Origin of the sequence: Prochlorococcus marinus XMU1412, from assembly GCF_017696315.1 — a bacterium.
GTDB classification, from domain to species: domain Bacteria; phylum Cyanobacteriota; class Cyanobacteriia; order PCC-6307; family Cyanobiaceae; genus Prochlorococcus_A; species Prochlorococcus_A marinus_AF.
This window is the reverse complement of the sequence record NZ_JAAORJ010000002.1, coordinates 57,339-172,681: the sequence shown is the minus strand read 5'-3', so window position 1 is coordinate 172,681 and position 115,343 is coordinate 57,339. Positions and strand designations below refer to the sequence as shown.

The 115,343-nt window shown below is 31.5% G+C and carries 120 protein-coding genes, 2 tRNA genes and 1 pseudogene (2 of these 123 cut by a window edge); 63 read left to right on the top strand and 60 right to left on the bottom strand.

Translation table 11 applies throughout. The features are described from left to right. On the bottom strand, positions 1 to 702 hold the 5' portion of the coding sequence (locus tag HA152_RS03680) for an SAM-dependent methyltransferase (protein WP_209133684.1). 489 nt of this gene lie to the left of the window's left edge; the window shows 702 of its 1,191 coding nt (coding positions 1-702); the start codon lies at positions 700 to 702; its stop codon lies beyond the left edge, outside the window. A gap of 31 nt (positions 703 to 733) precedes the next feature. On the opposite strand from HA152_RS03680, the gene HA152_RS03675 reads away from it, so the two are divergent. Continuing rightward, positions 734 to 1,531 (top strand): methanol dehydrogenase, encoded by a 798-nt coding sequence (locus tag HA152_RS03675; RefSeq protein ID WP_079337248.1) that lies wholly within the window; start codon positions 734 to 736, stop codon positions 1,529 to 1,531. 23 nt (positions 1,532 to 1,554) lie between these two features. On the opposite strand, the gene HA152_RS03670 is transcribed toward HA152_RS03675, so the two are convergent. Then, positions 1,555 to 2,328: a TIGR04168 family protein gene (locus tag HA152_RS03670; protein WP_245211197.1), complete on the bottom strand. Its 774-nt coding sequence runs from the start codon at positions 2,326 to 2,328 to the stop codon at positions 1,555 to 1,557. Positions 2,329 to 2,446: 118 nt separating this feature from the next. Here HA152_RS03670 and nadA point away from each other — a divergent pair, with 118 nt between their 5' ends. Continuing rightward, positions 2,447 to 3,406: a quinolinate synthase NadA gene (nadA, locus tag HA152_RS03665; protein WP_075439786.1), complete on the top strand. Its 960-nt coding sequence runs from the start codon at positions 2,447 to 2,449 to the stop codon at positions 3,404 to 3,406. Here the strand turns inward: nadA and HA152_RS03660 are convergent. The 3 genes from HA152_RS03660 to HA152_RS03650 form a co-directional block, all read right to left on the bottom strand. Next, on the bottom strand, positions 3,403 to 4,722 hold the full coding sequence (locus HA152_RS03660; protein ID WP_245211196.1) for a S41 family peptidase: 1,320 nt from the start codon (positions 4,720 to 4,722) through the stop codon (positions 3,403 to 3,405). The two genes, nadA and HA152_RS03660, sit on opposite strands and share 4 nt — an antisense overlap. Before the next feature lie 75 nt (positions 4,723 to 4,797). After that, entirely contained in the window at positions 4,798 to 6,015 is a 1,218-nt protein-coding gene (gene ispG / locus HA152_RS03655; RefSeq protein WP_011818179.1) for a (E)-4-hydroxy-3-methylbut-2-enyl-diphosphate synthase, read from the bottom strand. 35 nt (positions 6,016 to 6,050) lie between these two features. Further along, positions 6,051 to 6,554, bottom strand: coding sequence for a uracil-DNA glycosylase (locus tag HA152_RS03650; RefSeq protein WP_209133682.1), 504 nt, complete (start codon positions 6,552 to 6,554; stop codon positions 6,051 to 6,053). A gap of 161 nt (positions 6,555 to 6,715) precedes the next feature. Between HA152_RS03650 and HA152_RS03645 the strand changes: the two genes are divergently transcribed. The 5 genes from HA152_RS03645 to HA152_RS03625 are packed head-to-tail and all read left to right on the top strand — an operon-like array spanning position 6,716 to position 11,737. Then, positions 6,716 to 7,894, top strand: a complete 1,179-nt coding sequence (locus HA152_RS03645) for a pyridoxal phosphate-dependent aminotransferase (protein ID WP_209133680.1) — start codon at positions 6,716 to 6,718, stop codon at positions 7,892 to 7,894. A gap of 12 nt (positions 7,895 to 7,906) precedes the next feature. Then, a complete protein-coding gene (locus HA152_RS03640; protein WP_209133678.1) occupies positions 7,907 to 8,800 on the top strand; it encodes a putative selenate ABC transporter substrate-binding protein in 894 nt (297 codons plus the stop codon). After that, entirely contained in the window at positions 8,797 to 9,537 is a 741-nt protein-coding gene (locus HA152_RS03635; protein WP_209133676.1) for an ATP-binding cassette domain-containing protein, read from the top strand. The genes HA152_RS03640 and HA152_RS03635 overlap by 4 nt, the downstream gene beginning before the upstream one ends. A gap of 4 nt (positions 9,538 to 9,541) precedes the next feature. Next, positions 9,542 to 11,044 carry a PhnE/PtxC family ABC transporter permease gene (locus HA152_RS03630; protein WP_245211195.1) on the top strand — a complete coding sequence of 501 codons (1,503 nt, stop codon included), beginning with the start codon at positions 9,542 to 9,544 and terminating at the stop codon, positions 11,042 to 11,044. Between the two features lie 48 nt (positions 11,045 to 11,092). Next, positions 11,093 to 11,737 (top strand): GDSL-type esterase/lipase family protein, encoded by a 645-nt coding sequence (locus tag HA152_RS03625; RefSeq protein WP_209133674.1) that lies wholly within the window; start codon positions 11,093 to 11,095, stop codon positions 11,735 to 11,737. Between the two features lie 16 nt (positions 11,738 to 11,753). On the opposite strand, the gene HA152_RS03620 is transcribed toward HA152_RS03625, so the two are convergent. From HA152_RS03620 to HA152_RS03610, 3 genes are read right to left on the bottom strand one after another with little or no spacing between them, the layout of a single operon-like run. Beyond that, positions 11,754 to 12,497: a TIGR00297 family protein gene (locus HA152_RS03620; RefSeq protein WP_209133672.1), complete on the bottom strand. Its 744-nt coding sequence runs from the start codon at positions 12,495 to 12,497 to the stop codon at positions 11,754 to 11,756. 6 nt (positions 12,498 to 12,503) lie between these two features. After that, positions 12,504 to 13,277: a 16S rRNA (uracil(1498)-N(3))-methyltransferase gene (locus HA152_RS03615; protein ID WP_209133670.1), complete on the bottom strand. Its 774-nt coding sequence runs from the start codon at positions 13,275 to 13,277 to the stop codon at positions 12,504 to 12,506. A 9-nt stretch (positions 13,278 to 13,286) separates the two neighbouring features. Further along, positions 13,287 to 13,730 (bottom strand): DUF3531 family protein, encoded by a 444-nt coding sequence (locus tag HA152_RS03610; RefSeq protein ID WP_011818170.1) that lies wholly within the window; start codon positions 13,728 to 13,730, stop codon positions 13,287 to 13,289. Positions 13,731 to 13,813: 83 nt separating this feature from the next. Between HA152_RS03610 and HA152_RS03605 the strand changes: the two genes are divergently transcribed. Both HA152_RS03605 and hslO read left to right on the top strand, forming a co-directional pair. Beyond that, positions 13,814 to 14,461 carry an ABC transporter ATP-binding protein gene (locus HA152_RS03605; protein ID WP_011818169.1) on the top strand — a complete coding sequence of 216 codons (648 nt, stop codon included), beginning with the start codon at positions 13,814 to 13,816 and terminating at the stop codon, positions 14,459 to 14,461. Beyond that, the gene (hslO, locus tag HA152_RS03600) at positions 14,451 to 15,359 is read left to right on the top strand and encodes an Hsp33 family molecular chaperone HslO (RefSeq protein WP_209133668.1); all 909 of its coding nucleotides are present in this window, start codon (positions 14,451 to 14,453) and stop codon (positions 15,357 to 15,359) included. Before HA152_RS03605 ends, hslO begins: the two co-directional genes overlap by 11 nt. Here hslO and HA152_RS03595 read toward each other — a convergent pair. Genes HA152_RS03595 through HA152_RS03585 form a run of 3 tightly spaced genes read right to left on the bottom strand, consistent with a single transcriptional unit; the run spans position 15,354 to position 18,444 of the window. Beyond that, positions 15,354 to 16,028 (bottom strand): CPP1-like family protein, encoded by a 675-nt coding sequence (locus HA152_RS03595; RefSeq protein ID WP_209133666.1) that lies wholly within the window; start codon positions 16,026 to 16,028, stop codon positions 15,354 to 15,356. The two genes, hslO and HA152_RS03595, sit on opposite strands and share 6 nt — an antisense overlap. A 51-nt stretch (positions 16,029 to 16,079) precedes the next feature. Next, positions 16,080 to 17,717: a peptide chain release factor 3 gene (locus HA152_RS03590; protein WP_011818166.1), complete on the bottom strand. Its 1,638-nt coding sequence runs from the start codon at positions 17,715 to 17,717 to the stop codon at positions 16,080 to 16,082. A gap of 31 nt (positions 17,718 to 17,748) precedes the next feature. Continuing rightward, a complete protein-coding gene (locus tag HA152_RS03585; RefSeq protein ID WP_209133663.1) occupies positions 17,749 to 18,444 on the bottom strand; it encodes a class I SAM-dependent methyltransferase in 696 nt (231 codons plus the stop codon). A 134-nt stretch (positions 18,445 to 18,578) separates the two neighbouring features. Between HA152_RS03585 and nrdJ the strand changes: the two genes are divergently transcribed. Together nrdJ and HA152_RS03575 are read left to right on the top strand one after the other, a co-directional pair. Next, on the top strand, positions 18,579 to 20,912 hold the full coding sequence (gene nrdJ, locus HA152_RS03580; RefSeq protein ID WP_209133661.1) for a ribonucleoside-triphosphate reductase, adenosylcobalamin-dependent: 2,334 nt from the start codon (positions 18,579 to 18,581) through the stop codon (positions 20,910 to 20,912). An 88-nt stretch (positions 20,913 to 21,000) separates the two neighbouring features. After that, a complete protein-coding gene (locus tag HA152_RS03575; protein ID WP_209133659.1) occupies positions 21,001 to 21,267 on the top strand; it encodes an RNA recognition motif-containing protein in 267 nt (88 codons plus the stop codon). Here HA152_RS03575 and HA152_RS03570 read toward each other — a convergent pair. Then, positions 21,264 to 21,458: a hypothetical protein gene (locus HA152_RS03570; protein WP_011818162.1), complete on the bottom strand. Its 195-nt coding sequence runs from the start codon at positions 21,456 to 21,458 to the stop codon at positions 21,264 to 21,266. The genes HA152_RS03575 and HA152_RS03570 overlap by 4 nt on opposite strands. Positions 21,459 to 21,764: 306 nt before the next feature. Here HA152_RS03570 and HA152_RS03565 point away from each other — a divergent pair, with 306 nt between their 5' ends. Both HA152_RS03565 and HA152_RS03560 read left to right on the top strand, forming a co-directional pair. Continuing rightward, positions 21,765 to 21,866 carry a DUF4278 domain-containing protein gene (locus tag HA152_RS03565; RefSeq protein ID WP_011862700.1) on the top strand — a complete coding sequence of 34 codons (102 nt, stop codon included), beginning with the start codon at positions 21,765 to 21,767 and terminating at the stop codon, positions 21,864 to 21,866. 133 nt (positions 21,867 to 21,999) lie between these two features. Continuing rightward, a complete protein-coding gene (locus tag HA152_RS03560; RefSeq protein WP_209133657.1) occupies positions 22,000 to 22,149 on the top strand; it encodes a hypothetical protein in 150 nt (49 codons plus the stop codon). A gap of 23 nt (positions 22,150 to 22,172) precedes the next feature. Here the strand turns inward: HA152_RS03560 and HA152_RS03555 are convergent, their stop codons facing one another. Together HA152_RS03555 and HA152_RS03550 are read right to left on the bottom strand one after the other, a co-directional pair. Beyond that, on the bottom strand, positions 22,173 to 22,355 hold the full coding sequence (locus tag HA152_RS03555; protein WP_245211193.1) for a hypothetical protein: 183 nt from the start codon (positions 22,353 to 22,355) through the stop codon (positions 22,173 to 22,175). A gap of 128 nt (positions 22,356 to 22,483) precedes the next feature. Next, complete coding sequence (locus HA152_RS03550; RefSeq protein ID WP_209133653.1) at positions 22,484 to 22,756, bottom strand: DUF3303 domain-containing protein; 273 nt, start codon at positions 22,754 to 22,756, stop codon at positions 22,484 to 22,486. Between the two features lie 599 nt (positions 22,757 to 23,355). On the opposite strand from HA152_RS03550, the gene HA152_RS03545 reads away from it, so the two are divergent. From HA152_RS03545 to HA152_RS03520, 6 genes are all read left to right on the top strand, one after another. Next, positions 23,356 to 24,111: a hypothetical protein gene (locus tag HA152_RS03545; RefSeq protein ID WP_209133651.1), complete on the top strand. Its 756-nt coding sequence runs from the start codon at positions 23,356 to 23,358 to the stop codon at positions 24,109 to 24,111. 195 nt (positions 24,112 to 24,306) lie between these two features. Then, positions 24,307 to 24,393 (top strand) — tRNA-Ser (locus HA152_RS03540). 294 nt (positions 24,394 to 24,687) lie between these two features. Next, positions 24,688 to 25,194 (top strand): hypothetical protein, encoded by a 507-nt coding sequence (locus tag HA152_RS03535; protein WP_209133649.1) that lies wholly within the window; start codon positions 24,688 to 24,690, stop codon positions 25,192 to 25,194. A gap of 220 nt (positions 25,195 to 25,414) precedes the next feature. Then, the gene (locus HA152_RS03530) at positions 25,415 to 25,615 is read left to right on the top strand and encodes a hypothetical protein (protein ID WP_209133647.1); all 201 of its coding nucleotides are present in this window, start codon (positions 25,415 to 25,417) and stop codon (positions 25,613 to 25,615) included. A gap of 53 nt (positions 25,616 to 25,668) precedes the next feature. Next, entirely contained in the window at positions 25,669 to 26,253 is a 585-nt protein-coding gene (locus HA152_RS03525; RefSeq protein WP_209133645.1) for a hypothetical protein, read from the top strand. Positions 26,254 to 26,260: 7 nt separating this feature from the next. Next, positions 26,261 to 26,590 (top strand): hypothetical protein, encoded by a 330-nt coding sequence (locus tag HA152_RS03520; RefSeq protein ID WP_209133643.1) that lies wholly within the window; start codon positions 26,261 to 26,263, stop codon positions 26,588 to 26,590. Between the two features lie 27 nt (positions 26,591 to 26,617). On the opposite strand, the gene HA152_RS03515 is transcribed toward HA152_RS03520, so the two are convergent. Further along, positions 26,618 to 27,052 (bottom strand): Tic20 family protein, encoded by a 435-nt coding sequence (locus tag HA152_RS03515; protein ID WP_011818157.1) that lies wholly within the window; start codon positions 27,050 to 27,052, stop codon positions 26,618 to 26,620. Positions 27,053 to 27,185: 133 nt separating this feature from the next. On the opposite strand from HA152_RS03515, the gene gloA reads away from it, so the two are divergent. The 3 genes from gloA (at position 27,186) to HA152_RS03500 (ending at position 28,732) form a co-directional block, all read left to right on the top strand. Further along, positions 27,186 to 27,575: a lactoylglutathione lyase gene (gloA, locus tag HA152_RS03510; protein WP_209133641.1), complete on the top strand. Its 390-nt coding sequence runs from the start codon at positions 27,186 to 27,188 to the stop codon at positions 27,573 to 27,575. 264 nt (positions 27,576 to 27,839) lie between these two features. Next, positions 27,840 to 28,337 (top strand): VHS domain-containing protein, encoded by a 498-nt coding sequence (locus HA152_RS03505; RefSeq protein ID WP_209133639.1) that lies wholly within the window; start codon positions 27,840 to 27,842, stop codon positions 28,335 to 28,337. 2 nt (positions 28,338 to 28,339) lie between these two features. Beyond that, positions 28,340 to 28,732, top strand: a complete 393-nt coding sequence (locus HA152_RS03500) for an LEM domain-containing protein (RefSeq protein WP_209133637.1) — start codon at positions 28,340 to 28,342, stop codon at positions 28,730 to 28,732. 2 nt (positions 28,733 to 28,734) lie between these two features. On the opposite strand, the gene HA152_RS03495 is transcribed toward HA152_RS03500, so the two are convergent. Continuing rightward, positions 28,735 to 29,208: a pentapeptide repeat-containing protein gene (locus tag HA152_RS03495; protein WP_209133635.1), complete on the bottom strand. Its 474-nt coding sequence runs from the start codon at positions 29,206 to 29,208 to the stop codon at positions 28,735 to 28,737. A 106-nt stretch (positions 29,209 to 29,314) separates the two neighbouring features. Here HA152_RS03495 and HA152_RS03490 point away from each other — a divergent pair, with 106 nt between their 5' ends. Next, positions 29,315 to 30,955 carry a GMC oxidoreductase gene (locus HA152_RS03490; RefSeq protein ID WP_209133633.1) on the top strand — a complete coding sequence of 547 codons (1,641 nt, stop codon included), beginning with the start codon at positions 29,315 to 29,317 and terminating at the stop codon, positions 30,953 to 30,955. Here HA152_RS03490 and HA152_RS03485 read toward each other — a convergent pair. Both HA152_RS03485 and HA152_RS03480 read right to left on the bottom strand, forming a co-directional pair. Then, on the bottom strand, positions 30,942 to 31,199 hold the full coding sequence (locus HA152_RS03485; RefSeq protein WP_025900388.1) for a DUF2811 domain-containing protein: 258 nt from the start codon (positions 31,197 to 31,199) through the stop codon (positions 30,942 to 30,944). The genes HA152_RS03490 and HA152_RS03485 overlap by 14 nt on opposite strands. A gap of 382 nt (positions 31,200 to 31,581) precedes the next feature. Then, on the bottom strand, positions 31,582 to 32,718 hold the full coding sequence (locus tag HA152_RS03480) for a sirohydrochlorin chelatase (RefSeq protein WP_374939236.1): 1,137 nt from the start codon (positions 32,716 to 32,718) through the stop codon (positions 31,582 to 31,584). Between the two features lie 47 nt (positions 32,719 to 32,765). Between HA152_RS03480 and HA152_RS03475 the strand changes: the two genes are divergently transcribed. Then, positions 32,766 to 34,040: an FAD-binding protein gene (locus HA152_RS03475; protein ID WP_209133623.1), complete on the top strand. Its 1,275-nt coding sequence runs from the start codon at positions 32,766 to 32,768 to the stop codon at positions 34,038 to 34,040. A gap of 30 nt (positions 34,041 to 34,070) precedes the next feature. Beyond that, positions 34,071 to 35,636, top strand: a complete 1,566-nt coding sequence (locus HA152_RS03470) for a SulP family inorganic anion transporter (RefSeq protein ID WP_209133621.1) — start codon at positions 34,071 to 34,073, stop codon at positions 35,634 to 35,636. A 5-nt stretch (positions 35,637 to 35,641) separates the two neighbouring features. Here the strand turns inward: HA152_RS03470 and HA152_RS03465 are convergent, their stop codons facing one another. The 4 genes from HA152_RS03465 to HA152_RS03450 form a co-directional block, all read right to left on the bottom strand. Then, positions 35,642 to 36,532, bottom strand: a complete 891-nt coding sequence (locus tag HA152_RS03465; protein WP_209133619.1) for a homoserine O-succinyltransferase — start codon at positions 36,530 to 36,532, stop codon at positions 35,642 to 35,644. A 13-nt stretch (positions 36,533 to 36,545) separates the two neighbouring features. Further along, positions 36,546 to 37,874, bottom strand: a complete 1,329-nt coding sequence (locus HA152_RS03460; protein ID WP_209133617.1) for an O-acetylhomoserine aminocarboxypropyltransferase/cysteine synthase family protein — start codon at positions 37,872 to 37,874, stop codon at positions 36,546 to 36,548. Positions 37,875 to 37,946: 72 nt separating this feature from the next. Beyond that, positions 37,947 to 38,606 (bottom strand): hypothetical protein, encoded by a 660-nt coding sequence (locus HA152_RS03455; protein WP_209133615.1) that lies wholly within the window; start codon positions 38,604 to 38,606, stop codon positions 37,947 to 37,949. A gap of 91 nt (positions 38,607 to 38,697) precedes the next feature. Further along, positions 38,698 to 40,206, bottom strand: a complete 1,509-nt coding sequence (locus HA152_RS03450; protein WP_209133613.1) for a hypothetical protein — start codon at positions 40,204 to 40,206, stop codon at positions 38,698 to 38,700. 166 nt (positions 40,207 to 40,372) lie between these two features. Here HA152_RS03450 and stpA point away from each other — a divergent pair, with 166 nt between their 5' ends. Further along, positions 40,373 to 41,593 carry a glucosylglycerol 3-phosphatase gene (gene stpA, locus HA152_RS03445; protein ID WP_209133611.1) on the top strand — a complete coding sequence of 407 codons (1,221 nt, stop codon included), beginning with the start codon at positions 40,373 to 40,375 and terminating at the stop codon, positions 41,591 to 41,593. Between the two features lie 40 nt (positions 41,594 to 41,633). After that, on the top strand, positions 41,634 to 42,566 hold the full coding sequence (gene arsS, locus HA152_RS03440) for an arsenosugar biosynthesis radical SAM (seleno)protein ArsS (RefSeq protein WP_209133609.1): 933 nt from the start codon (positions 41,634 to 41,636) through the stop codon (positions 42,564 to 42,566). A gap of 9 nt (positions 42,567 to 42,575) precedes the next feature. Here arsS and HA152_RS03435 read toward each other — a convergent pair whose 3' ends face one another. Beyond that, complete coding sequence (locus HA152_RS03435) at positions 42,576 to 43,028, bottom strand: Fur family transcriptional regulator (RefSeq protein WP_209133607.1); 453 nt, start codon at positions 43,026 to 43,028, stop codon at positions 42,576 to 42,578. A 120-nt stretch (positions 43,029 to 43,148) separates the two neighbouring features. Between HA152_RS03435 and HA152_RS03430 the strand changes: the two genes are divergently transcribed. Together HA152_RS03430 and HA152_RS03425 are read left to right on the top strand one after the other, a co-directional pair. Then, positions 43,149 to 43,715, top strand: coding sequence for a hydrolase (locus HA152_RS03430; protein WP_209134643.1), 567 nt, complete (start codon positions 43,149 to 43,151; stop codon positions 43,713 to 43,715). Between the two features lie 78 nt (positions 43,716 to 43,793). Further along, positions 43,794 to 44,825 carry a mechanosensitive ion channel family protein gene (locus tag HA152_RS03425; RefSeq protein WP_209133605.1) on the top strand — a complete coding sequence of 344 codons (1,032 nt, stop codon included), beginning with the start codon at positions 43,794 to 43,796 and terminating at the stop codon, positions 44,823 to 44,825. On the opposite strand, the gene HA152_RS03420 is transcribed toward HA152_RS03425, so the two are convergent. Then, positions 44,796 to 45,797 (bottom strand): SDR family NAD(P)-dependent oxidoreductase, encoded by a 1,002-nt coding sequence (locus tag HA152_RS03420; RefSeq protein ID WP_209133598.1) that lies wholly within the window; start codon positions 45,795 to 45,797, stop codon positions 44,796 to 44,798. The genes HA152_RS03425 and HA152_RS03420 overlap by 30 nt on opposite strands. 225 nt (positions 45,798 to 46,022) lie before the next feature. Here HA152_RS03420 and crtL point away from each other — a divergent pair, with 225 nt between their 5' ends. After that, positions 46,023 to 47,306, top strand: a complete 1,284-nt coding sequence (gene crtL / locus HA152_RS03415; protein ID WP_209133596.1) for a lycopene beta cyclase — start codon at positions 46,023 to 46,025, stop codon at positions 47,304 to 47,306. Positions 47,307 to 47,313: 7 nt separating this feature from the next. Continuing rightward, positions 47,314 to 48,021: an SDR family NAD(P)-dependent oxidoreductase gene (locus tag HA152_RS03410; RefSeq protein WP_209133594.1), complete on the top strand. Its 708-nt coding sequence runs from the start codon at positions 47,314 to 47,316 to the stop codon at positions 48,019 to 48,021. On the opposite strand, the gene HA152_RS03405 is transcribed toward HA152_RS03410, so the two are convergent. After that, the gene (locus HA152_RS03405; RefSeq protein WP_209133591.1) at positions 48,018 to 48,560 is read right to left on the bottom strand and encodes a GIY-YIG nuclease family protein; all 543 of its coding nucleotides are present in this window, start codon (positions 48,558 to 48,560) and stop codon (positions 48,018 to 48,020) included. The genes HA152_RS03410 and HA152_RS03405 overlap by 4 nt on opposite strands. A gap of 74 nt (positions 48,561 to 48,634) precedes the next feature. Here HA152_RS03405 and HA152_RS03400 point away from each other — a divergent pair, with 74 nt between their 5' ends. Beyond that, a complete protein-coding gene (locus HA152_RS03400) occupies positions 48,635 to 49,303 on the top strand; it encodes a glutathione S-transferase (RefSeq protein WP_209133589.1) in 669 nt (222 codons plus the stop codon). Here the strand turns inward: HA152_RS03400 and HA152_RS03395 are convergent. The 3 genes from HA152_RS03395 to HA152_RS03385 form a co-directional block, all read right to left on the bottom strand. Further along, the gene (locus HA152_RS03395; protein ID WP_209133586.1) at positions 49,292 to 49,549 is read right to left on the bottom strand and encodes a hypothetical protein; all 258 of its coding nucleotides are present in this window, start codon (positions 49,547 to 49,549) and stop codon (positions 49,292 to 49,294) included. The two genes, HA152_RS03400 and HA152_RS03395, sit on opposite strands and share 12 nt — an antisense overlap. Positions 49,550 to 49,585: 36 nt before the next feature. Further along, on the bottom strand, positions 49,586 to 50,974 hold the full coding sequence (locus tag HA152_RS03390) for a sodium:solute symporter (protein WP_209133584.1): 1,389 nt from the start codon (positions 50,972 to 50,974) through the stop codon (positions 49,586 to 49,588). A gap of 94 nt (positions 50,975 to 51,068) precedes the next feature. Beyond that, a complete protein-coding gene (locus tag HA152_RS03385; protein ID WP_011818131.1) occupies positions 51,069 to 52,127 on the bottom strand; it encodes a chlorophyll a/b binding light-harvesting protein in 1,059 nt (352 codons plus the stop codon). A 330-nt stretch (positions 52,128 to 52,457) separates the two neighbouring features. Between HA152_RS03385 and HA152_RS03380 the strand changes: the two genes are divergently transcribed. Then, positions 52,458 to 52,634: a hypothetical protein gene (locus HA152_RS03380; RefSeq protein ID WP_167315821.1), complete on the top strand. Its 177-nt coding sequence runs from the start codon at positions 52,458 to 52,460 to the stop codon at positions 52,632 to 52,634. A 46-nt stretch (positions 52,635 to 52,680) separates the two neighbouring features. Here HA152_RS03380 and HA152_RS03375 read toward each other — a convergent pair whose 3' ends face one another. The 4 genes from HA152_RS03375 to hisS form a co-directional block, all read right to left on the bottom strand. Then, positions 52,681 to 52,914 (bottom strand): hypothetical protein, encoded by a 234-nt coding sequence (locus HA152_RS03375; protein WP_032515768.1) that lies wholly within the window; start codon positions 52,912 to 52,914, stop codon positions 52,681 to 52,683. Between the two features lie 136 nt (positions 52,915 to 53,050). After that, positions 53,051 to 53,350, bottom strand: coding sequence for a TIGR02450 family Trp-rich protein (locus HA152_RS03370; protein WP_209133581.1), 300 nt, complete (start codon positions 53,348 to 53,350; stop codon positions 53,051 to 53,053). Between the two features lie 2 nt (positions 53,351 to 53,352). Next, entirely contained in the window at positions 53,353 to 53,502 is a 150-nt protein-coding gene (locus HA152_RS09965; RefSeq protein WP_225866262.1) for a hypothetical protein, read from the bottom strand. 140 nt (positions 53,503 to 53,642) lie between these two features. Next, positions 53,643 to 54,923, bottom strand: a complete 1,281-nt coding sequence (hisS, locus tag HA152_RS03360; protein WP_209133575.1) for a histidine--tRNA ligase — start codon at positions 54,921 to 54,923, stop codon at positions 53,643 to 53,645. Between the two features lie 98 nt (positions 54,924 to 55,021). Here hisS and HA152_RS03355 point away from each other — a divergent pair, with 98 nt between their 5' ends. Beyond that, positions 55,022 to 55,444, top strand: coding sequence for a hypothetical protein (locus tag HA152_RS03355; protein ID WP_209133573.1), 423 nt, complete (start codon positions 55,022 to 55,024; stop codon positions 55,442 to 55,444). Positions 55,445 to 55,474: 30 nt separating this feature from the next. Here HA152_RS03355 and HA152_RS03350 read toward each other — a convergent pair whose 3' ends face one another. Then, positions 55,475 to 56,254: a 3'-5' exonuclease gene (locus HA152_RS03350; protein WP_209133570.1), complete on the bottom strand. Its 780-nt coding sequence runs from the start codon at positions 56,252 to 56,254 to the stop codon at positions 55,475 to 55,477. Between the two features lie 117 nt (positions 56,255 to 56,371). On the opposite strand from HA152_RS03350, the gene HA152_RS03345 reads away from it, so the two are divergent. Continuing rightward, complete coding sequence (locus HA152_RS03345) at positions 56,372 to 57,094, top strand: DUF1350 family protein (RefSeq protein WP_209133567.1); 723 nt, start codon at positions 56,372 to 56,374, stop codon at positions 57,092 to 57,094. Here the strand turns inward: HA152_RS03345 and acs are convergent. The 6 genes from acs to HA152_RS03315 all read right to left on the bottom strand — a co-directional run bounded on the left by acs (position 57,091) and on the right by HA152_RS03315 (position 63,629). Next, the gene (gene acs, locus HA152_RS03340; protein WP_209133563.1) at positions 57,091 to 59,073 is read right to left on the bottom strand and encodes an acetate--CoA ligase; all 1,983 of its coding nucleotides are present in this window, start codon (positions 59,071 to 59,073) and stop codon (positions 57,091 to 57,093) included. The genes HA152_RS03345 and acs overlap by 4 nt on opposite strands. A 94-nt stretch (positions 59,074 to 59,167) precedes the next feature. Next, positions 59,168 to 60,139, bottom strand: a complete 972-nt coding sequence (sds, locus tag HA152_RS03335) for a solanesyl diphosphate synthase (RefSeq protein ID WP_209133561.1) — start codon at positions 60,137 to 60,139, stop codon at positions 59,168 to 59,170. A gap of 27 nt (positions 60,140 to 60,166) precedes the next feature. After that, the gene (gene murI / locus HA152_RS03330) at positions 60,167 to 60,961 is read right to left on the bottom strand and encodes a glutamate racemase (RefSeq protein WP_209133559.1); all 795 of its coding nucleotides are present in this window, start codon (positions 60,959 to 60,961) and stop codon (positions 60,167 to 60,169) included. Then, the gene (locus HA152_RS03325; RefSeq protein ID WP_209133557.1) at positions 60,958 to 62,043 is read right to left on the bottom strand and encodes an N-acetylmuramoyl-L-alanine amidase; all 1,086 of its coding nucleotides are present in this window, start codon (positions 62,041 to 62,043) and stop codon (positions 60,958 to 60,960) included. Before HA152_RS03325 ends, murI begins: the two co-directional genes overlap by 4 nt. Continuing rightward, a complete protein-coding gene (locus HA152_RS03320) occupies positions 62,043 to 62,870 on the bottom strand; it encodes a carbon-nitrogen hydrolase family protein (RefSeq protein WP_209133555.1) in 828 nt (275 codons plus the stop codon). Before HA152_RS03320 ends, HA152_RS03325 begins: the two co-directional genes overlap by 1 nt. Before the next feature lie 30 nt (positions 62,871 to 62,900). Beyond that, the gene (locus tag HA152_RS03315) at positions 62,901 to 63,629 is read right to left on the bottom strand and encodes a 2-phosphosulfolactate phosphatase family protein (protein ID WP_209134640.1); all 729 of its coding nucleotides are present in this window, start codon (positions 63,627 to 63,629) and stop codon (positions 62,901 to 62,903) included. Between the two features lie 128 nt (positions 63,630 to 63,757). Here HA152_RS03315 and aroA point away from each other — a divergent pair, with 128 nt between their 5' ends. From aroA to glmU, 3 genes are read left to right on the top strand one after another with little or no spacing between them, the layout of a single operon-like run. Then, positions 63,758 to 65,074 (top strand): 3-phosphoshikimate 1-carboxyvinyltransferase, encoded by a 1,317-nt coding sequence (gene aroA / locus HA152_RS03310; protein WP_209133552.1) that lies wholly within the window; start codon positions 63,758 to 63,760, stop codon positions 65,072 to 65,074. A gap of 12 nt (positions 65,075 to 65,086) precedes the next feature. Beyond that, on the top strand, positions 65,087 to 65,992 hold the full coding sequence (locus HA152_RS03305; RefSeq protein ID WP_209133550.1) for a tRNA (5-methylaminomethyl-2-thiouridine)(34)-methyltransferase MnmD: 906 nt from the start codon (positions 65,087 to 65,089) through the stop codon (positions 65,990 to 65,992). 25 nt (positions 65,993 to 66,017) lie between these two features. Next, positions 66,018 to 67,367 (top strand): bifunctional UDP-N-acetylglucosamine diphosphorylase/glucosamine-1-phosphate N-acetyltransferase GlmU, encoded by a 1,350-nt coding sequence (gene glmU, locus HA152_RS03300; protein ID WP_209133548.1) that lies wholly within the window; start codon positions 66,018 to 66,020, stop codon positions 67,365 to 67,367. Between the two features lies 1 nt (position 67,368). Here glmU and HA152_RS03295 read toward each other — a convergent pair whose 3' ends face one another. From HA152_RS03295 to menD, 4 genes and pseudogenes are all read right to left on the bottom strand, one after another. Next, positions 67,369 to 68,742, bottom strand: coding sequence for a UDP-N-acetylmuramoyl-tripeptide--D-alanyl-D-alanine ligase (locus HA152_RS03295; protein WP_209133546.1), 1,374 nt, complete (start codon positions 68,740 to 68,742; stop codon positions 67,369 to 67,371). A 12-nt stretch (positions 68,743 to 68,754) separates the two neighbouring features. After that, the gene (gene glgA / locus HA152_RS03290) at positions 68,755 to 70,206 is read right to left on the bottom strand and encodes a glycogen synthase GlgA (RefSeq protein ID WP_209133539.1); all 1,452 of its coding nucleotides are present in this window, start codon (positions 70,204 to 70,206) and stop codon (positions 68,755 to 68,757) included. A gap of 35 nt (positions 70,207 to 70,241) precedes the next feature. After that, the gene (menB, locus tag HA152_RS03285; RefSeq protein ID WP_209133537.1) at positions 70,242 to 71,099 is read right to left on the bottom strand and encodes a 1,4-dihydroxy-2-naphthoyl-CoA synthase; all 858 of its coding nucleotides are present in this window, start codon (positions 71,097 to 71,099) and stop codon (positions 70,242 to 70,244) included. A 35-nt stretch (positions 71,100 to 71,134) separates the two neighbouring features. Next, positions 71,135 to 72,897, bottom strand: a pseudogene (gene menD, locus HA152_RS03280) (2-succinyl-5-enolpyruvyl-6-hydroxy-3-cyclohexene-1-carboxylic-acid synthase). 50 nt (positions 72,898 to 72,947) lie between these two features. On the opposite strand from menD, the gene lepB reads away from it, so the two are divergent. Beyond that, positions 72,948 to 73,532: a signal peptidase I gene (gene lepB, locus HA152_RS03275; RefSeq protein WP_209133532.1), complete on the top strand. Its 585-nt coding sequence runs from the start codon at positions 72,948 to 72,950 to the stop codon at positions 73,530 to 73,532. A gap of 45 nt (positions 73,533 to 73,577) precedes the next feature. Continuing rightward, positions 73,578 to 73,913 (top strand): DUF760 domain-containing protein, encoded by a 336-nt coding sequence (locus HA152_RS03270; protein WP_209133524.1) that lies wholly within the window; start codon positions 73,578 to 73,580, stop codon positions 73,911 to 73,913. Positions 73,914 to 73,919: 6 nt separating this feature from the next. On the opposite strand, the gene HA152_RS03265 is transcribed toward HA152_RS03270, so the two are convergent. From HA152_RS03265 to HA152_RS03245, 5 genes are read right to left on the bottom strand one after another with little or no spacing between them, the layout of a single operon-like run. Beyond that, positions 73,920 to 75,092, bottom strand: coding sequence for a DUF4336 domain-containing protein (locus tag HA152_RS03265; protein ID WP_209133521.1), 1,173 nt, complete (start codon positions 75,090 to 75,092; stop codon positions 73,920 to 73,922). Then, a complete protein-coding gene (locus tag HA152_RS03260; protein ID WP_032514960.1) occupies positions 75,089 to 75,961 on the bottom strand; it encodes a metal ABC transporter permease in 873 nt (290 codons plus the stop codon). Before HA152_RS03260 ends, HA152_RS03265 begins: the two co-directional genes overlap by 4 nt. A gap of 12 nt (positions 75,962 to 75,973) precedes the next feature. Continuing rightward, on the bottom strand, positions 75,974 to 76,738 hold the full coding sequence (locus HA152_RS03255; protein WP_011818106.1) for a metal ABC transporter ATP-binding protein: 765 nt from the start codon (positions 76,736 to 76,738) through the stop codon (positions 75,974 to 75,976). 3 nt (positions 76,739 to 76,741) lie between these two features. Then, positions 76,742 to 77,641, bottom strand: coding sequence for a metal ABC transporter substrate-binding protein (locus HA152_RS03250; protein ID WP_209133519.1), 900 nt, complete (start codon positions 77,639 to 77,641; stop codon positions 76,742 to 76,744). Positions 77,642 to 77,661: 20 nt separating this feature from the next. Further along, a complete protein-coding gene (locus tag HA152_RS03245; RefSeq protein ID WP_209133517.1) occupies positions 77,662 to 78,996 on the bottom strand; it encodes a YcjF family protein in 1,335 nt (444 codons plus the stop codon). A 165-nt stretch (positions 78,997 to 79,161) separates the two neighbouring features. Between HA152_RS03245 and HA152_RS03240 the strand changes: the two genes are divergently transcribed. From HA152_RS03240 to HA152_RS03210, 7 genes are all read left to right on the top strand, one after another. Further along, complete coding sequence (locus tag HA152_RS03240; RefSeq protein WP_209133515.1) at positions 79,162 to 79,584, top strand: hypothetical protein; 423 nt, start codon at positions 79,162 to 79,164, stop codon at positions 79,582 to 79,584. Continuing rightward, a complete protein-coding gene (gene trpS / locus HA152_RS03235) occupies positions 79,574 to 80,590 on the top strand; it encodes a tryptophan--tRNA ligase (protein WP_209133513.1) in 1,017 nt (338 codons plus the stop codon). The genes HA152_RS03240 and trpS overlap by 11 nt, the downstream gene beginning before the upstream one ends. 3 nt (positions 80,591 to 80,593) lie before the next feature. Next, on the top strand, positions 80,594 to 82,510 hold the full coding sequence (gene thrS / locus HA152_RS03230; protein ID WP_209133511.1) for a threonine--tRNA ligase: 1,917 nt from the start codon (positions 80,594 to 80,596) through the stop codon (positions 82,508 to 82,510). An 11-nt stretch (positions 82,511 to 82,521) separates the two neighbouring features. After that, complete coding sequence (locus HA152_RS03225; RefSeq protein ID WP_209133509.1) at positions 82,522 to 83,556, top strand: glucokinase; 1,035 nt, start codon at positions 82,522 to 82,524, stop codon at positions 83,554 to 83,556. 5 nt (positions 83,557 to 83,561) lie between these two features. Next, the gene (thrB, locus tag HA152_RS03220) at positions 83,562 to 84,509 is read left to right on the top strand and encodes a homoserine kinase (protein WP_209133507.1); all 948 of its coding nucleotides are present in this window, start codon (positions 83,562 to 83,564) and stop codon (positions 84,507 to 84,509) included. 79 nt (positions 84,510 to 84,588) lie between these two features. Continuing rightward, the gene (locus HA152_RS03215) at positions 84,589 to 86,130 is read left to right on the top strand and encodes an NAD(P)H-quinone oxidoreductase subunit 4 (protein WP_209133505.1); all 1,542 of its coding nucleotides are present in this window, start codon (positions 84,589 to 84,591) and stop codon (positions 86,128 to 86,130) included. Between the two features lie 13 nt (positions 86,131 to 86,143). Then, entirely contained in the window at positions 86,144 to 88,231 is a 2,088-nt protein-coding gene (locus tag HA152_RS03210; RefSeq protein ID WP_209133503.1) for a M3 family metallopeptidase, read from the top strand. On the opposite strand, the gene HA152_RS03205 is transcribed toward HA152_RS03210, so the two are convergent. The 4 genes from HA152_RS03205 to HA152_RS03190 form a co-directional block, all read right to left on the bottom strand. Beyond that, positions 88,224 to 88,817, bottom strand: coding sequence for an esterase/lipase family protein (locus HA152_RS03205; protein ID WP_209133501.1), 594 nt, complete (start codon positions 88,815 to 88,817; stop codon positions 88,224 to 88,226). The genes HA152_RS03210 and HA152_RS03205 overlap by 8 nt on opposite strands. 4 nt (positions 88,818 to 88,821) lie before the next feature. Further along, positions 88,822 to 89,184, bottom strand: a complete 363-nt coding sequence (gene folB, locus HA152_RS03200) for a dihydroneopterin aldolase (protein ID WP_209133499.1) — start codon at positions 89,182 to 89,184, stop codon at positions 88,822 to 88,824. 11 nt (positions 89,185 to 89,195) lie between these two features. Further along, the gene (locus HA152_RS03195; protein WP_209133497.1) at positions 89,196 to 90,506 is read right to left on the bottom strand and encodes a glutamate-5-semialdehyde dehydrogenase; all 1,311 of its coding nucleotides are present in this window, start codon (positions 90,504 to 90,506) and stop codon (positions 89,196 to 89,198) included. Between the two features lie 66 nt (positions 90,507 to 90,572). Further along, positions 90,573 to 94,469 (bottom strand): translocation/assembly module TamB domain-containing protein, encoded by a 3,897-nt coding sequence (locus HA152_RS03190; protein WP_209133494.1) that lies wholly within the window; start codon positions 94,467 to 94,469, stop codon positions 90,573 to 90,575. Between the two features lie 115 nt (positions 94,470 to 94,584). Here HA152_RS03190 and HA152_RS03185 point away from each other — a divergent pair, with 115 nt between their 5' ends. The 9 genes from HA152_RS03185 to HA152_RS03145 all read left to right on the top strand — a co-directional run bounded on the left by HA152_RS03185 (position 94,585) and on the right by HA152_RS03145 (position 104,879). Next, on the top strand, positions 94,585 to 95,028 hold the full coding sequence (locus HA152_RS03185; RefSeq protein ID WP_209133492.1) for a DUF2518 family protein: 444 nt from the start codon (positions 94,585 to 94,587) through the stop codon (positions 95,026 to 95,028). Positions 95,029 to 95,039: 11 nt separating this feature from the next. Next, positions 95,040 to 95,459, top strand: coding sequence for a DUF4332 domain-containing protein (locus HA152_RS03180; RefSeq protein WP_209133490.1), 420 nt, complete (start codon positions 95,040 to 95,042; stop codon positions 95,457 to 95,459). Positions 95,460 to 95,571: 112 nt separating this feature from the next. Further along, positions 95,572 to 95,766: a hypothetical protein gene (locus HA152_RS03175; protein ID WP_374939235.1), complete on the top strand. Its 195-nt coding sequence runs from the start codon at positions 95,572 to 95,574 to the stop codon at positions 95,764 to 95,766. 7 nt (positions 95,767 to 95,773) lie between these two features. Beyond that, positions 95,774 to 97,354 carry a CocE/NonD family hydrolase gene (locus tag HA152_RS03170; protein WP_209133486.1) on the top strand — a complete coding sequence of 527 codons (1,581 nt, stop codon included), beginning with the start codon at positions 95,774 to 95,776 and terminating at the stop codon, positions 97,352 to 97,354. Between the two features lie 52 nt (positions 97,355 to 97,406). Beyond that, complete coding sequence (gene glgB / locus HA152_RS03165) at positions 97,407 to 99,671, top strand: 1,4-alpha-glucan branching protein GlgB (RefSeq protein WP_209133484.1); 2,265 nt, start codon at positions 97,407 to 97,409, stop codon at positions 99,669 to 99,671. A 117-nt stretch (positions 99,672 to 99,788) separates the two neighbouring features. Next, complete coding sequence (hemE, locus tag HA152_RS03160) at positions 99,789 to 100,829, top strand: uroporphyrinogen decarboxylase (RefSeq protein ID WP_209133482.1); 1,041 nt, start codon at positions 99,789 to 99,791, stop codon at positions 100,827 to 100,829. Between the two features lie 8 nt (positions 100,830 to 100,837). Then, positions 100,838 to 101,821 carry an NAD-dependent epimerase/dehydratase family protein gene (locus HA152_RS03155; RefSeq protein WP_209133480.1) on the top strand — a complete coding sequence of 328 codons (984 nt, stop codon included), beginning with the start codon at positions 100,838 to 100,840 and terminating at the stop codon, positions 101,819 to 101,821. 59 nt (positions 101,822 to 101,880) lie between these two features. Further along, entirely contained in the window at positions 101,881 to 102,231 is a 351-nt protein-coding gene (petE, locus tag HA152_RS03150) for a plastocyanin (protein ID WP_025894221.1), read from the top strand. A gap of 65 nt (positions 102,232 to 102,296) precedes the next feature. Beyond that, positions 102,297 to 104,879, top strand: a complete 2,583-nt coding sequence (locus HA152_RS03145; RefSeq protein ID WP_209133478.1) for an ATP-dependent Clp protease ATP-binding subunit — start codon at positions 102,297 to 102,299, stop codon at positions 104,877 to 104,879. Between the two features lie 49 nt (positions 104,880 to 104,928). Here the strand turns inward: HA152_RS03145 and HA152_RS03140 are convergent, their stop codons facing one another. Continuing rightward, positions 104,929 to 105,399 (bottom strand): 6-carboxytetrahydropterin synthase, encoded by a 471-nt coding sequence (locus HA152_RS03140; RefSeq protein ID WP_209133475.1) that lies wholly within the window; start codon positions 105,397 to 105,399, stop codon positions 104,929 to 104,931. Between the two features lie 63 nt (positions 105,400 to 105,462). On the opposite strand from HA152_RS03140, the gene hisIE reads away from it, so the two are divergent. From hisIE to HA152_RS03120, 4 genes are all read left to right on the top strand, one after another. Beyond that, positions 105,463 to 106,122, top strand: a complete 660-nt coding sequence (hisIE, locus tag HA152_RS03135) for a bifunctional phosphoribosyl-AMP cyclohydrolase/phosphoribosyl-ATP diphosphatase HisIE (RefSeq protein ID WP_209133473.1) — start codon at positions 105,463 to 105,465, stop codon at positions 106,120 to 106,122. A gap of 149 nt (positions 106,123 to 106,271) precedes the next feature. Beyond that, positions 106,272 to 107,195, top strand: coding sequence for a sigma-70 family RNA polymerase sigma factor (locus HA152_RS03130; protein WP_209133471.1), 924 nt, complete (start codon positions 106,272 to 106,274; stop codon positions 107,193 to 107,195). A gap of 36 nt (positions 107,196 to 107,231) precedes the next feature. Further along, complete coding sequence (locus HA152_RS03125; RefSeq protein ID WP_011818080.1) at positions 107,232 to 107,600, top strand: YkvA family protein; 369 nt, start codon at positions 107,232 to 107,234, stop codon at positions 107,598 to 107,600. Then, positions 107,601 to 107,942 (top strand): hypothetical protein, encoded by a 342-nt coding sequence (locus HA152_RS03120; RefSeq protein ID WP_209133469.1) that lies wholly within the window; start codon positions 107,601 to 107,603, stop codon positions 107,940 to 107,942. Between the two features lie 243 nt (positions 107,943 to 108,185). Here HA152_RS03120 and HA152_RS03115 read toward each other — a convergent pair whose 3' ends face one another. Continuing rightward, the gene (locus tag HA152_RS03115) at positions 108,186 to 108,455 is read right to left on the bottom strand and encodes a YciI family protein (protein ID WP_209133467.1); all 270 of its coding nucleotides are present in this window, start codon (positions 108,453 to 108,455) and stop codon (positions 108,186 to 108,188) included. Positions 108,456 to 108,552: 97 nt separating this feature from the next. Here HA152_RS03115 and HA152_RS03110 point away from each other — a divergent pair, with 97 nt between their 5' ends. Then, positions 108,553 to 108,909, top strand: coding sequence for an AbrB family transcriptional regulator (locus tag HA152_RS03110; protein ID WP_209133465.1), 357 nt, complete (start codon positions 108,553 to 108,555; stop codon positions 108,907 to 108,909). Positions 108,910 to 108,976: 67 nt separating this feature from the next. Here the strand turns inward: HA152_RS03110 and trpA are convergent, their stop codons facing one another. The 5 genes from trpA to pyrC form a co-directional block, all read right to left on the bottom strand. Further along, positions 108,977 to 109,819 carry a tryptophan synthase subunit alpha gene (trpA, locus tag HA152_RS03105; RefSeq protein ID WP_209133463.1) on the bottom strand — a complete coding sequence of 281 codons (843 nt, stop codon included), beginning with the start codon at positions 109,817 to 109,819 and terminating at the stop codon, positions 108,977 to 108,979. Between the two features lie 27 nt (positions 109,820 to 109,846). Then, entirely contained in the window at positions 109,847 to 110,167 is a 321-nt protein-coding gene (locus tag HA152_RS03100) for a DUF3007 family protein (RefSeq protein WP_209133461.1), read from the bottom strand. A 4-nt stretch (positions 110,168 to 110,171) separates the two neighbouring features. Continuing rightward, entirely contained in the window at positions 110,172 to 110,405 is a 234-nt protein-coding gene (ndhL, locus tag HA152_RS03095) for an NAD(P)H-quinone oxidoreductase subunit L (protein WP_209133459.1), read from the bottom strand. Positions 110,406 to 110,483: 78 nt separating this feature from the next. Continuing rightward, a tRNA-Leu gene (locus HA152_RS03090) sits at positions 110,484 to 110,569 on the bottom strand. A gap of 100 nt (positions 110,570 to 110,669) precedes the next feature. Beyond that, positions 110,670 to 111,719, bottom strand: a complete 1,050-nt coding sequence (pyrC, locus tag HA152_RS03085; protein ID WP_209133457.1) for a dihydroorotase — start codon at positions 111,717 to 111,719, stop codon at positions 110,670 to 110,672. Between the two features lie 118 nt (positions 111,720 to 111,837). Here pyrC and HA152_RS03080 point away from each other — a divergent pair, with 118 nt between their 5' ends. Continuing rightward, positions 111,838 to 112,917 (top strand): calcium/sodium antiporter, encoded by a 1,080-nt coding sequence (locus HA152_RS03080; protein ID WP_209133455.1) that lies wholly within the window; start codon positions 111,838 to 111,840, stop codon positions 112,915 to 112,917. A gap of 2 nt (positions 112,918 to 112,919) precedes the next feature. Here the strand turns inward: HA152_RS03080 and gorA are convergent, their stop codons facing one another. Further along, on the bottom strand, positions 112,920 to 114,284 hold the full coding sequence (gene gorA, locus HA152_RS03075) for a glutathione-disulfide reductase (RefSeq protein WP_209133453.1): 1,365 nt from the start codon (positions 114,282 to 114,284) through the stop codon (positions 112,920 to 112,922). A 52-nt stretch (positions 114,285 to 114,336) separates the two neighbouring features. Between gorA and HA152_RS03070 the strand changes: the two genes are divergently transcribed. After that, positions 114,337 to 115,343, top strand: partial view of a glutathione S-transferase gene (locus tag HA152_RS03070; RefSeq protein ID WP_209133451.1) — the 5' portion only. It continues 226 nt past the right edge of the window; 1,007 of the gene's 1,233 nt are visible here — the first part of the coding sequence; it begins with the start codon at positions 114,337 to 114,339; its stop codon lies beyond the right edge, outside the window.

Genomic DNA, 115,343 nt, shown 5'->3' with positions numbered 1-115,343 from the left:
TTCAAGAGCATCTGCAGGCGGAATAGTTATTCCCAACTCACTTTTAGCAGATTCAAAACTTTTTTCCAATTCACGTGTAATTGGCATTTTATCAAAAAATAATTTATGAGATTTTTTGTCTATAGAAACTGCTTGTCGAATTAATTTTCCCTTTGAGAAGGTTATTCTTTCTACTGGCAAAGCATCCAAAACCTCATTTGCTAGAACTATTCCATTTATATTATTTTCCTTTACTTCATCCAAACCTTTCCAAAAAATATCAATACCTAAGTTCAAAAATTCCTCCAATTTATTTTTTTGTTTTTCTACCATCCCTTCATTAGGTTCAATAATTACAAAAGAAACTCCTTCTAAAAAATTCTTGCTGTTTTCTAAAAAATATTTAATTAATCCACTCATAAAGCTTCCATCTCCAGCTCCAAATTCAGTTACAGATAATGTCTGATTAGATAAAAAACTACTTTTGAACTGAATCAACCAATCCTCTATTTGTTTACCAACCAAAAAAGCAAAATCATCAGATAAAGATGGTGATGTGACAAAATCTCCTCGAACGCCTAACTCAGCTTTACCGCAGCCGTAATAACCATTAATAGGATCATTTAATGCAAAATTCATAAAGTCATAAAAACTTATAGTCCCACCCATTTTTATTATTTTTTTAACTAACCAATCTGGATTATTCGCGGGTAAGCTATTCATCGGCGAAAATATAAAGAGACAAAACTTATTTATGCCTTCAAAGATTAACTATTTATTAGGAATATTTCTATCTATATTAGTTTTAATTTCACATAAACCCGTTTTTGCTATAAATAATCCAAATCTCTTACCAGAAGAAAAAACACCAGTAATTGATTTAGCTAAAACATTAAGCCCTAATCAGAAAAAGTCTTTAGAAGAAAAGCTAAACAATCTAGAAATTGAAAGTGGGTGGAAAATTAAATATTTATCTCAGTTTGAAAGTTCACCTGGTAGTGCAATAAAGGACTATTGGGATTTAGATGAGACAAGTTTGTTGATAGTTGCAGATCCTAGAGGGGGAAATTTGCTGAACTTTAACGTAGGAGAGGCTTATTTTAATTTTATGCCAAGGTTATTTTGGGTTGAACTTCAAACAAGATTTGGCAACCAATACTATGTTAAAGATCACGGTGAGGATGGTGCAGTATTAGATGCAATTGATTCAGTAAAGATTTGTCTCGAAAGAGGAGGATGCCAAGTTGTCCCTGGCCTACCCAAAGAGCAATATGTATGGACTTTATGTACATCGATTCTTGGAGGTTTAGTAGCAGGTTTTGCATCTGCCCCAAGAAAAGAAGGTCAAGTCATTTCAATTGGATTTTTAGCTCTTCTTTCTCCTTTATGGGGAATGTTATTTGGAATTTTTGGTTTGGCACCGATAATATCCAGAACAAATGATTTATTACCTTTATTTAAAAATGGTTTAGCTTTTACAGCAGCAGGAATTGCGGGTTATATCTTATCTCAAACATTATTTTCAAGATATGAAAAGCCTAATAATACTTGAAATATGATCAGAGATATTTAATCCTAAAAAAATTTATCTTCTTCACGAATTACACCAGACTCTGAATACCATCGATGAGAAACATGCCTTAATTCCTTATTTTCAAACTCAATCCATGAAAAGTTAATTAGCAATTTCCCATCTTCATCAGTTTTATATCTTGGTACCACAGCAGCGTTGAAATAAATCGTTCCTTTGCTATCAATTTTAAACATCTCCCTTAAACCAAGATTTCTTTTAAGCCGGTTGTGCATATGACCAAAAACTACAAGATCAACTTTTCTTCTCTTTTGTATTTGAGAAATAGCAGCAGACAAATCTCTATCTCCCCAATCTAAAGAGGGTAATTTCCAGTCTTTCCCACAAATGCTTTTAGGTTCTGAACCTAAACCTGAAGGACCAGCATGAGACATAATTATTAGAGGTATTTCTTCAACAGTCTCTTCTGAACATTTGATAATTTTATTTATTGAATCTTGTTCGGTTATAGGTCCATAAACACCTTTAACTTCTTTTGAAAGATAATAGCCGCCGCCAGAACTACATGGTCTAGCAGACAATAAATTTATTTGATTATTAAAAACTTTCAAATCCCATGCACAATATTTTTCACCAAGAACACGTATCTGCTTTGAGAGAGTTTCGCCTGTAGAGTCTTTCCCTCTATCATGATTTCCTAAAATCACAAAAGTAGGAATTTTGATCTCATTGATTTTTTTAATTATTTTGACACTTCCATCAGAAATATCACCAACAAATAAAACAATATTTGGTTTGATAATCGATAAAACGTTCAAGTCTAATTCAGACCATTGACCATGACAGTCACCAACAATAGCAATTTTTAAATTTGTCAGAATTTTTTCTGTTTAAAGGCATATAATCTATTTAGAGATATTCTAAATCCTGACCAGTATAACTTCTACTGCAAAACAGAAATCAGTTCAAAACGAAGAGGATTTGATTTCTGAAATAAAGGAGCGTTGCAAAAAAGCTAATGCAATTATTCTTGCGCACTATTATCAAGCACCAGAGATTCAGGAAATTGCAGATTTTATTGGAGATTCATTAGATCTATCTAGGAAAGCTGCAAATAATGACGCAGATATAATAATTTTTTGCGGTGTGCACTTTATGGCCGAAACCGCAAAAATACTTAGCCCTAATAAAACAGTCCTATTACCAGATATTGACGCAGGATGCTCATTAGCAGACGATTGTCCTTCAGATAAATTTCAAAAATTCAGGGAAGAGAATCCAGATCACTATGTCGTAAGTTATATAAATTGCACTGCAGAAGTAAAAGCTCAAAGTGATCTGATATGTACAAGCAGTAATGCAGTCTCATTAATTAAAAAGATACCTGAAGATAAAAAGATAATATTTGCGCCAGATCAGAACCTTGGGAGATGGGTACAGAAAAATTCAGGAAGAGATCTTAAATTATGGCCTGGCAGCTGCATTGTTCATGAATCATTTAGTGAAGAAGCACTTCTAAAATTAAAATATCAAAATCCAGGATCAAAAGTAATTGCTCATCCTGAATGTAGTCAAAATTTACTAATTCTCTCAGACTTTATTGGATCAACAAGTAAGCTGCTTGATTTCGTAAGTAAAGATCCATCTAAAACTTACATGGTACTAACTGAACCTGGAATAATTCATCAAATGAAAAAGAAAGAACCTAATAAAATTTTTATTGAAGTCCCAGATGTAGAAGGTTGTAAATGTAACGAGTGTCCATATATGAAATTAAATACTTTAGAAAAAATTCTTGATTGTTTGAAAAATAATTCCCCGTCTATCGAACTAGACCCAGAAATAATAAGAAGAGCCTATGTGCCAATAAAGAGAATGCTGGATATGAGTAATTAATTTAATGAAAATACTTTATCTTCCTTATTAATTTTTAGGAATGCACTAAGGTTTGTGGTGTCGGGCTTAAATTCGCTTATCTGATTCTTTCTATTAATTATATTTATTAGCTCTTTTTCACCAGCTCTATATTGTTTATCTTTTCTAGTTCCTATCTCTCTTTGAAGTATAGGGTTTATATTCATTCTTACTTCTATGTCTGGCATAATTCCAGATTTGTTTATATCAGTGCCGTTCGGAGTTAAATACTTAGCGACTGTAACAGTTAGACCTGAACCATCAACTAATGTTCTCATAGATTGAACTAGACCTTTACCAAATGTTTTCTTCCCAACTAATTTTCCTCTTTTGTTATCTTTTATTGCACCAGAAACTATTTCACTAGCACTAGCAGAACCCTCATTAACTAAGACCACTAAGGGCTTTTTTGTTAGAGCTTGACCGTTTCCTTTTTTTGTTTCTTTTAAACCATCTTTACTTACTGTACTTACTATTACTCCTTTGTTAATGAAGTGCCTTGAGATATCAATGCTTGATTCTAATAAACCTCCAGGATTACTTCTCAAGTCAAGAACATATCCTGCGACTTTTTTTGTTTCTAAATCCTTAATAGCATCTCTAGTTTCTTTGGATGCATTTGCATTAAATTGTTTAATTCTTACATAGCCAATTGATAAGCCATTTTTGGTTTGATTGACTTTACTTGATACAGATTTTATTTCAATTTTTTCTCTTGATAAAGTCTTAAAAAAGGATTGAGAACCTCTAAGAATTTCAAGCTTTACTTTAGTACCTCTTTGTCCTCTTATTAATTTCACGGCATCCTCAATATTCATACCTTCAGTAGAAATATCATCTATGGATAATATTTTATCTCTAGCTTTAATTCCAGCATCAAATGCAGGGGTGCCCTCTATGGGAGAAATAATTATTAAATCATCAGATTCTTTATCTTTAATTATTTGGATACCAACTCCAGTTAATTCGCCAGAGGTATCAATTCTCATTTGATTAAATTCCTTAGGTTCTAAAAATCTTGTATAAGAATCATCTAAATTAGAAAGCATATCTCTAATCGCATCATATGCTTCATTGCTGTCTGAATATGATTTTGATAAAACTTCTTTTCTTAGATTAATCCAATTGGACTTTTGAAATTTGCCGTTTGAATCAAGAAAATCTCTATATACAATTTGCCAAACATGATCAATTACTTCTTTATAACTATTATTTAAAACTGTTGCCTCTGCAAAATTATTTAAAAATAACCCAGAAAAGGATGTCGCAAACAGAAATATATATTTTTTTTTAAGCAATTTCTTATCTTCAAATAATTCGATATTTTTTATTATAAAAAGAATTTATTTATAATTCAAAAATTTGACAAATCCTTAAGGATCAATCCACTTCCCATCATCCTTAATAAGTTGGATTAAAGCATTAACACCCTCATCTTCAGGGACTCTTTTTATCTCTTCTTTTCTTCTATATAAGGCAATAGTTCCTTTACCTTTCCCAACATAACCATAATCAGCATCTGCCATTTCTCCTGGCCCATTAACAATACATCCCATTATTGCTATATCTAGACCCGTCAAATGTGAGGTAGCGTTCCTAACTTTATCTACAACTTCTTCTAGATTGAAAAGTGTTCTACCACAACTGGGGCAACTGATGTATTCAACCATTGTTTTTCTTAATCCTAAAGATTGCAAAATTGAATAGCACACTGGTATTTCCTTTTCTGGAGCTTCTGTTAAGGAAACCCTGATGGTATCTCCTAATCCCTCTGCTAAAAGCGTTCCAATTCCAGCAGTACTTTTAATCCTTCCATAATCACCATCACCAGCCTCGGTCACTCCTAAATGTAAGGGATAGTTATATCCTTCTGAGTCAAGCCTATCTGCAATCATTCTGTAAGCTGCCATCATGACCGGAGCCCTAGAAGCTTTCATAGAAATAATTATGTTATGAAAATCAAGCTCATCACAAATTTTGACGAACTCCATTGCAGATTCTGTCATTCCTAATGGCGTATCTCCATAAGTAAAAAGCATCCTCTCAGATAGAGACCCATGATTAACTCCAATCCTTAGAGCTTTGTTTTCAGCCTTTAAAACTTCAACTAAAGGGGTAAATCTTTTAAGTATTGTTTGCTTAATAGTTTCAAATTCCTCATCTGTATATTCAGTTCTTGTAGGGTCTGATTTTTCAAAAACAAACAATCCAGGATTAATTCTTACTTTATCAACATGTTTTGCAACTTCCATTGCAATTTTCATACCATTATGGTGAACATCAGCCACCAAGGGGGTATTGATATTATTTTCTAGTAATTTTGCCTTTATATCTCCTACTGCTTTGGCATGTGCTAAGGAAGGGACAGTTAACCTTACTATTTCACAACCCACATCATGAAGTCTTTTGATAGCTAAGTAAGCATTTTCGACATCCATAGTATCTTCATTTATCATCGATTGAACTCTTACTGGATAATCACTTCCAATAGCTATATCACCCACCATTACTGTTCTAGTTATCCTTCTCTCAATATGAGTTGAATATCTTTTGGAGAGACTATTAACCTCTTTAGATTGAGTTAATGACATTAAAATTCTTGATATTCAAAAAGGATTTCACTAAATTATACGGCATATAGTTTACTACTTACATTCTCTAGGTCTTTCAAAGTTAGATGGTAAGGTTTATTGATTTCTTTTGAAGGAAATCTCAACAAATAAGATGGATGAAAAATTACCATAATTTCTCTCCCATCTTTTTTAATCCATTGACCTCTTAAATTACTTATAGGATCTTTAACTTCTAAAATAGCTCTCATAGCAGTAGAACCAGTAAGTAATATAAATTTTGGATCGACTAACTTTATTTGCTGTAATAACCATGGTTTATGAATATTAATTTCTCTAGCAGTGGGTTTTCTATTATTTGGTGGACGACATTTAATTACATTACAAAAATAAACATCCTTCTTATAGTCAATTCCAGCTTGTATTAATAATTCGTTTAATAACTTACCAGATTTACCTACATAAGGTTTTCCTTCTAAATCTTCCTGGGCTCCAGGTGCCTCACCAATTACTAACAAATCTGCGAATACACTTCCTCTCCCAATTACTAACCTTTTCACCGAAAATAAAACTTTAAATATTTTTATCTTAAGAACTCAAAACATGAAAATAAAATAGATTAAGAAAATGAACTAAATTAAACCATAGTGTGATAGTTTTATTTATTCTTAATTTATGCATTTGTCATTATTAAAAGTCATATTTGAAAAGTCATAAGTCAATGAGTCAAGTTAATTTATCTGATCGGGCACTTTCAATTGAGCCTTCTCTTACATTGCAGATAAGTGCTAAAGCAAATCAATTATCTGCAGAAGGAGTAGATATTTGCAATTTAAGTGCAGGTGAACCTGATTTTGATGCCCCAAAAGAAGTTATAGAGGCTACAAGTAAAGCTATATTTGATGGATTTACAAAGTACGGGCCCGCAGCGGGGAATTTAGATCTCCGAAAAGCAATTGCAAATAAACTTCAAATTCAAAACGATTTAAATTATGAATTTGAAAATGTAATGGTCACAAATGGTGCTAAGCAAGCAATATATAATCTTTTCCAAGTATTGTTAAATACTGGAGACGAAGTTATTATTCCTTCTCCATATTGGTTAAGTTATCCCCAGATGGTTAGATTGGCGGGTGGGAAGCCAATTTTTACAAATTCTTCTGCAGAAGATGGATTTAAAATAAATATAGGAGATTTGAAGTCTAAAATCTCTTCAAAAACTAAATTTATAATTATCAATTCTCCTAATAACCCTACTGGAAGAGTTATGTCAAAGGAAGAATTATTACAAATTGCCGACTTAGCTAGAGAAAATCCAAATATCAATATTCTTTCTGATGAGATTTACGAACTAATCCTTAAAAAGGAATTTAAACACTACAGTTTATCTTCATTAGCAAATGATTTAAAAGATAGAATTTTTATAATAAATGGGTTTGCGAAAGGATGGGCTATGACTGGCTGGAGGATAGGTTATTTAGTAGGTCCCAAAGATGTAATCAAAGCATCCTCAGCATTACAAAGTCAAAGTACAAGTAATGTTTGCTCTTTTGTTCAAAAAGGTGCTTTAGAGGCTTTAAAAATTAATAATGAGTTTTTCTCAATGATAAATAGCCATTATGATCAAAGAAGAAGACTTCTCTTTGAGGGCCTTAATAATATAAATGGGATTTATATTGAAGAACCTAACGGAGCATTTTACGCATTTCCAAAATTACCCAACTCCTCAATTACTTCTGTTGATTTCTGCAATAAAGCTCTTCAAGATTACGGATTAGTTGTTGTACCTGGAAAAGCTTTTGGAGCTGATCAATGTATAAGAATATCTTGTGCAGCTTCAGAAATTAAAATAAAAGATGGACTACAAAGACTTGAAAAAGCCATCTCTGAATACTTTTAATTTAACTAAGTTATGTTTAATTTAAAGAATTTCCTACTAAGTTCATCTCTATTATTTTCTGTTTTTTCATCACCTGTATTTTCAAATCCCAAAGTTTTAAAAGTTGGAGCAATACCTGATCAAAACCAAGATGTTTTGGATAAAAGATTTAATTTATTTTCAAAAGAATTATCCAAACAACTTGATGTAGAAGTTAAATACATTCCTGTTATTAATTATGTTGCAGCAGTAACTGGATTTAGAACTAAAGATTTAGATTTAGTTTGGTTTGGCGGTTTATCAGGAGTTCAAGCAAGATTACAAACACCTAATTCAATTGTCATAGCTCAAAGAGATATCGATAAGGAATTTAAAAGTGTTTTTATAGTAAACAAAAATTTAGAACTTAACTCAATTTCAAACATTAAAGGACTTAAAAAACTAAAGAATTTAAGATTTACTTTTGGCTCTGAAAACTCAACTTCTGGAAGATTAATGCCAGAATATTTTTTAAATCAAGCAGGGGTAGAAATTAAACATTTTAAAGGAAAAAAAGCAGGTTATAGTGGGAGTCATGATGCCACTATAGCTTTAGTTAATAGTGGGGCATTTGATGCTGGAGCTTTAAATAAACAGGTTTGGGAAAACAATCTTAAAAATAATCCCAAAAGAACAAGTAATTTAGAATTATTCTGGATCACACCAGAATATGTTGATTATCATTGGGTAGCTCAAGGTGATCTTGAAAATAGATTCGGGGAAGGGTTTACAAAAGAACTTAAATTAGTAATTCTAAATTTAGATATAAAGCAAAAATCACATAAACAGATATTAGATATGTTCAATGCAAAAAGATTTATAAAGGCAGAATCAAATCAATATAAAAATATAGAGGAAATCGGGAGGAAATTAAATAAAATTAGATGAATAATACTGTCTTAGAATTAGAAAATATATCTTATAAATACAAAAATGATCTGATCCTAAATAAAATAAATTTAAAAATAAATTCTGGGGAAAAAATTGCACTTTTAGGTAAAAGCGGTTCAGGAAAAACTACACTTATATCAGTACTTAATGGCACTATAAAGCCAACTCAAGGTGAAGTTAAATTATTCAATGAAAGTTTCGAGGAATTGGATAGAAAGCAGAAAAGTAAAATAACAACTATTTGGCAAGATTTAAGATTAATAGAAGATCTCTCTGCAGAACAAAATGTTAATTGTGGACTACTAGCGGAAAATAATTTTTATTTCGCTTTTAAAAATTTACTAAATATAAGTTCTTTTAATAAGGCGCATAAATATATGAAATTATGTAGACTTCATAACTCTATTTACGACAAAAAAATCAGAAAACTATCTGGTGGGCAAAAACAAAGGGTGGCTATAGCTAGATCATTAATTCAAGAATCAAATATATTACTTGCAGATGAGCCTTTTAATAATCTAGATCCCAAATTGATAACAACAATTAAAAACCTTCTACTAGAAAATGTAGATAAAAATAAAACAAAAAAATCCCCAAAGACGGCATTAGTTGCATTACATAGATTAGATTTGCTGAACGATTTCGATAAAGTTATTGGAATAAGGGATGGTAAAATTTTTTTCAATATCAAAAGAAATAACTTAAAGAAGATTCATTTAGAGAAAATATATTAATTAGTTGAACAAATTAAAATTAAACTATACCTCATTATCTTTTCTTCCAATTTTGGTATGCATACCTCTAGGGTATCAATTAATAAACAATATTCATTTTGGAGGATTTAAATTATTCCAAGAATTCTTAATTTCTGCATTTAATCCCAAGATCGATAATGAAATTATTATTACCGTAATTAAGCGATTAAATGAAACTATTTTAATTGGTTTTTTTAGTTGGTTATTAAGTATTATTTTTGGAGCAATTTTTGGAATAATTTCCTCAAATATTTTTTATAAAATCTTTAATATTCCAAATTTTTTCTACCGCATAATAAGGTTTTTTCTAACAATAATTAGATCTATACACGAAGTGGTTTGGGGAATAATATTAATGCAAATATATGGAATAAATTTTTCGATAGGAATAATAGCTATATGTATACCTTATATTGCTGTAAATTCAAAAGTTTTTGCTGAACAATTAGAAACTATTGACTACAAAAGTTTTGAATCTATAAATCAAATAAATGCACCTATATTTTCTTCTTTACTAACTTTAATATGGAATCCAATAATAAATATATTTAAAAACTTTGGTTTATATCGATTAGAGTGTTCAATAAGAAGTACTGTGATTTTAGGACTTTTTGGGATTGGAGGAATAGGCACCAGTATTTTTTTATCTTTCCAAACTTTGAATTTTAGAGAGTTATGGACTTATTTATGGTCCTTAGCAATTTTGATAATTCTTTCTGGATTAATATTCAAAAAAATAAAATTTAATACTACAAATAAAATCCTATCTATTTTTTTTATTGCAGTTTTTTTCATAACAATTTTATTTTCTTTTTCATATTTTCTTTATTTTATTTTTAACAATAATTTTGAAAATTTTAATTCCGTTAGTTCTCTTTTTAAATCAAGTTCAGATTTAGGATTATTTGATTTCTTAAAACTTATATTTGAAACAATAATTTTAAGTCTTTTATCAACAGGAATCGCAATTAGTTTACCTCCATTAGTAATAGGAATTTTTAACAACAATAGTTCTAAAATTTTTATAAAAATTTTTGCATTTTTATTACGTTTAATACCTACACCTGTAATACTTCTAACTCTATTAACTTTTAATAATCCTTCTTTATCTTTAGCAGCTTTAACATTAGGTCTCCACAACGCTGGTATTACTAGCAAACTACTTTTTACAAATCTAGATAGCCAAGACAAGAGAAATTATATTGCAATGAAATCTATAGGAATCTCAAAAAAGACTAGTTGGCTTTTAGGTTTATTTTCTCAACAAGCAAAAAGTTACCTAGCATATTGCGCTTATAGATCTGACATCATTATTAGAGAAACTGCAATTGTTGGGGTTATTGGAAGTGTTGGTCTAGGTTGGCAATTGCAAGAATCACTAAGTTCCTTCGCATGGCAAGAAGTCACCATAGTTTTGATAGCTTATAGCTCCATCGCAATAATTGGAGAATTAATAAATGGTAAAATCAAAAATAGTTTAACTTGATTTGTAAGAATAATTTGTTAAATCAAGTAATTATTTTTTTCGGTGATAGTGATTATTTTACCAAAACAGCTTGTTGTAATTGGAGATAGCTCAGTTTATGGATGGGGAGATAATGAGGGTGGTGGATGGTGTGAGAGGCTTAGAAAAGATTGGGGTAATAACCAAAATGGGCCAGTTATTTATCAACTTGGCGTTAGGGGAGATGGGATAGAAAAAGTTTCATCTAGATGGGAAAAAGAATGGTCATCTAGAGGAGAAACGAGAAGAAATAAACCTAAAGCGATCCTACTAAATGTAGGTCTTAACGATACTGCAGCAATTGGTCAGATAAATGGAAGACATCAATTAGATATAGATGGATTTGAATATGGATTAGAGAGGCTAATTAATGAAATGAACTCTCAAACAAATTTATTTGTTATTGGTTTGACACCAGTTGACGAAAGCAAAATGCCGTTCGCAGGATGTCTATGGTACTCAAATGATTTTTGTAATTCTTATGAAAGAAGAATGGAGGAAGTATGCCTAAATCAGAATGTCCCATTTCTGCCTACTTTTAGAGAAATGTACTCTGATAAAAGGAGTAAAAATTGGATTACGCATGATGGAATTCATCTAAATTCCGAAGGTCATTTCTGGCTTTTCCAAAGACTTAAAAGCTGGGAGATTCTTACAAAATGGAAGGGATCTTAGGTCTTCCCAAATATTGTTAATTTGAAAAATATGAATATAAAATAAGAGCAAAGATAGCCAAAACAGAAGCAATACTTGTCTGAATAGCATTTACCAATTCATTACTTAATTTATATTTGTTTTGAAATTTAGCACCAATAATACTTTCGGAAAGTGTTGCCAAGAATCCAGAAACTACAACAACTATAAAATGATATTTTGTAGAAATAATTGATAGACGAAGCATTATAAAAGCCATAAATATTGATCCCAAAACACTAGCTAATGTTCCTTCTATACTTATTCCTCCCTCAGTTCCCCTATCCACCTTTTTAAGTGAAGTAATTAAGTATGTGTCTTTACCAAATCTTTTTCCAATTTCGCTCCCAAAAGTATCCGCCAACTTTGCAGCAAAACTTGCAGCAAAACCTACTTTAAACATCACTACATTGGCAACATTAAATTTGGTCATAATGGCAAGAAATAATCCTGTAGCTGCAGAGCCCCATACATTCTCAGGACCTCTCCTCCCTCCTCTTTTTTCAGCAATCCCTTGTGCTTTTTTAAATTTAAAACCTATTTTGGTAACGAGGGATCCAAATAATAAATAAATTACAACTGACATCCATCCCTGCCAAGACAAACATCCCCACAAAATTGTGCCTAAGATGCCTGCACTTACCCAACCACTTTTCGTCATCAAAGGAATCCTGCAAAATATATAAATCAAAATAAAATTAATGCAAAAACCTATAAAAAATTGATTTCTAATTAAATCCATATTTATCTAATTCTTTAATTTTAAATCAATTCTCCACTGATTTAGAATTGATGATGCGTTAATACTAGCCGTTGAAGTTCTCAAGATAGTGTCGGAAAGCTTAACAAAGGTAATATTATTTTTTTTAAAAAAATCAATTTCTTTAGCGGACCAACCTCCTTCAGGACCAATTACATTCCAAAAAATACCTCCTTTTTTATTTCCAAATTCTTGTTGTTTTCTTAACCATTGATTTAAGTCATATAGTTTTTCTTCTCTAGTTATAGAAATTGAAACTCTTTCTTGATTATCTCTATTTTTTAGCCATTCAATAATATCCATTCCATTTAAAATAGATGGTTTCCATAATCTCTCACTTTGCTCAACAGCTTCATTGATAATTAAATTCCATCTCAAAAGTTTTCTAGAAAAATTTAAATTTTTGTTTACCTGTCTTTCAGAAAATAATGGCTGTATATAATCAATTCCTATTTCAGTACACATTTTTAAAATATCCTCAAAACCACTTTTTGGTATAACAACAGCTATTCCTAATAAGTTAATTTCTTGTTCTTGAAATAAGTAAGGTTTTTTTGATTTAATTATTTCTAAGCAATCATTTTTAACTTTTATAGCTTTCCATAATGAACCCTCTCCGTTAGCTATAAATATTTTTTTACCATTTTTTATCCTCATTACTTTATTTAAATAATGAGCCTCTTCTTTAGAAAGTTCTAAATTATTGTTCTTAATATTTTCAATTCTTTCATGGGAAATAATTAATCTTGTTAAGTCTTCCATCTAAAACACTTAATCTTTGAAAACTAAATCTTCATGTTCTTCAACTGACCAATCATTATTTTCACCCCCAATAATTAACTCTTCAATTTTTACATAATTATTTGATATCTCATTCAAAGAATTAATTAATATATCTATTGAAATGGAGTCTGAAGTTCCAAAATCAACCCAACATCTTCCCCATAGATTTTGATATTCCATGATTCCTAAATTATGCATTAAGGCTGGAAGAGATGCATTTTTTTGGTCATTATCATAGGACATCCAACTTAGATCGGAACCCTCTTCATGAGTTTGCAAATTTTCAGAATTAAATCCACCTAACCTTCCTAAAACGTACCAACTATCAAAAACACCATCTAAATAATTTTTTTCGTCTTGAGTTGGTGATTCTGAAAACCTGATCCATATCCAACAATTAAAAGGATCAACTTCCCTAAAAATAATATTCATATTGATTAATATCTTTTTAGATCTAAAGCTATTATAAGTAAGTTATTACTAGATTCAAATTCATACCTATAACTTAATTAATAATGCTTGATTTAAAAGAAATATCTTATCAACCCCAAACTGGTGAAAGAAAAATAATAGACAATTTAAATTTAAAAGTTCATGAAAATGAAATCATTTTAATTTGCGGCAGTAGTGGTTCTGGGAAAACAACACTACTCGAAATAATAAGCGGATTAACAAATCCGCAAAAGGGAAAAATTACTTGGAAGAATAAAATTTTGTCTTCTAGACAAAGAAGATGGTTTTGTGGAGTAGTATTCCAATTTCCTGAAAGATACTTTATAGGTACAACCATTGGTAAAGAATTAAAAATAGGCCATAAATCTTTAAGAGAAAAAAATATAGAAATAGTTTTAAATAAAGTTGGTTTGAAAAAAATTAATCTGACTCAACCACCAGAACAGCTAAGTGGAGGACAACAAAGGCGGTTAGCTGTAGCAGTTCAACTACTTAGAAACCCCTCAATTCTTTTACTTGATGAACCAACTGCTGGATTAGACTATTCAATGAGAAATGATGTGAAGAATTTAATTCTTGATTTAAAAAATAAAAATACAATTATTATTGTTACTCATGAACCTGCCTTATTTGAGGGAATTCCTTCTAGGATATTATTCTTGGAAAAAGGGAAAATCAAAAATTTTATGAAAGAAAATCATGCAGGATAGGATAGTTCGGGCTACTGCAGCCAATGGAGGAATAAGATTAGTTGCTGTCTTAACAACAGAATCTTCTTTAGAAGCAAAAAAAAGACACGGCCTTTCTTACTTAACCACCTGTATCTTAGGCAGAGCATTTAGTGCTTCACTGCTTTTAGCAAGCTCGATGAAAATAATGCATGGTAGAGTCACTTTAAGAGTTAGATCTGACGGACCTTTAAGGGGATTACTAGTTGATGCAGGTAGAGACGGGAAAGTTAGGGGTTATGTAGGGAATCCTAATTTAGAATTGGACCTAGTCAAAATAGATAATAATAAATATTCTTTTGATTTCACAAAAGCATTAGGTACAGGATATTTAAATGTAATTAGAGATAGTGGATTTGGAGAACCCTTTACAAGCACTGTTGAATTAGTAAATGGGAATATTGCTGAAGACTTAGCTTCATATTTATATCATTCAGAGCAAACTCCCTCTGCTGTATTTATTGGAGAAAAAATTCAAAATAAAAGTGTTATTTGTAGTGGTGGCTTGTTAGCTCAAGTTTTACCTAAAAAAGATACTGACCCTCTGCTAGTCTCACTACTTGAAGAAAGATGCAAAGAAATTAATTCTTTCAGCGAGGATCTATTTAAGTCAAAAGATAATCTTCTTGAGTTAATTAGAAATATATTTCCCGATATTGACGATAAATCAATCTCTGAAAAAGCTCGTTCTCAAGAAGTGAGTTTTAAATGCAAGTGTTCCAAACAAAGAAGTTTAAATGCGATGAAAATGCTTGATAAGAGCGAGTTAGAGGACATCCTCAAGAAAGATGGCAAAGCAGAGTTGGTTTGTGAATTTTGTAAAAATAAATATCTTATAAATTATGAAGAAATTAAATCTATGATAGAAAATCAATCATAAAAAAATTACGCCTAGCCATAAAATAACCATGGCCGGAATACTTTGAATTTTTTGTATTGATAAAGAGTTGTTTGATACTTCCTGAATGAAAGAATTATTTTCAAGCAATCCACCAAATATTAATCCTATCGAGAGAAAGGTAACACTCCAACCCAAAGAACCTATAAATCTTTTCCCTGATTTAATTTGAGTATAGGTAAGTATTAATGTTGAGATAGAGAGTAAAAGTCTATTATTAGAGTCTGGACTGATAAATAACAAAATTAAAAATAATAGCCCAACAGATATTTTTATTGAAAGATTATCAAATGAGGGGGTAGTTATTTTTGGCAGACTATACTGACTTGAATTGTTAGAGTTATTATTTAAATTTTTTATCTTAGAAAGAAGTGGGAAGTTATTATTGGTAAATTGATTAATTTGTTTTTCTTTTTTTGAGGCACTCACAGCTTCATAGCTTACATTTCCTGATTGCCTCGCTTTCAAACTACCCATGAGTAATTGATCAAAGGAAGATTCTATTTTCGCTTTTAAAATTAAGTCTTCACCAGCCTCTTTAACTTTAATATCTCTAGCCTTCTGAATATCCTCAAAAGCAGCACCTTCTTTTACACCTAAAATTTCATAAGGTGATTTTTCGTTATTTTTTTTATTATTGTTTGAATCCAAAATTTTTTACCAATACTAACAGATTAACTAATTTTATAATCCATTAAGACTTTATAAAACAATTGGTTCGACTCCACTAACAACGGGCGCAACTTTGTTTAAATTTAATTGATTATTGTCTTCAACAAACTGATTTAGATTCCACTCATTTTTGAAAAGAATTACTGGCCTATTCCAACAATCTTTAACTATTTTACAGTTGAATATTCTGCCAAGTTTTTCAATGGCTGGCCATCCATCAGAAATCCATCTAGCCAATTGATATGGCATTGCTTCAAGATTTGCATCTACACCATATTCACTTTTTAATCTGTGAGTTACTACCTCCAGCTGCAATTGACCAACCGCTGCGAGTATAGGATCTCTTTTACTCTCATCAAAGTCATAAAGAATCTGAACAGCTCCTTCTTCTCGAAGTTCATTAACACCCTTTCTAAAGTTTTTAAATGCTGAGGGATTTGGATTTCTTAACCAGCTGAATATTTCAGGACTAAAGGATGGTATGCCCTCATATTCCAGATGAGCACCCGTATAAAGAGTATCTCCAATAGAAAACATCCCTGGATTATTTAAACCAATAACATCTCCAGGATAGGCATCATCGACTACTTCTCTATCTTGCCCAAATATTTTTTGTGGTCTCGATAATCTAATTGTTTTACCAGTTCTGGAATGTTTAACTGACATATCCTTTTCAAATTTGCCACTACAAACTCTTATAAAAGCAACCCTATCTCTGTGCTTTGGATCCATATTTGCCTGAAGCTTAAAAACAAAACCACTAAATTCATCGCTTGCAGGTTCAATATCCCCTTTATTACTATTTCTTGAAGTTGGTTTTTGTGCCATTTTTAAAAAACTATCTAAAAATGGCCTTACGCCAAAATTAGTCATGGCAGATCCAAAGAAAACTGGGGTTAAAGAGCCATTAAAAACTTTTTCTTTTTCAAATTTAGATCCTGCCTCATCAAGAACCTCCAATTCTTCAAGAGAGTTTTCAAGTAAATCTCTCTCTACATATTTTGATAGCTCTTTATCTTCAAGACTTAATCTTTTCTCATTCGATTGTTTCCCTCTCACTGCTTTATCAAATAAAATCACCTCTCTAGAAAATCTATCAATTACCCCTCTAAATTCCTCGCCACTCCCAATTGGCCAGTTTATAGGTAGGGTATTTAATCCAAGTTCTGATTCAATTTCATCAAGTAAAGAAAATGGCTCTCTTCCTGGTCTATCCATTTTATTTATGAAAGTAAATATTGGTATTTTTCGCATCTTGCAAACTTCAAACAATTTTCTAGTTTGAGGTTCTAGTCCTTTAGCAGCATCTTCCAACATAACTGCATTATCAGCAGCAGCTAATGTTCTATAAGTATCTTCGGAGAAATCTTGGTGTCCTGGTGTATCTAATAGATTAATTACAGATCTTTCATATTCAAATTGCAATACAGTTGATGTAATAGAAATACCTCTTTGTTTCTCAAGTTCCATCCAGTCTGAGGTGGCTTTTCTCTGATTACCCCTAGCTTTTACTGCTCCTGCCTGTTGAATGGCACCTCCATACAAAAGAAGCTTCTCGGTAAGAGTCGTTTTCCCAGCATCGGGATGTGAAATAATAGCAAAATTTCTTCTTTTATTTACCGCATCCAGTATTTCTTTATTATTTAGAATTTTAGTATCTAAGCTCATTTATATAATATAAGGGCCTTTCACTTAGTTCTTAAACATTACCATAGACTATTAAATAATTTTCACCTTCTTCAAACACATCTAAAGAGGATAGATCATTCTCTAAGGTGAAATTTTTTAACTCTTTAAAAGTATAAGAAGCTCTTAAAGATGCATAATAATCTTTAGTTAAAATCTCATTATATTTAGTTGAACATTGTGCTTTGAGTTCTAAAGCAGACTTTTCATCTAATGGCCTTTTTAAGTCCTTGTGAAAATTTACAGTGATATTACTAGACAAACTTCTTATTGTGTTGAAGAAATCTTCAAGATTGGTAATGTGATGAATCAAACTGTTGCTTACAAGTAAACTAATTCTTTTTTTAAATAAAAAATTATTTGATTTAATGTCTTTGATATCAGAACAAATGTAGCGTAAATTTTTTAATTTTTTTTGATTATTAGAAATACTTTTATTATATTCTGCTCTCAAAATCATCTCTTTAGAACCATCTATTCCTACGACTGCAGTATTAGGCCATTTTATTGCTAACTTCTCAGAAATATTTCCTGGGCCACATCCTAAATCAACTATTAAATCTTTTTCACCTAGAGAAATATTTTTTTTCAAAAGATATTGATTTATTTGATTAATTAGATTAACTTCCCCTTCTGAAAAATCAGCTTCGTCATAAGAAATGACCTGCTCTTTTTCTTCCATTAATTCAGGTTCGGGGACTCTTTCCATATCCTTTTTTGAAACAAAGATTTCATATTAAACATAATTCTACACAAACCGTTAAATAGTGGTAAGAATAGTTGCAGACGCCACAGGTAGAGTTATTCTTCCAGTACGGGTTATTTACATACGTTTTTTTTATCGTGACTGTTGCACCAAATAAAGCTTCTTCAGAGAGCAATTCCAATAATCTACAAAAAGATGATTTTCCAAAGACTGCTCCAGCTGCTTATCCAGTTTTTTTCAGATCTTATAGTAGAAAAACTTCATCTGGTAAAAGGGAGAACTGGAGCGAAGTGGGCGAAAGGAATTTATCGGGATTAAAAGAATTAGGAAAACTTTCTGAAGAAGAATTAATCCTAATGAGAGAGATGCAAAGTAACCAAAAAGCTCAACCTTCAGGAAGATGGTTATGGATAGGAGGAACCCCTTGGATTAATAAGAACCAAAATTTCTCAGGAGCATACAACTGTACCTCAACAAACTTGATTGATTGGGAAGCCTTCGCATTAATGATGGACTTAGCAATGATGGGATGTGGAACAGGTGCAATAATTGAGCCTCATTTTATAAATAATCTGCCTACGGTAATTAACAAAATAAATATTAAATCAGTCAGTGAAGTTGGAATAACTCCTAAAGATCAAAGAGAAGAAAAGACATCATTAGAAATTAAAGGAAAAGATCTTCATATCAAAGTTGGAGATAGCAGAAGAGGATGGGTAGATAGCTATAAATATCTTCTTGAGGCATCAAGTAACGAGAGTCTTGAAAGAGAAATTGATGTTTATATTGATTTGGAAGATATTAGGCCTGCTGGAGAATCATTAAAAGGTTTTGGTGGTATGGCAAATCCTATCAAATTGAAAGATCTTTACTCTAGAGTCGCATCACTTCTTGGAAAGGCAATTGGTAGGAAATTAAGTACAGTAGAGTGTTGTTTATTAATTGATGAAGCTGCAGTAACCATAGTTGCTGGGAATATAAGAAGAAGTGCTGGAATGAGACAATTTGCTTCAGATGATAAGGAAGCAGCATCAGCAAAAGAAAATTTATGGAGTCAAGATAAGAATGGTAATTGGAGAATAGACCCTGAAAAAGATGCCCTTAGAATGGCAAATCATACTAGGGTTTACCATACAAAACCCACCTACCAAACTGTTTTGGATGCAGTAACTAAACAATTCCATTCAGGTGAGGGAGCCATTCAATTTGCTCCAGAAGCAATCGCAAGGTCAAATGCAGATATTCTCAAAGATGATGAATTGAGAAAGGAATTTATTGAAATCTACTCAGAACAAGGCAAGGATGAAGCGAGAAATTGGATAAATAGTAGTTATGGTCCTTTTTCAGATGAAGAGTTAGACCACAGGATGAGCCGATATGGCCTTAACCCTTGTGGGGAGATCTTGGGAAATGATTTCCACTGCAATTTGGCTGAAGTTCATTTAAATCAGATTGATCCAGGAAACTTTGAAGAGCAAAAAAAAGCTTTTAAAGCAGCCGCTCTTTCTGTAGCATGCTTACTTAATCATGAATTTGAAGTTGAGCGTTACAGAAAAAGTAGGGAATATGATCCTATTGTAGGAGTAAGTTTCACTGGATTATTTGATTTTTGTGTCCATGCCTTTGGGACGCCATGGTTGAAATGGTGGGAAGCAGGAAGGCCAAATAGCAAAGAAGGGAAGGCCTTCAAAGAAAAGGAAGCTAAATTCTTAGATTCTTGGAGAAAAATAGTAAAAGAAACTGTATGGGAATATTGTGATAAGCATAATCTAAGGAGGCCAAATAGATGCACAACAGTTCAGCCAGCCGGAACTAAAAGTCTTCTTACTGGAGCAGCTCCAGGATGGCATCCTCCAAAGGCTCAAAGATTCATAAGAAGAATAACTTTCAGGAAAAATGACCCAATAGCTTTAGCTTGTATGGATTATGGTTACTCAGTCGTTCCATCTCAATCTGATAAAGATGAAAATGGTTGCTTGCTCGATAATCCATTTGATCCAAGATGTACAGAATGGTTAGTTGAAATCCCTACAGAAGTTAGTTGGGCAAATATAGACGGTGCAGACCAAATAGACATCAATAATTTCTCAGCATTAGCTCAATTTGATTTTTATATGCAAGTACAGAAATATTACACAGAGCATAATACCTCTGCAACCGTAGAATTTAGAGAAAATGAAATCGAGGATTTAGCTAAGGCTATTCATAATGCAATAGAGAATAATGAGGGATACATTTCAGCAGCATTGCTAGCTAGATTTAGTGCTAACGCTACTTTCCCGAGATTACCTTTTGAACCAATAAGTAAAGAGGAATATATATCATTGCAGAATAAAGTAATAGAAAGGAAAGTAAATAACGATTTCTTTGACGCTCTTAATAAATATGATGTTGGAGAACTATCTGAAGCAGGTCCAGCAGGTTGTGATTCAGATAAATGCCTTCTCCCTCTGGCTAAACCGAAAAATTAAGTTTTAAATTTTTTGTAAATAATAAGTATTAATTAGTTTTTAAAAAGTTAATTTATGGCTACCTCTTTATTAGGGACATAAATTATTGATGACATTAAGCCTAAATATCGGGAACTTATTTAATGATTCCTCGAGTCATGCCTTAGTGGACGAGCTAAGAAAAAGAACCTCAGAAGAGGAAATATTAGACTTTGAAGAAAAATTTAACTCCAAAAATGAAAAAAATCTACACATCTATATATGTAGATTTCTAAAAAATAGATCAATATCTAGGGGACTTGCCTCCAAGTGGTTATTAACAATAATTAAAAACAAAGAATCAAAAATTAATGCTTTGCAAAAACTAAATAACTAGGTGAGCCCTGAAAGTTTCCATAAAGCAATTCCAAAAATTGAAAATCCCATAATAAAAGTAAAAGCTAAAGCATTTACCAACTGAACCTTATCATTCATTCTGTTTGCGAATGGTAGTAATTGAGCAAATAATGGAGTTTCTTCAACTATTGCGGATTTTTTTACTGTAGGTTTTTTGCTTCTAGAAAACATAAAACAAATTTTATAATCTTAAGAATTTTACATTTAAAAGTTCATTAAATAAAAAATACTTCTCAAAAACGAACAAAATGTAACCTGCAAGAAACTACATAAAGAAAAACATAATTTTCTTTGGTAGGAGCCTATTTCATTAAATAAAGTATTAAGTTTATTTATTAAAGTCCTAGACAAATAATTTTCTAGAATGTTATTATTAAATTGTAGCAACCGCTACCAAAACGTTCAACTTGCGCATAGCAAGCCGCAAATCGACTTAAGCCATGGAACGGGGACTTAAGCGAAACCGGAGCTTAAAAAATGACTCTAATTTACAGAGGACAAAAGTACGTCCAGAATAAAGAAGCAGCTAAAAAGCAGCATAACGAACTAACTTATAGAGGAAAAGCTTACACAAGCTAGTTCATTTATCCAATAAATAAAAAAGCCACTAAAAGTGGCTTTTTTTGTCCAAACTTAATCTAAAAAAATTACTTAATACTTCTAACAAGTATTAGAATAGTATTATTTAATTGCATTTATATATTTGATAACTATGGCAGACCAGAAACCTTTATTTAAAGCACCTTATGACATAAAAGATGTAAGTGCCCTTTTCGCCATAGTTGCCTTCGTTTTAATAATTGCTGCCATCGCTGGGAATAACTTATTTGGTTTATTTCAACAAAATGTCAATTTCGGATAGTGATGTTTGTAAGCGTTTGATTTTTATTCAACAAGCTCAATTCCATAGACTGTATCCTTACAATTATTTTTTTTGTCCCACTCCTTAGCTGCATCTGAAGTCATTTCAGCGTCAAGTGCTTCCATATCTAAGACGTTCATGAGTAAATGAGATTTATGCTCTCCAGCCTGTACAAACTCATATTCTGAAACCACCTTTCGACCCATTGCTGTTATAAATCCAGAAACGTCGGTTTTAAATTCTTCAAATGTGCAGCTAAAAGTTGAAATAATTAGTGTGTTCATAAAAAAGGAGCTAGTTGCTCCTTATTCTAGATCGAATTTAAATTACTAACTTAGGAGTAGACTTTGGCAACTATTGGACCAGCTTCTTCATCAGTAAATACCGGTGTGGTCTCCCAATTAAGGAATTCACCCCATTCAGCAGCATGCTGATATATTGCTTTTGGATCATCTGTCTTTAAGACTATCCACCCCTCTAAGGATCCTGGCGCATGATATCTTCCAACCATCTCGACTCCAGGATAATCTCCTCCTCCACTAAGAAATTTTTCCGCACCTTTTTGATGATATCCAGTCTTAAATGACCAATGCTGAACGTAAAGCATTTTATATTTTGTATTGGCTTTTTATTAGTAGCAAAAAAAATAGTTCTTGAAAATAAATATTGTTAATTGCTCTTATTTTCTTTTTTTCTCATTGTTTCAAACATACTTAAATATTTAACCTTTTTCTAAAATAGCTTTTGAAAGTAGAAGTCTCTTTCAATAATAGATGTCTTCCTCGGATGACTTTTAGTAACATGAAGAGGGATTTATAAGCATTTAACTCCTAACAAAAGCAAAAATAATAAAGTTAATATTTTGTTGAAAATAGGTATTTAGTTTATAAGATTTTCTTGCCTATGACTAACTTTCTATCCTAGGCTAGGCAAGTTCAAAAAAAATTGAATAATCCTCAAGAGGGGTGATTAAGCTGTTTAAGTCTCTAGTCTTTAAAGCTAACGAGTCTCGACTAAATAAAATCTTCAAGATTCTTCAAAAGCTTCTATATAACAAAGTTCTTAATAAGACTATATTGATAATCAAACAACCCTATCGAGACAGTGTGACCAGATTGTGACCAGTAAAATAATAATTTTTGTAGTGTATCGTTAGGGTAAAAACCAGAAATGTATATCATTATGACTAATTAAAAAAATGGAACAATGGAATATCAAATACCTGAACCTGTCCCCGAAATATATATCAGTAAAGAAAATATTTCTCTCAAAGAAAGGTCATCTAACTCAAAAATTTTCTGGAGACTATCAACTCAAGAGGTTAACTCAAAGAATTTTGAGCCCACTGAGACTCCTAACAAAAATAAAGAGAATAATGAACTTAAAAGTTATCTAACATTTGGAGGAGGAACTTTTATCAGAGGAAAATGGCAACCATTCTATCCTTTATTTGGTTGCAATGCATGGAGAGCATGTTTTGAAGGATTAGAAGGTATTAATGCCTTTGCAATTTACACAAAGGAACAAATTAAGAAAAAATATTGGAGTCTTGATTACGATTTTACCGGAATGTTAGGTTATCAATCTACTAATAAAAATATTTTTGACCACAAATTTAGTGATTATGGCTTGCGAGATGGGGAACATGAAGGGACTTTTGGGGTTATTGGCATCATCCCTACCATAAGAGTAAGTAAATTAAGTAATAAAATCCCTATTGGAATAGGACTTGGTATAGGCCCCTCTTATTCCTTTGGAACAAGAGTAGTAGAAAAACCCTATAATTTCTCTTCATTAGTTTCACAAATAAATGCTGAAGTTAATATTCCAATCTCAAAAGATAAAAATACTTCTATTACTCTTGGATTAAGCCATGTTTGTTCATTTTTAGGCGTCTTAAATGACAGAGGCAGAAATCTTAGTCATCATTGGTATACATTAGGTATTAGAAAGAGATTGTAACTTTTTTAAGTAAGTCTTGATAATAGTTTTCAAAATAAAAATGTGACCATTAACTTCAATAAATTAGATAAAAAAGAATAGATTTGAAATTAATTATAAAAATTATTTTTAATTTTAAAAATCTATACGAAGAGAAAACCTTACTGCATCTTAAGACTGCTATAATTCAAAAGTTAAAACTAAATATTTAACCTTGGAGGGGTGGTCGAGTGGTTTAAGGCTCTAGTCTTGAAAACTAGCGTGTCTGCAAGGGCACCGTGGGTTCGAATCCCACCCCCTCCGTTCATTAAACTAATCAGATAAGTTCATTCATAGTCATATTGAACATCTACATCCATATAGTGGGCATAGAGGAAGATTTTTAGCAGAAAATGTTGTTCATATCAGTTCAAATCTAATCACATTTTTTTGAAATGTGTTTGGGATGTGTTTGGGTTATGTTTGGGTTGTGTTTGATAATATATGGATTATTTTGTAAACTTGGTTTTAGGACAAATTTGATTCAAAAAATTTTTTTTATAAGGTTATCCTAAAATATTATTTTTTCTTAAAGTTATTCATAATTTTAATTTTCCTATGAAATCTGAATTTAGATATTATTATTTCATATCTTTTTTCTCAAAAATAATAACTTTTTATCTTATCTTTTTTGGAGTAAATATAGTCAAAAACAATGAAAGTTTTGCAGAATCTTTAAGAGATATTCAAGAGCGAGAAAGCAAAAATACAAGTCCTAATTGTCCCTATTTATATAAAAATGCTCAATGGGGAGGGAATGAACGCAATTATGTATATCGTGAAAGATATTTCCGAAAACGAAATAATCCAAATTATCTTTATGAAATTAGCAGCAGCAGCTGGTCTTGTTCTATAAAATTAATTCCTTTAAACAAAAAAATAAATTCTGGTAAGTGTAATTGGTATAAAAATGAAGAGGATTCAGGTTTTACTCAAGAAGAATTCTCATTTGAAAATCATCAGCTCATAAGGAGATGGAGATGGAAAAACTGTCAGTCAGGTAAATTTTATTCCGTGCAAAAAATAACAATCCCTCGATTAAATACAAGGCAATATTTACCTTAAAGGATATTTGAAAAAATTCATACTTCGTAATTAATAAATTAAATGTGTTTGGGTTGTGTTTGGGATAATATGACTTTTCTGCTGATATTCTTATTCAGGTCAGTTCAGGTCTGTGCATACTGCACCGACTCTAACTCCACCCCCTCCGTTCAAATAAAAAGAACCGAATAATATAAACGCTCTTTTGAAACGTTCTTGTTAAGATAATTTTATTTAGATTATGAGTAAAGGATTTTCCACAGATAATTTAATATCCAAAAAATCGAAAAAAAAAGTTATTTCAAATGAACCGCAAGGAAGATTAATATCTTGGTCTCCTTGGCCACCTGCTAATTTTCAAACACGATATCCTGCGTTCCCTTTTGTTCTTACATTATTGATTATAGTAATTGGGCAATGGTATCTTTCTCTACTAAGGTGACCCAAAAATTTTTTTGTATTTAAATTAGGATGAATTAAGTTTGAGAATTTATTTTGTTTTTTTCAATTTTATTATTTGCCCACTTTCAAGCAGCAATCATCCCAATATTATTAGGTATTAGATCGATCAATAAATTCAAACATATAAGCAAGCACAAATTGATACCTTTCGGTTTTACTTTTTTAGGATTGGCATCGATTTCTGAGACGATAGATCATACTCAAACATCTTGGATTTATGTAGATCACTCCTCTTTATTTAATTGGTTATTTTATTCTTTCCTATCTTTAGGTCTAACATGTTTATCAATATCAGTTATAAAAAATAAATTTATTCAAAAAACTAATTTTTGCATTTGTTTATGTTCAATAATCTCATATTTTTTATTTGATAAAACTATTGCTCTCCTTTTTCAAGTAATAATAAGTATCCTTCTAATTATAAATTGGCAAAGAGTTTTTAAAGATTGGCTTTTTATTATTTACCCAATATTTGGTATTATTTTTACGACTTTCTTTGGCGCAAGGCTCTCGCTTAGTGGCGATCAATTTTGGCATGTTTTAATAGGCCCATCTGGAACAATTAGCGTTCTTACGTTTTATTTAGTATTAAAGAGATCGGACAAACAATTTACTTAAGATCGTTATGAAAATATTTGTATTTGTAAGTTTTATAGTGTGCTTAGTCACAATAATCTCCCCAGTTGAAATCTTTGCTGATACGGTACTTGATGTATACATGAATGATTTTTATTCTAAATCGAATGAAGCTAGCCAGATTCTTAAAGAAATCGAAAATAGTCTAAAAGAGGGATCAAGAAAAAAAGTATGTTCTAGGCAAAGAGAGGCAGCAAGATTAGGACTATTAGCTAATAAATCATTAATTAAAGCATTTGAAATAGAGGGAGCTAATCCGCCAATGCAAGCAATAAGGGCAAGTCAACAAAGATGGGAATCTATTCTTAATGAGTGCTGAAGAAAGTAAGTAAATCTATAAATCTTTTTAAATTTGCATTCTTACAGATTTACTAATTAAGGGAATTTCAGGTTCAACTCCATAGATACACTGAGAAATCGAATAAATAAAAATACATAGTGTAAATATAAAAATTATTGAGCCTAATTCAACTATGGGAAATATTCTCAAGAGATATGAAATTATTATCAAAGCAATATCAATAAGTAATGCTTGGCATGCGTTATATCTAACGAAATAGGGAACATTTGGATTTCTTGCTAATCCAGCAAACAAAATTATAAATAATAAAAAACTACCAAAAGGCAAAGATTTTTCAATTATTGCTATCGGGAAAGTTAATAATAATAGTATTTTTAAAAATGAATATTTATAGAACAAATAATATCCAAAAGGTATTGATGCCTTTAATGGCAAAGTATACAAAAATACTGATGAGAGTCTCTGGAATATCTGATTCAATGTATTATTGAAGTTTAGTATTCATATATTAACCTAATTTTTTGAACTGAATAAAAAGGCTTAGACTCGGAAAAATCAACTTTGGCAGATGTTTATTTAATATTAGATAATTGGTTAAGTTTTATAATTCAAAATGCGTATCCTACATACAATGTTGAGGGTTGGAGATTTAGATAAATCCATTGATTTTTACGTTAATAGATTAGGAATGAATTTATTGCGAAAAAAGGATTACCCCCATGGAAAATTCACTTTGGCATTTGTTGGTTATGGCTCAGAAAAAGAAAACGCAGTAATTGAATTGACTTATAACTGGGACAAAAAGTCTGAAGACTATGAGCTTGGAGATAAATATGGTCATATAGCTATTGGAGTAAAAGATATTCACTTAATTTGCCAAGGATTAGAAAATAATGGTTGTAAAATAACAACTAAACCTAAAACAATGAAAAACAGTACTACTGTCTTGGCTTTTGTTGAAGACCCTGATGGTTATAAAATTGAACTTATTGAAAGAGATTAAAAGCTAAGAAGTTTTTAATTAAATAAACAAATAACTAAATTTTAAAAAGATTGAATTATCAAATATATCGTGTTCAATTAACGAAAAAATACCTCTAAGTTCACATGGATATATTCTGCAGTTTCAATTATTGAAAAGATTATTTCTAAGATGAGTAATTATTAAAAATAAAATTTAAACTTTATAAAATCAAGATAAAATCTATTTAGATTGAGTAGACAATCTAAATAGATTTATATATCATAGAATTATCGCATAAAGCTTATGCCTAGTAATTGGTCAAAAATAAGAGATGAATGGCTTGATAAAACCGCTGTTGCGAAAGATGATGCTAAATGGGCATTAGAAGCATTAATTAATTCAGAAGAAGAGTTATTTGAAATAGAACAAAAAATAAAGAATAAAGAGGACGCTGTAAGCCAAGTAAAAATATTGAAGAAAAAGGTTAAAGAAACTATTTCTTCCAAAGAAATTAGTCTCGATGATATTGCATTAAATACTTCAAATTCAAACAAAGTTCAGATCTCAGTACCATCAAATCTTACTTATCTTTTGAAAGTTTGGGCTGCAGCAGAAGGAAGAGATCTATCAAGTGTCGCTTTTCAATGTTTAGAGACTGGTATAAGGGAAATGAAAAGCAAAGGTTCGATACCTTCAGTAGCAGTAAATAGATATGACTCGGCCTGTCAAAAAAGGATTGCACTAGCAGAAGTAAACAATCTATTGGAGAAATACGAATTAGCTCAGACTGAAATCAAATAATTATGAATAACAGAAAAATCATTAAAGGATACAAAACATTAATAACAACGAAGTTTAATGTTGATACTTCTTTAGATAAATTCAAAGATGGAATAATTTATACTCTTTATTCTGATGAATTTAATTCACTTAAAGTTGGTTTTGCTGAAAATGATAAGGTTCTAGAAAAAATATTATCAAGTAAAGCATTGATATTATTGGAAATGAAAAAAGGCAACAAGAAAGATTTAGGTTTATTGATAACCACTCTAAAAGAACTTGACATCAAATATTCAGGCAATTTTTATTTCAAATACTCAAGTTCTTTAATGAGACATTTATCTACTTTAGGTTGGCCTATTGGGAGATCACTTTTTAAACAAAGAAAAATCAAAAAAGAACTTTTATGTGCATAAATTTAAATGTAATCGCACTCTAAAGTTTCTCTGGTATCTCTATTTGTGAACGGATTAGTACCAGAGGCACTTTCACAAAATTTCCTAACAATACCTTTTGGCAAAAAAACATTCGTGAAGTCTGCGCCTTGGATTTTTACATTTTCAAACTGTGTACTATAAGCAAATGAATCCTCTAAGTTAGTATTTGATAAATCAGTTCCATCTAAAATAGCCGAATCTAAAGTTACTTCTCTTAAATTGGAGTTACTTAAATTAGTATCTTTCAATTTTGCTCCATAAAGAGTAGCATTTTGGAGCTCACAATCTGATAAATTTGCATCTTGTAAATCAGTCAAATAGAAAGTTGCCCCTTTTAAGTCAGATCCAGAAAAATCAACTCCTATTAATGATTGTTTACCATAATCCAATGCAGCGAAGCTTCTAGAAGGAAGAGTTAAAACAATCATTAAAACAGTTAAAATTATAAATCTCATTTTTTGAGTAGTATTTCAATAAATTCTAACTTCTTAAGCTGAAATCTAAAAATTTATTATTTACTGAATGCTATATTTATTGAAATAACAAATCACGAACTAGGTTTTGGATATAAGTCCTTATGATGCAATTGTTGTTGGTTCTGGAGCTACTGGAGGAATAGCCGCACTTACATTGGCAGAACAGGGGATAAAAGTTTTAGTTATAGAAGCAGGGCCTAAAGTTAAAAGGCATGAAGCTAGTAATAATGAGCCTAAAAGTACATTAAAAAGATTATCAGGAGTTTTAACAAAAAAACATGCAAATCAATGCCAACATCCTGGTTATTGGAAAAATAATCCTGACTTATATTCAAATGAATTGAAGCATCCTTATGACTTCCCCCCAAAAAAGCCATTTCTTTGGAGCCAAGGCAAACAATTTGGGGGGAGATCATTAACGTGGGGAGGTATAACATTAAGACTTTCCTCAGAAGATTTTCAACCGGCTAAAAAAGACGGATTCGGACCAAACTGGCCTATTTCATACGATGAACTATCCCCTCACTATGATTTCATTGAAAATTTCTGTGGCATCTATGGACGAAAAGATGACATTAAAGAAGTTCCAAACGGTAAATATAGTGGTGAAATACCTCTTACAGAAAACGAAAATATTTTTGGCAGCAAAGTTAAATCAAAATTAAACTATCCATTTATGCAATCAAGAGGATTTGACCGTAATTCATCAGTAAAAGATAAAAAATGGCCCAAATCCTCTAGTACAGGAAGCACTTTTAAAAAGGCCTTAGATACTGGGAATGTTCAAATAATTTCAAATCACCTAGTGGAATCTTTTGAGGTTAACAAGATCACAGAGCTTGCATCAAAACTAACGATTGTAAACTTAGAAAATGGACACAAAGAAGTATTGAATTGCGATTTAATTCTTCTTTGTGCATCAACAATTTCAACACTCAGAATCCTACTGAACTCAGAATACAAATCAAATTCCTCAGGTTTTAAAGATAATTCTGGGAAATTAGGTAAATACCTTATGGACCATATATCTATCTGTAGATTTTTTTCAGTCCCAAAAACAAATAATGCAGGAAAAACATTAGATAATACTCCCGAACTTTCTGGAGCAGGCAGCTTCTTTATTCCATTCGGTTCAAATTTACCAAAAATTGACGACATAAATTTCCACAGAGGTTATGGAATCTGGGGGGCAATTGATCGATTAGGTATACCTAAATTTTTGCAAAAAGACACAAACACATCTATTGGCTTTCTTATCGCCCATGGCGAAGTCCTTCCTAGAGAAAAAAACTCAGTTTCTCTCTCAAGAAAAACAGATGAATGGGGTATCCCAATTCCCTACATTGAATTCGAATGGAGCGAAAATGAGTTAAACATGGCCAAACATATGGAAAATACAATACGAAAATCAATCACAGCTGCAAATGGAGAAATAAAAAATATTAATGAACTAATGAATATCCCATTAGGGAGTTTATTTACAAAAAAATTGATCGCATTTTCAGATAGTCCTCCTCCTCCTGGATATTACATTCATGAAGTAGGGGGAGCACCAATGGGGGTTAATGAAGAAAATAGCGTAGTCGATAAATTTAATAGATTATGGAGATGCAAGAATGTACTTGTACTAGATGGAGCATGCTGGCCCACATCATCTTGGCAAAGCCCCACACTAACAATGATGGCTTTGAGTAGAAGAGCCTGTTTAAATATTAAAAAGACTTAGAAGGTGTAAATAATTGATTTAAATAAATTTCAGAGACAGAATTATCTGTACATCCGTTTTGAACGAGAAAAGTAGCTAAAGCTGAATTTATAAGCTTATATTGATCCCAAGTTGGGTTACTTAATACGAAATCTTTCATAGTGTTATAAAGAGTTTCTGAAAGCTCTGTTTCTAAAGAGACTTTATTTGAAGAGCACTCGACAAGTTTCTTATCAGTTAAATTTGATTGGCTGATTTGGTCCATAAATCTATTTTTCTCTGCATAACTATAATGATATTTTTTTCTAAAAAAATCAAAAAATATCTGATAGAAAACTTTTCAAATTATCAAATGAGACTCATGTTATAAGTGTGTTTTTAAAAAACTTCCTTTTCAAATAAGGAAATTGAATAGATCTTAAAGAAAAGTCAACAATAATGTTGAAGTCCTGTTTTTTTTAAAAAATACTGGCAGTTCTAATCCAATGTGGATTTGGACGTGGAAAACAACCTGTAAATTGTGGAAAATCTAGCTCAAAATACTTTCAAGATTTTATATTAAGAATACTTATATATACTGAGTCTATTAAGACTAAGTCGAGAAAGAGACGGATGATTCATTGATTTTCAATGGTATTTCTTAAGATTTAGTCTTTATTAGGCAGGCGAAGCGTGACAGGTCCTAAAGGGTGTTTTGAGTTAGGATAAATACTATGGTGATGGTGATGGTGATTATGTTCATGTTGATGAGCCTCTACATGTTCATGTTCATGTTCATGTTCTAAGCTCTCTCCTCGTCCTGAGTTTGATTTTTCTTGGTTATGAGTTGGTATTTGATTTTGTATTTCACAAGCACCATTACATTCAGGATCGCATAAATCACAACTGATACCCAAGCCCTCTACATGGTCATGATGACTTTCTTGTACCATTCCAACTTCTTTTTCAAAACCAAATAAATTTGATCTATATTTACAAGTTGAACAATTCATAAAATTATTACCTTGGTTATTAAGAATCTCTTCAATCCTTTCTACAAAAGTGTCGACCACGTAAGGCTGTGACGAAAGATATTTTGCATGTATAAATGAAATATTTGGATTATTAATGGCAACTAAATCACTTTGCCTTTTTATTCTTGTGACAAGGACACCTGAGAAAAGGAAATAAGGAAAAATAATTATATTTTTATAACCAAGTCTCACAACATTTTTCAAGCCAGGTTCAACTAGAGGGAAAGTTACCCCAGAAAAAACTGTTTCCCCCCACCCTAAACCAATACCTTCTACGATCATTCTCGTAATTTTTGCAACGTTGGAATTCGCATCCGGGTCAGAAGAACCTCTGCCAACAACAACTAATAATGATTCTTCAGGTTTGAGAGTATTATTTTGTTTAAATACATCTTTAACCCTTTCACAAGCAGCACTAATCATTAAATTATTAATACCTAATTCTCTTCCATAAATTATTTCAATACCTGTTTTACTTGAATAATTCATAAGCAAGCTAGGTATATCATTTTTCACATGGCCAGCAGCGAAAAGCATTGCGGGTATTGCAATTACTTTTTTTATAGAAAGATCTCTTAATTTGTCTAGAGCATCAAGGAGTGAAGGTTTAGCGAATTCCAAGAAACCATATTCAATCAAAAAATTTGGATATCTTTTTTGGATAAACTTAGTTAATTCTTGAAATTCAGTTATGGCTAGTTTATTTCTACTTCCGTGTCCACAGATAAGTATCGCGACTTGATTATTTAACTTCGAATCTAAATTATCCAAAATCAAGTTATTACTTATACCATAATAGTAAAGAACAATATCATGTAGTGAAAAATAATAGTTTGCTTGAAGTTCCAAATATCAACTCAAAAGATGCAAAATTAAAGAAATTAATTTATGACGTTGATGAGTCCTTATTTTTTGAGGATAACTATTCTAATGAAGAATTCCAGTACCTTTGCGTATGTAGTGGAGGTACAACCTCTAGTTGTGCAAAAAATGGTTTTACAACTCTTGATCTAAGAAAAAATTACAACAAAATTCACCTAGATAGAAAAACCAATTTAGTAACAATTGGAGGTGGAGTAATAATGGGGGATCTATTAAATCATTTACAAAAACATAATCGAAGTTTTCCAATCGGACTTTCTAAACTTCCTGGAGCAGGCTATATACTCACTGGTGGAGTAAGCCCGCTCAGTAGAGCCTACGGATTAGCCATTGATAATATTGAATCAATAAAAGGTTTCCTGGGAAATGGCACATTTATCTCTTTAAAAAATAATCAAATAAGTCCAAAAGAACAATTGATTTGGGAAGCAATTAAAGGCGCAGCACCCTTCTTTTCAATTATTACCGAAATAGAACTTAAGACTATCCAATCACATCCAATAAAGGTTATTGAAGGATTTGTAAATCTAAATGAACTCTCAGAAATAATAAAACTATCAGAGGAATTTCCAGAAAATATTAGTCTTCAATGGATTTATGCCCAAAAAATTTATATATATATTTTTGCTGAACTCAATAATTTAGAGGATAAAAGAACAGAAGAAAACTTAATGCTTCTAGATAAATTTCCTGCTCTAGAAAAACAATTTTATGAAAACTTTAACAAAATTAATTTTTTTCCAAAGGAATTGAATTTATTTGAGCTGAATGCAAATAATCATTCTGAGGTAATTAGTCTTCTTGGAGAAGATTTAAAAAATGATATCCCAATTTTTATAAAATGTTTGAGTGAAATAATGGATAATAAACCTAATAATTCCTGTTATATTGCTTCTCAACAATTAGGTGGCAAAACTAAAAAGTTAAATCATGGAGCAAGCTTTTTTGTTCATAGAAAAAGTACTTGGAAACCATGGATATATGCATCATGGAAAAAAAATGATCTTCAAGAAAAAGATGTCGCTCTGGAATGGATTCATGAATCATGGAGCAAGCTAAAAAGATTTTATCCAAATATTCACTTAGCCCAATTGCATAATCATTTGAATTCTCATGAAGAAGAAATTACATTAGCCTTTGGAAATAGAATGAACGAATTAAAAACTTTAAAGAATATTTTTGACCCACAAGGTATTTTGCCTCCTCTATGAGGTAACTTCTTAATTATAAAGAAACTTAAAATGTCAAATTTCTCGAGATATTTATCTAAAAATTGGTTAGATGATCCAAAGTCAAATATCCTCTCTGGCTTAGTTGTTGCTTTTGCAATGATCCCAGAAGCAATTGCTTTTTCAGGAATAGCTGGTGTTGATCCTAAAGTTGGCCTCTTTGGTGCTTTTTGCTTATCTATAACAATTGCCATTGTTGGAGGAAGAAGGGGGATGATCACTTCAGCCACAGGTTCAACAGCTCTTTTAATGACTGGACTTGTTGCTTATGGAGAATCACAAGCTCCTGGATTAGGAGTCCCATATCTTATTGCAGCTGGAATATTAACTGGAATATTCCAAATTCTTTGGGGATATTTAAGACTTGCCTACCAAATGCGATTCGTTCCAACAGGAGTATTAAGTGGATTTGTAAATGCATTGGCACTTTTAATATTTCAAGCACAACTACCTCAGTTAGGAATAGGTATTAAGGAATCAAAAGGATTAGTTGAACAAACTATCAGTCAATATCCAATTAAGTCTCAGATTCCAGTAGTTTGGATTCTTGTAATCCTAGGATTAGTAATTATCTATGGGCTTCCAAAAATCACAAAAGTAGTCCCATCTCAACTTATCGCAATAGTAGTAATTACTCTTATAAGCATATTTTTTAATCTAGATGTCCCAACAGTTAGTGATTTGGGTAAACTACCTGATGGATTACCAAGTATTTCTCTCCCTTTTGGATCAATAGAAAATGGGAAAGTACCTTTTAGTCTTGAAACATTAGGGATAATTTTACCGACTTCCCTTGCAATATCTCTCGTGGGTTTAATGGAAACCTTTTTAACGCAAGACATTTTAGACGATGTAACTGATACAAGTTCTAATAAAAATAAAGAAGCAAGAGGACAGGGAATCGCGAATATTGTGGCATCCTTATTTGGTGGAATGGCAGGATGTGCTTTAGTTGGGCAATCTGTTATGAATACTGAAAATGGTGGCAAATCTAGATTATCAACCCTCTCCTCAGGTATATCTTTACTAATTATGATTATCCTCTTGAAGTCTTGGATTGGAGCAATACCAATGGCTGCTTTAGTAGCAATCATGATAACAATCGCAATAAGTACAGCAGATATAAATGGATTAAAAAATATTAGAAAGATACCTAAAAGCGATAGTGCAGTAATGCTTATGACATTTGCAGTTACAATGCTTACAAAACCTCATAACCTTGCGCTTGGAGTTATTGCAGGAGTTGCATTAGCAGCAATTCTTTTCAGCAGAAAAGTCGCAAAAGTTATAACTGTCTCAAAAGCTAAAGAAAATGATTTGATTACCTACAAAGTAAAAGGACAATTATTTTTTGTAAGTAAAATTTATTTTTTACAAGGATTTGATATTCATGAACATCCTGAAAATATTGTAATTGATATGTCTTCAGCTCATATTTGGGATCAAAGTGGCGTTGTTGCTCTTGAGCAAATTATTAGAAAATTCCAGAATGGTGGTTCTAAAGTTGAAATTGTAGGATTAAATAAAGAAAGTCTTAACTTATTTGAAAGACTAGGTGGCATTGAAAGCGCTCATTAAAAAAGTTAATTAAGACTAACTTGTTGATAACAAAACCAAAGCCATTGCTGAAAAAGCAAATTCCGATGAGATCTCCAAGCGGTTTTTGAACTATTTAGATCAAAATTTTCAGGAGGAGGTACATCTCCCTTTTCTTTGTCTCTTTCAATTTCACTAATAATTCTATGCACCGTATATTCAGGATGGCCTAAATGCATAAGTTGTTTTTGATCATTAGATTCAAATATTGTATATCCAACGTTTTCTCCATAAGCCAACAAATTCAATTTCCCTTCTTTTTGGGCCTTCTCCATTTCCAAATCTGGTAATCCCGCAAATCTACTTTGAGGACAAATAAACTCATCATCTTGTGTACCCATCAAAGGGTGGCCTGGAACAAGACTTTTTAAAGGGAATACCCCAAATAATTTCCTATCAAAAACTTGCTTATCAACCCCTGCCAAATACGCCAGCGCAAAGCCCGCCCAACATAATCCAAGAGTACTAGCGCAAGAATTTCTGGCTTCATTTACAATTTTCACAAATTCATCCCAATACTTAACCTCCTCAAAGGCTAGGTGTTCAATAGGTGCTCCAGTAATAATGATTCCATCTAACGATTCTGGATTATTTGCTTCTTCCCAAGTTATGTATAGATTATTTAGATGATTAAGATCCCATGTTTTATAAGAGTGAGTTTCAAGCTTTATCCAAACTGGCTCAATTTGAAGAGGGGATAAACCAAGTGGATGTAGTAAGTTAAATTCATACTGCTTGCCAAGAGGCATGATATTTAAAATACCAATCCTAAGAGGACGTATATCCTGTCTTTTTGCCAATTCTGGTTCGATCCAAGATATGTGATTTTTCTCAACATCACTAATCTTGTGATAGTTACTAGGAATTATTAAAGCCAATAAATCTCCTTTCCTATGTGATTTGTGAAAGTGCTTGTTCGAAATCTGCTTTTATATCATCAATATGCTCAATTCCTACAGAAACTCTTACCATCGTTGGAGTAACACCTGCAGATAATTGCTCTTCTTCAGATAATTGCTGATGAGTTGTTGAAGCCGGATGAATTACTAATGTTTTGGAATCCCCCACGTTAGCAAGGTGGCTCGCTAATTTTAAGGAATCAATAAATTTAACTGCATTTTCATAACCCCCATTAAGAGAGAACATAAGCATGCAACCCATACCCCTTCCAGTAGTATATTTTTTGGCACTTGAGTAATATGGATCAGATTCTAGGCCCGGGTAATTTACACTACTTACATTAGAATTAGAATCCAACCATTTTGCTAATTCAAGAGCATTAGCAGTTTGTCTTTCTATTCTTAAACTTAGAGTTTCCAAACCCTGCAATAACAAAAATGAATTAAAAGGACTTTGAGCTGATCCCCAGTCTCTCAGGCATTCAAGTCTTGCTCTTAACGCAAAAGCTATATTTCTATTATCAGGTACTCCCAAAGATTTGCAGATATCACTACCGAAACCAAAAGCGTCCCAATGAACGAGTCCATGATAAGCAGCGCTTGGCTCACTCATTAGTGGGAATTTACCATTTCCCCAATCAAAGGTTCCCGCATCAACAATAACCCCTCCGATACTTGTTCCATGTCCACCGATCCATTTCGTTGCACTTTCTACAACAACATCGGCTCCAAAATCAATTGGTCTTATTAAAGCGCCACCAGCACCAAGGGTATTATCAACTATTAAAGGAATTCCATTTTCCTTCGCCAAAGCAGAAAGTCCATCAAAATCTGGAATGTTGAACCGAGGATTTCCCATTGATTCGACATATATTGCTTTGGTTTTATCATCAATTTTATTTCTAAAACTATCGATACTATCACCATCTGCAAATTTAACTTCTATTCCTAATCTTGGAAATTGTACTTTAAATTGATTGTAGGTCCCACCATATAGAAAAGATGTAGAGACAAAATTATCCCCTGCTGTCATGCAGTTTACGATTGCCAAGAATTGAGCAGCTTGTCCTGAGGATGTTGCAAGTGCTGCCATTCCTCCCTCCAAAGCTGCCATTCTTTTTTCGAAGACATCTGTGGTGGGGTTCATAAGTCGAGTATAAATATTTCCAAATTCTTTTAATCCAAAAAGGTTAGCTCCATGCTCTGCATTATCAAAGACATAGGAACTAGTTTGATAAATGGGAACTGCTCTAGAATTTGTAGTTGGATCAGGAACTTGGCCTGCATGTAACTGAAGTGTCTCGAACTTTTGGTTGCTCAAAATTTTTTAAATAATCCTATTATCTATTTAACTTAGAAAAGTCCAAAAAAAAAACAAAAAAAAGATAAATATTTATAAATCCTTTTTTAATGAGGGGTAATTATCTTTCATATACAAACTCAAATCCTCTTTTATCACAGATCTGAGTTTCTCAATATTTGAAGCTTCAATTATTGGAAAAGTTTTATTAGCCTCGGGATCTTTTTCAGTAATTGATTTCCAATTCTTACCAACATCTTTTTCAGAGTTGTTTAAAACCTCATCAAAGTTGAAAACCTTATCGTTGTTTTTAGCTTCAAATTCGCTAAACGCCTTATTTATAAGCTGTTTTCTATTTTCGAATAGATTCTTGGCTTTTAAAGTATCTGGAAGACCCATAACTGGTTGTAATTCCTTAAGAAGTTTTATTTCCTCTTCAATTAAGAGTGTCCATACACCATGTTTATTTTTGGGGAGATTAGAATTACTAAAAATATAAATTTCATCTAGGTAAAAATTTAACCATAAATAATATGATTTTTCTTCAATAGTTTTTTTAACGGATATCTTTTTATTTTGAATCTTTGGGAGTAACTTTTCTGCTTTCTTTAAAAACCGTCTGTCTTCTATTTCTAGATTTATTAATCCCCATCTTTGGCTGTAATCCCACAAATCTTCGTATTTTGTTAAATCTTCTTGATTCCAACCAAGAGCTTTCAGTTCATGAGAACGATGTGATAATTCCTTTTTCAAAAAAACCTTTTAAAACCTTAATAATTCTAACCCTGCAATCAAGATTAGTAAATAAATGAAAAACTTAGTTTTTTGTAAATTCAACAAATAATCAATTATTAAAATAATTATTAATAATTTTCAATACATTAATATAACTTGGATTCTTTTTAGAAATTTGATTAATAGAATCATTATTCTTAAGATCATTTTCCTCTTTGTCAATAAAAAATTTCTTGTAAAAGATTTCTATATTATTAAAAAGATAATCTCCTTTTAATTTTTCATTTAGTTCTAAAGATAATTCAGACTTCACAGATTCTTGGCAAAAATTAGTGATTTCTTCTGAACTAATTAAAACCTTATAAATTTCTTTTTTTTCTTCTGAATTAGCATTAAAGCATAAATAAATCAGATTAATCATTGAACAATTATTATTTTTGATTTTGAATTCTTTATAAATGTCTGGCCAAAATTTTAAGGATTTTAGACCTTCTAAACCCCCTTGACTGAGAGAGTATTTATTACACCAATTTACAAATTCTGAGACATCTTTTGGGCATCTATTGAGTTGCAAAAGCATATCTGACAAAACTTGTCCTGCCTGGAAATTCCTTGTTGGTTTTCCTTCAGTTGGCAGTGTCATGCTCCCTAAAACATCAGCCTTAACCGCATTTAATTGAGAAAAAGTATAATCTCCTTTTTCGAAAAATTTATCATTAATTTTTTCCTTTGCACTAATTATTTCTTCACCATAACCAAGTTCCTTTAATGAAAGATATTTATTGTCTAATTTATTTTCTTTTCTAACTTGTAAAGATACTGATGCGGCCTGATCCAAACATTGTGTTAACAAAATCGTATTAATGGTAGGTAGCATTCCTGGCTTATCGGAATGAAAGTTATTTACAAAACCTGCGAATATGGATGATATATTTTTTATTGATTTTATGTATTGACATTCAATATTATGAACTCCAGGAGAAACTTGGATTTTTGGTGACAATTGATTCAAAATTCGAGCTCCTATTAAAGCAGTTAAGGCATCAGGATGACAGAAATTCGCTGTAAAACTATCATTAGGATTTCGTAAAGCTCCGTGACGATGAAATCCTGTAAAAAAAGCTAAATTTGGATATTTTTTACAGAGAATAAAAGGGTTTTTGTTTTTATTGTCAATGCAAAAAGAACCAACGAGGCAACCAAGAACCACATTTTCTCTTTTTAAAGTTTTTCTAAGTTTTAAAGCATGTTTAACATCATCTTGTATATGGTTACTGTTTGAAGCAAGAATAACAATTTCACATTCCAAAAGAAGATCTTTTAGATCAAAAGCTTTTCTTATTCCTTCTGAAGAATAATGTCCCATTCTCTTAATCTTTTCAACAGTCTCATTATCCATATCAGAAAGAACATCATTTGAGAAAGCGCCTAACAAATCTCTATCTTCCCTAGGAGCTAGGAGAATATTATTTGCTTTTCCATGCAAAGCACAGTTATATGCTAATGATGCAGGATATAAACCTACACTGTAGAATCCAACTTTGCTGTTCTCTAAATCTTCAATCAATGAATAAAAATATTTTTCATCATTCATATTTTCTATAAAATTATTTTTCATTTTTGGAAATTCTTGATAATTTTTTTAATTTCTAACCCATACCAACATTTTTCTACATTAAAGCAATTCTTGACCATAGCAAATTATTTATTGTAAATATTGAATTTTTTAATTTATAATTTCACTCAGATATAGGAATTAAATTAAAAAACAAATAATTATAAATATGGAATATATGGCAAGTAATTTAAAGGCACAAAAACAATTAATTTCTTCTAAAAATATCTTAATTATTCAAGACATTGATGGAGTTTGTATCCCTTTAGTTAAAGATCCAATGACTAGAGAATTAGAATCAAATTATATCTATGCAGTAAAAAAATTTGCAGAGGAATTCTTTGTATTAACTTGCGGGGAACATGAAGGTCCAAGAGGTGTTAACAGAATAATAGAAAGGAGTTTAAGAAGCACTACTGAGCCAAAAAACAAAGAACTATATTTAAGAGGTTTAGCCGCCTGTGGAGTAGAGTATCAAGACAACAATGGTAAAATAAGTTTTGAAGGAGTCTCAGAAAAAGAACTAAATTTTTTATCTAAAGTACCCTGTCTAATAAGACCAAAATTTAATTTTATAGTTAAGAATATTTTTCCTAAACTTAGCCAAGAAGATATCAATTTTCACGCAGTAAAATCAATATGCGAAACACGCTTTTCGCCAACGATTAATTTCAATAGCCTATTTGATTTAGTTAAAAATGATTCTGATAAAAGAAAGCTTATTCAAATTAGTTTTGAAAAAATGATGAATGAAATCATCTTTAAAGCTGAATCCGAAGGCCTTAAAAACTCATTTTTCCTGCATATTTCACCAAATTTAGGAAATAAAAATGGTAAAGAAAGAATTAAACTTTCTTCTAAAGATGATATTGGATCAACAGACATACAATTACTTATTAAAGGAGCAGTTAAAGATTCTGGAGTCTTATTTCTTTTAAATAAATTTATTGAGGATAAAACTGGTAAAGCTCCTTTTGGAAGTAATTTTAATTTTAGAAACTCTCCAAATTCTATTGCGGGAAAAATTGATTTATGCAAAAGTACCATTCAAACAGTAGATATGCCTTTAATTGTAGGAGTTGGTGACACAATAACATCAAAAAAAAATAATGGTGAAAAGAGTTTTTTGAGAGGAGGAAGTGACAGATCTTTTTTAGAATTTATACAAATATTAGGGAATGAATTTGGCATTAATAATAAAATAATTTTTGTAGATAGTAGTTCCGGTGAAGTTGAAAGACCTTCTACAAAAAAAACTGGTTTAAAAGGGATCAGTGATCTTTATGACAACTTAAAGTTTGACTTGATTTTTCAAAATGGTCCCAAAGAATATATAAGTTGGTTTATTGAACTTGCTAATAAGAGATCAAACTTTAAAAAAAATAGTTGACTTTTGAATTTTCAAATGACAATTTATAAATAATAGATCTATGAAAGAAAAATTCCCCTCAATATATAAAGAACCTATAGAAACATTGCAAATCAATATAGGTTATAAATGCAATCAGGCTTGTAAGCATTGTCATGTTAATTCAAGTCCTTTAAGGACTGAAAAGATGTCCAATGAAATAATATCTCTCATTCCAAAAATAATTGATAAGTACAAAATCAAGACTTTAGATATAACAGGTGGCGCGCCAGAACTGCACCCAGAATTTAAAAACCTAATAGCTAGTTTGAGCACAAAACAAGTTGATATTATTGATAGATGCAATTTAACAATTTTCTTTGAAGAAGGTTATAGAGATCTTCCTCAATTTCTTGCAAAGAATAAAGTAATAGTTACTGCTTCGCTACCATGTTATGAAAAAGATAATGTTGAGTTGCAAAGGGGTCTTGGGGTTTTTGAAAAAAGTATTAATGCTATAAAAATTCTTAATGATCTAGGGTATGGAAAGAAAGAAAATGGATTGCAATTAAATCTTGTTTACAATCCTGTAAGCCCAATTCTTCCACCTTCTCAGAAAATATTGGAAAAAGATTATAAAAAAATACTATTCGAAAAATATAATATTGTTTTTAATAACTTATACACGATAACTAATATGCCAATTAATAGATATCAAGAATCTCTAAGAAGGGAAGGGAAACTAAATATTTATTACAAATTACTAAAAGAAAATTTTAATGAAAATAATTTAGAAAATCTTATGTGCAAAAAAACTATTAGTGTAAATTGGCTTGGAGAAATTTACGATTGTGACTTTAATCAACAGATAAATTTCCGAGAGAATAAAGGACCAAAGACACTTTTTGATCTATTGGATGAGTCCTTTACTTTTGACTACAGGGTAGCTGTAAAAGAACATTGTTTTGCCTGTACTGCAGGTGCAGGATCAAGTTGCGGAGGGAGTTTAAGTTAATAAAATCTGTTAAATGCAATTAGGACATATAGCTCTTACGTTTAAAGAAGATTCAATTAGTTTAAACCCATTTATTTTTGCTGCAACTTTGCCTGCTTCTAAAACTTCTTCATTTTCGAATTCTTCTGTTCTACCACACCTAATACAAATTAAATGATGATGATCAGGAGTGTCATTACTAAGCAACTCATATCTGTGCCCGCCCTCACTGAGTTCTAATTCATGAAGCAAACCCATTTGCACTAAAAGTCTTAAAGTTCTATAAATTGTTGCAAGTGAAACTTTGGAGCTTGATTTAACTAACTTTTCATGTACCTCTTCAGCACTAAGATGCTTCCCAGAACCAATATTTTCAAATAAATTAAGAACCTTAAGCCTTTGAGGAGTTAACCTCTTCCCATCTTTATGTAAACCGTCTCCGAGAGGAGATGTGATGACATTGTATTGAGAGGATAATGACAATAATTAACCCACGGCTATTCTCAATAATAACTCTAGATGAGAGTAAAACAACTTTTTGCTTTAAAATGTTTACTAAAGTTGTTCAAAATACTATGTTGAATATATCTTTAAATACACATGATGAAGGGGCATGAAAAATCTTTTTACAAACTATCACCAAAAGTGAATGCTTTACTAATAATAGATGTTCAGGAAAAAATTCTAAGAGCAATATTTAACAAGGATTCAATAACCAAAAACATCAAAAAGCTAATAGAAGCCTATCAAATTTTAGAAGAAAACATTTTTTTATCTGAGCAGAACCCCTGCAAATTGGGTGCAACGATACCTGAATTATTGCCCAAAAATGGATTTAAAAAAGTTGAGAAAATGGAATTTAGCTTAGCTAATATACAAGAATTTTTAAAAGAACTTAAAAATAAGAAAATTACAAATTTGATAGTTTGTGGGATCGAAACTCATATTTGTATTCAACAAACTGTCTTAGATTGTATACAAAAAGGATTTGAAGTTATTCTCATATCAGATGCCATGGGAAGTCGAAATAGGATAGATCATGAAATAGCCTTACAAAGAATGACTAAGAGTGGGGCGATCTTAACAACAACTGAATCAATAATTTTTGAATTATGCAAAACTGCGGATAGAAAAGAATTTAAAGAAATTAGAAATATAATAATTAGTTAAAGAAAAATAAAGACTGGTTTGTTGTTTAGAGATAATTTAAAATTTTATTAGAGATAAATTTTTAGGGTTTATTTGAATATGAAATTAGTTACTGAAAACTTCCTTCTGGCAATATCTATTTTTTTTGTTGGAACTTTATTGTCGATAATAATTTCTAAACTTTTAAAAATATTTTTTAAAAAAGTCTCCAAAAGAACAAAAACAAATTTCGATGATTTTATTTTTGAGGTGATTTCTGGAATTGTAAAACCTATAGGTTTCCTCCTCTCATTTTATTTTTCAATTGACTATTTTTTTGCTGATGAAATAACTTTCATATCTGTCTTATTGAATATTTTGAAATTATTTATATTAATAATCATCATAAAAGCTCTCAATAAAGTTTTAATAAGATCTTTAACAGAATCGACCTCGAAAATCAATGATTCCTCAATTAGTTCAATGGTATCTTCACTAACTCCATTGATAAAAGCATTAACATGGACTATTGGCTCAATATTTTTCTTACAAAATATAGGTGTTCAAATGACTGCTATTTGGGCTTTACTAAGTGCGGGAGGTATCGGAGCAGGATTAGCTTTGAAAGATCCAGTTCAGGAGTTTTTTGAATATATAACAATTTTGCTTGATAAACCTTTTCAAAAAGGTGAGTTTATAAAATCTGATGGGGTCCTCGGAATGGTTGAGAGAGTGGGAGTAAGATCCTCAAGAATAAGAAGTATTAATGGAGAAGTGATAGTAATGAGCAACAGCGCCCTAACAAATGGAATAATTTCAAATTACGCCCAAATGGAAAAAAGGAGGTTAGTACATAAATTGGGAGTTGTTTATGAAACCTCTCCAAAACTTATGAAATTGATTCCAATAATAATTAAAAAAATAGTTGAAGAGACAAAAGATGCGTCTTTTGATAGATGTCATTTCACAGATTTCGGTGACTTCAGTCTTAATTTTGAACTTGTTTATTACATCCCAACAAATAATTATCTCGCTGCAATGGAAGCTCAACAATCTATAAATTTAAAAATTATTGAGGAATTTGCGGTTAATAATATAGAGTTTGCATTCCCAACACAAACTTTAAATATTGAAAGTAACAAAGCCAAATGATCTACAAATCTCTTCACTTAAAATCCATAGTTTTGAAGCCAACTCAGAATTATTTGCCTCATCACTAACCTTACTTTCTACTAATTTATGTTTTTTAAAAGATATAAGTTTATTACTTAAATGTACGTAACCAATATTATTTAAATTTGAATCAAGGACAATCTGAGAAAGAATATTTCCAGCATTTTCTATGCTTTCAGAAATTCCTAAAATATTTTTTGCAACTTTAGAGAAAATGAAATATCCAAAAAGATTAAAACGTTTACTATATCTAAAAAAACCGGAATCATCATTTGGTATTACTAGACCGGGAGCCCAAGTAATTACAGAAATCTTACTAGAGGACATTTTTAATTTTTTTTCAAGTTCTTTAGCAAACAATATATTACATAACTTACTATTTTTATAAGCTTCATCAGCATTAAAATTTAAAAATTGCCCAGTTACTTTTTTTCTAAAATCAACTAGGTTATTAAGTCCCGCTTTCTTTCCTATATTGCCACCTGAACTTTTGGGGTCGTGAACATCTGATGATGTAATGATGATTCTAGATTCTTCTTTATCTCTAAGAAAATCTTTTATGATATTTACTAAGTAAAAATGTGCAAGATGATTTACCGCAAAAGTTAATTCTATGCATTGTTTTGATACTTTAGGGTAAAAAGAGCCTGTATATTGTAATCCTGCATTTAAAACAACTACATCTACAAAAATCTTTTTACTAATAAAATAATCTTTAATTTTTTTAATATTCTCTAAATCTGAAAGATCACAATTTTCAATAATATTTAAATATTTACTAAGGTAATTTTTATTAAAATATTTCTCAATTATTTTGAGAAATTCATTTTTTCTTAATTTAGATTTTAATACCACGTATAAATTATTTTTCGTCTTCAGTAAATTAATGATGGCAAAAAGCCCTATGCCCGAATTACCTCCAGTAATTAAAATGTTTTTGTTTTTAATCATTTTACTTGCCATATATTTTTATAATAAAAAAAATATTATTAAGTATTTTTTATTTTGTAATCTTATAAATTATTGTTAAAACACTGAAAACTTAGTCACTAGTAATTGAGTAATTTGATTATTATTAATCTACTCTCATTACAAGTATTGGATGAAATATATAGTCCTAAGCGCAGAAGTAATAATTTGTTCCATAAATTTCCTTAATCATAATATTTATATTTAATGTCAAAAGAAAACATGCCAGATGTTCTTGTTTTGGGTGCAGGTCCTGCAGGTATGGCAATTGCCTCAGCTTTAGGGAAGGAAAAATTAGATGTTGAAGTGCTTTCTCCAAATGGACCAGATGAACCTTGGCCAAACACATATGGCATTTGGGGGAAAGAAGTTGATCAACTCGGGCTACAGGATTTACTTGAATATAGATGGAAGAATACTGTAAGTTTTTTTGGGCATGGAGCTTTAGAAGAACAGGACGACGAGAATAAAGCCACTGAACATTCACTAGATTATGGACTATTTGATAAGAAGAAACTCCACAATTATTGGTTTAATGAATGCAATGAGTCTCTTATTAAATGGCATCAAGGCTTTGCGAACAAAATACATTTTGAAAAATACAAAAGTACAGTAACTACAAAAGATGGCAAGACTTATTCTGCAAGATTAGTTGTAGATGCAACAGGATATGATCCTGTTTTTCTTAAATTAAAATCGTGTGGTCCCTTAGCAGTTCAAACTTGTTATGGGATAGTAGGTAATTTTAGTAAACCGCCACTTAAAAAAGAGCAGTTTGTATTAATGGACTATAGAAATGACCATCTTAACGATGAGCAAAAAAAAGAACCTCCCACTTTTCTTTATGCCATGGATATGGGGGATGGAAAATATTTTCTTGAAGAGACATCTCTTGGTTTAGTTAATCCTCTAACAATGGAAAATTTGAAAGAGAGACTAGAGAAGAGACTTTCTTATAGAAATATATCAATCACAAGCATGCAGCATGAAGAGCTTGGCTTATTTCTCCCCATGAATATGCCAATACCAGATTTCAAACAACAAATACTTGGATATGGTGGTGCTGCTTCAATGGTACATCCTGCATCTGGATATTTAATTGGTAATGTTTTAAGAAGAGCTCCACTTGTTGCTAAGGCAGTCTCAGAAGCAATTAAAAACAAAAATCTGAGTACCTATCATATTGCTAGAAAAGGTTGGGAAGCTTTATGGTCAAAAGAATTAATTAGGAAGAAATCACTTTACCAATTTGGATTAGAAAAACTCATGAGGTTTGATGAGAAACTATTGAGAGAATTTTTTGGCAGTTTTTTCCAACTACCTAAAAATCAATGGTATGGGTTTCTAACTGATACTCTTTCTTTAAAAGAGATTGTATATGCTATGTGCGTAATGTTTATAAAGGCTCCATGGAGTGTAAAGAAAGGTCTTATGATTATGCATGGAAGAGAATTCAAAATGTTACTTAGGATAATATTTCCAAACATATAGTTAAAAAATGAGAACCATATTAATAAGTGGAGCCAGCAGAGGTATTGGACTAAATATTGCACATAAAGAATTAAAAGAAGGCAATAGAATTAGTATAGGCATAAGAGATTTAGAATCATTAAAAGGAAGCGCTATTGATCCAAAAAAATGGCCAAAAGGGAAAATTATAATCAACCACTATGATGCTTTAAAAAAAATTACAGCTGAAAATTGGATAAAGAATACCGTAGATGAATTTGGAGGATTTGATTCAGTAATAAATTGTTCTGGAGTATTATCGAAAGTTCCTTTCTTATACAAAGATGGTGATGAAGAAGATATTTTAAATACATTAAATATCAATTTTTTAGCAATTTGGCATTTATGTAGGCTTTCTTGGGATCATTTATGTACATCTGGAAGAGGAAGAATTATTGTTTTAGTTTCAATGAGTGGGAAAAGATCCAAAGGTGATTTAGCCGCTTATTCTTCTTCAAAGTTTGCTTTGATGGGATTATGCCAAACTATGAAAAATAAAGGTTGGGATAAAAATATAAGGATTTCTGCAATTTGCCCAAGCTGGGTTAATACAAAAATGGCCCAAAATATCTCTTCTTTAGACAAATCAAGCATGACACAACCTGAAGATATTGCTGAAATATGCTCAACTATTCTTAAATTACCTACTCAATCAGTTCCATTTGAAATCGCCTTAAATTGTAACTATGAAATTTAACCTAAATTAAAAATTAAGTAAGCCATTGAAAGCATTGCAATTGCAATAAATAAACCTTTTATTCGATTAGTTAACAATGAGAAAAGAGATAAATCTTCAGAAAAGTATCCGCCAAAACTACCTGTAATAAATAATATAACCATTGGTAGAGATGCAATTCCGAAAGAATAAGATATAGATCTTACAAATCCAAAATTTAAATAATTAAAAATAAAAGAACCTAATGAAAACAATAAAAAAGATGCAAATAGAGTTATAGAAACTTCAGCATCTAAAGTGTGAGGTAAGCTACCCTTTAATTCAAATTGCTTTTTACATTCTCTAATTTGTCTTTTAGAAAGCTTTAAATAACCAGTTTCAGGAATTCTTTGCGACTTATATTTTCTTAGTAATCTTGCTTCAAGAGTTTCTGGCTCCTTAGTCATAATTGATGTTAATAATTCATCTGGCTTTAATTTTTTAATTTTCTTTTCAAGATTATCCGTTTTCCCAATCCTATAAAGGTCTCCTACTCTAATAAGGTAAACATATCCCGACATTTGCGTTGTAAGATTAATACTATTCCTATTTAGATAATACTAAAAGAATTAGGGAAATTAAAAGTTTTTACAATATGAAAAACGATATTTTATATTCATTTCGAAGATGTCCATATGCAATTCGTGCAAGATGGTCCCTGTTAATTTGCGAAATAAAAGTAGAGATAAGAGAAATTGACTTAAAAAATAAACCTCTAGATTTTTTAAAAAATTCAAAGACGAAAACGGTTCCAATTCTTATAAAAAAAAATAGTGAAGTTATTGAAGAAAGTCTTGAAATCATCCTGTGGGCTCTCTCAGAGTCGAAAAAGGAAAACATCAAATTAATTTATTTTCCTGAGAACAAAAAGGAAGCTATTTTTGAAATAATTAATGAAAACGATAAAGAATTCAAATATCATTTAGATCGATTTAAATATGCCACAAGATATAAAGATAGTGATGAAGAATTTCATTTCACAAATGCTATTAAAATTCTAAAGAGATGGAACGAACTACTTGCAGAAAACAAATATTTTTTCGGAGATAGCCCCACAATCGCTGATTGGTCTGTTTGGCCTTTTGTAAGACAATTTAGAATCGCTTGTGAAAGTCAAAAAAGGATAAATTATTTTGAACCCTCGATAAAAAACTGGTTAGATTCATTTGAGAATAATAAAGAATTTAAAACCTTAATGTATAAATACGAATTATGGGAACCAAATTATACAAAGAATTATTTTCCTTCTAATTTAACTTTCTAACAACTTCCTTTTTTCAATTATTCTTGCTAACTCCAAAAAATATCCTGCAGTCCTAAATTTCCCAATATTTCTTTCCTTAAAATCAAGATCGCTTCTAATTTCTGCAGTCTCCGCCATTAGCAAATCTAAATCATTTGATCCAAGACTATACAATTCTCCTAGTTCGATTTCCCTTCCGAGTAAATGACTCCTAAACCACTTCCCTTTATTTTCTTGAGGTGGAATATCGTAGGGAGTAAATGACATTAAAATAAAATTTAGGCTAATACTATTCTAGGGTTCTTATTGAAACTTTTTCATCTCTACTTTATTAAAAATCAATGCAATTAAGAGAATTGCGAATGTAATTAGGGCACAAATTTCTGTCCAATAATCTAACCCAATTTTAGAAATCATTAATGGTGCAAGAACTGTAAATAGTCCTCCAGAAAGAATTAACTGAGCGAAAAGCTGTTTTGAGGTAAAAATTGGTAAAGTCTTAGAAATATTTTTAGGATCTGCAAGCCTTAAAAGAAGTAACCCAGAAGCTACTACACCTGTAGAATTCCCAAACTCTATCAAGCTTTTTTCAAACCAATAATCATCAAAAATAAAGTATGCGAAATAAGCAATGCAGAATAAATTCCAAAATAAACCGAAAATAGTAAACACTAAAATAAGTATCCAATTATCAAAAACAACTGCGATATCTAAACTCGCCATAGCTGTAAAAATCAACAAATCTGTGGATAAAATACCAATCTCCCTTTGCAGAATATTTGAAATAAATTCTGTATTTTTGGTTTTCTCTAAAATATATCTTATAAGGAGCGAACCTATAAGGATAAAAGGGAATACTGGTAGTGAAAAAATAATTTCCTTCGAAAAATCTCCAAAAGAACTTGAAATATACCTTAAAAATTTAAGTAGCAAAATACCAAAAGAAATTGCCAACCCAGAGAATCCAAGATTTATTATTAAAATTTTTAAATCTGCAAAAATTCCTGTCTTATTTTTTCCCTTTAAAGTATCTTTTTGTTCAAGAATTTCCTCAGTATCTGAAAGACCTAAAGTTCTACCAAGGAAGATGAATATGCTACCCAATATTGAAGAGGATAAAAGACCCATTGTTGCCATAGCCAAACCAAGATCTAAACCATTTGGGAAACCTAGTTTATTAAAACTTTCACCGATTATTGATGCAGCTCCATGACCGCCCTCAAAACCTACCTCTATTAAACAACCCATTAGAGGATTTGCTTCCATAGATGGAGGCAGAAAATATTTGACAACAAGGCCACCGACAAAAAATTGTCCGAAACCTAGTGAAAGAGCTAATAGAAATTGATTAAAAATCGGTTTAACTAAACCATTTATATTCGGTATAGGTCTTCCCATCATTAAAGTTGCGAAGACTAATGATAAAAGAGGAGTAGGAAAATTACTCCAAACATTTATTGTTTCTTTTGGTAAAAAGTGTATCGCACCAAAAGGGCCTATAGATATACCTAAAATTCCTGATATGACTGCTATCGGCAATCCAAATCTCTCGAGTTGAACAGCTAGTTTAAATTTCCTTCCAAAAATCAACAAAAAAAATATAATTAACAATCCAAAAAAACTTATCAATAGAGAATTTGAAAAAATATCTTTATTCTGTATCGAAAAAATATTCAATGATTTCAAAAACATATAACTCTAAATCTAAATTAATAAACAAAATTTTTCAAATAAAAAAGGCTCCGGTAAGAGGAGCCTTTTGATATTGGTAAGAAGAATTTAAAAATTAATCTTTAAGAGTAACTGTTGCACTATCAATATTACTGATAGCGTTTGTAACTCTCTTGAAATCAAAGCCTAGTGCTCTTAAAGCGTGCCATAGATGACCTTGAATAAAGAAGAATCCAAAATAGTAATGAACATTAGCTAACCAAGCCCTTGAAGTGTACTCACCATCAGGAAGATCAACGGTATCTACCCAATAAGGAGAAATACTAAACTTCAATTCAAGTGGTTCACCAAAGAATTCAGTTGGATAAACTGTTGTGTTAGCTGCACTCCAGAAGGCTGCAATAATAGCCATCCAGCCTATTCCAGCTAGTGACCATGAGAGAACAGCTTCTGCAGAGAGAAGTCCTTTACCTTTAAATTTGGTATATTCACCAACTTGCTTAGTAGCAATATGCCAAGCACCACCAGTGATCTCAACGAAAGCAAGAAAAGCATGGCCTCCCATTACTTCTTCAAGGCTATCAATAGTCAAAAAGTCTGTTTGGTGATTCCAAATTTTGGCCAAATTTAATTCATACTCAACTTGTCTTACAGAACCAATAGCTGGATCATAAATTCCATGAACCCTTGCCCATTCAACAAAAGCGATAACTGCGAAACCGAGAATAATTAAATGGTGACCAAGAATAAATGTCAATTTGTCTGGATTATCCCATTCAATATTGAATTTTCTAGCTCTTGCTACATCAGAATCTTCTAGATTTCCAGGAAGAAGTAAAGAGTGTAAAAGTCCTCCGGCTGCTAAAACCATAGAAGAAACTAAGTGAACTATTGCTATCGCAAGAACAGGTTTAGTATCTCCCATCGCAACACCATTAGCATCAAACCCTATTCCAAGAGTTGCTAAGTGGGGAAGAACGATTAGAGGTTGATGACCCATTGGGACGCTTGGGTCAAATCGTGAAAGTTCAAAAAGGGTGAATGCACCCGCCCAGAAAACAATTAATCCTGCATGAGCTACATGAGCAGCAATGAATTTTCCTGAGCGATTTGCTACACCTGAATTACCAGCCCACCATCCATAGGTAGTATCTGGATTTCCATAGGTTTGCATTTAGGAATTGATTAGCTTAAACGTTTTGAGAATACTTTATATTTCACCAAACAGTTGAATTCATAACAAAATTGTAAAGGTTAGTAATCCTAACTATTACTAAACAAAAATTATTCCAAGGGCAAGACAAGAGTAAAGAAGGTAGATTTAATGAAGAAAAATTATTCTCAGAGATATAAGTTCTATCAAATAAACAAGTATTTTTAAATTCAAATAAGTTAAATAAATTTCATTTTGCTGACATTAAACGATGTTTTGTTTCATTACACCGTGGTGATTATTGCCTCATTTTCAAAGAATTATTAAATATGGGATAGGACATCTAATATTATGACTACTTCTCAAGAGTCTTCTAGAAAATTTTCACTAGAAATGAAATCTGAAGTTCATTACAAAAAGGCTGCAAAATCTTACAGAAAATCGAAACAATATATAAATATGATTAACTTATATCCAACTTTGCAAAACACTCTTATTGAGTGTAAGGATGAGAATCTAATCGAATAAATATCTTATATATTTTCCCAAATAAGTCAGGAAAATATATCATTTTTTAGGCTGCAATATTATAGTTTTCTTCAGAATAAAATTTATTAATTATTTCTCTGCACATTTTTATGTTGTATAGCGCTTTGGGTTTCCAAGGTTTTTTCTGACCGAGTGGAGAGCTTTTCCAATGAATCCCTGGCTTGAGTATTCCATTTTCACGTAAAAAAGAAAGTTTAATTTCAGTTATTCCCAGTTTTTCCGAGGTCAACTCAGATGAGCTCCACATATCCCCTAACATTGAATTAAGTAAATATTATTAATCCTTGATAACGTTAATTTTATTTTTTTGAAAGGGGTAAAACTTTTAAATAATTATTAAGTCACGAAAAACCTAGTATTTACAAAGAAAAGAGACTTGAAAGATTTATATCAAATTAAGAAATATTAAATAAAGAATCTTCATTAATGAATATCTCATCGATACCCTTTCCTTTATTGATGGATTTATAGTTAACGTATTCTTCTGTAATCGATTGATGCTTTGAAAGATTGATCCAACCCTTGTGCCAATTTCCACTATTTATCAATTCCTCATAAGTAGTTTTTAAGTTAATTTCAGAATCAAGGACAGAAACCATTAAAAAACTAATATTTCCTTTTTCTTTAATCTCATTTACTAAAACAAAATGTCTTAATCCTTTTATGGTTTTATTAAAAGTCCAGTAATTTTCCATAATTATTTCTTCTTAATGTTCCCCTCAGAATTTTTTCTAGATATTTTCTTATATTCATTTCTAATTTCGTCTAATAAAAGTTTTCTTTTATCCATGTAGTTAAGAGAATCTTGTTTTGTTAAGTTATATCTTTCTTTTTTAGTTAAATTCATCCAATTTTTAAGATTCTTTTTATTGAAAGTTGTTATTTTTTTAGAATTAAAAACTTTTTGTTTTCTATTTAATTTAAGAAAATTCCTTAAATTAAAAAAAATAAATATAAAAAGAAAAATTATCACTATCTTCAAGAACATCACTTTACAAGTAAGTTATTATTTATCCAATTTTCTAATTTAATATCATTCTCAAAAGATATAACCTCCTCTTCATTCCCATTACCTGATTGATCAAAGAGTCGTATAATAAATTCCCCATTAACTGCCTCATCATCACCAATAACAATAATACTTTTAGATTTAAGTTTATTTGCCTTTTTAAATTGCTTAGAGAATGAGGCTCCGCTTAAATCTAACTCAACTAACAAATCGTAATTTCTTAATTTTCTAGATAAATCCATTGCTAATGATTCAGCAATTAAGCCTTGATTAATGATATAGATATCAGTATTTCTTGGAATTTCAAGCTCTTTTCCTGCGAGTAAAATTAATCTTTCTAAACCAATAGCGAAACCAATTGCAGGAGTGTTTGGCCCTCCCATTTGCTTTATTAAATCGTCGTATCTCCCTCCTCCGCAAACTGTAGCTTGGGAGCCAAGAGCCCCACTAGTAATTTCAAAAGCTGTATGAGTGTAGTAATCTAAACCTCTTACAAGATTAAAATTTTCTACATAAGGTATTTTTAAAACCTCTAATTTTCTTTTTAAGTCTAAATATCTGTTATGACTTTTTTCAGATAAAAAATTAAATAATCTTGGTGCATTTTCAAGAACTTTTTTAGTTTGAATATTCTTTGAATCCAAAATCCTCAAAGGATTTTTAGAAATTCTATTCTGAGAATCTAAATCTAGAGAATCTTTATTTGTTTCTAACCATTTTAAAAAAGATTTTTGAAAATTTGATCTGTCATTAGTATCACCTAACGTATTTATTTCAAGATTGAGTTCTTTTATTCCTAATTTACCTAAGATATCCCAAGCTAAAGCAATAATTTCAACATCACTTCTAACTGAATCATGTCCTATAAACTCAACACCTAATTGATGAAACTGTCTTTGCCTGCCTGCTTGAGGTCTTTCGTATCGAAACATAGGACCCATGTACCAAAGTTTTTGAAGAGGATTAGACGATATTCCATTTTGTATTAACGCTCGTGCGACTGAGGCTGTTCCTTCAGGTCTTAGAGTGCAAGATCTCTCCCCCCTATCAAGAAATGTATACATTTCCTTACTGACAACATCTGTTCCTTCACCAATTCCTCTTATAAATAATTCGGTCATTTCCAATATTGGTGTTCTTATTTCTTTGATGGATGCTCTAGAAAGCTGTTCTAATAAAATTTTTTCAACGTTTTGCCACTTTATTAATTGATCAGGAAATAGATCTACTGTTCCCCTTAGGTTTTTTAAGTTATTCAAAGTTCTAAAAAATAATTCAAAATTTTTAATTCATCTAGAAATTAATCTTTGATTGGTTATTTTGTGAGACAATTTTAATTTAACATTTAGAAAAACTATTGGGAATTAATAAAAGTAAAGAGAATCAACATTGCGGTACAAAACCAAAAAAAATTGCTTTTGGTATAGCACCTCTTGGTATAGTTTCAATAGGAATAGTGCCAATGGGAGTAATAAGTATAGGGGTAGTTCCAATGGGTGTATTTTCTTTTGGTGCAGTCGCAATGGGAATAGTCAATTTATCAGTCGTCGGAATGGGAATTATCTCTGCCGGTGTTACTACTATGGGGATATGGGAGTATTCACCTAATTCTCATAAAAATCATCAAAATCATTCCAAACAAATTTCAAATTCAAATAAGGAAAATATGATGTCAGATCTATTTAACACTAAACAAGAGGCTGAAAATGCTGCTTCAAAATACGGATGTATTGGAGCACATAAAATGGGTGATAAATGGATGCCTTGTAAGATGCACTAAATATTTTCTTAGTCAAAAATTAAATAAATATTAATTCAAAATCTCAACTCTAAAATCAAGATTTTTTGCCTCATCAGTAGTTAATTTTCTTGACCAAGCTCCTTGCACAGGACTATTCCATCTGAACCCAGCATTTTTAGCTAAAGACCTATCTTCGTAACTAATCAGGGCCTTGTATAAAAACCTTGGTTCAGTAGCTTTAAGTAAAAGTTCCTCTAAATTATCGCATTTTTTGAAGACTTCAGATATGTAAAAGCAATCAGATAAAGCTCTATGTAAATTCCAAACTGGTATTGAAAAAGATAAAGCTAGATCGGTTACTGAGGGTCTATTTTTTAGTGATTTTTGAAAAGACCAATTAATATCTTCTAAACTACATATCCATTTTTTATTAAGTTTAGGTAATCTTCCTTTCCCAAACCATTTCTTATCAAACTCTACATTATGCGCGACAATGAAATCCGAACTATCAACAAGTTTTAAAAAGAAATTCAATCCATCTTCCCATGGTTGAGAGATATTAGTTACTTCTGCAGATATGCCATTAACATATTCTGCTTCATTATTACTAACTGGGAATAAAAATGAGACCTGTGAAAGTACACATTTAAAAGATACATCAAACAAAATACAACCTATCTCTATCACCTCATCTTTATTTTCATCTAAACCTGTTGTTTCAGTATCAAGAATTAAAATTTTTTCAATTTTTTTATTCTGATTAGCAACACTTTCTTCAGATGGATAACTGATAACTTGATCCTGAAGAATATCCAATTGATTTAATTCTTTTTTGTTAGATAGTTCCAATTAGCTAAAAACGCTTTTATTTATCTTGACGCATTTAATAAAAATTTCTCTTAAATTAATATTAATTAAGAAACATGATTAGAAAATAATTTTTGAAACATTCTTAGTTTATAGAATATGACTTTTACAAAATTTCAATTTAATAATTTTTGTTATTGGCCTTCAAATCCTAAAAAAATTGTAGAATTTATTGGTGGAAGTTATCTGGCTTCTAAACCAGATTTAACTTATAAAAGATTCATAGAGAGTTTAATTAATAAAAACTATGCAGTACATGCATATAAATACACTCCACAATTTGATCACCAACAACTTGCTATTAAAGCATGGAGGGATTTCAAGAATTGTCGAATATCTTTATCAAAGAGAATAGGGACATCAATTCCTTCAATAAGAATTGGTCATAGCCTAGGCTGCAAACTTCATCTAATTTCTCCTGATGGTGGAAGAAATTGCGAAAAATTCATATCAATAAGTTTTAACAACTTCAGTGCTAATAAATCTATTCCATTATTGAAACAAATTTCTCGAAAATTAGAATTCAACAGTGAATTCAGCCCAAGCCCTGAAAGAACTTTGCGATTAATTGAAAAAACATATAATCAAAAAAATAACTTCCTAATAAAATTCAACTCAGATGAATTAGATCAAACAGATAAATTATTTTCTTGTCTGAAAGCAAGAAAAGAAGATAATTCAAAGGGAGTAATGTTAAAAGGTACACATACTATAATTGCAAGCGCAGGACTAAGAGAAAATTTTTTGGGAGACTGGGCAGATGATGAATTCAAAAGAAATACTATAAAAAAAATTTCCAATTTAATTGATGAATCTGATTAGGATAATTCTTTCAGCTTTTCCAAAACAGAACTATCTTCAAGAGTGCTTATATCACCACTAATTTTTTCTCCAGCAGCTAAAGATCTTAAAATTCGCCTCATAATTTTTCCACTACGTGTTTTGGGAAGAGAGTCAGAAATTATAATTTTTTCAGGCTTTGCGATAATTCCAATTTCATTAACAACATGTTTCTTTAGATCCTCTACTAATTCTGAAGAACCGTTCACGTCTTTCTCTAGGGATACAAAAGCAACTATAACTTCACCTTTTAAATCATCTTTTTTGCCAACGACTGCAGACTCTGCAACAGATTTATGACTTACCAATGCAGATTCTATTTCCATTGTTCCTAACCTATGTCCTGAAACACTTATGACATCATCAACTCTTCCCATAATCCATATATATCCATCTTCATCAATGCGTGCTCCATCTCCAGCAAAATAAACATTTTTTTCTCCTTTAAAGGAAATATATTCCCAATAACTCTCCAAATATCTCTCTGAGTTTCCGTGAATTGTTCTCATCATGCCTGGCCATGGTTTCTTAATAATTAAATAGCCACCCTCATTTTCTTTAACCTTATCTCCATTCTTATCAACAATTTCAACTTCGATTCCTGGCAGAGGGAAAGTAGCCGAACCTGGCTTCGTAGCAACCACTCCAGGCAAGGGACTTATCATCACACCGCCAGTCTCAGTTTGCCACCAAGTATCAACAATAGGGCATTTATTTTTACCAATAACATCTTTGTACCACATCCATGCTTCAGGATTAATTGGTTCTCCAACTGTACCCAAAAGTCTAAGACTCTCAAGATTATATTTATCAGGGATTTCACGTCCAGACTTCATAAATGCTCTTATTGCAGTTGGTGCAGTATAAAAAATTGAAACCTTATATTTTTGAACAATTTCCCAAAAAGCTCCTAAATTTGAGGGTCTTGGCACTCCCTCATACATTAAGGTTGTAGCACCATTAGATAAAGGCCCATAAACTATGTAACTATGACCTGTAATCCAACCAACATCAGCAGTACACCAATAAATATCGTCATCTTTCAAATCAAAAATCCATTTAAATGTCAAATGGGACCAAAGATTATAACCACCTGTAGTGTGAACTACACCTTTGGGCTTTCCAGTAGAGCCTGAAGTATAGAGAATAAAAAGTCTATCTTCACTATTCATTATTTCTGGTTCACACTGATCTTTTTGATCTTTTAATAATTCGTGCCACCATAAATCTCTATCATCAACCATCGAAATGTTTTTTTTGGTTCGTTGAACAACCACAACTTTTTCAACAACTTTATCTGCCCCATTTTCAATTGCCGCATCAACTGCTTGCTTAAGTTCAATCACTTTATCTTTTCTAAATCCACCATCAGCAGTAATAACATATCTTGCATTTCCATCAATTAACCTATCTTTTAAAGCTTCTGAAGAAAATCCTCCAAAGACAACTGAATGAGGCGCGCCAATTCTTGCACAAGCTAACATCGCAAACATCGCTTCAGGAATCATCGGCATATAAATACAGACCAAATCTCCTTTTTTTACACCAATTGCTTTTAGTGCATTAGCTGCTTTACATACCTCTTTAAGAAGTTCTTCGTAAGTATATTTTTTGCTATCTCCTGGTTCGCCTTCCCATATAAGTGCAGTCTTTCCTCCAAGCCCTCTCTTAATGTGTCTATCTAAGCAGTTATATGTAATATTGAGTTTCCCCTCTTTAAACCATTTAAAAAAGGGCGCATTTTCGTTATCTAATACAGTTTGAAATGGCTCAAACCAATTTAATTCAGATTTTGCAAAAGATTCCCAAAATTGAATAGGATTATCTGATGCTTGTTTTTTCAGACTCAGTAATTCTTCTTGAGTACTAATATTTGAGTTTTCTGCAAATTTTTTTGATGGAGGGAAAATTCTCTTTTCTTCAAGTATGTTATTGATTGAATTTTTTTTATCTAATGACATTAAGTAAATCTATATTTTATAAATTTACTCGAAAAAATTAGGGTTTTCAAAAATTTTAATATTAATTTAGCTCAAAGATTTATTTCTAATAGATCTAATAAATACGGCTTAGAACGAATTCTGGGAGAGCCATTAAAGCTCTTTTATATTCTGAATCAGGAAGCCAGACTATAGCTTCTTTAGAAAGCATTGCGAAATCCTCAGCTAATTTCCTGGAACTTTCAATAGCTTTAGAGTTCATAATTATATTAAGAGCATCATCCAAATCATCTTTTTCAGCAAGTTCTCTGTTTATAAGAACTGACAATTGTTTATTTTCTTCTAAGGCATATAAAACTGGGGCGGTAAGATAACCACTAGCAAGATCACTTACAGCGGGTTTTCCAAGTTGTTTATCATTTCCAGTAAAGTCAAGAATGTCATCTACAACTTGGAATGCCAAACCAATATTTTTGCCAAAATCGTACAACGAAGTTAAGTTTACGTCGTTAATTCCACTCAAAACCCCAGCTGCTTTACAACTATTGGCTATTAATGAGGCTGTTTTACAATAACTTTTATTAATGTATTTGGAAAAAGATTGAGCCGAATCAAATCTATTTAAATTTTGTTTAATTTCTCCCTCTGCTAAATCCATTATTACTCTACTAAGTAATTTAACTACATTTACATTGTCAAGATTTGCTAGGTGCCAACTTGCTTGAGCGAATAAAAAGTCACCCGCCAAAACAGCTACTCTGGTATTAAATCTACTATGAACAGTATCTACTCCTCTTCTTGTGGACGCCTCATCAACAACATCATCATGAACTAATGAGGCTGTATGAATCATCTCAGTTATTTCAGCAAGCCTTTTATGTTTGGTAGTTAAGCAAAATTTAGGGGATATAGCTTTTGAAATCAATAAAACTATACCAGGTCTCAACCTTTTTCCCCCAGCACTAAAAAGGTGTTCTGCTGCGGCTTGAAGAATTGGATGACCAGCTCCTATAAGATTTTTCAGTTCTAAAATAAGATCATCAAGATCATTTTCAACTGGTTGTAGTAGCTCTGTTACTGTATTCATGATTGACCTCTTACATATCTTAAGGAATCAAACATTACTTCGGAGGTTAACCAACCTAATTTCTTTATTAATTCCAAGCCAAAATTTTACTTTATTGGAAAACTCATCTCTTTCTGAAGTAACAAAAAATTTTATATTTTCGAAAGAAATACTCTCATAGCGGTCATTTTCTAGAGTAGCAAAAGATTCATTAAATTTTTTTATTAATGCTACCGATGGATCAATAATTTTTATATTTGAATCTAATTTTTTTCTTAAAAAGTCATAAATCAAAGGATAGTGACTACATCCAAGTATTAATTCTTCAATATTTTTGTTTATTAGTGGTCTTAAGTATAAGTCTGAAAGACTATTTAACTTATTAAAATTTAATTTTTCTTTTTCAATTTCTGATACAAATTCTGGACATTCTTGCTGAAATACTATCGTATTTTCTTTTTTAGCGTTTATAGCTTTCTTGTAATACGATGATCGAACAGTTGTTTGTGTTGCTAAGACGCCAATTATTTGTTTATCTACTATTTCCGATACAGAGTTTATAAGGTCAAAACAAGGGACTTTTAAAGTATCTTCTAGGATATCAAGTGCACACGCATTTGTAGTGTTACAAGCAACTAAAAGTGCATCCAAATTCTTATCAAGAAAGAAATTACAAATCTCATTTGCAATTAATCTTATCTCTTTAAAATTTTTACTCCCAAAAGGTATTCTTTTTGTGTCCGCTAAATAAAAAACTTCTACATCTTTCCGCGTTTTTAGTAAAGAATTAAGGATAGTAAAACCGCCTATTCCACTATCAAATATTCCTATTTTAAGCTTCACCCTATTTTATATAGATATTCAAGAATGCCTTTGGCAATCGCATAAGCTAATCTTTTACGATGTGTTGTTTTTTCTAATCTTCTTGCATCTAATCTCCCCGTTAAAAATCCAATTTCTACAAGAACTGCAGGCATCCTAGTATTTTTGATTACGTAAAATCTACCTTGTTTAACGCCTCGATCAGGACTCCCAGGAGAAACCCTTAGAATTTGTTTTTGAATTTTTTTAGCAAGTAGCCTACCTCTCCAACCTCTATAATAGAAGGTTTCTAATCCATTAATATCCCTTCTTTTTCCTCTTGAGGCATTTGCATGAATACTTACAAAAATATCTGCATCCGTATTGTTAGCAAAGGAAACTCTTGGAGGTAAATCCAAATCAACTTCATTTTTTCTGGTTAATTTCACTTTGACACCTTTCTCAGATAGTAAATTTTTAACAATTTTGGAGACCTCTAGTACAACATCTGTTTCCCTAATTCCACCAATACCTATGGCTCCAGGATCAGGACCTCCATGCCCAGGGTCGATAACAACCAAGAATTTATTTTGTTTGACATCTGGTAATTTCAAGTATTGATAATCACTTTTCTTCTTATGAATTGATTTTTGATTTTCTTTAATATTTTTTATTCTTTTAACAACTTGACCTTCACCAATCTTCTTAAAAGTATATTTTGGGTTAAATAGTTTGATTCTCCACCTGTTTTGATCTAAGCCAACTAATCGCCAAGTCAAAGGTTTCAAATAAGTCTCTTCCTTAAATTCAATTACTAGTCTTGTTTTACCCTTATTTGGTTTACCTAATCTAATTTCTTTTATTGGGCCATTACCTTTTATTTTTCTGGGATTTTTTAATTCTCCCGGAAAATCCACCCAGAATCTACTGCCAGATATTTGGTTGGCCTTCTGAAAGTATGCTTTTAAATTTGTATTTGATTTAGTTCTTAATTCTAAAACACCATTAGTGTTTATTACCCATGCCGCCAGAGCACTTGAAGATTTAGCTGGGAGGATTGAAGAATTTAATAATAAAAAAACGGATAAATAACGAAAAAGTTTATTATTTAAAAACTTTATCATTAGTTTGAAAACAAGTTGTTTTTTCTATGTTTAAGGCTTGGCATCTGCTCCCTAATTTTCTTTACTCTTTCTTTATCAGCAGGTGCGATTGCAGCTCCCTGAGTTTTTCCGGCATCAGATAAAACTGTACCCCAAGGGTCAATTACCATCGCATGGCCATGACTTTGCCTTCTCCCATAATGAATCCCAGTTTGAGCTGGAGCTACTACATATGCAGTATTCTCAATTGCTCTTGCTTGTAATAGGATTTGCCAATGATCTTTTCCTGTAAATGCTGTAAAAGCTGCGGGAATCATAATTAGCTCTGCACCATTCGAAGACAAATATCTATAGAGTTCAGGAAATCTAACGTCGTAACAAATCGATAATCCTATTTTGCATAAACCTGGGACATCTACAACAGGTGGATAATCTTCCCCAGATAAAATAGTGGATGATTCCTTGTATAAATTTCCATCTGGCAAATCAACATCAAACAAATGAATCTTGTCGTATTTTGCCAAAATCTGTCCATCTTTCCCAAATAAGGCTGACCTATTAAAAGTATGACTGCCATCACCAGCAGGAACAGGATACCCTCCTCCCAAAAGAAATACTTGATATCTTTGTGACATAGTTTTTAGAAAATTTGCACACTTCTCTGACAATTCAGAAGCTAATCCAAGTTTTTCATCATCTCCTCCTAAAAAAGCAAAATTCTCAGGTAATCCTATTAACTCAGCACCTCTTCTAGCAGCTAATTCAATCTGTTCTTCTGCTTCAATAAAATTTGCTTCAACATTTGAAGTACTCGTAATTTGCAATGCAGCTACCAAAAAATCAGTCAAGACCTTACTCCTAGTGAACAAATTCGTAAATCATGAGGCACGAATCACACCTCTTTCAACTTGAGTTGGAACAATATCTAAGCAATCAAGTTCAGAGCAACATTTAAAATCATCCTCATAATCTCCAAGACTTGTCAATCTTTTGCCATGGGTTGCTGTTTTTAAACATTTCAAAATATCATTTCCCCAAAAATCCCAAAGTGCCAAAGCAGCTTGTAATTCGTCATTCAGAATATTAATTTCGAAATCACAGTTCTGTTTTAGGTATGACGCCAAAGCACCAGCAGCTAAGGAATCCTCAAGTGAATAAGAGCCTTCCCAACCACTCCCAAGTATTAAAACATTTTCACTTTTTAATGAAATGATTTTTTCGGCAACTGCTTTCCTATTTGGTAGTCCCATAGCAAATAAATGCTTAGCATTTTGAACTTTTTGCAATGATTTAGTTCCATTAGTCGTACTCATAAATAGTCTTTTACCATTAACAACTTTTTTTGTAACTGATAAAGGAGAATTTCCTAAATCAAAGCCCTCGATCTTTTTTCCGCCTCTCTCTCCAAGCATAAGTCTCTTTTCAGCTTGCCATTTAATTGCAGATTCTCTTAACAAGTCTAAATCTGCAAAAACTTGTATTGAATCAGCTCCATTCTTTAAAGCCCAAGAAATTGTGGTTGTAGCTCTTAAAACATCAATGACCACTGCAATTTCATGGCTTGTTTCTGGAACATCCTTTGCAACGTGATAATAAGTAAGATTAATAATCAAGCCCTTTTTTCTGATTTTATTATAGAAAACAGTTACTTAATTTGATTATTTTTTTTTTAAAACAAACTTATTGATAATATATAACTAATTTGTTCTTACAGAAATCTTATTAAGTATTTAATTTGAAAATGAATAATATCCGCACAATAAAAGGTGGAGTTAATTTAAAAGGAAAAGTAAAAGTACCTGGAGATAAATCTATTTCTCATAGAGCTCTAATAATAGGAAGTATTGCTAAAGGTGAGACGACTATTGAGGGGTTTTTACATTCTGAAGATCCACTTTCAACTGCTGATTGTCTTAGAAAATTAGGGGTGAATGTGCCAGAAATAAAAAAAAATGAGCCTTTTACGATTTCAGGATTAGGTCTTGATGGATTTAAAGAGCCCAAAGAAATTCTAAATTGTGGTAATTCGGGAACCACCATGAGATTATTAATGGGGTTACTTGCCGGTCAAGAAGGCAAGAATTTTATCTTAACAGGTGATATTTCTCTCAATGAAAGGCCAATGGAGAGAGTTGGTAAACCATTATCGTTGATGGGTGGCAAAATTTTTGGTAGAGAAAAAGGAAATAAAGCTCCAATCTCAATTAATGGGAATAAACTAAAAGGCTGTGTTATTGGAACCCCTGTAGCGAGTGCTCAAGTAAAATCGGCAATCTTATTGGCAGGCCTCAAAGCTTCAGGAACTACGTCTGTTATTGAACCAGCATCTTCAAGAGATCATACTGAAAGAATGTTAAAAGCCTTTGGAGCAGACATTAGTATCAGAGGAGAATTAGGAAGAAATGTAGTTGTCAAGTCAGGTGGCGACTTAATTGGCCAGAGGATATTGATTCCTGGAGACATAAGCTCTGCTTCTTTTTGGATGATTGCTGCATCTATTGTTCCAAATTCAGAGGTTTTAATTCAGAATGTCGGATTAAATCCTACTAGAACAGGGATTTTAAATGTAATGGATTCAATGGGGTGTAATTATGAGATTTTAGATGAATCGACTATTGCAGGTGAACCTATTGGATCTATTAAAGTAAAGACTTCAAATAATTTAAGATCATTCACTATTGAGGGAGATATTCTACCAAAACTTATAGATGAAATTCCTATCCTAACTGTGGCTGCCTGTTTTTGTAATGGAGTTTCTGAAATTAAAGATGCACAAGAATTAAGAGTTAAGGAGACAGATCGTTTAAAAGTCATGGCACGACAGTTACAAAAATTTGGTGCTGAAATAACAGAAAAAGAGGATGGGTTAATAATTAATGGGCAATCAAAATTCCATTCTGCGGAGGTAGACAGTGAGACAGATCATCGAGTAGCGATGAGTCTTGCTATTGCTTCACTTCTTGCCAAAGGCACCTCAAAAATCATGAGGGCAGATGCAGCTAGCGTCTCTTATCCAACTTTTTGGGAAGAGCTTGCCCAACTAACTAACTAGCCTAAAAAGTTTTTGTCTGAATTAATAGAAGTTTTAACTAAAGATGGTAGTTACTCTCTAAGAAGTGTGTTTTTTCAAGAGAACTTCCATAGTTTATTGGGCGCATTGAAGGAAACAAAGTTAAAGTTTACAGCTACTTCTAATTTGCCAAGATTTAAGGGTAAATCTCTAAATGTTTTGGATATATGTTTTGGATTAGGATACAATTCCGCTTCTTTATTAGATGAATTAATTAAACAGAAATCGTTTTTAAATTTGTATGCTTTGGAGATTGATAAAAAGCCTCTTGAATATTCGATTAGAAATAAATCTTTCCTTAAATTATGGGCTCCAAAAGTTAGAACAATATTTGAATCATTGTATCGTAACGATTACTTTGAGGATAAATTTTTTAAATGCAGTGTTTTATGGGGTGATGCTAGAGAAAAAATCAACATCATTCCTTCATCTATTAAATTCGATCTAATTTATTTAGATGGTTTTTCTCCTCAAAAATGCCCACAAGTATGGACAATTGAATTTTTATCTAAAGTCACAGAAAATCTTAATCCGCAGGGTTATTTAATAACTTATTCTTCTTCAGCCGCAGTAAGAAAAACTTTAAGAAATCTTGGATTAGAAATTTTTACCATTAAGCCAAGTTTTAAAAACAGAAATTTTTGGAGTCAGGGAACTGTAGCAATATCAAAATTTGATAAGAATAAATTGAAAGCTAATTTAAATTTTGAAAAGTTATCTTTAATGGAAGAGCAACATCTCTTAACTAAAGCTAGTATTCCATATAGAGATCAAGATTTAAACTCAAGTAAAGACGATATAATCAAAAGAAGATTAGATGAGCAATTGTCCTCAAATCTACTATCTACAAAAAAATGGAGAGAGAGGTGGGGAATGACGAAGTTATCCTTTAAGAGTTAAATTTGTATAAGGATTTCAAATAAACATGTTAAGTGTTGCGATATTAGCGGCAGGCAAAGGCACTAGGATGGAAAGCTCATTGCCTAAAGTTTTACATAAAATTTCTGGCAAAAGTCTTCTTCAAAGAGTAATTGATTCATGTGTCGAATTAAAACCTGATCAAATTTTCGTAATTACTGGACACAAATCAAAAGAAGTACAAAATTCTATCCCAAACGATAAAAAAATCCATTTTGTTATTCAAGAACCTCAATTAGGAACAGGTCATGCCATCCAGGAACTTTGTAGAGAAGTAAAAAAATATGAAGGTAACCTTTTGGTACTTAATGGCGATGTGCCGCTCATTAGACCAAGTACTCTAAAAAGACTTTTATATCTACATGATTCAAAAAATGCTGATGTTTCTTTAATTACCACAAAAAAAACAAATCCTCATGGATATGGCAGAGTTTTTTTGAAGGAAGATTGTATAGAGAGAATTGTTGAAGAAAAAGATTGCAATGATCTAGAAAGAGAAAATACATTAATAAATGCAGGTGTTTACTGTTTTAACTGGGGTAATTTGTCAGAAATAATCAATACCTTGCAAAGCAATAATAATCAAAAAGAGATTTACTTAACAGATACAATATCTTTGCTAAAAAATTCATTAAGCCTCGAGGTAGAGGATAACGGAGAGCTTCAAGGAATTAATAACAGAATTCAACTATCAGAGTGCGAGGAAATTATTCAGAATTTAATTAAAGAAAAGCATATGCTTAATGGTGTAACTTTTATAAATAAAGCAAGTTGTTCGATTAGTGAAGAAGCTGAAATTGGAAAGGACGTAACTATAGAGGCTAATACACATATACGAGGAAATACCAAAATAAATAGTCATTGCATTATCGGACCAAATACTTTTATTGAAAATTCTAATGTGGGATTAAATTGTGAAATTTCAAACTCTACAATTTATGCTTCACAGATAATGGATCATATAAAAATTGGCCCTTACAGTCATATAAGACCTAATTCCAAAATATCTTCCTTTAGCAAAATAGGTAATTTTGTTGAAATCAAAAATAGTCAATTAGAGGAAGAATCTAAAGTAAACCATTTAAGTTATATTGGCGATTCTATTATTGGAAGATCTACAAATATTGGAGCAGGGACTATTACTGCAAATTTTGATGGTCAGAAAAAACATCAAACAAAAATTGGTAAAAATTCCAGTATTGGTGCAAATACAGTTTTTGTAGCGCCAATAAATCTCGGGGAATCAGTTACTACAGGGGCTGGTTCAGTGATCACAAAGGACTCCAAAGATAATTCATTAGCAATCTCAAGAACTAAGCAAGTAAATATAGAAAATTGGGAAAGAAAGAAATCCTGAGCTAATTGATTAATTCAATAATTTTTTCAAGTTGCCAACATCTGCTCCCTTTTATAAGAATAGAATCGCCTTTTTTTGTAGATTTGTTTATCTCTTTAGGTACATCTTTAATATTATTTAAAACTAAAAATTTTTTATTATCTTTTAGATAATTGGTGTATATATTTTCATTTTTTTTATCGCAAATAAATAAACACTTTTCTATGTCTGAATTATTTATTAAATTGAATATTTCTTTATGATATTTTTCTGATTCTTCTCCCAATTCTTGCATACTTCCAAAAATGAAAAATTTATTTCTCGGTTTTTCAAGCAGGTTGTTAATACATGCTTTTACTGACTCTGGCGAAGCATTATATGATTCATCATATATTGTTGTTTTTACTGATTTCAGAATTTTATTCCTTCCACCTAAAATTGAAAAATCAAATTTATTAAAACTTGCAAAATCAATGCCTAGTTCTTTGGCAACTGCATAAGCAAATAAGAAATTCGAAGCATTATGAAATCCCTCAAATGAAATTTCAAAGATATTTTCTTCAATTAAAATTGTTTTATTCGAAGGATCATAAAATCCTCGCAAATTATCATCTTTCTTGAAACTCTCCTTTTGATTTTCTATATTTAAAAGTTTTACTTTAGTAACTCTACCTTTCCAAACTTCTTTTAAAGTCTTTTCTAGAAATGGATCATTTGCTGGAATTATTACAACTCCTTCGGGATTTAAGAACTTACTAATTTCACACTTTGCATAAGTAATATTTTTTTTTGAACCTAACAATCCAATGTGAGCTGTGCCAATGTTAGTAATAACTGCAATATCGGGTTCACTATATTTAGATAAATTCTCGATCTGACCAAGACCTCTCATCCCCATCTCAAGAACTAAAGCTTTATCTTCTATATCTGTAGCAAGAATAGTAAGACCAACTCCAATCTCATTATTGAAATTTGCATGAGATAATTTAATTCTTCCAAGTTTATTTAAAACTCCACCAATCATTTCTTTTGTCGTTGTTTTACCTACAGAACCAGTTATTGCGACAATAGGGATATTTAACTTTTTTCTTTTTAGCAATGCTAATTTTTGAAATGCCTCTAATGTGTCATTTACAACCCAATAAGGAAAATTACTGGGAAGTAATCTCTGCATCCCTTTTTTAATTACTACTGATTTAACTCCTTTATCTAAAACATCTGGGAGAAAATTATGACCGTCAAAATTTTTACCCTCTATAGCTATAAAAAGATCATTTTTTAATAAAGTTCTACTATCAATGCTTATATTTTTAAAATTTAAAAAATCTCTTTTCCTGTCGCTCAGATTTTTAATATCCCCCAAAACATTGTTTAATTCTGATGAAGAGAATTCCATTAAAAAATTAAGTCATACTTTTTTTAAAGATGGATCAGCCGATTGTCCGAAAGAGAATTTTTCAACTTCAGCAAAATCGGGAGATGGTTCTTTTATTCCACAAACATCTTTATACATAATTTCGTATTCGATAGCGGATCTTTGCCAACTAAACTCTTGGCTCATTGCTCTTTTTTGCAATAATTCCCAACTATCTTTATGCCTAAAAGCCTCCCAAGACCTTACTAAAGATGTATAGAAATCTATAGGTTCAAAGCGATCGAAGCAAAAACCAGTGCCACTGTTATTCTCTGGATCATGAGGTGAAACTGTGTCAACTAAACCTCCTACTCGTCTTACTATTGGAATAGAACCATATCTCATAGCAAGTAGTTGACTAATGCCACAAGGTTCGAATCTACTTGGCATTAAAAATGCATCAGAGCCACCATATATAAGTCTTGATAAAGAATCATCATAAGTAAGAAATACAGAAAATCTTCCTGGGTAATCTAATGCAAGTTGCCATAATCCTGACTCTAAATACCTATCTCCAGTACCTAAAACAACTATTTGCGAATCAGTATATGCTAAAAGTCTTCTTGAAACTTGTAGAAGTAAGTCAACCCCTTTCTGATCAACTAACCTACTTACCATACCTAAAAGATATTTTTTAGGATTAACTTCGAGTCCCATTTCTCTCTGCAGAATTTTTTTATTTTCTAGCCTATTTTCTAAATTCTTAATACTAAATTTTGCAGGTAAAACTGGATCTTTGGCTGGATTCCATTCATCAAGATCTATGCCATTAAGAATTCCCCTTAATTTACCTGATATGTAATTAAGTAAGCCTTCAAGGCTTTCCCCATATTCATGGGTTTTAATTTCATCTGCATAAGTAGGAGAAACAGCATTGACCCTATCCGCATACAACATTGCCGCAGCCATTGTGTGGTCTCCATGCATATACCAAGGACACCAAGTCATTTTTTCAAGTTTCCATCTCCAGGGGCCTTGGTATTTTAAATTATGAATTGTGAAGACAGTACTAATTTCGGGGTCCTGATGCATCCACACAGGAATCATTCCAGTGTGCCAATCATGGCAATGGAGAACTTGAGGTTTCCAACAATTCCAGGCAAATTCTGCAGTGGCACTAGCAAAAAAAGTAAAGCGCCAGTCCTCATTTTCGCCTCCGTATATTTGGTCAGAGTCAAATATTGGATGACCCACGAGGTAAATCACATAATTATGAATGGGATGTTTTGCTTCATATACGGCGAAATCAGTGCCCATTGTATTTGCTCTAAAAGCTGGTTCAGTCGATACCTCTAAAAGACTCCATAATTTTCCATATCCTGGAATTATTACCCTTACATCGTGACCAAGTTTTATCAAAGATGGAGGTAACGAACCAACCACATCTCCCATACCTCCAACTTTGATCATTGGAGCACATTCAGCAGCGGCAAGAAGAATTCTCATTAATAATTATTTAAAAAGTTCTTTTGAAAAATAAACTAGGGTGTCCACTTATAGTCAGAAAAGTCTGGTGGACGCTTTTCAAGAAAGGCATTTCTACCTTCTTGAGCTTCTTCAGTCGAATAGAATAATTGAGTTGTGTATCCAGATAATTCTTGAATACCAGCAATTCCATCATTCTCCGCATTGAATGAAGCTTTAAGAATACGAATAGCCGTTGGACTATTTCGCAAAATCTCTCTTGCCCAGATTACACCCTCAGCTTCTAATTCTTCAATCTTTGTAATTGCATTTATCAAGCCCATCTTAAGAGCTTCCTTGGAATTATATTTTCTACATAAAAACCAAATTTCTTTTGCTTTTCTTTGACCTACAAGTCTTGCTAAATAACTAGATCCAAAACCAGCATCAAAACTACCAACTCTTGGACCTGTTTGACCAAATATTGCATTTTCAGAGGCGATACTGAGATCACAAATTAAATGAAGAACCTGGCCTCCTCCAATTGCAAAACCAGGAACTAAGGCAATAACCACTTTAGGCAAACTTCTTATTAATCTTTGAAGTTCAAGTACATTTAATCTCTGCTTCCCTTCATCATTTTTATATCCATTTTCACCTCTTACACTCTGATCACCTCCAGAACAAAAAGAATAAATACCTTTCTTGTCAGGTCCCGCGCCTGTAAAGAGAACTACGCCAATAGTTTCATCATTTCTTACGATATTAAATGCGTTAATAAGTTCATCTACAGTTTGAGGCCTAAAAGCATTTCTTTTTTCAGGCCGATTAATTGCAATTCTCGCAATTCCCTCATCTGATTTGTGAAACAATATATCCTCATAAGATTTGCATTCTGACCAATTTAAAGTTGTTTTACCTGGTAATACTTTCATGAAACCTAATTATTCAAAGATAGAAAATGATAAATTTAACTGCCAATTATTTTCCTAGCAGAGCATTTTTCTCACAAATTTCATTTTCCGGATCAATATCAACTTTAATTATTACAGATTTCTGGATAGAAATGCTCCAATCGAATGCCTCTCTTAATTTTTTAAAATTTGCCACACTTTTAAAGTTTACCTGATAACCATCTGCGAGTTTTGGCCAGTTTATTTCTTTTGGCATAAGAAAAAGTTTTTTTAATTCATCTTCTTTTAAATTTTCTTTATAAATACGATTAAATATATTGCCGCCATTATTATTTATCAGAAGAATGGTTAAATTCATGTCGATTGAATTTTCAATCAGCCAACCGTTTATATCATGAATAAAAGCCAAATCTCCAGTCACAAGAAGTAGAGGACTTTTAATTCTAGAAATACCTAATGCAAGAGATAAAGTACCATCTATGCCAGAAGCTCCCCTAAAGCTGAAACAATTTCTTGTTAAAGTTCCATTCTCAGAAAACGTAAGCCAATCTCTGATCGGGCTACTGGCGGAAAGCATTATAGGATTTTCAGCTGGCCAAAGTTTTGGAACAAGATTTGCAAGCTTATACTCTGTAATTTGATTATCTTGAGTAATTTTCTCTTTTAATATTTCTTTAATCTGCTCGCCTTGCTCTATTAGATTTAGAGCCATCGGAGTAAGAGACTTTTTGTTTTTTTCGTTAATTGATAATTCTTCTAACAATAGAGTAGTAAAATTTGATAGCCCAAAATCATATTCAAATGATTTTTTTATAGGGTCCAATTTTCTATAGTTTTTTTCTTTTATAAGGACTTGTATCCCTTCGAAGTTTATTAAAAACTTCTCCAAATCAATTGAGGATGACATAGGGCCAAGCCTCAAAAGTTGATGACAATTTATTGAATTTTTATTTTTTCTTAAGACTAATTCCCAATTCACTACTAATCCTCTCAAGTCAGAATAAACTCCTGAAACAGGATCAGCAAATACTGGCCAACCAGTAATCTCTTGTAATCGTTCTAAAGATTTATTGAAAGAAGTCAAATCATTTATGGAACCTTGATAGGGACCTACCAAAATAATTCCGGATTCATCGAAATTTAATCTTTCTGAAATTTCTAAGAATTTGTTTTTATCAGACTTTATTTCAACTTCCTGAAATATATATTTTTTCTTTAAATAAATTCTCTCAAAAACCTCTAAAACATTTTTTTTATTCAAAAATGATATACCTAAAGGCTTATCAATAGGAATATTTAAATGAATAGGACCAGGGAAGGTTGATATTTGTTTCTCAGTAATTCGAACTAAATTCAAGATTTCATTTTCTTGTGTTTCATGAAGTCCATTTAAATTTGTACTTAAAACCCTTCTGCAGACTGAACTCAAAAAATCTTCTTGATTTACTGTTTGATTAGCACCACAATCTTTTAATCTTAAGGGTCTATCAGCAGTAAGAAAGATAATACCTTTACAAGATCGATCTGCCTCAACTCCTGCTGGCAATAAGTTACTTACAGCAGTCCCAGAAGTGGTAATAACTAAAGAGGGATTACCTGATGCAGCAGAAATCCCAAGAGCGTGAAATCCCGCAGATCTCTCATCTATTGAATTAAAAATATTTACCAGTCCTAATTTATTTAATTCTCCAGCAGCTATTGCTAAAGGTGCTGATCTACTACCAGGACATAATATTAAATTTTGAACTCCTATTTTTACAAGAAGATTCAAAAGTTGTAAACTTCTAAGAAAATTTTTGCATTCAATAGATGATGTCATAATTTATATAAATGCTTTTGGATTTTCCTTATAACTGAATTAAATAAAACATGTCTACAACTCAAGAAAAAAGAAATTCAATACTAAAGGATTTAAAAAACCTTTTAATCTGGATATCTATAGCTTTAATTATACGATGGCAGGTTATAGAGCCAAGATGGATCCCATCAGGTTCAATGCTTCCAACTCTTCAAATACAAGATAAAATTCTTGTTGAGAAACTAACCCCAAAAATCATATCCAAATCAAATCTTTCAAAATTAAAAAATAAAATAGTTGTTTTTAACGTTCCGGAACAATTAATTAATGCTGGTTATGAAGCAGATACTGCACTAATAAAAAGAGTAATTGGAATACCTGGAGACAAGGTAGAAGTAAGAGATGGTAGGCTTTACTTAAATGATATCGCTCAAAAAAATTACGTTTTTGACAAAAATATTAATTATTCTATAGGGCCTTTTATTATCCCCGAAGAGTCATTGTGGGTGATGGGCGATAATAGAAATAACAGTATGGATTCACATATTTGGGGATTTTTACCCTATGAAAAGGTTATTGGTAAAGCTATTTTTAGATATTGGCCGTTTAATAAAATTGGACCTATTCGGTTCCCTGCCCTTAATAATTTAGATTAATGGGTACGTGATGTTGTAGGGTTTTTATATCTTGAAGTTGTAGAAATGTTTAATCCAGAATTTCTTGCTACTGAAAATAATGATCCAAACGACGAGAATGATTTAATCCAATATTTACAAAAACAATCTCCAGAAGTTTTGCAAAGAATAGCAAAATCAGCTAGTGAAGATATTCAAGAAATTATTAGACATAATGTTCAAGGTCTTCTTGGAATGCTTCCTTCAGATCAATTTGATGTAAAAATAACATCTTCAAAAGATAACATTGCTAATTTATTATCCTCTGCAATGATGACAGGTTACTTCTTACGACAAATGGAGCAAAGAAAAGAGCTGGAACAAACTCTTAAAAATGATGACACCATGTCTATTGAAGAATAATAGTTTTTAAAGATTTACTTCTTCAGGAATTATTCCTAGTTCAAACAACGTTTTATATAAACCCATCAAAAATTTATTATCCTCAGGAAGTTTGTCCCACTTTTGGGAATTAATTTCATTAATTAATTTTTGACAGTCTTCTATTGTAAATTTTATAGGGGCCGTAAAATGAGCTGGAATTAAATATTCCATATCTTCAAAAGACTTGATATTTTCTAACCATTTAAGTAAAACTTCTTTTGAACGCGGAAAAATTAATTTCTGTAAAACTGGTGCAATTTGAATCTTAGGAGTATCTTTACCCATTATTTCAACAAGAGAGGATTCCCAATCTTCCTCCCATAAAAAGGGATAAATACCAAAATGAGATCTCCAATTTCTAAGATCTTTTTTGAATGAGTACTTAAATATTTTTTTTAAAGGTGGAATATTTAATTTACCTGGTTTCAAAAAAGATGAAAACAAGACTAACCTTTTCCATCCTTTTTTTCTATTCTCGATGGAGTCAATCAAAGGTTCATCTCCTCTCTCTCTAGAATGAAAAAGAAGTGGAGTTGGATCAAAATTAAATATCTCAGGTGGAGTGGAGTCAATTCCAACTATTGAGTCTGTCACATGAAGAGTTTTAGTAGGATAATGGAAACAGCTTATCTCCTGATATCTTCCAAGTCCTAAATTCAGAGGGCCTAATGAAGTCCATTTAAAGTAGTTTGTATGTGGAGTACCTTCCTCAAAAAGTATTCTTGATCTTTTTGATGGAATTCCTAAGAAATCTAGTGGTAGATTTATGGGGAAACTCCATTGTCCAGGACAAAGCCAAATTTCTGCATCTTTAAAAATTCTTGAAAGAGCTGGCAGTCCAATTTTATGTTCTAGTCCAGAGGCACTCGGTAGAATTATTGTTTTTACTTTGCCATGAATCGCAATTAATTTTTCTAACTCATTTATTAATTCTTTTGTCGGAGGCAGTGGATTTATTAACATCAATCCATTGTCAACCTTTATTACCGTCATTCTTATTGGAACCGCAACATAATAAAGTCCCTGTATTTGTTCCAAGGACCATATTTGATCAGGAATTAATTCTTTAAAAATTGTTTTCTTTTTTCCATAAGGATATAAGGGGAATAATGGCCACCAATTCCACTTTTTATTTAAAGTTTCATCCACCACTATCATTTATACCCAGCAAATAATTTCTTTAACTTAAATATTCCGTATCTTGGAGCGAATAAAAAAGCAAATAAAAATATAAAAGTTTGTGCCAAGACAATTGATCCACCTGTTTCAAGATCAAACCAAAAACTAACATAAATTCCTATTAGGCTTGAGATAATTGCGCTTAATACTGAAATTACTGTCATATTATCAAACTTATCCGTAAGTAAATATGCTGTAGCTCCTGGTGTAATCAACATTGCAACTACCAAAATAATTCCAACAGACTGCAACCCCACAACAGCTGCCAAAGATAAGCATGTGAGGAGTAAATAATGAAGAAAAAATACATTAATCCCAACTGTTTTTGCATGTCTAGGATCAAAACAATAAAGCATTAAATCTTTTCTAAAAATGGATAAAAGGATTACTACCAATAAAGAAATGAATATAGTTTGTTTTACATCTGAAAGTGATATGCCTAATGGACTACCAAAAAGAATAGAGTGCAGATCAATATTACTTTTAATCTTAGAAACCAATACGATTCCAAGAGCGAAAAATCCAGTAAATACCAACCCAATAACAGTATCTTCCTTAACTCTTGATTTCTGCTTAATAAACCCTATCAATGCTACAGAACCTACTCCGAAAATAAATGCCCCTAATGAGAAAGGGAGACCTAATGCATAAGCAACCACAACACCAGGCATTACCGAATGTGACACGGCATCTCCCATTAAAGCCCATCCTTTAAGAGTCAAATAACTTGATAGAAAACCACAAACAGCTGCAACTAATGAACTCATAAGAAGTGCTTTTCTCATAAAGTCATGAGTTAAAGGATCTGTGATGAATGAATCTAAAGTTAAAAAAGAACAGAGCTCCATATAAATTAAAATTTAGGATTCAGGTCCAAACAAGAAATCAGGTGAGATCCCTCCAAAAGTGGTTGTAATATTTTCAGGGGTAAACACTTCAGAGGTTTCCCCATAAGCTACAACAGTTTTATTTATTAGAAGAACCAAATCACAAAATTCACGGACATGAATCATATCGTGCGTTGATAATAATATGGTTTTCCCCTCATTTTTAAATTGAATAAATAATTCCGAGATAAGTTTCTCAGTTCTTATATCAACACCTGAAAAAGGCTCATCAAGAAGTAATATTGATGCTCTTTGAGCAATTGCTCTAGCTAAAAAAGTTCGTTTTCTCTGACCTCCAGATAAGTTTCCAATAGGTGTAGATAAATGATCAGTAAGATCAACTCTCTCAATAGCATCCTTAACTGCCTGAACATCAGACTCTCTAGGACACCTAAAAATATTCATCGAACCATATCTTCCCATCATCACTACATCCCAAACACTTATTGGAAATTGACTATCTATTCCCTCATTTTGAGGTACATAAGCAATTGTCTGATCTTTTTGAGCAGATCTTACTGACTCTCCATTTATTCTAATTTTTCCCTTTGAAATATTTACAAAGCCAGTTAAAGCATTAAAAAAAGTTGTTTTACCAGCCCCGTTCATCCCTACTAACCCACAAATCTGGCCAGGTTTCAATCTTAAATTGGCATCATACAAAGCCACCTTACCGTTGTAATCTACGCAAATATTCTCTGCCTCAATCCTAAAGTTTTGATAATTGATTGTTTCCATAATTTAAAAAAGCCCTTTTTTTATCAAATCCAAATTATGCTCAAGCATTTTTATATAGGAACTAGCAGGCCCACTATCATCAGATAATGAATCAACAAAAAGATTTCCTCCAAAATTAGCCCCAGTTTCGTTTGCAACAACCATTTGAGATTCGTTACTTACAGTACTTTCGCAAAATACAGATGGAACATTTTTTTCTTTAACTATTGAGATTGTTCTTGCCATTCTTTTAGGAGTAATTTGACTCTCAGCATTAACTGGCCACAAATAAACTTCCTCTAATCCATAATCATTTGTTAAATATGAAAAAGCACCTTCACAACTTACTAGATACCTCCTGTCTTTATTTAAGTTATTAATAAAAAGTGAGAATTCTTTATCTATTTTAGATAGTTTATCTTTATAAATTTTTCCATTTTCTTCAAATAATGTCCTTTTGGATGGCCTCAATTCTGATAAAGAATCCACGAGAATATCTACGTATAGGATCCCTCGTTTTGGAGAAATCCAAGCATGAGGATTGGGTTTCCCTTTATAAAAATCTTCACTGATAAAAATAGGATCTAAATCTTCCGAGACAGTAATTCTTTTAACTTTTAAATTAGAAACAAATTTTTCAGCCCATAATTCAAATCCAAATCCATTATCAATAAAAACAAAAGCATTAGAGGCATTTACCAAATCGCTTGGAGTTGGTTGGTAGCCATGGACTTCAACTCCAGGTTTCGTTATTGATCTAACAATAAAATCATCTTTAGCGACATTGCTAATTATGTCCGCCAAAACAGTGAAACTTGCCAGTATTATTTCTTTATTTTCATTTTTATTTGATATTCTCTTACATGATCCTGAAGCAAGAGAAAGCAGAAGTATCAAACTTAAAAAAATAATATTTTTTTTCATGTTTAGCATTCATCCTTAGATTATGAACTAAAAGATAGTTTCATAAGTGGTTTTCTAAGATCAGAAATAAATACTTTCCAATTTATTTTTTCTTTTTCAAAAGCTTTTTCAACAATTTTCTCAGAATTTTTCTTTATGAAATCCAAATCAGGTTCTTCTACTCCTTTTGTTATTGCCATAAAATCAGCCAAAGAACTTGATACTACTCTTGTTAAATAAGCAGCACTGACAGCCTGAAATGTTCCAGAGACAATCCAATTTGGGCCATGTAATTTTGTTATGCCAATTAGAGTCTGTCCACTCCATTCAATAACTCCCTGAGCAATTGCAGTCTTTAAAATCTCCTTGGATACTTTATCTAAAATTTCAGGAGACCAATTACATCCCCATATAGACTTAATTTCTTTAATCATTAAAGAATTTAGTACTGTCATTGCCATTACATCAATTGATGGGATAGGAGATAAGAAAACAGTTGTTGCAACAAGAATTTGATTTTTTCTTTGTATACCTTTTAACTGCATTCTTCTTATTCCTTCAATTTCAGATTGCCAGGCAACATGAAGTTCTTTCAAGAGCCTTTTTTTTGTATTTTCAATATTTTTAGATGAACTTATGAAAAACTTCCTTAAGGAAAAAGGTATGTTTGTTATTTCATTTTTATTCACATCAAAAGTAATAATTTTGTTAATAAAGTCACTTGAAATTTGAGATTTTAGGTCTTCTATCTGATTTTTGACTTCTATTTGGTTGGAAGTTAAAGCCACCAACCAGATTGGCATATTTTTGGGAAACTTTTCCAGCCACAAAAAATCATTTGCCGACAAAGGCAAGTTTATAAAATACAAGATTGCATCACTCTTCAAAGCTTCTTCTGGAATAACTTGAGAAGAATTGTATTTAGGCAGTTTTTCGTATAAATCAAAGTCAAACTTATCTGATTTAAAATTACTTTTCAAAACAGATTGAAAACTTTGATAATCTTTTTGTCCAATGCAACTTATTTTTTCTTTTTCACATCTATTAAGAATCGATTCAAGTATTTTTTTTCTTTTTGAATTCTGATTTTCTAATTCATTTGTTGCTTCAAGTTCTTCAAAAAAATTTAAATCTTCATTACATAAATTTATCCAACCATCTAAGTTATTTGGCTCATTAAATTTAGGCTTGTCATTCTTCAAGTAAAAATATCCCCCCAAACACAACGCAAAAAATCCTATTGAGCCTCCTGCAAAATGAATTAAGTCACTGACAAACCATTCCCCAAAACCTAACAATAATAAAATAATAAGAAGATTTCTTTTTGGAAACTTTATGAAATCCTTAAAAAGGTTGTCATTACTAATATCAAACACAATACTTTATCTTTCTAAGCTTATTTTAATGCAAGTTGTGAATGAGAAAAGCAAAATTTCATAAGTCGTTAATCAAAAGATAAAAATTTAAGCCTTTTAAAAAGACTTATTGCATAAGAAGATGCTAAGTTAATAGACTATTTAAATAACTTAAGAAACATCAAGATGTCTAATTCTAATTTCAGCAATAATCCTGGACATGAAAATTACAGAGGTCGTTCTAACAATGAAAGATCTAATTTCAGAGATAGATCCGGAGGAAGAAGAGATGGAGGAGGATTCCGCATAAGATTAAGTGATAATGAAATGAAAGCTGTTAAATCAATACAAGAGGCCTTTCAATTAAGATCTACCGTTGCAGTTCTGGGTTTCTCTGTTAGAACACTTAGCGAAATGATCAAAGACGAAAAATTGATTGAATCAATCAAAGAATATGCAAAAAATAATAAAAACTCTTCTCCGAGTAGACAACCACAAAATCCTTATGAAGAAAAGAAAAAAACAGCACCTGACCCTTTTGCAAGACCTGTAAAAAGTACATCAACTGAAGATATCCAATCTAGCGAAGTAGAAGAGGATGGCAAATAAAAAAAGAATTCTTTCGGGAGTTCAACCAACTGGTGATTTACATATTGGGAATTGGCTTGGGGCCATAAATAATTGGGTTACGCTGCAAGAGCAATATGAAACATTCCTATGTGTAGTTGATTTGCACGCAATAACAGCCTCTTATAATCCCAAAGAATTATCAAAAAACACTATCTCTACTGCGGCTTTGTACGTCGCATGTGGGATAGATCCCAATATATGCTCAATTTTTGTCCAGAGTCAGATTTCAGCACATTCAGAACTTTGTTGGATATTAAATTGCATGACCCCAATAAATTGGATGGAAAGAATGATTCAATTCAAAGAGAAATCCATACAACAGGGGAATAATGTATCTATTGGATTATTTGACTATCCAATACTTATGGCTGCAGACATCCTTCTTTATGACGCAGACTTCGTACCAGTAGGTGAGGATCAAAAACAACATCTTGAACTTGCAAGAGATATTGCGCAACAGAGAATTAATGCCAGATTTAGTAAAGATAAAAATATTTTAAAAATCCCTCAACCAATCATCATGAAGAATGGTTCAAAAATAATGAGTTTAAGTGATGGCTCAAAAAAGATGAGCAAAAGTGATCCTAATGAGGGTAGTCGCATCAACTTATTAGATCCTCCTGAAATAATCACAAAAAAAATAAAAAGAGCAAAAAGTGACAGTTCTATTGGAATTGAATTTAACAACCCTGAGAGGCCAGAATCTAAAAATCTTTTGATGATTTATTCAATATTATCTGGCAAAGAAATTTCTCAATGTGAAAATGAATTCTCAGAGACTGGATGGGGGACATTTAAAAAATTAATTACTGAACAACTTATTGAATCACTAGAACCTATTCAGAAAAAATATAAATTATTAATTAATGATCCATATCAACTAAACAAAATCCTTGATGAAGGGAAAGAAAAAGCTGAAGATTTAGCAAATCAGACTTTAAAAAGAGTTAAATCAAAACTAGGATTCTTTGAAATGGAGAAATAAATTATGCCAATAATCACCTTGCCTGATGGTTCAACAAAGGTTTTCGAAAAATCTGTAACTATTCTAGAAATTGCCCAGAGTATCGGCGCTGGATTAGCAAAGGCAACAATTGCTGGGAAAGTAAATGATGTTCTTCTTGATGCGACAATTCCTATAAATAAAGATTCCAACGTTGTAATTATTACATCAAAAGATAAAGAAGGAATTGAAATAATAAGACATTCCTTTGCTCACCTTATTGGTCATGCAGTTAAACAAATTTACCCTAATATTAAAATGGCGATTGGGCCTGTAATTGAAGATGGTTTTTATTACGATATTTTTTCTGAATACAGATTTACTCCTGAAGATTTAATAAAAATCGAAAATAGAATTAATAAATTAATAAAAACAAACTATGACGTTGAAATTTTACAAGTTTCTAAAGCAGAGGCAATTAAAACTTTTAAAGAAAGAGATGAAACTTTCAAATTACGAATAATTGAAGAAATTCCTGAAGAAGGTCTCATCAATTTATACAAGCACGAAGAATATATCGACATGTGTAGAGGGCCTCACGTTCCAAACACTAGACATCTGAGACACTTTAAGTTACTAAAATTATCAGGCTCATACTGGAGAGGTAATAGTGAGAATGAATCATTACAGAGAATTTATGGAACTGCATGGGCTAAAGAGAAAGAACTCAAAGATTATTTAACAAGAATTGAAGAGGCGGAAAAAAGAGATCATAGAAAACTTGGGAAAAAACATTCACTATTTCATATCCAGGAAGAATCCCCAGGAATGATTTTTTGGCATCCTAATGGATGGATAATCTACCAAGTACTGGAAAAATTTATAAGAGAAATACTTAAAAAAAATGATTATTTAGAAATTAAAACTCCACAAGCTGTTGATAAATCTCTCTGGGAAAAATCTGGTCATTGGGAAAAATTTAGAGACGATATGTTCACTACTGCATCAGAAAATCGAACTTATGCTATAAAACCAATGAATTGTCCATGCCATATTCAAGTATTTAATCAAGGTTTAAAAAGTTATAAGGATTTACCTATACGACTTGCTGAATTTGGCTCTTGTCACAGAAATGAGCCCTCTGGTGCACTGCACGGCTTAATGAGAGTAAGAAACTTTACTCAAGATGATGCGCACATTTTTTGCACAGAAGAGCAAATTCAAGAAGAGGTATCTATTTTTATAGATCTTGTTTTCGAGGTTTATAAAACTTTTGGTTTTGATGAAATCATTATCAAATTATCAACTCGTCCTGAAAAAAGGGTAGGCAGTGAAGAGATTTGGGATAAATCAGAAGAGGCTCTTACCAAAGCTCTAGATAATAAGAATCTAAAATGGGAACTCCAACCAGGGGAGGGGGCTTTTTACGGTCCAAAAATAGAATTCTCGTTAAAAGATTGTCTTAATAGAGTTTGGCAATGCGGAACTATTCAGGTTGATTTCTCAATGCCTATTAGATTGAATGCAACTTATGTGGATATTGATAATGAAAAAAGAAATCCAGTTATGCTTCATAGAGCAATTTTAGGATCCTTTGAAAGGTTTATAGGAATTTTAATTGAACAATATGAGGCAAAATTCCCAATTTGGCTTGCGCCTTTTCAAATAATCTTATTGAGCATTACTGATAGAAATATTGAAAAGTGTTTAGAGTTTAATAAATTAATAAATAATACTGGTTACCGATCAAAAGTTGATATTAGGAATGAAAAAATAGGATATAAAATACGAGAGGCAACTCTCGGCAGAGTTCCTTTAATTGCAGTTATTGGAGATAAAGAAGAGGAAATTGATTCAGTCGCCTTAAGAGCTTTGAATGGAAAAAATTTAGGAATTTTCAACTTACCTAATCTTTTCAAATTAATGGATGAACAAATTGAAAAAAAAGGGAGAATAGAATAATTTCTAAATATATGAATTTTCTCGCTTGTGATTTAGGAGGTACAAAGGTTCTATTAGGAATTTTCGAAAAAGAAAAAAATAATAATTCGCCCAAGTTGATATTCAAAAAGAAATATATATCGTCTGATTGGAGTTCTTTTGAACTAATCCTAGAGGATTTTCTTAAAAAAGAATGCAAAAATATTATTCATCCTTCTTCTGCATGTTTCGCAGTAGCTGGTCCTTTATCTAACAACAACGCAAAAATCATTAACTTGTCATGGAATATTTCTGGAAATGCTTTACAGAGGAAATTTAATTTTAAAAGCTGCGAGCTAATAAATGATTTCGCTGTACAGATTTATGGAATACCTTTTTTGAAAAAAAATCAATACTCTACTATCCAAAATGGATCCCATGCTGAAGGAGTTAATAATGATTTGCATGCCATTGTTGGAGCTGGAACTGGCTTGGGCATTGCAAGAGGATTAATATCAGGGAAAAAGGTAAAAGTTTTAGCTAGTGAAGGTGGTCATGTTGAGTACTCCCCAAAGTCAAGATTAGAATGGGAATTAAAGATTTGGCTTAAGAATTACCTAAAAGTTGAAAGGATATCTTGTGAAAGAATTGTTAGTGGCACTGGTTTATCAAGAATTGCCGAATGGAGACTAACCAAACCTGATGCCCAAGATCATCCTCTACAACAATATTTAAAAAAAATTAAAATTTTTGATGCTGCGAGAAAAGAACTACCTGAAAAAATTTGTAACCTTTCTAAAGAAGGGGATCAGCTAATGATTGAAGTTGAGAGGATTTGGTTAGGCGCTTATGCCTCTTTATTGGGAGATGTTGCTCTTCAAGAATTGTGCTTTGGCGGGTTATGGATTTCTGGAGGAACAGCATCAAAACATTTCAAAAATTTTAAATCAGATTTATTTTTAAAACAATTTTTCGACAAGGGAAGATTAACAGATATTCTTAAAACAATACCTATGAAAGTAATTTTAGATGAAGAGTTTGGACTTTTTAGTGCAGCCTGCAGAGCAAAAATGCTTTTAAAAACTTAAAAAAAATGTCTATTCCTGAAGTAGGTAAAAAAATTAGGGTAACAGTGCCTTCCACAACTGCCAATTTAGGGCCTGGATTTGATTGTCTTGGAGCAGCATTAGATTTGTATAATGAATTTATTTTTACAAGAATTGAAGGTGGTGGAGATAGATTTGATTTGATAATGGAAAGTACCGATGGCAATCACTTAAGAGGAGGACCTGAAAACTTAGTTTTTAGAGCAGCTCAGAAAGTATGGGAGAGCGCAAATATGGATCCTTTTGCACTTGAAGCAAGAGTTAGGTTGGCGGTGCCTCCTGCACGCGGGCTGGGAAGTAGTGCTACAGCAATTGTTGCCGGCTTAATCGGAGCAAATGCAATAATGAACTCTCCTTTGTCCAAAGAAAAACTCCTTGAACTTGCCATTGATATAGAGGGTCATCCTGATAATGTAGTTCCCTCTCTTCTGGGTGGGCTTTGTTTGACAGCCAGATCTTCTTCTCAAAGATGGAGAATCATTAGATGTGATTGGCACGATTCAATTAAAGCTGTTGTAGCAATACCTGCAATTCGTCTAAGCACAAGTGAAGCAAGAAAGGTTATGCCCAAGAATGTACCTATATCTCATGCAGTGACAAATATGGGGGCACTTACTTTGTTACTAAACGGCTTAAAAGCAGGAAATGAGGAACTTATAAAAGAGGGAATGTTTGATAAGCTGCATGAACCGTACAGATGGAAGCTTATTAAGGGTGGATTAGAAGTTAAAGATGCAGCACTAAATGCAGGTGCTCTAGGATGCGCAATTAGTGGGGCTGGACCAAGTATCTTAGCTTTGTGTAAAAAAGAAAATGGTAAAAACGTCAGTCAAGCCATGGTGAAAGCATGGGAGAATTTAGGTGTAGCTAGCAGAGCGCCGTTCTTAAACGTTCAAACAACCGGCAGCCAATTTAGCACTATCTCGGGTAAGTAGTTTTACTTAGGCATTTTTAATGTTATAGTCTCAAGCTAGTACAACTTCAACTAGAATAAAAAAATTATTCATTACATAAATGAATTTAGAATCTTTTCCTTGGCTATCATCTATTGTTTTACTGCCTTTAATTGGGGCATTAATTATGCCTTTCTTGAGTTCAAAAGAAGGAGAAGATAATACACTCCCTAGAAATATCTCATTAAGTTTTTTATTTATAGATTTTTTACTAATAATCGGCGTCCTTTTTCAAAAATTCAATACTTTAGATAGCTCTTTACAACTGGTAGAAAGAGTTTCTTGGTTACCATCAATAGGCTTAGAGTGGTCTCTTGGCGTAGATGGACTATCTGCTCCCTTAGTAGCTTTAAGTGGGTTAATTACTTTTTTATCAGCTGCGGCTAGTTGGAAAATCAAGAAAAAATCCAATTTATATTTTGCGCTTTTATTAGTCCAAGCATCAGCACAGGCACTAGTTTTCCTTTCTCAAGATTTCCTATTATTTTTCTTGGCATGGGAACTTGAATTAGTTCCGGTATATCTTCTTATTGCGATTTGGGGAGGAAAAAAGAAATTATATGCGGCCACTAAATTCATTCTTTATACTGCTTTAGCTTCTTTATTAATACTCATAAGTGGGTTAGCACTTGCCTTGAGTGGCGATACCTTTACTCTAAATATTACTGATTTAACCAATAAACATGTAACGGGCAGCCTAGCTTTATTATCATATTTAGGATTTTTAATTGGTTTTGGAGTAAAACTTCCTATCTTTCCATTACATACTTGGTTACCCGATGCACATGGAGAGGCGAATGCTCCAGTATCAATGTTACTCGCTGGCATACTCTTAAAAATGGGAGGTTATGCCCTCTTACGATTCAATGTTCAAATACTACCTGAAGTACATCTTCAAATTGCACCTGCGCTAATTATTCTTGGCATCATTAACATAATTTATGGAGCTCTTAATGCATTTGCTCAAGATAATGTTAAAAGGAGAATTGCATGTAGCTCTGTGAGTCATATGGGTTTTGTTCTATTAGGGATTGGAGCAGTTGATGCTCTAGGGATTAGCGGAGCAATGCTACAAATGATCAGTCACGGACTTATTGCTGCAGCTATGTTCTTTGTTACCGGCTCATTCTATGAAAGAACAAATACTCTTTCTATACCAAATATGGGCGGCTTAGCAAAGGTCTTGCCAATAACTTTTGCTTTTTTCTTGGCAAGCTCATTAGCCTCTCTAGCACTTCCCGGAATGAGCGGTTTTATAAGTGAAATAACTGTGTTTTTAGGTATCACTAGTCAAGAAGGTTTTAGCTCTATCTTTAGATCAATCACGATTCTAATTGCAGCTATAGGATTAGTTCTAACACCAATATATCTATTATCAATGTGTAGGAGAGTATTCTTTGGCCCTAGAATTCCAGCACTAGCTACAGTTAAAGAGATGAATGGTAGAGAATTGACTATTGGTTTCAGTTTATTGTTGCCTACATTAGTAATAGGTTTTTGGCCCAAAATCGCCATAAATTTATATGAATCTTCAACCAATGCTCTCAGTCAGCAGCTTACTTTAGCTAAATTAGTTGGATTAATCCCAACTTTAGTTAATTAAATTATCTTAAAAAATGGATACCTCAATTTTTAAATATGGAGAGTTACCACAATTTAAAAAATTTACTCCTGAAAGCATTAGTAAACAATTTCCAGTAGTACTAGAAAAGATAAATAATGAATTTAAAAACATAGAAAAAAATTTATCTAATTATTTGATTCAAAATGATTTAAATTGGGATAAGGTAATAAATCCTTTAAATGAAGTAAATGAAATTCTTAGATGGAGTTGGGGAGTAATAAGTCACCTAAATGCTGTAAATAATTCTGAAAGTTTAAGAGATATTTATTCAAAATTTCTTCCAGAGATTATTAGCTTGAGTAATAAATTCGGGCAAAGCAAAATAATTTACAATTCTTTAGTCAAGCTTAAAGAAACAAATAACTTTGATCAAATTAAAAACAGAATTTTAGATAAAGAAATTATTGAGATGCAACATAGAGGAATTTCACTACAAAAGAATGATCAAGAAGAATTCAACAAAATTTCAGAAAAGCTTGGAAAACTATCAACTGAATTCAGTAACAATGTTCTTGATGCCACTAACGAATGGTTTTTAATATTAAATAAAAAATCTGAAGTTAATGGTCTTCCTGAACGAGTACTTGAATTGATGGCAATTTCTGCACACAATCACTTAAAAAAAGATGAAGAAGTTGATATTAAAAATGGTCCTTGGAAATTAAGTCTAGATATTCCAACTTATACTTCGTTCATGACATATGCCACCGAGCGTAATCTTAGAGAAAAGCTATACAAGGCATTCGTTAGCAGGGCGTCTCAAGGAGAAAAAAATAATTCTCAAATCATTGAAGATATATTATCTCTCAGGACAAAAAAAGCAAATCTTCTCGGTTATAAAAATTGGGCTGAACTAAGTTTGTCAACGAAAATGGCGAAAGAAATTAAAAAGGTAGAAAACCTTTTAGAAGAATTGAGAGACCCAGCATTCAAAACCGCAAAAATTGAATTAGAAACGCTCGATAAGTTTTCTAAAGCTAATGGGTTTCCAAAATCTCAGAATATTGAACCATGGGATATTAGTTATTGGTCTGAACTTCTTAGAAAGGAAAAGCTCAATTTGGATCAAGAGTCTTTGAGACCTTGGTTCCCACTAAATGATGTTTTGAAAGGTTTATTTAAATTAAGTGAGAAGCTTTTTGAGATAAAAGTGGTTGAGGCAACTGATGAGGTTCCTGTATGGAATGATGACGTCTTATTCTTTAATATCCTCAATAAAGAAGATAAGAAAATAGCATCTTTTTACCTAGATCCATATTCGAGGCCTAAATCAAAAAGAGGAGGGGCTTGGATGGATGAATGTTTGAATAAAAATAATGTTGGCAAAAAGACCCTCCCCGTAGCTTATCTCGTTTGTAATCAGACTCCACCATCAAAAGATAAACCTAGTTTGATGAGTTTTGAAGAAGTTCAGACACTTTTCCATGAATTTGGTCATGGTCTTCAACACATGCTTACTACTGTAAATTTTCCTCAAGCAGCTGGCATCAACAACGTTGAGTGGGATGCAGTCGAACTTCCAAGTCAATTTATGGAAAACTGGTGTTTTCATAAAAATACACTTATGAATATTGCTAAGCACTACAAAACGGGAGAAAAATTATCCGATGAGAATTTTGAGAAGCTCCTTAAGAATAGAACTTTTAATTGTGGTATGGCTACTCTTAGACAACTACATTTTGCAATTACAGACCTTAGGTTGCACAGTAGTATTGATAAAAACGAAGGTAAAACAGCAGATGCGATAAGAAGAGAAATTGCAAAACAAACTACTGTTATTGAACCAATTCAAGAAGATCACTTTCTTTGTTGTTTTAGTCATATATTTGCAGGCGGATATTCTGCAGGATATTACTCATATAAATGGGCTGAAGTTCTAAGTGCTGATGCATTTTCAATGTTTGAAGAAGCTGATCTAGAAAACTCTGAAGATTTAAAGTTAATAGGAAAGAAATTCAAAGATACAATACTTAGCTTAGGAGGAAGCTTACCTCCATTAGACATATTTAAACTATTCAGGGGAAGAGAGCCACAAACTGATTCATTAATCAGGCACTTAGGTCTATCTGAAGCTACTTGATAATTTCACCGATTATTTTGTCAACCACAGATTTATTCCTTACAAGGTTTCTATGTATATATACTTTTACTGATATTTTTTTTCCAAAATTTAAATTTGTCCACCATCCAGGGAATACCATCATATCCCAATAAGTAAAGAAATTTATACACTCAATTTCATCAAGAAAAAAATCATTATTTGAGAGTTCTCTTAAAAACTTACTATTTATTTTCATTTCGGATATTCCTCTAAAGGGGCATTTAGGTATTAATTGAGCCATTAAAGTTCCTTTGTGAGGGGAACCTATAGATATTAATCTTCTTGTTCTTTTATACCCATTAAATTTTTGAAGCCAGTATCTTCCAATTATTCCTCCCATAGAAAATCCCAAGATATCGATTTCTTTTTCTAAACCATATTTCTCCAAAATTAATTCGTTTAATTTATTAGTCAAATCCAGAATTGAAGTCATTCCATATGAATGCTTAAGAGTTGGGGCAAAATATTCAATGCCAATATAATCAAGTTTTGAGGTAATAGAAGAAAAAATACTTGAAGTATTCCAAAGACCATGAATCAATATAATGGGATTTCTTTTTTCCAATACTTTAATTATTTTCAAGAATTCTTTCTATTGACACCTTCCCATCGAAACCTGTGATTGGAGGATTACATTTTGTCAAAATAATTTTAACTTTAGAAAGCTTAAATTCCTGATCAATGATTTCTAAAATTTCGTTTGAATATTTTTCGATTGTAAAACAATATATTTTCTTTGATTGGTCTTTTAAAATTTGAACTAATTTTGAATAGTCAATTGTTTTTTCTATATCATCATTTACTGTACATTTTTCAAAATCAGTCCACAAAAATATATCTAAAATAAATAGTTGTCCTAATTTTCTTTCTTCCTCAAGAACGCCAACCCTAGCCCAAAGTTTAATATTCTCAATTTTTAAAAAAGTTTCCATCTTTAAAAGTTTTAAAGATCTTTATGCGTATAGATAGCCTTTCCTGATGACAAATCATCAACTATATTCCCATCACCTTTTAGGAAATATTTATAAGTTACCAAACCTTCTAGACCTACAGGTCCCCTTGGGGGAAGAGTTTGAGTAGATATGCCAACTTCAGCGCCAAATCCATATCTAAACCCATCTGCGAATCTAGTAGAGCAATTATGAAAAACACCTGCACTATCAACTACATTCATAAATTTATTGGCAGTATTTGAATTTTCAGTAATTATTCCATCTGTATGTTTTGAACTATATTTTTGAATATGTGTGATTGCTGCCTCAAGATTATCAACAATTTTTATAGATAGAATTAAATCCAAATATTCAGTTTTCCAATCTTCTAGGCTAGCCTCATATTTTAACCCTAATTCAACTGATCTCTTGTCTCCTATTAATTTAACATTATTAGAATTAAAAAGAGGGATGGCTTTTTCTAAAAAAGCTGGTGCGATATCTTTATGGACTAATAAAGTTTCGATAGCATTACATGCCGCAGGATATTGAATTTTGCTGTCCAAAGCGACTGATAAAGCCATCTCTATATTTGCCTCAAAATCTATAAACAAATGGCAAATTCCATCAGCATGTCCTAGCACAGGAATTCTTGTATTCTCCTGAATAAATTTAACTAATTGATTACTTCCTCTTGGAATTATTAAATTAATGTATTTATCAAGATTTAACATCGCCATGCTATCTTTTCTGCTTGTTAGTAAACATATTGCATTTTTATCAAGACCTGATTCATTTAAACCTTCTTGCAATGCTTTCACTATTGAAGTATTTGTTAAATTAGCTTCACTACCACCTTTTAGCATTACTCCATTACCTGATCTTATAGCTAATGAACTAATCTGCATCACGGCATCTGGCCTTGATTCAAAAATTATACCTAAGACTCCAATTGGTACGGTTTTTCTTTCTAAGATCAATCCCTTTGAAAGCTCTCTTTTTATTTGAACTTGATTTGCAGGATCAGCCAAGTCTCCAACTTTTCTTACTCCTTCAATTCCTGAATTTAATTTTGATTTTGATAACTTTAATCTAGAAAGTAAAGCACTAGAAATACCCTTTTTTTCTGCACTTGCATAATCCGCATTATTAGCCTCTAATATTTCTTTAGAATTTTTTTCTAGATAGTCAGCCATAAAATTTAAGGCTTTAATTCGATTTTGATTTTCAGTCTGACTCATTTTTATTGATGCCAAACGAACTTTCTCAGCTTTTTCTAGAAGATCATTACCTGGTTGAGGAACTTCAAAGATATTAGCCATAATATTTTTTAGTTAATATAATAATAATTCAAATTAACGATTCTTTAAAGTAAATTTCTTTCTGAATTAATATCTAAAAAATAATTGAACTTGACTTTTCCAATCTCCATTGGAATCATAAGATCCTAATAATTCTAAGTTTGGATTTGCCTGAAAAGTCAAAATTCCTAAAGGTGAAATATCATCTCTACCTGGAACCGTTTGAAAGGCAAAATTTATTGCATCAGTAATATCAAGACCTATTTCGGCTACCCAAGCTTGAGAAGAAAATTCCTCATTAGAAGATGATTGACCATCATTCTCTAAATCTAAATTTTCATTGGAAAAAATATTATTTAAAGCATCATTATTTTCTATTAATGCTGGATATAGAGATAACTGAAATCTTTCACTAAATGCATCAGCATTATTAAGTTGAGAAATAAATGCTCTATTTATTAAATTTGCAGAGTTACCTCCAATCAAACCAATTATTTGTGATCTGTTATAACTTGGAGTACTTCTTAATTGGATTCTTTTATTTTCATCAGCAAAAGATAATTGATCTAAAAATCCCTCATAAGATGCTTCAATTTTTATAAGCCTTGAATTGCCAATCCCAAATGATCCTAAACCACTAGAAGTCGCATTAATATCAAGATCACCTGATATATTTGAATCCTGATTATTTTCACTTATAGGTATTATAGAATCCGGAACTTTACTGATTAAAGAAAAATTTATAAATGGAACTACACCACTTCTTGATGCAAATAAAATATAATTATCTTTATTTTTATCAAGTTTAAACGGGGTTGTATATAGATTTGCTCTACCTTTTTTAAGATAAATAAGACCCCTAGCATTTAAATCTTTTCCTACCTCACCGTTTATAGTAAGGTCTAATTTGGTATCTAAATAAGCTTGAACTAACTCTGAATATTGGAGTTTAAATTCTGGTCCAAGTTTTAATTTAAGGTTATTAAAACTCAAATTATTTAAATAATTAGGCAAAGTTTCTCCTAAAAGAACTGAATTCAAAATTGTTTCATTTGATATTATTTCAATATTCTCATTATTATTCCAATAGAGTTCTGGCCAATCTTTTTTATCCTCTTTTCTTATGAGATTATTTTCTTTTTTGTTATTTTGATTGGTGCTATTAAAATTAATAAATCCATTATTAAAAGATAGAGAACCTCCCAAAACAGGACTTTCAAATGATCCACTTAAATCGATATCTGAATCTATTAAAAAATTAAAATTATCTTTCTCTAAAGTAAATCTTTTTGTTATCAAATTAATTTTTGCCTTATCGGAATTATTTTTACTATAAAAAGGCAAAGACCCTTTTATAAAAATTTCACTAGAATCTTCAGCCTTTGCCTTTAGATTATTAATCTCTAAAGAGTCAAAATCAAAAATTATTACGCTATTAATATCTTCTATTATATTGTTGAAAATATCAATTTCAGAATCGTTAATTACGACAAATCCATTTAAAAGAGGTTTATTTAAGGTGCCTTTTAGAATAATTCTAAGATTCACATCACCTTCTTTAAAGGTAAAGTATTCATCAGCAAAAATATCTATTAACTCAATAAATTTTCCATTCCCATTAAATCTTAGATCTAAGTTATCTGATTTATTTATAGGTATTGATCCTTCAATATTAATTGGGATTTCAGAATCATTTATTAAAAGGGAAAAATCAATATCAAAAATAGAATTATCAAATTCAACTAGTCCTTTATCAAATATTATTGTGTTATTTTTAATTGATGAATTATTGGAAGAAATTTTACTAGAGAAAGATTTTGTATCAAGATCATAAAATAAATTCATATCTAATCCTCCAAGAAAATCCCTTGGTTTATTTAGAAAGATATTTGCAGTACTTAATGGTAATTTGTTAATTATTAAAGAACCTTGCCCTGTTAATAATCCTCCTTCCAAATCTATAGAAAATTCCTCTTTATTATTCTTGTAGTCATCTTTAGGTATATCAAGATAGCCATTTAATTTTGCATTCAATTTATAATTAACTGGTCTATCGCCCTGGATAGTAATTTTCCCATTGTATCTACTACTAAATTTATTTAAATATTTTTGCAAATTAAATTTGTCCTCTAGCACATTACTATTTTCAATAAAGTTATTTATAAGATCGATCCTTTCTTTAAATGATTTATTATCATTATTTATTTCCAAATCATCCAAAATATTGGATTTACTTATGGGAATAATTTTTTTATTATCAAAGTTAAAAATATCAACTGCGGTAAGGATAGTCCAACTAGTGCTTACATTCGTGAATTTTGAATTAATAAAATTATTTTTATTTGCATCATATTCGACTTCAATTACTCCTCCATCAATTGGATACAATGAAGAATTTATATAAAAATAATTATTTTTTACACTGAAATCAAATAATGAATTGGCTAGATTAATATTTCTATATTTACCTAAACTCCAAGCAATTCGCCCGTCAAGGTATGACTGGTCTGAAGAAATTGATCCCTCACCATTAATAATTCCATCAATTCTATCGAATTGATTTTTGTTTAAAGATAATTCAAGTTCATCAAGAGGAAAATTATCCGCTCGCCAGTTATAACTATCCTCCTCTTTAACTATACCTACAGTCCCTTTATTTGAGTTAAAAACTCTTATAAAATTTGCATTATCTAGTTTAAGATCAGAATCAAACTTTATTGAAAGAAATGAAGGGATTGGAGAATATCTATTTTTCATATTTAGAAGAAATTCATTATTTTCATTTTTAATATCCCCCTCCCATGTTTCTCGAATTCGGATACCTTTAAAGTGAGGATAGTCAACATTAAAGTTTATAGAAATATTAGGATCAGTAATTTTTCCTTTAAATTCTCCTTTTGCAGTAATGAAACCCCTTATATCATTTTTTCGGAAAATATTTAAATTAGATAATTGAGTTCTATTTACTTTGAAACTAGTATCTATATCACCAAAATTAATACCTCTTCTATCAAACCAATAGGGCATATTACCCGATAATTTGATATCTGGATTCAGGCTATTAATATATCCAATACTTCCTACTAGATCAATATTATTAGAACTTTTATTAAATGGTACATTGAGATTAAAATTAGAAGTCAAAGTTCCATAATTTAATTTTTCTGAATTAACAATTAAATTATTATCTTTACAAAAAAACCTAGTTGAATCTGAATTTATATTCTCTGCGAAATCTTCTGGTTTTATTTTTAAATTAGTAAAAGAAAATCTTCCTTCACAAATTGTACGCTTTGATGATTTATTAAATTTAAAGTTAGATTTAAAAGTACCCTTTTTAAAGCTAATTTTTCTACTCCCAATAATATATTCAGAATTCTTAAGATCTAGACCATTAGAAAATAAATCCAGTTTTAAAAAGTCTTGATTTAACTTTGTATTTAATTTAAATTTTAAAAAACCCTTTTCATCAAAATTTGATTTTACATTTGCAATGATTTGTCTATTTCTTGACTTATAAATAACATTACCTTTCACTTTTGTTTTTAATCCTGCTTTAATAAACTTCAGATCTGAATATTTATTTAAATTAAAATTCAATTCATAATTTGATTGTGATTTTTGTATGGTTCGAGCATTTTTATAAGAATCATCTTTTTTAAAAAAATCTCTATCTATATTTAAGGCAGCTTCCTTAGGACTTATTTTTACAATCCATTTTTGTTTTAAAAAAGATCTAAAAGGCATAATGCCCACATATACATTTTTAGCTTTAATTTCAGAATCTATATTTTTTTTATCTTTAATTTTTGAATTACCCAAAGAAATACCTAGAAATCTAAGTCCGACATAATCCCCTAAATCAACATTTTTATCTAAAAGAATCTCAAGACTTTTTTCTAGTTCTAATTTCCTAGAACTATAAGTTTCTTTTAAAAAATTATTTAATAAAAAAGAGCCTAAAAAACCTAAGGGTAAAAGCATCCCTACTAAAAGTATCTTAGTATTTAAATTTAGAGATCTAAGTTTTTTCAAGTTAGAGCCCAAAAATAGAGTAGGCTTACAAAATATAAGAAATTAATCAGGTCAAAGCCACTAAATGTCTTTTTTTGAACTATTAGAGAACACACCCAAAATTTTTGGATTCTTTGGAATATTTCTTTTCATTTGCACAATAGCAGCTTTTATATTTAATTTTGGTTTCAAATTTCGAATAATTGGTGCAACTATCTTTTCATTATTGCTTTCTTTGAGCAGTTGGGCCTTTATACAAAGTTACTCCGAAAAGGTTGTAATAGAAGGTGCAAAATATGTTCCAATTGTTTATGACAATGGGTTCGATTTGATTATTGCTAAAGCAGATAATGACTTTCCAGAAGAATCTATCGAACCAACCTTAGAGCAATTATCTCAAAACTTAAGGAAAGGTAGCAGATCTGGTGCAAATGTAAAAATAAAGATAAGAAAACTTGAAAAAATTTCAGATGGTATAAGTAAACCAGTGGTTATAGGAGAAATTAAGAAAAATGTCAAAATGAATTAGTCCGTAAAAAAATGGAAAGTAAAACCTTTTTAGATTTTTTGCCAGCTAATTTTAGACATGAGAAATCTTTTTTTATTAAAAATAATCTAACTGACTTTGAAAAATTAAGTAATCTTTCGGACTTAGATATAAATGAGATTCAAAGAAAATCTTCACTATGTACATTCAATAATCTAAAGAAAATTAGAGCTATAGCTATTTTTAAAAAAGAAATTGGAATTTCTCCACCGCAAGCATATCTACTTTTACATTGCGGTATATCTTCTCTTAAATCATTATCACTATCTACCCCTTACGAATTAGAACGCAAAATTGGTAGATTAGAAAGAATTCTTAGAGTAAAAACTGAGACAGATACAACTTTTACTCTCTTAAAAGAATGGATTAAAAAAGCTAGGCAAATCGATAAATCTATTGGGAATCTTGGATAAAAAAAATTTTTAATGTAGAATTTAGAAAAAGTTAGTAATAATGAAACCTTTGTTATTTTTTTTATTTTTGTTTTTAAACTCTCTATACCCTGTTTTAAGTCAATCTAACTTATTGGAAACTGTTAAAAAGAATCCAAACGAAGCTAGGAATTTATGTAATAAGTTTAGAGAGTTTAATTCAAAAGGCATTTCAGCTAGTTCAGATAAAGCTATAGAGTATGTATCAAACAAAAAAAAGTTAACTCCCGTTAACGCAGAGATCTTTTCTATTTACGTCATTGGGCTGCACTGCCCAGACATTATCTAAAGCCTAAATGTCTGGTTCAAGATGGTTTGATAAGTCTCTAGTACTTAGAGATGGAGTAAGACTTATATCTAGGATTTGGTTACCTGATAGTAATGGGCCATGGCCTGCATTATTGATGAGGCAACCATATGGCAGGGAAATAGCTTCAACTATTACCTATTCTCACCCAGAATGGTGGGCTTCCAAAGGGTATATGGTAATAATTCAAGATGTTAGAGGTATGGGTTCTTCTGAAGGAGTTTTTAATGGTTTTTCTCAAGAAGCTAGCGATACTTCAGAAACACATGAATGGGTAAGGTCTCTAAAAGAATGTGATGGAAAACTTGGCTTATATGGTTTTTCATATCAAGGATTTACTCAACTAACTGGTGAATTAAATTCAAAGCCGCCCGATTGTTTATCTCCAGCAATGACTGGGATGAATATTAAGGATCATTGGAGCTCAGATGGAGGCGCATATTGGTGGCATAACAATATTGCATGGGGACTTCAAATTGCAGCACTAAAAATGAAAAGAGAAAATAAATTGCTTGAGTGGGAAAAGATAAGATTAGCCTTAGAAAATAAAAGTTATTTACGGGAGGGAGTTGATACTTTAAAAAAATATGATCCTAATAGCTTCGTTTTGGAATGGCTTAAAAATTTAAATAATGGTCGCCCATTTGAAGAATTTAAACCAATTTCAACATGGATTAAAAAACCTATGTTAATTATTGGAGGGCTTTGGGATCCACATTTAAAAGGTGCCTTTGATCTTTATAAAAAATCTAAAGAAGCTGGTGGAAGCCCAGAGATTATTATTGGGAATGGCACACACCTAAATTGGTGGGAGGGATCACAAAAATCTTTATTAAAATTTTTTGATAAACATTTAAAGTCAGATGAAAAATTTAATTCTAAGAATTTTAAAGAGGAGAAAAAAATATGGAATATCTCATTAAATAAATGGGAAGAATTAGATAATAAATTTCACCCTGAATGTATTTTTGGGCTCAAAAGCGATGGCACAGCAAATGTTGAGGTTGAAGATGGAAGTCTGATCATAAATTCAAAAGGATCAGGATGGTTCACAATTGTTAATGACCCATGGAGACCTACTCCATCTGACGGTGGTCATTTAGGTCCAAATCCAGGAAAGTTTAATAGAAGTATTATTGATAAGCGCCTAGATGTAGGTGTTTTTCAAACCAATTCTTTTGAAGAAGATCAATATTTAAGAGGAGTTCCCACATTAGAAATCCAAGTAAAAAGTGATCAGCCCAATTTCGATATCTGTCTTGCTTTATCTCTAGTTGAAGAAGGTAATGAAAAGGTGAATCAATTTTCAACAGGATACTTAAGAGTTAAAAACTCCAAAATAGGTGAAGAATGCATTTATCAAATAACAATGCAGCCAACAAATATTTGTTTGATTAAAGATACCAAGCTTCGCTTATCTATATCTGCAGCAGCTTATCCTGCTATTGGAGTTAATCCTGGATTTGGCGAGGGAAATGTTGGAGCCCCTTCAGCAAATCATAGAGTTATTACTCTAAGTTTTAGCCTTAAAAGAACATTTATGAAAATGGACCCTTTTTTTTATAAATAATTATTTTTTTGGTTAATCATTTGATATTATTAATCCTTAATATCTACCAGTCATGATCGAGACAATTCAAGCAGACTGGATTAAATCAGAAGCTATCAACCTAGAAAATTGTTGCAATGATAATCCATTAAAAATATTAGGTCCTCATTTTTATGAAGAACAATGGGTAATAAGGATATGGATGCCTGAAGCCGAGGAAGTTAAAATAAATTTTAAAAACAATACCTATAAAGCGGAAAGCATAAACCATAAATGGCTTTTTGAAGCTATCCTACCTGAAAATCCAAATCATAATTACAAAATCAATATTTCACGAGGAGGGATCACACATATACAACATGACCCTTGGTCATATAGAGAAGAGTGGATGGGAGAAGTTGATAGACATCTTTTTGCAGAAGGTAATCATCATCATATTTGGAAAAAAATGGGAGCACATCTCATTGAAGAAAAGAATCAAGAAGGGGTCATGTTTTGCATTTGGGCTCCGAATGCAAAATCAATCTCGATAATTGGAGATATAAATTCTTGGGATGGAAGACATCATCCAATGCAAAAAAGATTAGGAGGAATTTGGGAACTATTCATGCCAACAATGCAAGAGGGCGACACATATAAATACGAAATAAGAACACAACAAGGTCATATTTATGAGAAAGCTGATCCATATGGTTTCCTTCATGAAATCAGACCTCAAAATGGTTCAATAGTTTCAAAATTGAAAAACTTTAATTGGAATGATAGTTCGTGGATTTCCAAAAGAGATTCTTCTAGTCAAATTAACAAGCCAATTTCAGTTTATGAAATGCATTTAGGAAGTTGGCTCCATGAATCAATAGATAATAAATATCTGGAGGACAATGGTGAACCAAGAGACCCAGTACCTGCTGCCGATTTAAAGCCTGGAACAAGATTATTAACTTATCCAGAATTAACAAAGAAACTCATCCCTTACGTAAAAGAGAGAGGATTCACTCATATTGAATTAATGCCAATATCTGAACATCCTTTCGATGGTTCATGGGGATACCAAGTTACAGGCTGGTATGCACCAACAAGTAGATTTGGCACCCCAAATGAATTTAGAGAGTTTGTTAATAAATGTCATGAAGAGGGCATAGGCGTAATTCTCGATTGGGTGCCTGGCCATTTTCCAAAAGATAAGCATGGTTTAGCATTTTTTGATGGTTGTCATCTTTATGAACATGGAGATTCACGAATAGGTGAACACAAAGAATGGGGAACCCTAATATTTAATTACAGCAGAAACGAAGTAAGAAATTTCTTAGTAGCCAACCTCGTTTATTGGTTTGAAGAGTTTCATATTGATGGCATAAGAGTAGATGCTGTAGCTTCAATGCTTTACAGAGATTATCTACGTCCAGATGGAGAATGGATACCCAATGAAAATGGTGGCAATGAAAATATAGAAGCCGTTAAATTTCTTCAACAGGCTAATCATGTACTCTTCCAACACTTCCCAGGTGCACTTTCTATCGCTGAAGAATCAACAACTTGGCCAATGGTAACCAAACCAACTGACATGGGAGGGTTAGGGTTTAACTTGAAATGGAATATGGGATGGATGCACGATATGCTTGATTATTTTGAAATAGATCCTTGGTTTAGGCAATTTCATCAAAATAGCGTAACTTTCTCAATTACATATAACTATACAGAGAACTTTATGCTTGCACTTAGTCATGATGAGGTTGTCCATGGGAAAAGTCATCTTTTGCATAAAATGCCTGGCGATGACTGGAAGAAATATGCCAATACTCGAGCATTACTAACTTATATGTGGACCCACCCTGGTAAAAAAACGATATTTATGGGAATGGAATTTGGGCAAAGACAAGAATGGAATGTTTGGGATGATCTGCAATGGGAGTTACTAGAATTTGAGCCTCATAAAGGTATCAGAAACTTGATTGATGACCTAAACATTCTTTATAAAAATGAACCTGCATTATGGAAAAATGACTTTGATCCTTATGGATTCCAATGGATTGATTGTAATGACAAATCTAATTCGGTTATAAGTTTTATGAGAAGAGAAAACGATACCAATGAGTGGCTAGTTGTTGTTGCTAACTTTACACCTAATACTCACGGGTCATATAAAGTAGGTGTTCCTGTTGAAGGATTCTATAAAGAAATATTTAATTCAGATGGCTCTAGATACGGTGGCAGTAACAAAGGAAATATGGGAGGTAAAGAAACTATAAATTACAATATTCATGATTATCAACATGCTCTAGAACTTGCTTTGCCCCCATTAAGCGTGAGTATCTTCAAACATCAATCAAAAAATTAAGGAGGCTCATTTAACTAAGTGCTTCATATAAATGTTCATATAACGCTTTTGCTCTGCTTTACATTGTAAGATTTTTAAGTTGGATTTTAATTTTTTTTAAAAATATCAAATTGCAAAATGGGTCAAGATTTACCACTACTACTGTCTGCCGCATTAGGTAAAAAAGTGAATAGGCCTCCAGTATGGATGATGAGGCAAGCAGGAAGATATATGAAAATCTATAGAGATTTAAGAGAGCGTTACCCAAGCTTTAGAGAGAGGTCTGAAAATCCAGAATTATCATATGAGATTTCAATGCAGCCTTTTTATGCTTTCAAACCGGATGGTGTGATCCTTTTTTCAGATATTCTCACACCTCTACCGGGGATGGGCATAAATTTTGAAATAATAGAAAGTAAAGGTCCAATTATTGAGGACCCAATAAGAACTCTTAACCAAGTAGAAAATTTAAAAGAACTAAATCCAAGTGAAAGTTTAAGTTTTGTTGGGCAAGTTCTTACGTCATTAAAAAAAGATGTGAATAATGAGGCAACGGTTTTAGGTTTTGTTGGCGCACCTTGGACTCTTGCTGCATATGTAGTTGAAGGTAAAAGCAGTAAAAATTATTCATTAATAAAATCAATGGCTTTTAATGAACCAGATTTACTTCATAAGCTTCTTGATCATTTTGCAAAATCTATTGGTGATTATCTTAAATATCAAATAAAATCTGGAGCGCAAGTAGTTCAAATTTTTGATTCCTGGGCAGGCCAACTAAGCCCACAAGATTACGATATCTTTGCTGGGCCTTATCAAAAAAAAGTTGTTGAAATTGTAAAAGCTGAATACCCGCAAACACCAATAATTCTTTACATTTCAGGAAGTGCTGGTGTACTAGAAAGAATGGCAAAAACTGGAGTAGATATAATCTCATTAGACTGGACAGTAGATATTGAAGAGGCTTGTAAAAGAATCCCCAGTGGGATAGGAATTCAAGGTAATGTTGACCCTGGCATTTTATTCGGAAACAAAGAATCAATAAAAGAAAGGATAGATAATACTTTCAATAAAATTGAAGACAGGAAATATATTCTTAATTTGGGTCATGGAATTTTGCCTGGGACTCCAGAAGAAAATGCTCAAACATTTTTTGAACATGGGAAAAAACTTACTTACTAGTCAAAGCCTTGGCATATAAAAACTTATTAATCACAGGTGCCAATGGATGTGTTGGTCAATATTTAGTTGATTGGTTTTTAAAAAATACAAAATTCAAGCTTTATCTCATGGTAAGAGACAAAAGTAAGTTACCAATTTCTGTTCAAGAAAACAAAAAAGTCAAGTTAATGGTTTGTGATATCAGAGAATCAAATAGGTATAAAAAGGAAATTAGTCAAATTAATTACCTAATACATACTGCTACAGCTTGGGGAAATCCAAGAAGAGCCTATGAAGTGAATATTAAAGCTTTTGAAGAATTACTCGAAATGCTTGATATTGAAAAATTAGAAAAGATTATTTATTTTTCAACAGCTAGTATTCTTGATACCCAAACAGAATTAATGAGGGAATCATTGATTTATGGAACAGAGTACATTCAAACAAAATATGAATGTTTCCAGAGACTTAGAAAAAGCTCATTTGCAGAAAAAACGTTCGCTGTTTTCCCTACCTTGGTCTTTGGGGGAAATCTTGGAAAAAAAAGTAAATATCCTGTGAGTTATTTAACTAGTGGATTGAAAGAAATTGGAAAATGGCTTTGGTTAGCAAGATTTTTAAAACTCGATTCTAAATTTCACTTTATTCACGCAAATGATATCGCCCAGATTTGCGGGTTTCTAATTAAAAATCATAAAGAAGAGCAATTCAAAGGCTTTAGAAAATTTGTACTAGGTCAGAAATTCATTTCAATTGATGATGCCATAATTACACTTTTAAAAAGGCATAATATGAGGAGATTTTTTGCGATACCGCTTACAAAAAAAATTCTAAAAATATTATTAAGAATTCTTCCCATCCAAACTACTCCTTGGGATAGCTTCAGTATCAAAAAATATGACTTTAATCATGTTCCCATCACTAATCCTGAGACTTTCAAACTTAAAAGTTATGCCAAGTCACTGAATGATATTTTAAGGTTATCAAAGTTACCAAGCTGTAATAACAATTAAAATTCTCGCAGTTAGGTTACCAAAGCCTTGTAATATGTATAAATAAGCTAATTTTAATTATGTTACGTTCAATCTTTGCAGGGTTATTTGCAATAGTTTTAACTCTAGGTCTAGGTATTTCATCAGTTTCAGCAAAGACTGTTGAAGTAAAACTCGGAACAGATGCTGGAATGCTCGCATTTGAACCAAGTACAGTAACCATTAGTGCTGGTGATACAGTTAAATTCGTCAATAATAAACTTGCCCCTCACAATGCTGTTTTTGATGGTCATGAGGAATTAAGTCATGCAGACCTAGCTTTTGCTCCAGGAGAGTCTTGGGAAGAAACATTTGATACCGCTGGAACTTATGATTACTATTGCGAGCCACACAGAGGAGCGGGAATGGTAGGTAAAGTTATTGTTGAATAAATCTTCTAAATAGTTAAATAATTTTTATACTAATATTTATTACAGTCATAATTAAATTTTGATTGATGAAAATAGTTTCAAGAGAATTTTCAAATTCTGCTTGGAACTGTTTTATTTTTGCCAAAGAAATTGCTTATAAAAATTACCAACAAGACGTAGACCCAGATAATTTATTATTAGCTCTTATAAAAGATGACAACTTTACAAAAAAGATCTTAAAAAAAAATAATGTGAATATCAAAGACTTTGAGAAAGAACTAACGTCTTCATTAAATTCAAAGGCAAAAATGAAAAACAAACAGGATAATTTATATATTGGTGATGCTCTTTACAAAATATTTTTAAAAGCAAATGATATTAAAAACACTTTAGATGATGTAGTGATATCAACAGAACACTTAGTTTACGGTTTGACTTATGATAATAAGTACGGTTTTCAAATTTTAAATCAAAAAAGTATCCCTGAATTTCTTGAAACTATAAAGAAAATGAAGTCAGATCCAGCATTAAAAAATGACTTTGATGCCTCTAATGAGTCTTTAGATAAATATGGTATTGATCTAACCCAATCTGCAAGGGATGGTGCTTTAGATCCAGTTATTGGTAGGGATGAAGAAATCAGAAGAACAATTCAAATATTGAGTAGAAGAACAAAAAATAATCCAGTTCTTATTGGAGAACCTGGGGTTGGTAAAACAGCCATAGTGGAAGGGTTGTCTCAAAGAATTATTAATGGCGATGTACCCTCCGCTCTACAAAATAGGCAACTAATTTCATTAGATATGGGTTCACTTTTGGCTGGGGCAAAATATCGTGGTGAATTCGAAGAAAGAATAAAAAATGTCCTAAAGAAAGTGAAAGAATCAGCCGGTAAGATCATTCTTTTTATTGATGAAATTCATACAGTAGTTGGTGCAGGAGCTAGTGGAGGTTCTTTAGATGCAAGCAACTTATTAAAACCAATGCTTGCAAGAGGAGAACTTAGATGTATAGGTGCTACAACTATTAATGAACACAAACAAAATATAGAAAAAGATCCTGCTTTAGAACGAAGATTTCAAAAAATAAAAATTGATGCTCCTTCAATAGATGATACTGTATCAATATTAAGAGGATTAAGAGAAAGATACGAAGTCCATCATAGTGTGAGAATTTCTGATAATGCTTTGGTTGCAGCAGCCACCCTTAGCGAAAGATATATTAACGATAGATTCCTTCCTGACAAAGCAATAGATTTAATCGATGAAGCAGCCTCAAGATTGAATATGGTCATAACTTCCAAACCTGAAGAAATTGATGAAATTGATCGAAAAGTCCTTCAGTTTGAGATGGAAAAATTATCTTTAAAAAGAGAAACAGATGATTTTTCCGTAGAAAGATTAAAAAAAATCAATAATGAACTTATTTCACTTAAAGATAGACAAGAAGAATTAGGCGCTCAATGGAAAAAAGAAAAAGATGAAATTAATGAGATTAGCACCATAAAAGAAGAAATTGAATCCATCCAATTACAAATAGATCAAGCCAAAAGGAGTTTTGACCTCAATAAAGCAGCAGAATTGGAATTTGGGACTTTAAATTCTTTACAAAAAAAATTAAAAGAAAAAAGTGAATCCCTAGTGAATTCTCAAAAAAATGGAGAGACTAGTCTTTTAAGGCAAGAGGTGACTTTTGATGATATTGCAGAAGTTGTCTCAAAGTGGACCTCAATTCCAGTTCAAAACTTAAACCAGTCAGAAAAAGATAAGCTTTTAAGCCTAGAGTCGATCCTTAAAGAAAAGATCATCGGTCAAGATAGTGCAATTAGAGCTGTTGCAGATTCCATTAAGAGATCAAGGACTGGTCTAAATGATCCAAACAAGCCATTAGCAAGTTTCCTCTTTTTAGGTCCAACTGGTGTTGGGAAAACAGAGCTGAGTAAAGTTACAGCAAAAATTATATTCGATTCTAATTCTTCAATTACAAGGCTGGATATGTCTGAATATATGGAAAAGCATTCAGTAAGCAAAATCATAGGTGCGCCTCCTGGATATTTAGGTTTCGAATCAGGCGGCCAACTAACTGAAGCTGTTCGCAAAAATCCTTATTCATTGATACTCCTAGATGAAATAGAGAAAGCTCACAAAGATATCTTAGATATTCTATTACAGGTTCTTGATGATGGAATCATTACAGATGGTCAAGGTCGCACAATAAATTTCAAAAATTCAATCATTGTTCTCACAAGTAATTTAGGAAGTCAATCAATAAATGATTTATCAGTTAGAAAAGAAGATAGAAGTGAAATTAAAAAAGTTGTAGATTATGAACTAAAAAAATTTTTCAAGCCTGAGTTTTTAAATCGTCTTGATGAAATAGTTATTTTTAATAATCTAGAATCAAATGATATAAAAGAAATTGCAAAAATACTGCTTCAAAATTTAGAAAAAAGACTTAACAAAAAAAACTTAAAATTCAAAATTTCGGAAGAGGCAATTAACCAACTGGTCGAAAATAGTTTCGATCATGCCTTTGGTGCTAGGCCTTTAAAAAGAATTATTCAAAAACAAATTGAGACAAAAATTTCAAACAATATATTGAATAATCATTACCTTAATAAAGACGAGATTAATATTTATCTAGTTAATGGAGAGTTAATTGTTGATTAAAGATCTAAATTGAAGAATCCTATATTACTTGAAATTTAACAACTTTAATCTAAGATTTGAACCAATCAGGAATTCCCTCATAACTTGCTTTATTAGATTTATTTTCTTTTGATTCTGTTTTCCAACAACATGTTCTGCCCTTATCCTTATCCTTTAAGTATTCATTAGCCCATCTCCAAATTAATTCAGAAGTGAACTCCATTCCCACATTATCCATAATTCTCAGATCTAAAGCATCTAAGCCATGTAATTTTTCCCAGTAACTCAACAAAGGGTCATCTTTATTTATTAAAAAAGTATGGTCAAATTGCTTCTTTAGTCTATTTTCTAGGGGCTTTAGACTTGAAAAATCGACAACAAAACCATTTAAGTCTAATTTTTTTGCAGTGAACCAAAAGGTGAATGATCTTGAATATCCATGCACAAATCTGCAGTGGCCTTCATGGCGCCATTGCCTATGCGAACAAGGAAAATCCTCGTAACTTTTGCTGCATGAAAATTTCAGAGAATGAATATACATCAATTAACTGTTAGGATAATTTTTAATAAAACACATTTAGTAGGATTTAACATAACGAACATAATGACTTATTCAACTAGTTTTTCGATAGAGGATCTACGCTTTGATAATTATGGATTAATCCCTGCAATAGCACAAGATTGGCTTGACGGATCAATTCTTATGCTGGCTTGGATGAACAAAGAATCTTTGACAATGACCCTTGAAACCAAAAACGTTCATTATTGGAGTAGATCAAGATCCGAAATTTGGAGAAAAGGAGCTACAAGTGGAAGTACCCAAATACTTAAGGAGATAAGATTCGATTGCGATAATGACGCACTAATCCTTCTGATTGAACAAAATGGATCAGGAGCCTGTCACACTGGTGAAAAAAGTTGTTTTTTCAACGAAATACAAATTAATCAAAGTGATAAAAAAGAGAAAAAAACAATTCCCTTCTCAAATATTTGCTCTGAATTATTCAATACAATTAACGAAAGATCAATAAATCCATCAGAAAAAAGTTACACAAATCATTTATTAACAAAAGGTAGTAATACTATTTTGAAAAAGATAGGAGAGGAATCTGCAGAATTTATAATGGCTTGCAAAGATAATGATAAAAATTCAATCTCAAATGAAGCTGCTGATTTAATTTATCATTTGCAAGTAGCCCTTATGCATAAAGGCGTTGAGTGGAGAGATGTACTTGCTGTTTTAGAATCAAGAAGAAAAAATTAGATAATTAAAATTACAAATTTATAATTTTTTTTAACCTGAAATTTGAAAATAAATAATAATAATTATTAATTAATTATTAATTAATTATTACATGTATGGCTTATTACTGAATTGACTATAAGTTAAATATATCAACAATGAGGTAAATCGTGAGTTCATTAAGCGATTTTCTTGGTGAAATAGGTCGTCATCAACTTTTGACTCCCGAAAGAGAACTCACAATGGGTAGAAAAGTCCAGGAAATGGTTGTGCTTGTTAATAGATGTCAAGAGGCAGGAGGTAAAGGTGCTGCTTGTGAATATTCCGAAGCTGAGAGAAAAAAGATCAAAATTGGTGAAAAAGCTAAAAACGAGATGATAACAGCCAACCTAAGACTAGTTGTCAACCTTGCCAAGAGATACCAAGGGAAGGGATTAGAATTACTGGACCTAATTCAAGAGGGGACATTAGGTCTTACAAGGGCCGTTGAAAAATATGATCCGTCTAGAGGACATAGATTTTCTACCTATGCTTATTGGTGGATTAGGCAAGGTTTAAATAGAGCATTGTCAACTCAAAGTAGAACGATAAGGATCCCTGTTAACATTAATGAAAAACTTACAAAACTGAGATCAGCGAAATCAAAGCTTATGCAACTTAAGGGTATTCCACCCAGTAGTGATGAGCTAGCTGAAGAAATGAAAATAACCAAAGAGGAAATTGACGAACTCCTTTCTTGTGAATTGAGAAGCATCACTGTTAGTCTCCAAGGTACTGTTAAGTCAAAATCAGATCCTTCCGAGTTAGTTGATATTCTTCCAAGTGATCAAACTCCCCCAATGGAATTAGCCGAATTAGCTGAAAGGACAGCCTCTGCTTGGAAGTTATTAGATAAAGCAAATTTAACTGAGAAAGAAAGAAAGATAGTAAGCCTAAGATTTGGGTTAGACGGCTCAAATGAATGGAGAACTTTAGCTGAAGTTGCAAGACATATGAGTTGTAGCAGGGAATATTGCCGACAAGTTGTACAACGTGCTTTAAGAAAACTTAGAAAAGCAGGGATACAGAATGGATTAGTTGATAGTATTAGCTAAAAATTCCATAAAAATCTTTAAATTTCATTTATAGGGATGAAAGAGAATTACAAAACTCAAGAAAAAATCTATGATGCTGAAGTTTTAGAGAGCTCAACATTTGATGAAAATATCATTATCAAGATTCTTATTAAAGCAGGAAGAACAATTGCCAAGCCTGCCTTAGAAGTTTTGGAGATGGCTTTAGATCCCTATACTCCAGCACAAGTAAGAGTTTCCTTAATGGCTGCGCTAGCGTATTTAATTATGCCATTTGATCTTTTCCCTGACTTTATGCCATTAGTTGGTTTTAGTGATGATTTTGTAGCCCTTACAGCAGTACTTAGTATATGGAGCAAATATATGACTCCTTCAATAAGAGCAAGAGCAGAGAACAAGCTTAATAAGTTATTCCCTTTTTATTAAATGAGTAAATTATCTCAAAAGGAAGAAAAAGAACTCATCTCCTTCATTAAGGATTGGTTGAAATCTCATGGATTTAACCAAAAAGAATTAGCAAATGAATTAAATATCAAGTCAATTCAAATGCCTGCAATTATTCTTAAATTAAAAGAATTTTATAAAAAAGGTGGCATGTACAGCGTTGCAAACAATCTTATAAAGATTGAGCAAAATTGGTTGAATAACATCAAAACTGGTTCTCAAGATAGGAACGATAATGCACCATATAATCAATTAGGTTTAGAGGATATTTATATTGATATTGAATCTCTAAATCGCAAAATTCATAAGGACACTAGCAAATAAATATTTATTTTAAAAAGTTACGTTTTACGTTTTAACTAGAAATCATATTCTCTTTGAACGAAGCAATTGCATAGATAAAACTTCTCCTTAAAACTTAACCTTTTAGAAAATAAATATAGATTTTTATTTCAAAATATAATCAATAATTATATTATTAATTAAAAATATTATAAATCTTTCTTTAAGATTAATTTTACATTTAACTTACAATAATAAGTACTGAAACATCCCCATAAATCATATTTAAAAAGCCTGAATCCAAGGATAAATATCATAATTAATCCATATACCTTTTTCCCAATATATGTCATCCTCAATAAGATTTTTCAACTCATTTTCATCATTAGCATTAAAAATTCCAAACAAATATTTGGTACATTTTGTTGGCCCTAAAGTAACTAGAATATCGCGATCTTTTAAGTTTTTAAGTCTATTAAGATGCTGTTCACGAAACGGTCCTCTTTTAATAATTGCATCTTCACAGTACTTTCCAAAAACTACAAACTTTTCCATTTTTAAATATAAATAATAGAATAAATATATACTAAATAATTGCATATATTACACGCAAATTGCTATGTTGTTTAATACGACTTTCTTTTAATTAATTATGCTAACTGGTAGCGATCTCCTTGCAAAAGTTAAAGAACTTGGTGATGCTAGCAAATCTGATCTAGTTCGTGCCTGTGGATATGTTTCCACTAAGAAAAACGGAGGTGAACGCTTAAACTTTACCGCATTTTATGAAGCACTTTTAGAAGCAAAAGGGGTTAATCTTGGCGATTCTGGAGTTGCAGGTATTGGGAAAGGTGGAAGAAAACTTAGTTATATAGCTACAGTTCAAGGCAATGGAAATCTTCTGATTGGGAAAGCATATACAGCACTTCTTGATTTAAAAGCAGGTGATGAATTTGAAATTAAGCTCGGAAGAAAACAAATCAGATTATTACCTACAGAAGAATCTTAAAAACAACAAAAATATATTGGATAAATCATTTTTAATTAATTTTTTAATTAATAAATTATCTTTGTATTTATTTTTTTTGATCAGCTGCTAAGCGCATTTCTTTACAAAATTCACCAACATGATCGACAACATCTTTTTCACTTGAACCAGAAATTCGTTTTACAAATGCACTCCCAATAATTACTCCATCTGCTCCCCACTCACGAACTTTATTAACATGTTCTGGAGTGGATATTCCAAAACCAACAGCAATTGGGCTACTATTTACATCCTTTAATTTAGCAATAAGATTTTCTACTCTATTTTCCATTTTGTTTCTCTCACCAGTGACACCTGTAACACTTACTAAATAAGTAAATCCTTTTGTATGATTTGATATTTGCTTCATTCTATCAAAAGGAGTAGTTGGAGCTACCAATAAAATTAAGTCCATAGAATAGTTACTAACTATTTTAGAAAAATTATAAGCTTCTTCAAGAGGGAGATCAGGAACTATTAGTCCAGAGACTCCAGCATTAGATGCCATCTCACAAAACTTTTCAAAGCCAAAACATAGTAATGGATTTAAGTAAGAAAAAAGGATGATGGGAATATTTAATTTACCTTTTAAAGATTCTAAAAGTTCAATTACTTTTCTTAGGTTAGTACCTGACTTTAAGGCGCGAGAGGCAGCTAACTGAATAACAGGTCCATCCGCAAGTGGGTCACTATAAGGGATACCTAATTCAATAAGGTCAGCTCCATTTTCTTGTAACTTTAATAAGATCTCAGAGGTTATTTCAATATTGGGATCCCCAGCCATAATAAAAGGCATCAAAGCTAATTTTTTATTATTTTTTAACTCGTAAAACATCTCATCTACCTTAGATGATGATTCATTGTTAGAAATTTGCATTTTGTTATCTTTCATGATTAATAGATATTTTTCTATAAAAATTTATGGATTTTTCTCTAAATCTTCCATTAGTTTTTGCTGCTCTTCCTTTGACAATAAGTTGAATTTGGCTTCTAGTTTATCACTAACAACTTTTTCATACTCTTTTCTATAACGTTTCCTTTGTTCCATAAAAGTCATTTTTCCATTTACGACTCTATAAACATAAGATGTTACCCAAGTAATAACAATCAAAATCAAGATACAACTTGAGAGAGTAGTGGCTGTAAAATTGTCGATACCGATTTGTGGCGCAAATTTGTAACTAATTAATCCTATTAATGAAATAAATAAACCTATTTGTATAACTTTACCTTTAGTCAATTATTTACCCTTTACCACTTCCTTTAAGTCTGAGATTTAAAAATGGAGAAAATAAAATTAGACCTGGAAAAAAAAGAAATACAAGACCGTAAATTCCTAATCTTTCAAATTTGCCCATAATATTCCATCTGTTATCCATCCAGTAAAATAGTAACAACGGAATAACCAATAAATAGGTAGAAATAATTCCAATGTAAGCAATTAAAGTAGCGAATGAATTATTGAAAAAACTTTCCATTTTGATTTATGGTTGCTTAGTTAAAACATAACAACTATTAGAAGTTATCGTCAGAACTAAAAAGAAATAATTAAATAATGGGAGTGGGGGGACTTGAACCCCCACGAGCTAAATCGCTCGACGGATTTTAAGTCCGGCGCGTCTACCAATTCCGCCACACTCCCAAAAGGAATTTGCGCTATTTAATCGTAGCTGAAAGCAACCCATTTAACCAAGAAAAATTGGAATATTTACACTTTTAATTGTCAGCTTAAATCTAATTTTTTAATTTACATTCCCTTCTACTTGCCATTGTAAAGTTTCACCTGCATGAAATGGTTTTATTTGTCCGACAATATTTTTTTCTTCAACAACATCAATAAATTCCTTAATTTTATTAGGTCTTGACACTAATTTTAATTTTTCTTTATTTGGAGGCAAATTATAAAAATTAGGGCCATTCAAACTTGCAAACTTTTCAAAATTATCTAGAGCATCCTCCTCTTCGAATACCGTCAAATAGCTCTCTATTGCTACTGGCGAATTAAAAATACCTGCACATCCACAAAAAGCCTTCCACTTCCTAAGATGTGGAGCAGAGTCAGTTCCCAAGAAAAAACATTTTTCCCCACTTGTTGCAGCTTTTCTTAAGGCGAGTCTATTATTTTCCCTCTTAGCAACTGGTAAGCAGTAAAAATCACTATTTAAGCCTCCAAAAAACATTGCATTTCTATTTATATGCAAATGATGTGGAGTGATAGTAGCTCCAATATTATTTTCTTGAACAAATTTCACTGCATAAGAGGTAGTTATATGTTCTAAAACGATTTTTAATTTTGGGAATCTTTTAGTTATTTGAGAGAGTTCTTTATCTATAAATACTTCTTCTCTATCGAACACATCTACCTCAGAATCAGTCACTTCCCCATGAATTAAAAGAGGCATTCCAGAATCTTGCATTAATTCAAAGATATTATATAAATTTTCTATTTTCTTAACTCCATGAATGGAATTAGTTGTGGCATTAGCAGGATATAGTTTTGCTGCGAAAAAAACATTATTTTTAAAACCATTTATTAGTTCCCCTTTATCAGTCTCATCTGTAAGATAAATTGTCATTAGTGGTTCAAACTTAGAGCTTTTTGGTAAAGCTTCAACAATAGATCTCTTATAAGAAATAGCGTTATTGATTGATGTTATGGGACTTTTAGTGTTTGGCATGACAATGGCTCTTCCAAAATATTCTGAAGTAAAATGAATAATATTTTTTAATACAAGACCTTCTCTTAAATGTAAATGCCAATCATCAGGTTTTATTATGGTTAAAGTCTTCAAAATTTTTTCTATTTAATCAATTTTAACAGCAAATTAAAATTGACAATAAATTATAGATATTCGAGGATAGTTATTAACCAATTATGAAAATTTTTATTATCTAAATAAAAGCCTAAATATGAGTGATTTTTTATTTCCAATAATAGAAATAGTTTTAGGCATAGTTCTACTTTATGCTGGAGGAGAGTTATTTATTCAAGGAGCTATATTTTTATCTTTAATTTTAGGAATACCTCAAATAGTAATTGGTTTAACGGTTGTTTCTCTTGGAACAAGCTCTCCTGAGTTATTGGTAAGTTTGAGCTCAATTTTAAAAGGCAGTGATTCCCTTGCGGCAAGCAATGTAATTGGAAGCAATATTTTTAATGTTCTCGTTGTTTTAGGTATAAGTTCATTGATAACACCTCTTAAGGTAAAAAGCAGAATAGTCAGAAGAGATGTGCCTCTTTTAATGGCAATTTCTTGTGCAGTTTGGGCTATGTCATCAACAGGATTATTAACATTTCAAGCAGGGGTATTTCTAATATTTTGTTTAATCTTAAATACAATATGGGAAATAAATACCATCAATGAGAAAGGAGAGGAGACAAAAGATGCTGAACCAGAGATAGAAGAATTAAAAGATAACTATAAAGGGAAGCTTAACATTTTACTAAAGTTGATATTGGGAATATTTCTTTTAAGCCTTGGTTCAAATATTTTAGTAAATGGTTCTCAAACCCTTGCTACTCTTTTGGGTGTAAATGAAATTGTTATTGGTTTAACTATCGTCGCAACTGGGACATCTTTACCTGAACTAGTAACTTCAATAATTGCTGCATTTAAAGGCAAAACAGATCTTGCGATTGGGAATGTAATAGGAAGTAATTTACTCAATCAACTTTTAATCCTTGGAAGTTGCACTATTTTTTCAGGATTTAAAGGATTAGTAATTGAACAGAGTCTAATAAAAGTTGACTTACCTTTTATGGTTTTAACTACCTTTGCATGCTTACCAATTTTCTGGAGCAAAGGGAAAATCACAAGAATTGAAGGATTTATTTTGCTTAATCTTTATATCTTCTACATTCTCGATAAAATACTTTTCCTGAATGGATTTAACTTCCTTTCTGAATTAAGGATAGGTTTATTTATTTACTTTGCATTACTTATAGTGTTTCTGATTGTTCAAGAAAAATTAAAATTTTTTAATTCATAATTTTATCCATACATAGTCACAAATTCTTCTGAGATTGTTGGGTGCAAAGCCATAGTAACATCAAAGTCTTTTTTTGTTATCCCAGCATTTAATGCAATTGATACCATTTGAATAATCTCAGACGCTGTTTCTCCAAACATATGACATCCTAAGACTTTGTCAGTTAGCTTATGAACTACAATCTTCAACATACATTTTGTTTTATTCTTTTTAAAAGTATTAGACATAGGGGTAAATTTGCATTTGAAAATTTTTATATTTTTTTCAGAGTAAATCTCTTTAGCTCTTTTCTCACTTAAGCCAACTGTTGAAATTTCTGGAATAGTAAAAACGGCCTTAGGTATATATTCATAATTTACTATTCTTTTTTGGCCATTAAAAAAATTATCCGAAAAAACTCTCCCTTGTTCTATTGCTACTGGAGTTAAGTTTGGTTTATTTATGATATCGCCAACTGCAAAAATATTTACGTTGCTTGTTTGATTAATTTCATCAACATCTAAATATTTGCCATCCATCTTTAGATTTAAAAAATCTAAATTTAAAGGCAAAAGATTTGGTTCTCTTCCTGTAGCAATAAGGATATTATTAGTTAGGAGTTCATCTCCCGAGTCTAGGGTAGATTCCAGATTTCCATTTACCCTCTTGATAGACTTTAATTGAGCATTGGATATTATATTGATTTCAGTAAAAGTAGGTGATTCCTCTAGGCATGAAGAAAGATCCTCATCAAAACCATTAAGTAAATGTTGACCTCTAATTAATTGAGTTACTTCAGTACCTAAATTTCTGAAAATAGAAGCAAATTCACAAGCAATATATCCTCCTCCTACTATTAATATTGATTTGGGAAACTTTTCTAATTCAAAAATATCATCACTAGTCCATGCCAAATCTATCCCGGGAATATTTAATTTCTTTGGTTTTCCTCCAACTGAAATAAGAATTTTTTTTGAACTTATTTTGTTTTTAGTTTTCTTTGTTTTTGGACAAATAATTTCTAATTCATTTTGAGTAATAAATCTTCCTAAGCCCTCAAAAATAGTTATATTCAACTTTTTTAAAGAATTTCTATGTAAATTACTTAATCTAGAAACCTCCTCCCTAACATTCTTCAATAAAATGTTTGATTCAAAATTAATACCTTCATTTTTTAATCCATATCCTTCAGAAAAATCCATATTATTTTTACTTTTAGCTGCATAAACCATCAATTTCTTAGGTACACATCCCCTTATCACACAAGTTCCTCCTATTTGCTTTGCTTCTATGATTGCGACTTTTGCTCCATAACTAGCCGCACGTTTAGCTGCCGCGAGTCCTCCAGATCCAGCGCCAACAACAATTAAATCAAATTCAAATTCCAAGACTTTTTTTAATCAATTATTATAACGTTAGTTTATAGCTTTAATTCAAATAATGAATGGGATTTTGACATGGGATGATTTAGATAAATTTGAGGTTGAAGATCTTAATAGAGTCCATGGTATAAATAATTCCTACGCAAATTTAAGATTATTTGGACATAGTGAAAATGATGTATTAGTTACTCTCTATAGGGATAGGCATTCTTGGTGTCCTTACTGTCAGAAGATATGGTTATGGCTTGAATTTAAGAGAATTCCATACAGAGTCAAGAAAATAAATATGTTTTGCTACGGGCAAAAGGAAAGTTGGTTCCTTGAAAAAGTCAGATCTGGGAAATTACCTGCAATTGAATTTAAAGGGCAAGTTATAACTGAAAGCGACAATATCATAGCTTTTTTAGAAAATGAATTTGGAGCACTTGGATCTTTTATAACATCTAGTCACCTTATCAAAATTCGAGAGTTAGAAAGAGAAATTTTCAGATCCTGGTGTAATTGGCTCTGCCGAGAAAGCTTTAATTTTATAGATAACTCTTTTAGAAAAAAAAGATTTAAAGAATCCATTTCTAAATTTGATGAAATCTTAACTAGGTCAAAATCAGGGTTTGTTGATCCATCAGTTTCTAATACGGGTGATATAGAGCCTGGTGTTGGAGATATAATTTTTATTCCCTATATGGAGAGAATGAATGCATCACTGATTTATTATAAAGGGTTTAATTTAAGATCTAATTACCGTCATTTAGATAACTGGCTTACCCTTTTTGAAGGGACAAGTGCTTATAGAGGCACTCAAGGAGATTTTCATACTCATTCTCATGATTTACCCCCACAAATGGGAGGATGCTATAAAGAAAGCAATGAACAACAGATTACTTTCTCTAAGCTAATAGATAATGGGGAGGGTCTAGGCAATTATGAACTAAATCAAAATTATGAGTCAAAATATTTCGCAAAAATTGCTCTTAAAAGAGTGATAAAGCATAAAGACAATTTACTAAAGGTAAACCCATACAATAAAGAATCATTTGACGAATCATTGAGATCAGCTTTGACCCA

Bases quoted from the DNA above. Each gene is read 5' to 3' on its own strand.
- HA152_RS03675 (WP_079337248.1), top strand. From the start codon at position 734: ATGCCTTCAAAGATTAACTATTTATTAGGAATATTTCTATCTATATTA.
- ispG (WP_011818179.1), bottom strand. From the start codon at position 6,015: ATGTCATTAACTCAATCTAAAGAGGTTAATAGTCTCTCCAAAAGATAT.
- HA152_RS03645 (WP_209133680.1), top strand. From the start codon at position 6,716: ATGAGTCAAGTTAATTTATCTGATCGGGCACTTTCAATTGAGCCTTCT.
- HA152_RS03640 (WP_209133678.1), top strand. From the start codon at position 7,907: ATGTTTAATTTAAAGAATTTCCTACTAAGTTCATCTCTATTATTTTCT.
- HA152_RS03635 (WP_209133676.1), top strand. From the start codon at position 8,797: ATGAATAATACTGTCTTAGAATTAGAAAATATATCTTATAAATACAAA.
- HA152_RS03620 (WP_209133672.1), bottom strand. From the start codon at position 12,497: ATGGATTTAATTAGAAATCAATTTTTTATAGGTTTTTGCATTAATTTT.
- HA152_RS03615 (WP_209133670.1), bottom strand. From the start codon at position 13,277: ATGGAAGACTTAACAAGATTAATTATTTCCCATGAAAGAATTGAAAAT.
- HA152_RS03610 (WP_011818170.1), bottom strand. From the start codon at position 13,730: ATGAATATTATTTTTAGGGAAGTTGATCCTTTTAATTGTTGGATATGG.
- HA152_RS03605 (WP_011818169.1), top strand. From the start codon at position 13,814: ATGCTTGATTTAAAAGAAATATCTTATCAACCCCAAACTGGTGAAAGA.
- hslO (WP_209133668.1), top strand. From the start codon at position 14,451: ATGCAGGATAGGATAGTTCGGGCTACTGCAGCCAATGGAGGAATAAGA.
- HA152_RS03590 (WP_011818166.1), bottom strand. From the start codon at position 17,717: ATGAGCTTAGATACTAAAATTCTAAATAATAAAGAAATACTGGATGCG.
- HA152_RS03585 (WP_209133663.1), bottom strand. From the start codon at position 18,444: ATGGAAAGAGTCCCCGAACCTGAATTAATGGAAGAAAAAGAGCAGGTC.
- HA152_RS03575 (WP_209133659.1), top strand. From the start codon at position 21,001: ATGACATTAAGCCTAAATATCGGGAACTTATTTAATGATTCCTCGAGT.
- HA152_RS03570 (WP_011818162.1), bottom strand. From the start codon at position 21,458: ATGTTTTCTAGAAGCAAAAAACCTACAGTAAAAAAATCCGCAATAGTT.
- HA152_RS03565 (WP_011862700.1), top strand. From the start codon at position 21,765: ATGACTCTAATTTACAGAGGACAAAAGTACGTCCAGAATAAAGAAGCA.
- HA152_RS03560 (WP_209133657.1), top strand. From the start codon at position 22,000: ATGGCAGACCAGAAACCTTTATTTAAAGCACCTTATGACATAAAAGAT.
- HA152_RS03555 (WP_245211193.1), bottom strand. From the start codon at position 22,355: ATGGGTCGAAAGGTGGTTTCAGAATATGAGTTTGTACAGGCTGGAGAG.
- HA152_RS03550 (WP_209133653.1), bottom strand. From the start codon at position 22,756: ATGCTTTACGTTCAGCATTGGTCATTTAAGACTGGATATCATCAAAAA.
- HA152_RS03545 (WP_209133651.1), top strand. From the start codon at position 23,356: ATGGAATATCAAATACCTGAACCTGTCCCCGAAATATATATCAGTAAA.
- HA152_RS03535 (WP_209133649.1), top strand. From the start codon at position 24,688: ATGAAATCTGAATTTAGATATTATTATTTCATATCTTTTTTCTCAAAA.
- HA152_RS03530 (WP_209133647.1), top strand. From the start codon at position 25,415: ATGAGTAAAGGATTTTCCACAGATAATTTAATATCCAAAAAATCGAAA.
- HA152_RS03520 (WP_209133643.1), top strand. From the start codon at position 26,261: ATGAAAATATTTGTATTTGTAAGTTTTATAGTGTGCTTAGTCACAATA.
- gloA (WP_209133641.1), top strand. From the start codon at position 27,186: ATGCGTATCCTACATACAATGTTGAGGGTTGGAGATTTAGATAAATCC.
- HA152_RS03505 (WP_209133639.1), top strand. From the start codon at position 27,840: ATGCCTAGTAATTGGTCAAAAATAAGAGATGAATGGCTTGATAAAACC.
- HA152_RS03500 (WP_209133637.1), top strand. From the start codon at position 28,340: ATGAATAACAGAAAAATCATTAAAGGATACAAAACATTAATAACAACG.
- HA152_RS03495 (WP_209133635.1), bottom strand. From the start codon at position 29,208: ATGAGATTTATAATTTTAACTGTTTTAATGATTGTTTTAACTCTTCCT.
- HA152_RS03485 (WP_025900388.1), bottom strand. From the start codon at position 31,199: ATGGACCAAATCAGCCAATCAAATTTAACTGATAAGAAACTTGTCGAG.
- HA152_RS03470 (WP_209133621.1), top strand. From the start codon at position 34,071: ATGTCAAATTTCTCGAGATATTTATCTAAAAATTGGTTAGATGATCCA.
- HA152_RS03450 (WP_209133613.1), bottom strand. From the start codon at position 40,206: ATGAAAAATAATTTTATAGAAAATATGAATGATGAAAAATATTTTTAT.
- stpA (WP_209133611.1), top strand. From the start codon at position 40,373: ATGGAATATATGGCAAGTAATTTAAAGGCACAAAAACAATTAATTTCT.
- arsS (WP_209133609.1), top strand. From the start codon at position 41,634: ATGAAAGAAAAATTCCCCTCAATATATAAAGAACCTATAGAAACATTG.
- HA152_RS03430 (WP_209134643.1), top strand. From the start codon at position 43,149: ATGAAGGGGCATGAAAAATCTTTTTACAAACTATCACCAAAAGTGAAT.
- HA152_RS03425 (WP_209133605.1), top strand. From the start codon at position 43,794: ATGAAATTAGTTACTGAAAACTTCCTTCTGGCAATATCTATTTTTTTT.
- HA152_RS03420 (WP_209133598.1), bottom strand. From the start codon at position 45,797: ATGATTAAAAACAAAAACATTTTAATTACTGGAGGTAATTCGGGCATA.
- crtL (WP_209133596.1), top strand. From the start codon at position 46,023: ATGTCAAAAGAAAACATGCCAGATGTTCTTGTTTTGGGTGCAGGTCCT.
- HA152_RS03410 (WP_209133594.1), top strand. From the start codon at position 47,314: ATGAGAACCATATTAATAAGTGGAGCCAGCAGAGGTATTGGACTAAAT.
- HA152_RS03405 (WP_209133591.1), bottom strand. From the start codon at position 48,560: ATGTCGGGATATGTTTACCTTATTAGAGTAGGAGACCTTTATAGGATT.
- HA152_RS03400 (WP_209133589.1), top strand. From the start codon at position 48,635: ATGAAAAACGATATTTTATATTCATTTCGAAGATGTCCATATGCAATT.
- HA152_RS03395 (WP_209133586.1), bottom strand. From the start codon at position 49,549: ATGTCATTTACTCCCTACGATATTCCACCTCAAGAAAATAAAGGGAAG.
- HA152_RS03390 (WP_209133584.1), bottom strand. From the start codon at position 50,974: ATGTTTTTGAAATCATTGAATATTTTTTCGATACAGAATAAAGATATT.
- HA152_RS03385 (WP_011818131.1), bottom strand. From the start codon at position 52,127: ATGCAAACCTATGGAAATCCAGATACTACCTATGGATGGTGGGCTGGT.
- HA152_RS03380 (WP_167315821.1), top strand. From the start codon at position 52,458: ATGACTACTTCTCAAGAGTCTTCTAGAAAATTTTCACTAGAAATGAAA.
- HA152_RS03375 (WP_032515768.1), bottom strand. From the start codon at position 52,914: ATGTTAGGGGATATGTGGAGCTCATCTGAGTTGACCTCGGAAAAACTG.
- HA152_RS03370 (WP_209133581.1), bottom strand. From the start codon at position 53,350: ATGGAAAATTACTGGACTTTTAATAAAACCATAAAAGGATTAAGACAT.
- HA152_RS09965 (WP_225866262.1), bottom strand. From the start codon at position 53,502: ATGAATTTAACTAAAAAAGAAAGATATAACTTAACAAAACAAGATTCT.
- HA152_RS03345 (WP_209133567.1), top strand. From the start codon at position 56,372: ATGACTTTTACAAAATTTCAATTTAATAATTTTTGTTATTGGCCTTCA.
- acs (WP_209133563.1), bottom strand. From the start codon at position 59,073: ATGTCATTAGATAAAAAAAATTCAATCAATAACATACTTGAAGAAAAG.
- sds (WP_209133561.1), bottom strand. From the start codon at position 60,139: ATGAATACAGTAACAGAGCTACTACAACCAGTTGAAAATGATCTTGAT.
- HA152_RS03325 (WP_209133557.1), bottom strand. From the start codon at position 62,043: ATGATAAAGTTTTTAAATAATAAACTTTTTCGTTATTTATCCGTTTTT.
- glmU (WP_209133548.1), top strand. From the start codon at position 66,018: ATGTTAAGTGTTGCGATATTAGCGGCAGGCAAAGGCACTAGGATGGAA.
- HA152_RS03295 (WP_209133546.1), bottom strand. From the start codon at position 68,742: ATGGAATTCTCTTCATCAGAATTAAACAATGTTTTGGGGGATATTAAA.
- glgA (WP_209133539.1), bottom strand. From the start codon at position 70,206: ATGAGAATTCTTCTTGCCGCTGCTGAATGTGCTCCAATGATCAAAGTT.
- menB (WP_209133537.1), bottom strand. From the start codon at position 71,099: ATGAAAGTATTACCAGGTAAAACAACTTTAAATTGGTCAGAATGCAAA.
- lepB (WP_209133532.1), top strand. From the start codon at position 72,948: ATGTCTACAACTCAAGAAAAAAGAAATTCAATACTAAAGGATTTAAAA.
- HA152_RS03270 (WP_209133524.1), top strand. From the start codon at position 73,578: ATGTTTAATCCAGAATTTCTTGCTACTGAAAATAATGATCCAAACGAC.
- HA152_RS03265 (WP_209133521.1), bottom strand. From the start codon at position 75,092: ATGATAGTGGTGGATGAAACTTTAAATAAAAAGTGGAATTGGTGGCCA.
- HA152_RS03260 (WP_032514960.1), bottom strand. From the start codon at position 75,961: ATGGAGCTCTGTTCTTTTTTAACTTTAGATTCATTCATCACAGATCCT.
- HA152_RS03255 (WP_011818106.1), bottom strand. From the start codon at position 76,738: ATGGAAACAATCAATTATCAAAACTTTAGGATTGAGGCAGAGAATATT.
- HA152_RS03250 (WP_209133519.1), bottom strand. From the start codon at position 77,641: ATGAAAAAAAATATTATTTTTTTAAGTTTGATACTTCTGCTTTCTCTT.
- HA152_RS03240 (WP_209133515.1), top strand. From the start codon at position 79,162: ATGTCTAATTCTAATTTCAGCAATAATCCTGGACATGAAAATTACAGA.
- trpS (WP_209133513.1), top strand. From the start codon at position 79,574: ATGGCAAATAAAAAAAGAATTCTTTCGGGAGTTCAACCAACTGGTGAT.
- thrS (WP_209133511.1), top strand. From the start codon at position 80,594: ATGCCAATAATCACCTTGCCTGATGGTTCAACAAAGGTTTTCGAAAAA.
- HA152_RS03225 (WP_209133509.1), top strand. From the start codon at position 82,522: ATGAATTTTCTCGCTTGTGATTTAGGAGGTACAAAGGTTCTATTAGGA.
- thrB (WP_209133507.1), top strand. From the start codon at position 83,562: ATGTCTATTCCTGAAGTAGGTAAAAAAATTAGGGTAACAGTGCCTTCC.
- HA152_RS03215 (WP_209133505.1), top strand. From the start codon at position 84,589: ATGAATTTAGAATCTTTTCCTTGGCTATCATCTATTGTTTTACTGCCT.
- HA152_RS03210 (WP_209133503.1), top strand. From the start codon at position 86,144: ATGGATACCTCAATTTTTAAATATGGAGAGTTACCACAATTTAAAAAA.
- folB (WP_209133499.1), bottom strand. From the start codon at position 89,184: ATGGAAACTTTTTTAAAAATTGAGAATATTAAACTTTGGGCTAGGGTT.
- HA152_RS03195 (WP_209133497.1), bottom strand. From the start codon at position 90,506: ATGGCTAATATCTTTGAAGTTCCTCAACCAGGTAATGATCTTCTAGAA.
- HA152_RS03190 (WP_209133494.1), bottom strand. From the start codon at position 94,469: ATGCTTTTACCCTTAGGTTTTTTAGGCTCTTTTTTATTAAATAATTTT.
- HA152_RS03185 (WP_209133492.1), top strand. From the start codon at position 94,585: ATGTCTTTTTTTGAACTATTAGAGAACACACCCAAAATTTTTGGATTC.
- HA152_RS03180 (WP_209133490.1), top strand. From the start codon at position 95,040: ATGGAAAGTAAAACCTTTTTAGATTTTTTGCCAGCTAATTTTAGACAT.
- HA152_RS03170 (WP_209133486.1), top strand. From the start codon at position 95,774: ATGTCTGGTTCAAGATGGTTTGATAAGTCTCTAGTACTTAGAGATGGA.
- glgB (WP_209133484.1), top strand. From the start codon at position 97,407: ATGATCGAGACAATTCAAGCAGACTGGATTAAATCAGAAGCTATCAAC.
- hemE (WP_209133482.1), top strand. From the start codon at position 99,789: ATGGGTCAAGATTTACCACTACTACTGTCTGCCGCATTAGGTAAAAAA.
- petE (WP_025894221.1), top strand. From the start codon at position 101,881: ATGTTACGTTCAATCTTTGCAGGGTTATTTGCAATAGTTTTAACTCTA.
- HA152_RS03145 (WP_209133478.1), top strand. From the start codon at position 102,297: ATGAAAATAGTTTCAAGAGAATTTTCAAATTCTGCTTGGAACTGTTTT.
- HA152_RS03140 (WP_209133475.1), bottom strand. From the start codon at position 105,399: ATGTATATTCATTCTCTGAAATTTTCATGCAGCAAAAGTTACGAGGAT.
- hisIE (WP_209133473.1), top strand. From the start codon at position 105,463: ATGACTTATTCAACTAGTTTTTCGATAGAGGATCTACGCTTTGATAAT.
- HA152_RS03125 (WP_011818080.1), top strand. From the start codon at position 107,232: ATGAAAGAGAATTACAAAACTCAAGAAAAAATCTATGATGCTGAAGTT.
- HA152_RS03120 (WP_209133469.1), top strand. From the start codon at position 107,601: ATGAGTAAATTATCTCAAAAGGAAGAAAAAGAACTCATCTCCTTCATT.
- HA152_RS03115 (WP_209133467.1), bottom strand. From the start codon at position 108,455: ATGGAAAAGTTTGTAGTTTTTGGAAAGTACTGTGAAGATGCAATTATT.
- HA152_RS03110 (WP_209133465.1), top strand. From the start codon at position 108,553: ATGCTAACTGGTAGCGATCTCCTTGCAAAAGTTAAAGAACTTGGTGAT.
- trpA (WP_209133463.1), bottom strand. From the start codon at position 109,819: ATGAAAGATAACAAAATGCAAATTTCTAACAATGAATCATCATCTAAG.
- ndhL (WP_209133459.1), bottom strand. From the start codon at position 110,405: ATGGAAAGTTTTTTCAATAATTCATTCGCTACTTTAATTGCTTACATT.
- HA152_RS03080 (WP_209133455.1), top strand. From the start codon at position 111,838: ATGAGTGATTTTTTATTTCCAATAATAGAAATAGTTTTAGGCATAGTT.